The organism is Pseudomonas peradeniyensis, assembly GCF_014268935.2.
Classification (GTDB): domain Bacteria; phylum Pseudomonadota; class Gammaproteobacteria; order Pseudomonadales; family Pseudomonadaceae; genus Aquipseudomonas; species Aquipseudomonas peradeniyensis.
This window is the reverse complement of record NZ_JABWRJ020000005.1, coordinates 341,826-457,168: the sequence shown is the minus strand read 5'-3', so window position 1 is coordinate 457,168 and position 115,343 is coordinate 341,826. Positions and strand designations below refer to the sequence as shown.

Annotated in this window: 91 protein-coding genes, 1 other RNA gene and 1 pseudogene (1 of these 93 only partly in view); 44 read left to right on the top strand and 49 right to left on the bottom strand. The window is 65.1% G+C overall.

All coding sequences use genetic code 11. The features are described from left to right. From lpdA to sdhC, 7 genes are all read right to left on the bottom strand, one after another. Positions 1-178, bottom strand: the 5' portion of a protein-coding gene (gene lpdA / locus HU751_RS26195; RefSeq protein WP_028690460.1) for a dihydrolipoyl dehydrogenase. It extends 1,259 nt beyond the left edge of the window; the window shows 178 of its 1,437 coding nt (coding positions 1-178); it begins with the start codon at positions 176-178; its stop codon lies off the left edge, out of view. Positions 179-270: 92 nt separating this feature from the next. Further along, the gene (gene odhB, locus HU751_RS26190) at positions 271-1,494 is read right to left on the bottom strand and encodes a 2-oxoglutarate dehydrogenase complex dihydrolipoyllysine-residue succinyltransferase (protein ID WP_110739477.1); all 1,224 of its coding nucleotides are present in this window, start codon (positions 1,492-1,494) and stop codon (positions 271-273) included. Between the two features lie 42 nt (positions 1,495-1,536). Then, positions 1,537-4,368, bottom strand: a complete 2,832-nt coding sequence (locus HU751_RS26185) for a 2-oxoglutarate dehydrogenase E1 component (RefSeq protein WP_186734737.1) — start codon at positions 4,366-4,368, stop codon at positions 1,537-1,539. Between the two features lie 245 nt (positions 4,369-4,613). Then, a complete protein-coding gene (locus tag HU751_RS26180; protein WP_028690457.1) occupies positions 4,614-5,318 on the bottom strand; it encodes a succinate dehydrogenase iron-sulfur subunit in 705 nt (234 codons plus the stop codon). A gap of 11 nt (positions 5,319-5,329) precedes the next feature. Continuing rightward, a complete protein-coding gene (gene sdhA / locus HU751_RS26175) occupies positions 5,330-7,102 on the bottom strand; it encodes a succinate dehydrogenase flavoprotein subunit (protein WP_028690456.1) in 1,773 nt (590 codons plus the stop codon). A gap of 3 nt (positions 7,103-7,105) precedes the next feature. Further along, the gene (gene sdhD, locus HU751_RS26170; protein WP_028690455.1) at positions 7,106-7,474 is read right to left on the bottom strand and encodes a succinate dehydrogenase, hydrophobic membrane anchor protein; all 369 of its coding nucleotides are present in this window, start codon (positions 7,472-7,474) and stop codon (positions 7,106-7,108) included. Then, the gene (gene sdhC, locus HU751_RS26165) at positions 7,468-7,854 is read right to left on the bottom strand and encodes a succinate dehydrogenase, cytochrome b556 subunit (protein WP_088852917.1); all 387 of its coding nucleotides are present in this window, start codon (positions 7,852-7,854) and stop codon (positions 7,468-7,470) included. Before sdhC ends, sdhD begins: the two co-directional genes overlap by 7 nt. 352 nt (positions 7,855-8,206) lie before the next feature. On the opposite strand from sdhC, the gene gltA reads away from it, so the two are divergent. Then, the gene (gltA, locus tag HU751_RS26160) at positions 8,207-9,496 is read left to right on the top strand and encodes a citrate synthase (protein WP_050706521.1); all 1,290 of its coding nucleotides are present in this window, start codon (positions 8,207-8,209) and stop codon (positions 9,494-9,496) included. A gap of 137 nt (positions 9,497-9,633) precedes the next feature. Here the strand turns inward: gltA and HU751_RS26155 are convergent, their stop codons facing one another. From HU751_RS26155 to HU751_RS26110, 10 genes are all read right to left on the bottom strand, one after another. Next, on the bottom strand, positions 9,634-10,236 hold the full coding sequence (locus tag HU751_RS26155; protein ID WP_110739474.1) for an START domain-containing protein: 603 nt from the start codon (positions 10,234-10,236) through the stop codon (positions 9,634-9,636). Positions 10,237-10,269: 33 nt separating this feature from the next. After that, positions 10,270-10,524, bottom strand: coding sequence for a YkgJ family cysteine cluster protein (locus HU751_RS26150; protein ID WP_023628900.1), 255 nt, complete (start codon positions 10,522-10,524; stop codon positions 10,270-10,272). Positions 10,525-10,631: 107 nt separating this feature from the next. Next, complete coding sequence (locus HU751_RS26145) at positions 10,632-11,108, bottom strand: hypothetical protein (protein WP_186734738.1); 477 nt, start codon at positions 11,106-11,108, stop codon at positions 10,632-10,634. Between the two features lie 62 nt (positions 11,109-11,170). Beyond that, positions 11,171-12,613 carry an aminotransferase-like domain-containing protein gene (locus tag HU751_RS26140; protein ID WP_186734739.1) on the bottom strand — a complete coding sequence of 481 codons (1,443 nt, stop codon included), beginning with the start codon at positions 12,611-12,613 and terminating at the stop codon, positions 11,171-11,173. 136 nt (positions 12,614-12,749) lie between these two features. Further along, complete coding sequence (locus tag HU751_RS26135) at positions 12,750-12,983, bottom strand: hypothetical protein (protein ID WP_217862556.1); 234 nt, start codon at positions 12,981-12,983, stop codon at positions 12,750-12,752. 761 nt (positions 12,984-13,744) lie between these two features. Next, positions 13,745-14,554 (bottom strand): OmpA family protein, encoded by an 810-nt coding sequence (locus HU751_RS26130; RefSeq protein ID WP_186732863.1) that lies wholly within the window; start codon positions 14,552-14,554, stop codon positions 13,745-13,747. After that, positions 14,551-14,904, bottom strand: coding sequence for a DUF4398 domain-containing protein (locus tag HU751_RS26125; protein ID WP_186732864.1), 354 nt, complete (start codon positions 14,902-14,904; stop codon positions 14,551-14,553). The genes HU751_RS26130 and HU751_RS26125 overlap by 4 nt, the downstream gene beginning before the upstream one ends. 9 nt (positions 14,905-14,913) lie before the next feature. After that, positions 14,914-15,735 (bottom strand): substrate-binding periplasmic protein, encoded by an 822-nt coding sequence (locus HU751_RS26120; protein WP_186732865.1) that lies wholly within the window; start codon positions 15,733-15,735, stop codon positions 14,914-14,916. An 87-nt stretch (positions 15,736-15,822) separates the two neighbouring features. Then, on the bottom strand, positions 15,823-16,752 hold the full coding sequence (locus HU751_RS26115; protein ID WP_028692906.1) for an electron transfer flavoprotein subunit alpha/FixB family protein: 930 nt from the start codon (positions 16,750-16,752) through the stop codon (positions 15,823-15,825). Next, positions 16,753-17,502, bottom strand: coding sequence for an electron transfer flavoprotein subunit beta/FixA family protein (locus HU751_RS26110; RefSeq protein ID WP_028692905.1), 750 nt, complete (start codon positions 17,500-17,502; stop codon positions 16,753-16,755). Positions 17,503-18,044: 542 nt separating this feature from the next. Between HU751_RS26110 and HU751_RS26105 the strand changes: the two genes are divergently transcribed. After that, positions 18,045-19,709 (top strand): electron transfer flavoprotein-ubiquinone oxidoreductase, encoded by a 1,665-nt coding sequence (locus tag HU751_RS26105; protein WP_186732866.1) that lies wholly within the window; start codon positions 18,045-18,047, stop codon positions 19,707-19,709. A gap of 61 nt (positions 19,710-19,770) precedes the next feature. On the opposite strand, the gene HU751_RS26100 is transcribed toward HU751_RS26105, so the two are convergent. From HU751_RS26100 to HU751_RS26075, 6 genes are all read right to left on the bottom strand, one after another. After that, entirely contained in the window at positions 19,771-21,420 is a 1,650-nt protein-coding gene (locus HU751_RS26100) for a hypothetical protein (protein WP_186732867.1), read from the bottom strand. 149 nt (positions 21,421-21,569) lie between these two features. Next, positions 21,570-21,971, bottom strand: coding sequence for a type II toxin-antitoxin system MqsA family antitoxin (locus HU751_RS26095; protein ID WP_050704793.1), 402 nt, complete (start codon positions 21,969-21,971; stop codon positions 21,570-21,572). Between the two features lie 2 nt (positions 21,972-21,973). Next, the gene (locus tag HU751_RS26090; protein WP_186732868.1) at positions 21,974-22,270 is read right to left on the bottom strand and encodes a type II toxin-antitoxin system MqsR family toxin; all 297 of its coding nucleotides are present in this window, start codon (positions 22,268-22,270) and stop codon (positions 21,974-21,976) included. Between the two features lie 94 nt (positions 22,271-22,364). Continuing rightward, positions 22,365-23,690: an MFS transporter gene (locus HU751_RS26085; protein WP_186732869.1), complete on the bottom strand. Its 1,326-nt coding sequence runs from the start codon at positions 23,688-23,690 to the stop codon at positions 22,365-22,367. Positions 23,691-23,743: 53 nt separating this feature from the next. Beyond that, positions 23,744-24,229: a hypothetical protein gene (locus tag HU751_RS26080; RefSeq protein WP_062574669.1), complete on the bottom strand. Its 486-nt coding sequence runs from the start codon at positions 24,227-24,229 to the stop codon at positions 23,744-23,746. A gap of 171 nt (positions 24,230-24,400) precedes the next feature. Then, the gene (locus HU751_RS26075) at positions 24,401-24,877 is read right to left on the bottom strand and encodes a sigma-70 family RNA polymerase sigma factor (RefSeq protein WP_186732870.1); all 477 of its coding nucleotides are present in this window, start codon (positions 24,875-24,877) and stop codon (positions 24,401-24,403) included. A gap of 216 nt (positions 24,878-25,093) precedes the next feature. Here HU751_RS26075 and HU751_RS26070 point away from each other — a divergent pair, with 216 nt between their 5' ends. The 3 genes from HU751_RS26070 to HU751_RS26060 are packed head-to-tail and all read left to right on the top strand — an operon-like array spanning position 25,094 to position 29,642. Then, entirely contained in the window at positions 25,094-26,272 is a 1,179-nt protein-coding gene (locus tag HU751_RS26070) for an efflux RND transporter periplasmic adaptor subunit (RefSeq protein WP_186732871.1), read from the top strand. Between the two features lies 1 nt (position 26,273). Continuing rightward, complete coding sequence (locus HU751_RS26065) at positions 26,274-28,235, top strand: MacB family efflux pump subunit (protein WP_186732872.1); 1,962 nt, start codon at positions 26,274-26,276, stop codon at positions 28,233-28,235. A 3-nt stretch (positions 28,236-28,238) separates the two neighbouring features. Beyond that, positions 28,239-29,642, top strand: coding sequence for an efflux transporter outer membrane subunit (locus HU751_RS26060; protein WP_217862555.1), 1,404 nt, complete (start codon positions 28,239-28,241; stop codon positions 29,640-29,642). Positions 29,643-29,734: 92 nt separating this feature from the next. On the opposite strand, the gene pvdP is transcribed toward HU751_RS26060, so the two are convergent. Then, positions 29,735-31,357: a pyoverdine maturation tyrosinase PvdP gene (pvdP, locus tag HU751_RS26055; protein WP_186732874.1), complete on the bottom strand. Its 1,623-nt coding sequence runs from the start codon at positions 31,355-31,357 to the stop codon at positions 29,735-29,737. 135 nt (positions 31,358-31,492) lie between these two features. Here pvdP and HU751_RS26050 point away from each other — a divergent pair, with 135 nt between their 5' ends. Then, positions 31,493-32,425: a siderophore-interacting protein gene (locus HU751_RS26050; RefSeq protein ID WP_186732875.1), complete on the top strand. Its 933-nt coding sequence runs from the start codon at positions 31,493-31,495 to the stop codon at positions 32,423-32,425. A 178-nt stretch (positions 32,426-32,603) separates the two neighbouring features. On the opposite strand, the gene HU751_RS26045 is transcribed toward HU751_RS26050, so the two are convergent. The 3 genes from HU751_RS26045 to HU751_RS26035 all read right to left on the bottom strand — a co-directional run bounded on the left by HU751_RS26045 (position 32,604) and on the right by HU751_RS26035 (position 36,235). Beyond that, entirely contained in the window at positions 32,604-34,004 is a 1,401-nt protein-coding gene (locus HU751_RS26045) for an aspartate aminotransferase family protein (protein WP_186732876.1), read from the bottom strand. Between the two features lie 228 nt (positions 34,005-34,232). Next, complete coding sequence (locus tag HU751_RS26040) at positions 34,233-35,555, bottom strand: ATP-binding protein (protein ID WP_186732877.1); 1,323 nt, start codon at positions 35,553-35,555, stop codon at positions 34,233-34,235. Continuing rightward, positions 35,552-36,235 carry a response regulator gene (locus tag HU751_RS26035; protein ID WP_186732878.1) on the bottom strand — a complete coding sequence of 228 codons (684 nt, stop codon included), beginning with the start codon at positions 36,233-36,235 and terminating at the stop codon, positions 35,552-35,554. The genes HU751_RS26040 and HU751_RS26035 overlap by 4 nt, the downstream gene beginning before the upstream one ends. Before the next feature lie 196 nt (positions 36,236-36,431). Here HU751_RS26035 and dsbD point away from each other — a divergent pair, with 196 nt between their 5' ends. The 3 genes from dsbD to dsbG are packed head-to-tail and all read left to right on the top strand — an operon-like array spanning position 36,432 to position 39,740. Then, complete coding sequence (gene dsbD, locus HU751_RS26030; protein ID WP_186732879.1) at positions 36,432-38,150, top strand: protein-disulfide reductase DsbD; 1,719 nt, start codon at positions 36,432-36,434, stop codon at positions 38,148-38,150. After that, entirely contained in the window at positions 38,150-38,980 is an 831-nt protein-coding gene (locus HU751_RS26025; RefSeq protein WP_186732880.1) for a TlpA family protein disulfide reductase, read from the top strand. The genes dsbD and HU751_RS26025 overlap by 1 nt, the downstream gene beginning before the upstream one ends. 1 nt (position 38,981) lies before the next feature. Further along, positions 38,982-39,740: a thiol:disulfide interchange protein DsbG gene (dsbG, locus tag HU751_RS26020; RefSeq protein WP_186732881.1), complete on the top strand. Its 759-nt coding sequence runs from the start codon at positions 38,982-38,984 to the stop codon at positions 39,738-39,740. 127 nt (positions 39,741-39,867) lie between these two features. On the opposite strand, the pseudogene HU751_RS26015 reads toward dsbG, so the two are convergent. The 4 genes and pseudogenes from HU751_RS26015 to HU751_RS26000 form a co-directional block, all read right to left on the bottom strand. Next, positions 39,868-40,002 (bottom strand): annotated as a pseudogene (locus tag HU751_RS26015) (IS5/IS1182 family transposase); the annotation flags it as partial. A gap of 86 nt (positions 40,003-40,088) precedes the next feature. Next, positions 40,089-40,508, bottom strand: a complete 420-nt coding sequence (locus HU751_RS26010; protein WP_186732882.1) for a hypothetical protein — start codon at positions 40,506-40,508, stop codon at positions 40,089-40,091. 11 nt (positions 40,509-40,519) lie between these two features. Beyond that, positions 40,520-45,079, bottom strand: a complete 4,560-nt coding sequence (locus HU751_RS26005) for an RHS repeat-associated core domain-containing protein (protein WP_186732883.1) — start codon at positions 45,077-45,079, stop codon at positions 40,520-40,522. A 150-nt stretch (positions 45,080-45,229) separates the two neighbouring features. Further along, a complete protein-coding gene (locus tag HU751_RS26000) occupies positions 45,230-58,177 on the bottom strand; it encodes a non-ribosomal peptide synthetase (RefSeq protein WP_186732884.1) in 12,948 nt (4,315 codons plus the stop codon). Positions 58,178-58,496: 319 nt separating this feature from the next. On the opposite strand from HU751_RS26000, the gene HU751_RS25995 reads away from it, so the two are divergent. Continuing rightward, positions 58,497-59,024, top strand: a complete 528-nt coding sequence (locus HU751_RS25995) for an RNA polymerase factor sigma-70 (RefSeq protein WP_028692886.1) — start codon at positions 58,497-58,499, stop codon at positions 59,022-59,024. A gap of 182 nt (positions 59,025-59,206) precedes the next feature. Here HU751_RS25995 and HU751_RS25990 read toward each other — a convergent pair whose 3' ends face one another. Further along, positions 59,207-60,007 (bottom strand): substrate-binding periplasmic protein, encoded by an 801-nt coding sequence (locus HU751_RS25990; RefSeq protein WP_186732885.1) that lies wholly within the window; start codon positions 60,005-60,007, stop codon positions 59,207-59,209. 188 nt (positions 60,008-60,195) lie between these two features. Between HU751_RS25990 and HU751_RS25985 the strand changes: the two genes are divergently transcribed. Both HU751_RS25985 and ppnP read left to right on the top strand, forming a co-directional pair. Then, positions 60,196-60,747 carry a 3'-5' exonuclease gene (locus HU751_RS25985; RefSeq protein ID WP_186732886.1) on the top strand — a complete coding sequence of 184 codons (552 nt, stop codon included), beginning with the start codon at positions 60,196-60,198 and terminating at the stop codon, positions 60,745-60,747. 73 nt (positions 60,748-60,820) lie between these two features. Beyond that, entirely contained in the window at positions 60,821-61,105 is a 285-nt protein-coding gene (gene ppnP, locus HU751_RS25980; RefSeq protein WP_038705716.1) for a pyrimidine/purine nucleoside phosphorylase, read from the top strand. A 61-nt stretch (positions 61,106-61,166) separates the two neighbouring features. On the opposite strand, the gene HU751_RS25975 is transcribed toward ppnP, so the two are convergent. Next, positions 61,167-61,859: an alpha/beta family hydrolase gene (locus HU751_RS25975; protein ID WP_367616997.1), complete on the bottom strand. Its 693-nt coding sequence runs from the start codon at positions 61,857-61,859 to the stop codon at positions 61,167-61,169. A 49-nt stretch (positions 61,860-61,908) separates the two neighbouring features. On the opposite strand from HU751_RS25975, the gene ccoN (HU751_RS25970) reads away from it, so the two are divergent. The 16 genes from ccoN (HU751_RS25970) to HU751_RS25895 all read left to right on the top strand — a co-directional run bounded on the left by ccoN (HU751_RS25970) (position 61,909) and on the right by HU751_RS25895 (position 77,532). Next, positions 61,909-63,333, top strand: coding sequence for a cytochrome-c oxidase, cbb3-type subunit I (gene ccoN / locus HU751_RS25970; RefSeq protein ID WP_186714778.1), 1,425 nt, complete (start codon positions 61,909-61,911; stop codon positions 63,331-63,333). Between the two features lie 13 nt (positions 63,334-63,346). After that, entirely contained in the window at positions 63,347-63,955 is a 609-nt protein-coding gene (gene ccoO, locus HU751_RS25965) for a cytochrome-c oxidase, cbb3-type subunit II (RefSeq protein WP_110739384.1), read from the top strand. 5 nt (positions 63,956-63,960) lie between these two features. Next, complete coding sequence (locus HU751_RS25960; protein WP_011533056.1) at positions 63,961-64,155, top strand: cbb3-type cytochrome oxidase subunit 3; 195 nt, start codon at positions 63,961-63,963, stop codon at positions 64,153-64,155. Next, positions 64,152-65,093 (top strand): cytochrome-c oxidase, cbb3-type subunit III, encoded by a 942-nt coding sequence (gene ccoP, locus HU751_RS25955; protein ID WP_186732888.1) that lies wholly within the window; start codon positions 64,152-64,154, stop codon positions 65,091-65,093. The genes HU751_RS25960 and ccoP (HU751_RS25955) overlap by 4 nt, the downstream gene beginning before the upstream one ends. A 496-nt stretch (positions 65,094-65,589) precedes the next feature. Continuing rightward, a complete protein-coding gene (gene ccoN / locus HU751_RS25950) occupies positions 65,590-67,032 on the top strand; it encodes a cytochrome-c oxidase, cbb3-type subunit I (protein ID WP_186732889.1) in 1,443 nt (480 codons plus the stop codon). Beyond that, positions 67,032-67,640, top strand: a complete 609-nt coding sequence (gene ccoO / locus HU751_RS25945) for a cytochrome-c oxidase, cbb3-type subunit II (RefSeq protein ID WP_186715631.1) — start codon at positions 67,032-67,034, stop codon at positions 67,638-67,640. The genes ccoN (HU751_RS25950) and ccoO (HU751_RS25945) overlap by 1 nt, the downstream gene beginning before the upstream one ends. Before the next feature lie 5 nt (positions 67,641-67,645). Further along, positions 67,646-67,837, top strand: coding sequence for a cbb3-type cytochrome oxidase subunit 3 (locus HU751_RS25940; RefSeq protein WP_186715629.1), 192 nt, complete (start codon positions 67,646-67,648; stop codon positions 67,835-67,837). Next, positions 67,834-68,814 (top strand): cytochrome-c oxidase, cbb3-type subunit III, encoded by a 981-nt coding sequence (gene ccoP / locus HU751_RS25935; RefSeq protein WP_186732890.1) that lies wholly within the window; start codon positions 67,834-67,836, stop codon positions 68,812-68,814. Before HU751_RS25940 ends, ccoP (HU751_RS25935) begins: the two co-directional genes overlap by 4 nt. 254 nt (positions 68,815-69,068) lie before the next feature. Further along, the gene (gene ccoG / locus HU751_RS25930) at positions 69,069-70,484 is read left to right on the top strand and encodes a cytochrome c oxidase accessory protein CcoG (protein WP_186732891.1); all 1,416 of its coding nucleotides are present in this window, start codon (positions 69,069-69,071) and stop codon (positions 70,482-70,484) included. Positions 70,485-70,499: 15 nt separating this feature from the next. Next, positions 70,500-71,027, top strand: a complete 528-nt coding sequence (locus HU751_RS25925) for a FixH family protein (protein ID WP_186732892.1) — start codon at positions 70,500-70,502, stop codon at positions 71,025-71,027. A gap of 129 nt (positions 71,028-71,156) precedes the next feature. Then, positions 71,157-73,628 (top strand): heavy metal translocating P-type ATPase, encoded by a 2,472-nt coding sequence (locus HU751_RS25920; protein WP_225933409.1) that lies wholly within the window; start codon positions 71,157-71,159, stop codon positions 73,626-73,628. Then, positions 73,610-73,822, top strand: coding sequence for a cbb3-type cytochrome oxidase assembly protein CcoS (ccoS, locus tag HU751_RS25915; RefSeq protein ID WP_186732893.1), 213 nt, complete (start codon positions 73,610-73,612; stop codon positions 73,820-73,822). The genes HU751_RS25920 and ccoS overlap by 19 nt, the downstream gene beginning before the upstream one ends. Further along, positions 73,815-74,498 (top strand): sulfite exporter TauE/SafE family protein, encoded by a 684-nt coding sequence (locus HU751_RS25910; RefSeq protein WP_186732894.1) that lies wholly within the window; start codon positions 73,815-73,817, stop codon positions 74,496-74,498. The genes ccoS and HU751_RS25910 overlap by 8 nt, the downstream gene beginning before the upstream one ends. 128 nt (positions 74,499-74,626) lie before the next feature. Beyond that, entirely contained in the window at positions 74,627-76,009 is a 1,383-nt protein-coding gene (gene hemN, locus HU751_RS25905; protein ID WP_186715619.1) for an oxygen-independent coproporphyrinogen III oxidase, read from the top strand. Between the two features lie 187 nt (positions 76,010-76,196). After that, on the top strand, positions 76,197-76,931 hold the full coding sequence (gene fnrA, locus HU751_RS25900; protein WP_011533044.1) for a Crp/Fnr family transcriptional regulator FnrA: 735 nt from the start codon (positions 76,197-76,199) through the stop codon (positions 76,929-76,931). Between the two features lie 52 nt (positions 76,932-76,983). Then, complete coding sequence (locus HU751_RS25895) at positions 76,984-77,532, top strand: adenine phosphoribosyltransferase (protein WP_038705708.1); 549 nt, start codon at positions 76,984-76,986, stop codon at positions 77,530-77,532. Positions 77,533-77,619: 87 nt separating this feature from the next. Here HU751_RS25895 and recR read toward each other — a convergent pair whose 3' ends face one another. The 3 genes from recR to dnaX form a co-directional block, all read right to left on the bottom strand. Further along, positions 77,620-78,222 (bottom strand): recombination mediator RecR, encoded by a 603-nt coding sequence (gene recR / locus HU751_RS25890; RefSeq protein WP_186732895.1) that lies wholly within the window; start codon positions 78,220-78,222, stop codon positions 77,620-77,622. An 88-nt stretch (positions 78,223-78,310) separates the two neighbouring features. Next, positions 78,311-78,646 (bottom strand): YbaB/EbfC family nucleoid-associated protein, encoded by a 336-nt coding sequence (locus tag HU751_RS25885; protein WP_023632783.1) that lies wholly within the window; start codon positions 78,644-78,646, stop codon positions 78,311-78,313. A gap of 63 nt (positions 78,647-78,709) precedes the next feature. Beyond that, the gene (gene dnaX, locus HU751_RS25880; protein WP_186732896.1) at positions 78,710-80,770 is read right to left on the bottom strand and encodes a DNA polymerase III subunit gamma/tau; all 2,061 of its coding nucleotides are present in this window, start codon (positions 80,768-80,770) and stop codon (positions 78,710-78,712) included. Between the two features lie 131 nt (positions 80,771-80,901). On the opposite strand from dnaX, the gene HU751_RS25875 reads away from it, so the two are divergent. Continuing rightward, on the top strand, positions 80,902-81,708 hold the full coding sequence (locus tag HU751_RS25875) for a transporter substrate-binding domain-containing protein (protein ID WP_186715616.1): 807 nt from the start codon (positions 80,902-80,904) through the stop codon (positions 81,706-81,708). Here the strand turns inward: HU751_RS25875 and HU751_RS25870 are convergent. Continuing rightward, a complete protein-coding gene (locus HU751_RS25870) occupies positions 81,669-82,163 on the bottom strand; it encodes a DUF2938 family protein (RefSeq protein ID WP_186732945.1) in 495 nt (164 codons plus the stop codon). The genes HU751_RS25875 and HU751_RS25870 overlap by 40 nt on opposite strands. A gap of 84 nt (positions 82,164-82,247) precedes the next feature. Here HU751_RS25870 and HU751_RS25865 point away from each other — a divergent pair, with 84 nt between their 5' ends. After that, positions 82,248-82,652: a helix-turn-helix domain-containing protein gene (locus HU751_RS25865; protein ID WP_050706584.1), complete on the top strand. Its 405-nt coding sequence runs from the start codon at positions 82,248-82,250 to the stop codon at positions 82,650-82,652. A 30-nt stretch (positions 82,653-82,682) separates the two neighbouring features. Here the strand turns inward: HU751_RS25865 and HU751_RS25860 are convergent, their stop codons facing one another. From HU751_RS25860 to HU751_RS25830, 7 genes are all read right to left on the bottom strand, one after another. Further along, the gene (locus tag HU751_RS25860) at positions 82,683-84,632 is read right to left on the bottom strand and encodes a hypothetical protein (RefSeq protein ID WP_186732946.1); all 1,950 of its coding nucleotides are present in this window, start codon (positions 84,630-84,632) and stop codon (positions 82,683-82,685) included. Positions 84,633-84,655: 23 nt separating this feature from the next. Next, a complete protein-coding gene (locus tag HU751_RS25855) occupies positions 84,656-85,051 on the bottom strand; it encodes a hypothetical protein (protein ID WP_186732897.1) in 396 nt (131 codons plus the stop codon). 162 nt (positions 85,052-85,213) lie between these two features. Continuing rightward, an RNA gene (gene ffs, locus HU751_RS25850) (signal recognition particle sRNA small type) lies at positions 85,214-85,310 on the bottom strand. Between the two features lie 188 nt (positions 85,311-85,498). Then, the gene (ligA, locus tag HU751_RS25845; protein ID WP_186732898.1) at positions 85,499-87,841 is read right to left on the bottom strand and encodes an NAD-dependent DNA ligase LigA; all 2,343 of its coding nucleotides are present in this window, start codon (positions 87,839-87,841) and stop codon (positions 85,499-85,501) included. Positions 87,842-87,942: 101 nt separating this feature from the next. Next, positions 87,943-88,833, bottom strand: coding sequence for a cell division protein ZipA (gene zipA / locus HU751_RS25840; protein WP_050706588.1), 891 nt, complete (start codon positions 88,831-88,833; stop codon positions 87,943-87,945). Between the two features lie 205 nt (positions 88,834-89,038). Beyond that, positions 89,039-92,527, bottom strand: coding sequence for a chromosome segregation protein SMC (smc, locus tag HU751_RS25835; RefSeq protein WP_186732899.1), 3,489 nt, complete (start codon positions 92,525-92,527; stop codon positions 89,039-89,041). 3 nt (positions 92,528-92,530) lie between these two features. Beyond that, complete coding sequence (locus HU751_RS25830; RefSeq protein ID WP_050706590.1) at positions 92,531-93,190, bottom strand: GntR family transcriptional regulator; 660 nt, start codon at positions 93,188-93,190, stop codon at positions 92,531-92,533. A 272-nt stretch (positions 93,191-93,462) separates the two neighbouring features. On the opposite strand from HU751_RS25830, the gene xdhA reads away from it, so the two are divergent. The 4 genes from xdhA (at position 93,463) to guaD (ending at position 99,564) form a co-directional block, all read left to right on the top strand. Beyond that, complete coding sequence (xdhA, locus tag HU751_RS25825; RefSeq protein WP_186732900.1) at positions 93,463-94,917, top strand: xanthine dehydrogenase small subunit; 1,455 nt, start codon at positions 93,463-93,465, stop codon at positions 94,915-94,917. Continuing rightward, complete coding sequence (xdhB, locus tag HU751_RS25820) at positions 94,910-97,309, top strand: xanthine dehydrogenase molybdopterin binding subunit (RefSeq protein WP_186732901.1); 2,400 nt, start codon at positions 94,910-94,912, stop codon at positions 97,307-97,309. Before xdhA ends, xdhB begins: the two co-directional genes overlap by 8 nt. A 94-nt stretch (positions 97,310-97,403) precedes the next feature. After that, on the top strand, positions 97,404-98,249 hold the full coding sequence (xdhC, locus tag HU751_RS25815; RefSeq protein ID WP_186732902.1) for a xanthine dehydrogenase accessory protein XdhC: 846 nt from the start codon (positions 97,404-97,406) through the stop codon (positions 98,247-98,249). A 10-nt stretch (positions 98,250-98,259) separates the two neighbouring features. Then, positions 98,260-99,564: a guanine deaminase gene (guaD, locus tag HU751_RS25810; protein ID WP_186732903.1), complete on the top strand. Its 1,305-nt coding sequence runs from the start codon at positions 98,260-98,262 to the stop codon at positions 99,562-99,564. 47 nt (positions 99,565-99,611) lie between these two features. Here the strand turns inward: guaD and aqpZ are convergent, their stop codons facing one another. Continuing rightward, positions 99,612-100,310: an aquaporin Z gene (gene aqpZ, locus HU751_RS25805; protein WP_050706595.1), complete on the bottom strand. Its 699-nt coding sequence runs from the start codon at positions 100,308-100,310 to the stop codon at positions 99,612-99,614. Between the two features lie 149 nt (positions 100,311-100,459). Next, entirely contained in the window at positions 100,460-101,215 is a 756-nt protein-coding gene (locus HU751_RS25800) for a GntR family transcriptional regulator (protein ID WP_186732904.1), read from the bottom strand. A gap of 359 nt (positions 101,216-101,574) precedes the next feature. Here HU751_RS25800 and HU751_RS25795 point away from each other — a divergent pair, with 359 nt between their 5' ends. Continuing rightward, positions 101,575-102,924, top strand: a complete 1,350-nt coding sequence (locus HU751_RS25795; RefSeq protein WP_186715595.1) for a solute carrier family 23 protein — start codon at positions 101,575-101,577, stop codon at positions 102,922-102,924. Between the two features lie 333 nt (positions 102,925-103,257). Here the strand turns inward: HU751_RS25795 and uraH are convergent, their stop codons facing one another. Next, the gene (gene uraH / locus HU751_RS25790) at positions 103,258-103,611 is read right to left on the bottom strand and encodes a hydroxyisourate hydrolase (RefSeq protein ID WP_028692847.1); all 354 of its coding nucleotides are present in this window, start codon (positions 103,609-103,611) and stop codon (positions 103,258-103,260) included. A 378-nt stretch (positions 103,612-103,989) separates the two neighbouring features. Here uraH and puuE point away from each other — a divergent pair, with 378 nt between their 5' ends. The 7 genes from puuE (at position 103,990) to HU751_RS25755 (ending at position 110,968) form a co-directional block, all read left to right on the top strand. Next, a complete protein-coding gene (puuE, locus tag HU751_RS25785; RefSeq protein ID WP_028692846.1) occupies positions 103,990-104,916 on the top strand; it encodes an allantoinase PuuE in 927 nt (308 codons plus the stop codon). Further along, entirely contained in the window at positions 104,916-105,431 is a 516-nt protein-coding gene (gene uraD / locus HU751_RS25780) for a 2-oxo-4-hydroxy-4-carboxy-5-ureidoimidazoline decarboxylase (protein WP_186732905.1), read from the top strand. The genes puuE and uraD overlap by 1 nt, the downstream gene beginning before the upstream one ends. A 47-nt stretch (positions 105,432-105,478) precedes the next feature. Next, positions 105,479-105,982, top strand: coding sequence for an ureidoglycolate lyase (locus tag HU751_RS25775; RefSeq protein WP_050706598.1), 504 nt, complete (start codon positions 105,479-105,481; stop codon positions 105,980-105,982). Positions 105,983-106,038: 56 nt separating this feature from the next. After that, on the top strand, positions 106,039-107,358 hold the full coding sequence (locus HU751_RS25770; protein WP_186732906.1) for a urate hydroxylase PuuD: 1,320 nt from the start codon (positions 106,039-106,041) through the stop codon (positions 107,356-107,358). 194 nt (positions 107,359-107,552) lie between these two features. Then, on the top strand, positions 107,553-108,908 hold the full coding sequence (locus HU751_RS25765; protein WP_186600395.1) for a nucleobase:cation symporter-2 family protein: 1,356 nt from the start codon (positions 107,553-107,555) through the stop codon (positions 108,906-108,908). 141 nt (positions 108,909-109,049) lie between these two features. Further along, entirely contained in the window at positions 109,050-109,835 is a 786-nt protein-coding gene (locus HU751_RS25760; protein WP_023629830.1) for an outer membrane protein OmpK, read from the top strand. A gap of 350 nt (positions 109,836-110,185) precedes the next feature. Further along, the gene (locus HU751_RS25755) at positions 110,186-110,968 is read left to right on the top strand and encodes an outer membrane protein OmpK (protein WP_186732907.1); all 783 of its coding nucleotides are present in this window, start codon (positions 110,186-110,188) and stop codon (positions 110,966-110,968) included. Positions 110,969-111,078: 110 nt separating this feature from the next. Here the strand turns inward: HU751_RS25755 and HU751_RS25750 are convergent, their stop codons facing one another. After that, a complete protein-coding gene (locus HU751_RS25750; RefSeq protein ID WP_186732908.1) occupies positions 111,079-111,993 on the bottom strand; it encodes a DUF808 domain-containing protein in 915 nt (304 codons plus the stop codon). 133 nt (positions 111,994-112,126) lie between these two features. On the opposite strand from HU751_RS25750, the gene HU751_RS25745 reads away from it, so the two are divergent. Beyond that, entirely contained in the window at positions 112,127-112,738 is a 612-nt protein-coding gene (locus HU751_RS25745; protein WP_102684647.1) for a TetR/AcrR family transcriptional regulator, read from the top strand. A 124-nt stretch (positions 112,739-112,862) separates the two neighbouring features. Here HU751_RS25745 and HU751_RS25740 read toward each other — a convergent pair whose 3' ends face one another. Next, positions 112,863-113,303: a GlcG/HbpS family heme-binding protein gene (locus HU751_RS25740; RefSeq protein ID WP_186732909.1), complete on the bottom strand. Its 441-nt coding sequence runs from the start codon at positions 113,301-113,303 to the stop codon at positions 112,863-112,865. 257 nt (positions 113,304-113,560) lie between these two features. On the opposite strand from HU751_RS25740, the gene gcl reads away from it, so the two are divergent. After that, the gene (gcl, locus tag HU751_RS25735; protein WP_186732910.1) at positions 113,561-115,336 is read left to right on the top strand and encodes a glyoxylate carboligase; all 1,776 of its coding nucleotides are present in this window, start codon (positions 113,561-113,563) and stop codon (positions 115,334-115,336) included. Positions 115,337-115,343 lie beyond the last annotated feature (7 nt).

Here is a 115,343-nt window from a genome sequence, read left to right as displayed (position 1 = left end):
GCGCCTTGGACGGAATGCAACCCACGTTCAGGCAGGTGCCGCCCAGGGCCAGCTTGCCCTCGGCGTCGGTGTATTTCTCGATACAGGCAGTCTTCAGACCGAGTTGGGCAGCCTTGATGGCGGCAACATAGCCGCCAGGACCTGCACCAATCACCACTACGTCGAATTTCTGGGTCATAAAAGATTCCTTATCAGCTACAAGCTACAGGCCGCGTACCGCACGGCCCCGCCTCTTGCGAAGAGCGGGGCCGGCAGCGCGCAGCTAGTTGATTAGATGTCCAGCAGCAGGCGAGACGGATCTTCCAGCAGGTTCTTGATGGTCACCAGGAAGGTTACCGCTTCCTTGCCGTCGATCAGGCGGTGGTCATAGGACAGCGCCAGGTACATCATCGGGCGGATCACCACTTGGCCATTGATGGCCATCGGGCGCTGGATGATGTTGTGCATACCCAGGATCGCGGCCTGCGGCGGGTTGACGATCGGGGTCGACATCATCGAGCCGAAGGTACCACCGTTGGTGATGGTGAAGGTACCGCCAGTCATCTCTTCGATCGACAGTTTGCCGTCACGGGCTTTCTTGCCGAAGGTGGCGATGCCGTTCTCGATCTCGGCCAGCGACATCGATTCGGCGTTGCGCAGCACCGGTACCACCAGGCCACGATCGCTGGAGACGGCGACGCCGACATCAGCAAAGCCGTGGTAGACGATGTCGTTGCCGTCGATCGAGGCGTTGACCGCCGGGAAGCGCTTCAGCGCCTCGGTGGCAGCCTTGACGAAGAACGACATGAAGCCCAGGCGCACGCCGTTGTGGGTCTTCTCGAACAGGTCCTTGTACTTCGAACGCAGGGCCATGACTTCGGTCATGTCGACTTCGTTGAAGGTGGTCAGCATGGCCATGTTCGACTGTGCTTCGACCAGACGCTCGGCGATCTTGGCGCGCAGGCGGGTCATCGGCACGCGCTTCTCGGTACGGTCGCCAGCGGCGACGACGACCGGGGCAGCGGCAGCAGCGGCCGGCTTGGCAGCCGGTGCAGCGGCAGGGGCCGACTTCTTGTTGGCAACGGCAGCAACGACGTCTTCCTTGGTGATGCGACCACCCTTGCCGGTGCCGGCAACGGTAGCGAGGTCGATGCCGTTCTCTTCAGCCAGCTTGCGCGCGGCTGGAGCGGCAACCGGGTCGTCTTCGCCAGCGTCGGCGGCAGCGGCGGCCGGAGCAGCAGCGGCAGGCGCGGCAGCCGGAGCTGCGGCGGCGGCGCCACCTTCAACGATCGAGCCCAGGACTTCGTCGGACAGGACGGTGTCGCCCTCGCCCTTGACGATGGCGCCCAGCACGCCGTCGGCGGTGGCCAGGACTTCCAGGACGACCTTGTCGGTCTCGATGTCGACGATCAGCTCGTCACGCTTGACGGCGTCGCCCGGCTGCTTGTGCCAGGTGGCAACGGTGCCATCGGCAACCGATTCCGGGAAGGTTGGGGCTTTGATCTCGATAGCCATTATCTGTGTTTCCTTAAATTCGGTTTCAGGTGCGCGAAGGCGTTAGACAGTGAAGGCGTCTTGCAGCAGTTTTTCCTGCTGTTCGGCGTGCTTCGATGCGTAACCACAAGCTGGCGCGGCGGAAGCGTCGCGACCGGCGTATTCCAGGACCAGCGCCTTGTTGTGGCGGCCCAGGATACGGCGCATGTGGTGCTGGCTGCTGTACCAGGCGCCCTGGTTCATCGGCTCTTCCTGACACCACACTGCGTGCTTGAGGTTGGTGTAAGGCGCGAGGATCTCGACCAGGTCGTCCTCAGGGAACGGATACAGCTGCTCGATACGCACGATGGCGATATCTTCGCGGCCTTCGGCACGGCGTTTTTCCAGCAGGTCGTAGTAGACCTTGCCACCGCACAGGACCAGGCGTTCGACCTTGGCCGGATCCAGGGTGTCGATTTCCGGGATCACGGTCTGGAACGAGCCATCGGCCAGGTCTTCCAGGGTCGAGATGGCCAGCTTGTGGCGCAGCAGCGACTTCGGCGTCAGCACGACCAGCGGCTTGCGCAGCGGACGGATGACCTGGCGACGCAGCAGGTGGTAGATCTGTGCCGGGGTGGTCGGCACGCAGACCTGGATGTTGTGCTCGGCGCACAGCTGCAGGTAGCGCTCCAGACGCGCGGAGGAGTGCTCCGGACCCTGGCCTTCATAACCGTGTGGCAGCAGCATGGTCAGACCGCACAGGCGGCCCCACTTGTGCTCGCCGCTGGTGATGAACTGGTCGATCACCACTTGCGCACCGTTGGCGAAGTCGCCGAACTGGGCTTCCCAGATCACCAGCGCGTTCGGCGTGGTGGTCGAGTAGCCGTATTCGAAGGCCAGTACCGCTTCTTCCGAGAGGAAGGAGTCGTACAGGTCGAAACGCGGCTGGCCCGGGAACAGGTTCTTCAGCGGCACGTAGGTGCTGGCGTCCTTCTGGTTGTGCAGCACCGCGTGACGGTGCGAGAAGGTGCCACGGCCGATGTCCTGGCCGGTCATGCGGATCGGGTGACCTTCGAACTGCAGGGTGGCGTAGGCCATGGTCTCTGCATAACCCCAGTTGATCGGCAAGCCACCGGCCTGCATCTTCTGGCGATCTTCGTAGATCTTCGCGACCTGGCGCTGGACGACGAAACCTTCAGGCAGCTCGAGCAGCTTGGCCGACAGCTCCTGCAGGGTCTTGAGGTCGAAGCGGGTGTCGTGACGCGCGGTCCAGGCATGGCCCAGGTACGGACGCCAGTCGACGAACAGCTCGCGGTTCGGCTCCTTGACCAGGCTCTTGACCACGTGCAGGCCGTTGTCCAGGGCGTTGCGGTACTCGTCGATCTTGGCCTGGGCGCGCTCGGCGTCGATGCGACCGGCGCTGATCAGTTGCTCGGCGTACAGCTCACGGGTGGTGCGCTGCTTGCTGATCTGCTGGTACATCAAAGGCTGGGTGCCGTTCGGCTCGTCGGCCTCGTTGTGGCCGCGACGACGGTAGCAGACCAGGTCGATGACCACGTCACGCTTGAACTGCATGCGGTAGTCAATGGCCAGCTGGGTGACGAACATCACCGCTTCCGGATCATCGCCGTTCACGTGCAGGATCGGCGCCTGGATCATCTTGGCAACGTCGGTGGCGTACTCGGTGGAGCGCGCATCCAGCGGGTTGCTGATGGTGAAACCGACCTGGTTGTTGATCACGATGTGCACGGTGCCGCCGGTCTTGAAACCGCGGGTCTGCGACATCTGGAAGGTTTCCATGACCACACCCTGGCCGGCGAACGCTGCGTCACCGTGGATGGAGATCGGCAGGACCTTGTCGCCAACGGTGTCGTTGCGGCGATCCTGGCGGGCGCGAACCGAACCTTCCACCACTGGCGAGACGATTTCCAGGTGGGAGGGGTTGAACGCCATGGCCAGGTGGACTTCGCCACCGGGGGTCATCACGTTGGAGGAGAAGCCCTGGTGATACTTCACGTCACCGGAGCCCAGCTCGTTCATCTTCTTGCCTTCGAACTCGTCGAACAGCTCGCGCGGGTTCTTGCCGAAGGTGTTGACGAGCACGTTGAGGCGGCCACGGTGGGCCATGCCGATCACGACTTCCTTGGTGCCGTAGGAACCGGAGCGCTGGATCATTTCGTCCAGCATCGGGATCAGGCTTTCGCCACCCTCGAGGCCGAAGCGCTTGGTGCCCGGGTACTTGGTGCCCAGGTACTTCTCCAGGCCCTCACCGGCCGTAACGCGTTCGAGCAGGTGAGCCTGCACGTCGGCGGAGAATTCCGGACGGCCACGTACGCTTTCCAGGCGCTGCTGGAACCAGCTGCGCTGCTCGGAATCGACGATGTGGGTGAACTCGGCGCCAATGGTGCGACAATATGTCTTCTGCAGCGCTTCGAAAATTTCGCGTAGGCTCGCTTCCTCTTTGCCGATGAACAGGTCGCCGGCACGGAAGGTCGTATCAAGATCGGCATTGGTCAAGCCGTAGTGATTGATCGACAGGTCTACGGGCGCAGGACGCTGCCACAACCCCAACGGGTCGAGCTTGGCAGCCTGATGGCCGCGCATACGATAGGCCTGGATCAGTCGCAGCACTTCAACCTGCTTCTTCTCGTGTTCACTGCTCACGCTCCCGGCGGATACCGGTTGGGCGCGGCGCTGGTTCTTTGCCAGCAGTACGAAATGGTCGCGGATCGTCGAGTGCGATACATCGGTAGCGGTGCTGCCGTCGGCGGGCAACTTCTGGAAGTAAGTGCGCCACTCTTCTGGCACAGCGTTAGGGTCGTGCAGGTAGAGCTCATAAAGCTCTTCCACATATGCAGCGTTACCACCTGAAAGGTGGGCGCTATCCCACATGCGCTGCATCACGCTTTCTTGCATGCTTGGTCACCCTCGGTTAGGGGACTGATCGGCGAGAGCCACAGCAAACCTGGAAAAGTCCGAACACAGCGACTGAACCACGCCACCTGGATCCTGCTGATTTTCCGGGTACCAGCCCGGAAGCCCCTGCTGGTCTCATATCTTCATAGGTAATGAGCGCGGGCTTTTTGAGCCCTTGCTCGGGTTTTACCTCAGTGCGGGCTCACCACCCGCACCTCGGCTTACTGCAGGTACAACGCTTTGAATCAGGTGCCGCTTTGCAGCAGCATGTTACGTACGTGGCCGATTGCCTTGGTCGGATTCAGACCTTTCGGGCAAACGTTCACGCAGTTCATGATCCCGCGGCAGCGGAACACGCTGAACGGGTCATCCAGGGACGCCAGGCGCTCCTGAGTCTTGGTGTCGCGGCTGTCGGCCAGGAAACGGTAGGCCTGCAGCAGCGCGGCGGGGCCCAGGAACTTGTCCGGGTTCCACCAGAACGATGGGCAGGAGGTCGAGCAGCAAGCGCACAGGATGCACTCGTACAGACCGTCCAGCTTGTCGCGATCTTCCGGCGACTGCAGACGCTCGATGGCCGGGGCCGGCGTGTCGTTCTGCAGGAACGGCTTCACCTTCTCGTACTGCTTGTAGAAGATGCTCATATCGACGACCAGGTCACGGATAACCGGCAGGCCTGGCAGCGGACGCAGGACCAACTTGTTACCTTTTACGACAGCGGACAGCGGCGTGATGCACGCCAGGCCGTTCTTGCCGTTGATGTTCATACCGTCGGAACCGCACACGCCTTCACGGCAGGAGCGACGGTACGAGAAGCCCTCGTCCTGCTCCTTGATCAGCGCCAGCACGTCCAGGACCATCAGATCCTTGCCGCCGGTGTCGACCTGGAAGGTCTGCATCTTCGGCGCCGAATCGGTGTCCGGGTTGTAACGATAAACTTCGACTTGCAACATAGCGGCCACCCTTAGTAAGTCCGGACTTTCGGTTCGAAGGCAGGAACTGTCTTCGGCGCAAAGTTGACGCCACGCTTGGCGACGCGCTTCTCACCCGGGTAGTACAGGGTGTGGCACAGCCAGTTTTCGTCGTCACGGTCTTCGAAGTCTTCACGGGCGTGCGCGCCGCGGGACTCTTTACGGGCTTCAGCGGCAATGGCGGTCGCTTCGGCGACTTCCAGCAGGTTCTGCAGCTCCAGCGCTTCGATACGCGCGGTGTTGAAGGCCTGGGACTTGTCGTTGATCTTGACGTTGGCGATGCGGTCACGCAGGCCGGCCAGCTGCTCGATACCCTTCTGCATGTATTCGCCGGTACGGAATACACCGAAGTAGTTCTGCATGCAGCTCTGCAGCTCGCGCTTGAGGCTGGCGACGTCTTCGCCGGTGGTACGCTCGTTGAGCTTGCTCAGGCGGTTCAGGGCAACGTCGATGTCGGTGTCGCTGGCATCGCGGTACTCGACGCCGTCGCTCAGTGCCTTCTCCAGGTGCAGGCCGGCGGCACGACCGAAGACCACCAGGTCGAGCAGCGAGTTGCCGCCCAGGCGGTTGGCGCCGTGAACCGATACGCACGCCACTTCACCTACGGCGAACAGGCCCGGGATGATGTGGTCGTTGCCTTCGGCGTCCATGGTGATGGCCTGGCCATGAATGTTGGTGGCAACGCCGCCCATCATGTAGTGGCAGGTCGGGATGACCGGTACCGGCGCGACCACTGGGTCGACGTGGGCGAAGGTCTTGGACAGTTCGCAGATGCCTGGCAGGCGGCTGTGCAGCACTTCCTCGCCCAGGTGGTCCAGCTTCAGCAGTACGTGGTCCTTGTTCGGGCCCACGCCGTTGCCGGCGATGATCTCTTTGACCATGGAACGGGCGACCACGTCGCGGCCAGCCAGGTCCTTCGCGTTCGGCGCGTAACGCTCCATGAAGCGCTCGCCGTGGGCGTTGATCAGGTAGCCACCCTCACCGCGGCAACCCTCGGTGACCAGTACACCGGCGCCGGCGATGCCGGTCGGGTGGAACTGCCACATCTCGATGTCCTGCACCGGCACGCCGGCACGCAGGGCCATGCCGACACCGTCACCGGTGTTGATCAGGGCGTTGGTGGTGGAGGCGTAGATACGACCGGCACCGCCAGTGGCCAGAACGGTGGCCTTGGACTTGATGTACATGGTTTCGCCGGTTTCGATGCAGATCGCGATCACACCGACGAAAGCGCCGTCCTGGTTCTTCACCAGGTCGACGGCGTAGTACTCGTTGAGGAAGGTGGTGCCGGCCTTCAGGTTGCCCTGGTACAGGGTGTGCAGCAGCGCGTGACCGGTACGGTCGGAAGCGGCGCAGGTACGGGCGGCCTGGCCACCTTTACCAAAGTCCTTGGACTGGCCACCGAACGGGCGCTGGTAGATACGGCCAGTCTCGGTACGCGAGAACGGCAGGCCCATGTGGTCCAGCTCGAAGACCGCAGCCGGGCCTTCCTGACACATGTATTCGATCGCGTCCTGGTCACCGATGTAGTCGGAACCCTTGACGGTGTCGTACATGTGCCAGCGCCAGTCGTCGTTCGGGTCGGCCGAAGCGATGGCGCAGGTGATGCCGCCCTGGGCGGAAACGGTGTGCGAACGGGTCGGGAACACCTTGGTGACTACGGCGGTCTTGTGGCCGCCTTGAGCCAGCTGCAGCGCTGCGCGCATGCCAGCGCCGCCGCCACCGATGATGATGGCGTCGAAGGAAATCGTAGGAATGTTAGCCATGAATCAGATACCCCAGAGAATCTGCACACCCCAGACGAAGTAAGCGAACATCGCTACACCGCATACCGCCTGGAACAGGAAACGAATCGCAGTCGCCGACTTGCCGAAGGACATCGGCGTCAGGTAGTCGGTGGCAATGGTCCACATGCCAACCCAGGCGTGAGCGCCCAGGGCAACGAGGGCCAGCAGACTGAAGATGCGCATCGCGTTGTTGGAGAACAGAGCGTGCCACTGGGCGTAGTCGATACCCGGGTGGGCAGCGAGGTAGCCGATCAGGAAGATGAAGTAAGCCGCGAGAACGACCGCCGAGACGCGCTGCGCCATCCAGTCGTAGAGGCCCGAACGCGACAGGTTCGTGACGTTAGTTACCATACCCAAACTCCTGCCAGAACGATCAGCACCACGGAGATGACGATCACGATTTTCGAGCCCAGCTTGCCGCCTTCCAGCGTCTCACCGATGCCCATGTCCATGATCAGGTGGCGCACACCTGCCACGAGGTGATACAGCAGGCCGGACAGCAGGCCCCAGGTCACCAGTTTGGCCAGCGGACTGGTCAGACACGCCTTCACCTCGGCAAAGCCTTCCTCGCCACCCAGCGACTTGCTCAATGCGTACAGCATGATGGCAAGGCCGAGGAACAGGATGACGCCGGAGATACGGTGAAGAATGGACGTGTACGCGGTGATCGGGAGTTTGATGGTCCTTAGGTCTAGGTTTACAGGTCGTTGGCTTTTCACGGCTTTTTTCACACTGAAGAGCCCCTAGCTAACAGGGCAAAGTTGTTGGTAAGTGTACTGGTCAGGTACCCACCACCCAGGAGAGCGACGACACCCAGCAGGGCGGGCTTGAAAGCCCCTGGGAGTCGGCTGCCGAGTATAGACAGTTAGGCTGCTTATGACAACGTGAGGGGCTCGCCCAAATAGCGCATTGCCTTTAGTGAACAAAAGGCGTAAACGGGCGAGAATTTCGTGAAAAACCAGGCTTCAGGGGGCGTTTCAACCAGCCTTTAGGCAAATTGACATTCGAATTTATCCCTCTATAGTGGTGCGGGCCCTGCGTGGGGGGTCTGTCTGATGATTTCAAGCATTAATAGGAGGCCACATGGCTGACAAAAAAGCGCAGTTGATCATCGAGGGCGCTGCCCCCGTCGAGCTGCCCATTTTAACCGGCACCGTTGGTCCCGATGTTATCGACGTCCGCGGGTTGGGGGCATCCGGCCACTTCACCTTCGACCCCGGCTTCATGGCGACCGCCTCGTGCGAGTCGAAGATCACCTACATCGACGGCGACAAGGGCATCCTGCTGCACCGCGGCTACCCGATCGAACAGCTCGCCGAACAGTCGGACTACCTCGAGACCTGCTACCTGCTGCTCAACGGCGAACTGCCGAATGCCGAGCAGAAGGCCCAGTTCGTCAGCACCGTGAAGAACCACACCATGGTTCACGAGCAGTTGAAGTCGTTCTTCAACGGTTTCCGTCGCGACGCTCACCCGATGGCGGTGATGTGCGGCGTGGTCGGCGCACTGTCGGCGTTCTATCACGACTCGCTGGACATCAATAACCCGCAGCACCGCGAAATCTCCGCGGTTCGCCTGGTCGCCAAGATGCCGACCCTGGCCGCGATGGTCTACAAGTACTCCATGGGCCAGCCCATGATGTACCCGCGCAACGACCTGTCGTACGCGGAAAACTTCCTGCACATGATGTTCAACACTCCGTGCGAGATCAAACCGATCAGCCCGGTGCTGGCCAAGGCGATGGACCGGATCTTCATCCTCCACGCCGACCACGAGCAGAACGCCTCCACCTCCACCGTGCGCCTGGCGGGCTCCTCGGGCGCCAACCCGTTCGCCTGTATCGCCGCCGGCATCGCCGCGCTGTGGGGCCCGGCCCACGGCGGCGCGAACGAAGCCGTACTGACCATGCTCGATGAAATCGGCGATGTCTCGAACATCGACAAGTTCATCGCCAAGGCCAAGGACAAGAACGATCCGTTCAAGCTCATGGGCTTCGGTCATCGCGTGTACAAGAACCGCGACCCACGCGCCACCGTGATGAAGCAGACCTGCGACGAAGTCCTCAGCGAACTCGGCATCAAGAACGATCCGCAACTCGAACTGGCCATGCGCCTGGAAGAGATCGCCCTGACTGATCCGTACTTCGTCGAGCGCTCGCTGTACCCGAACGTCGACTTCTACTCGGGCATCATCCTCAAGGCCATCGGTATTCCGACCAGCATGTTCACCGTGATCTTCGCCCTGGCGCGGACCGTCGGCTGGATCTCGCACTGGAAGGAAATGCTCTCCAGCCCATACAAGATTGGCCGTCCGCGTCAGCTGTACACCGGTTACGAGCAGCGTGACATCGTTGACCTGAAGGACCGCAAGTAAGCCTGTTGGCTGAACGCAAAAGGCTGCCCTCGGGCAGCCTTTCTTGTTTCTGTAGTGCCGGTAGCGACCCTATCGCGGGGCAAGCCCGCTCCCACGGAGTACCGCGGGAGCGGGCTTGCCCCGCGATAGGCCAAACACTATTTCTCGGCGCGCTCCTTCAGCCCCTTGAGGGTATTGAACGGCGCATCGACTACGAACTTGTTGGCCAGCCACGACGGCACGCTGCCGCCCGGCTCGGTGTGCACCTGGTAGGTCACCTCGGTGCTGTCACCTTTGGGCACCAGCTTCCAGAAGCCTTCCACCTGGGCGACACGCACAAAGCCCTTTTCCTCCGGCAGATACTTCGGCTCTTCCTGAAGCTTGCGGGTCAGACTGCCATCAGCCTCCTGGACCGTGGTCACATGCAGGATCGAATCCCGCGGGGTCACCGGCCAGGGCGTGTTGAACTGGGTGTAGGTCCAGCTCTGGTCACCTTCGCTCTTGAGCAGCTTCTGCGACTTGCACTCGTGGATCCAGGCACAGGCCCCCGCCACGTCTTCCTGCAGCGCCTTGACCTTGGCCAGCGGCGCCTTGATCACGGTCACGCCGCGATAGGCCTTGTACTTCGAGCCAGCCACTTCGCTGAGGGAAACCTTGATCCCCTCCTCGTCCTTGGCCACCTGCCAGTTCTCGGCCCAGGCCGTCGGTGCCAGCAGGACGCCCATGCCACACAGCAGTGCAATACCTTTGATCGATCTCATCATCTTGTTCCTTGTTGTCGAAGATCCAACCTGTCACGCCGCCGTCATCTGCTCCAGCCACCCGATGATGCGGATGGCCTCGTCACGATCGTTGCCACAGATGTCCGCTTCCGCCTTGAAGCCGCCACACACCTGCGGCCGCTCAGGCTTGCCGAACAGCGCACAGAGGTTTTCGACATTCAGGTGCAGGCAGCGTTCGCCGGCCGGCTTGCCCTGCGGCATACCGGGGATCGGTGAACTGATGGACGGGGCGATGCAGCAGGCACCACAGCCCTCGCGGCATTTCATGACAACAGGACTCCCAGGAGCAAAACGGGACGAACGTCCCTGGATACTAACCGCTCAAACATATGTTTGAAATTGCCGGACGGATGAAATCACCCGTGACCCGGCAGTCAGTTGCGGAATTCGAATTCGATGGCCGCGCCTTCCACATCCCGCCGACTGTCGTTGCGCAACTGCAACTGCATTTCGTTGCTGATCAGCCGGCCGTTGAGCTGGAACGGACTGCTGTCGGATTCAGGCTTGGTGGGGAACATCGAGGGCAACAGCGGCTTGCGCACCACCGGCCCGCCGCCAAGATCCGGCTCGAGATGCTTGACCATGTCCTTGGGCAGGCTCAGGTCGATCTTCGGCTGGGGCAGCGGCTTGGCGACGGCCTTGCTGACAGCCCTGGCCTTCGGTTTGGGTTTGGGCTTCGCCTTGGTTACCGGCTTGGCCTGCGGTTTGGCAGGGGCCTTGGTGGATGCCTTGTTCACCGACTTGTGTACACCCTGCGCCTTGGCCGCCGGTTCGGCAGCCTGCACCGCACCGGCCGACAACCAGGGCAAGGCGAAACACAGGGCAATGACGAGAGGACGAAGCAGGTTCATGGGTACCAGAAGCGCAAGCCGTAAAGCGCGTATGCTCCCTGTTCCCGACTCGTCTGACAAGCCTACAACAGCATGCCGTTCGATTCCCGGCACAATTGCTGGGCCAGCAGCCCCAGCGTCATCACCGCACGCTCGGCCTCGCGGTTCCAGGGAATGCCGCAATTAAGCCGGATACAGTGGTTGAACTGCTCGGTATTGCTGAAGATCAGCCCGGGGGCGATGCTGATGCCCTGCTCCAGCGCCCGCACATGCAGTTCCTGGGTATTGACCCGCCCCGGCAGACTGACCCAGAGAATGAAGCCACCGGTGGGTCGGGTCATCTGCGTGCCTTCCGGGAAGTGCTGTTGCACCGCCAGCTGGTAAGCGCTGAGGTTCTTGCGGTACTCCTGTCGGATGAAGCGCAAATGCCGATCGTAGCCACCATTCTCCAGGTAGGCGGCCACCGCCATCTGCGTGACGCTGCACGCCGAGTGGGTGGTGAAGGTCTGCAGGCGCTGGATCTCGTCCTGGTAGCGCCCGGCGATCATCCAGCCAACCCGCACCCCCGGCGACAAGGTCTTGGAGAAGCTCGAGCAGTAGATCACCCGATCCAGCCGATCGAACGCCTTGAGCGACTTGGTGCGCCCTTGCTCGAACATCAGCTCGCCGTAGATATCGTCCTCGACGATCTGGATGTCGAAATCCGAGGCCAGGCGCAGCAACTGTTTCTGTCGCTCCTCGGGAATGGTGCCGCCCAGCGGATTACTCAGTCGCGCCGTCAGCACCAGGGCCTTGATCGACCACTGGTTGGCGGCCAGCTGCAGGGCCTCAAGGCTGATGCCGGTGGAGGGGTCACTGGGGATCTCGATGACCTTGAGCCCGAGCAGGTCGGCCAGTTGCAGCAGCCCATAGTAGGTAGGCGACTCGGCGGCGATCAGGTCGCCCGGCCGGGTGAGGACCCGCAGCGCCATCTGCAGGGCATCGACACAACCATGGGTCACCACCACTTCGCGGGGATCGACCAGCACGCCGGCATCGCGCATGCGGATGGCGATCTGCCGACGCAACGGCTCGAAGCCGGGGCTGAACATGTAGCTGAAGGCACGCGGGCTATGGAAGCGCGTCACCTTGGCCAGTTGCTGGTGCAGGGCGCGCACGGGCAGGTAGTCGACATGGGGCACCGCCGCGCCGAAGGGAAAGACGCCATCGCGTCGTGCCTCGACCAGTACCTGCTGGATGATGCTGGCCCGGGTGACCAGGCCGGGGCGTTCAACCCGGGCGATATCCGGGGTCTGCGCCGTCAGTGCCGGGGTCTGGTGGACATAGTAGCCCGACTGCGGCCGGGCGCGGATCAGGCCCTGGTCCTCGAGATTGGCATAGGCCTGCAGCACGGTGGCGTGGCTGACATTGAGCTGGGCGCTCATCTTGCGCACCGACGGCACCCGTTCGCCTGGCTGGTAGACACCCCGGCGGATGTCATCGGCCAGTTGCTGGGCAATACGCTGGTACAGCAGCAGGTTGGTCATGGCGTGTTCTCGAAGCGCGGACGGGATCGTTGTTCTTGTGCGACTCACTGCCGAGGCAGAATACCGTAACAGTTGCGAAGTGTACTGGGACAGATCGCAGGATAGTCAACAATACAGTTGCGTGACAGAGCAACGATTAATGTTTGAGTCGGCGCGCCGACGAACGCACAGAATGGCGATGTCGTTTGTTGTTGCTGCCGTTGCCGTTGCCGTTGCCGTTGCCGTTGCCGTTGCCGTTGCCGTTGCCGTTGCCGATCGAGAGTCTAGCGCCACACCCAGCTAGCGACAGCTGCGCCAGCCCAGGCGCCGCCCGTACTTTCGCGACTTCAGGAGGCCGAACGCAGGCCTTGCGGAGGGAGGTGACGGGCATGGATGCCCGTCAAGCGCTGGGGCCCAGGATGGGCCCTGCAGCGCGGTCCTCCTGGGAGCAAGGCCGGAGTGAGGGGACCCGGAGCGAAGCGTAGGGCCGGATGAATGGAGCGCAGCGTTTTTTGGTTACTTTTGTCCGGCCGGCGCTCCGGGCGTTTGACAAAAAGTGACTCGCCGTAAGGGCGAAAAGGTGACTATGCGTCAGTATAGCTAATGAATGCGCTTACAACTGTGAAAACCCACGCCGATCGCATTTGACTTTAATTTTGACTTTGAGAGTGTGTTTTGAAAGTTATATGCGCATTCATTTGCGATGGTGACGCAAAGTCACCTTTCCGCCCTTACGGCGGGTTCCTTTTTGAAGGATCAAAAAGGAACCAAAAAATCCTCGCTCCATTCATCCGGCCCCTACGCTTCGCTCCGGGGTTCCCTCGCTCCGTTCTCGCTCCCGGGAGGACCGCGCTGAACGCCCCATCCTGGGGCGCAGCGCTTGACGGGCATCCATGCCCGTCACCTCCCTCCGCAAGAACTCCGCTCGGCCTCCTGAAGTCGCAATTGGCGGCGCCTGAACTATTGCGCACTTAGAAGCAACAGCAACAGCAAGATCAAGATCAAGATCAAGATCAAGATCAAGAAATGCGAAGTGGTAGTTAGCCGGCTGACTATGAATTGACTAGATGAACCCTATCGCGTGCAAGCCCGCTTCTACAAGTTATGTATAACTTCTTGCAGGAGCGGGCTTGCTCGAAATAAAAACAGAATTCAACGCGCTGGCGCGAGTTTACCCTTGTCATCGGAGAAGACGATCTCAACCCGACGATTCTGCGCCCTGCCCCGCTCCGAAGCATTCGCCTCAACCGGATACTGGTCACCATAACCCTCGACCTGGATCCGCTTCTCATCCACCCCCAGATCAACCAGCATATCGGCCACCGACTGCGCACGATCACGGGACAGCTTCAGGTTCTCTTCCGCCGCACCGGTGCTATCGGTATATCCCTCGATCCGCACCACTCGCCGCGGGTTGAGCTGAAGGAACTGCACCAGCTTCAATACCGTACGGCTGGCCGAATTCTTCAAGTCGGCCTGCCCGGTATCGAACAGCACGTCACCCAGGGTCATCACCAGGCCACGGTCGGTTTGCTCCGACGCCAACGCGACAATCTGCGCCTCGACGAACTTGCCCTGCTGCTGGACGCTGGCCAACTTGGCCTCGCGCAACGCCAGCTGCAGACGCTGGCGCTCCAGGTCGAGCTTGGCCAGACGCTCCTGGTTCAATGCCAGCTTGGCGTGCTCGCTGGCAATCTCGCTGTAGCGCTGGCTCAGGTAGGCGTAGTGACGAACATCGCTGCCGGTGCCGACATAGCCCGCCAGGCGCTCCGCGCGTGCCAACGACTCGCCGGCGCGGATCACATCGCGAGGCGCGCTGCGCAGTACATCGGAATCGTCCTTGACCTTCTGGAACGCGGCGCTGGCGTCGTCCAACGCCGACTCGCTGCGCTGGCTGGCACAACCCTGCAAACCGACCAAGGCCAGCAAGGCCAAGGTCGCCATGGGCTTGAGACGCTTCATGGCTGCACCTCCAGTTGCTTGCGCAGGCGCTTGATCCGCGACTGCATCGCCTGCAACTGCTCCTCGCTCTTCTGGTTCAGCACCCGCGCCTCGGCCAGGCGCGCATCGAGCTCGGCCTGCTCGGCGCGCATGCGCGCATCGCGGTGGTTTTCGCCGAGCATGTTGCTCTTGGCCCGGGCCAGCTTGTCTTCGGCCAGCTTGAACTCCGGCACCTGCTCATTGGCACCGACCGCCTTGGCCTGCTCCAATGCCTGTTCCGACAGGCGCAGCTGTTCATTGGGTGCCGGGTCGTTGGCACAGCCGGCCAGGCCAAGCACGGCCAGGGCGAGCATCAAGGGTTGGATTCTCACTCACGCTTCCTACTGTTTGGGGGCACCCTGCGACGCCTGCATCTGCGCCTTCCAACGCTCGACATTGCGCTGCAGCACAGCTTCGCTCGCCCCGGAGATCGGCAATTCTGTCAGTTTTTTCGCCAGTTGTCCGCGCAACCAGCTGTCGTTGCACGCCGAGTTGTGCGAGACCGCCAGGTACAGCCCCGGACGGTCCACCGGCAAGCCCCGGGCGATGAGGTCGTTGCCCACGCCCAGGCTCTGTGCCATGGCCATGCCCGAGTAGCGCCCGGCCAACACATAGTCGACCTGGCCGAGCACCAGCTTCTGGAAGGCCTGCGTCAGGTTCTGCGCCGGCTCCAGCTTGAGCTGGGCCTTGGCGAAGGCGTCGAAGGCCGGAGTCAGGCGAGCCTTCTCGGACAGCCCGCCGCGGTACCGGGCAAGGTCTGCCGGACCATCGAACACCAGGGTGGCGTCATGACGGGTCCAGACCAGGTATTCGTTGAGCTGCAGGGCAGGATGGATGTAATCCAGGCTGGTCAGCTGGGCGACCTGCATCGGCGTGTCGAGCAGCAGGTCCATACGCCCGCTACGCACTTCCTCCAGGGCCTGCTCGCGCTTGCCTGCGTGCAGCACCTCGACCTTCACCCCAAGCTCGGCCGCCACCTGGCGCAGCAGGTCGACATTGGCGCCGATCAGGTGTTTCGGGTCCTGCGGGTCCTGCCAGGAGTACGGCGGCGCATCCGGGCTGCCGGTGGCCACCAGGCGCTCGCACTTGCCCAGCGCCAAGGCCTGCGTCGACAGCAGCGCCAGCGCGCAGGCCAGCCCTCCCTTGCTCCAGCGAAACGCCATGCAACCTCTCCCCGCCCCTGAAAAAATCCATGAAAAAACCCGGACCGCCGAGGGCGGGCCGGGTTCTTTATAAGTGAAGCAGGCGGATCAGACCAGCTTTTCCAGCTCCGGAACCGCTTCGAACAGGTCGGCGACCAGGCCGTAGTCGGCGACCTGGAAGATCGGCGCCTCTTCGTCCTTGTTGATCGCGACGATCACTTTCGAGTCTTTCATGCCGGCCAGGTGCTGGATCGCGCCGGAGATACCGACGGCGATGTACAGCTGTGGCGCGACGATCTTGCCGGTCTGGCCGACCTGCATGTCGTTCGGCACGAAACCTGCGTCGACCGCGGCGCGCGAGGCGCCGACGGCGGCGCCGAGCTTGTCGGCCAGGGCGTACAGGTGCTTGAAGTTGTCACCATTGCCCATGCCGCGACCACCGGAAACGACGATCTTGGCGGCGGTGAGTTCAGGACGGTCGGACTTGGCCAGCTCTTCGCCAACGAAGGCCGACTTGCCGGCGTCGTGGGCGGCAGCGACGGCTTCGACAGCAGCCGAACCACCTTCGGCGGCCACGGCGTCGAAGCCGGTGGTACGCACGGTGATGACCTTGACCGCAGCGCTCGATTGCACGGTGGCAATGGCGTTACCGGCGTAGATAGGACGCTTGAAGGTGTCGGCGGATTCGACCGCGATGATCTCGGAGATCTGGTCGACGTCCAGCAGCGCGGCAACGCGCGGCAGGATGTTCTTGCCATTGGTGGTGGCCGGGGCCAGCACGTGGCTGTAACCCTTGGCCAGTTCGACCAGCAGCGGCGCGACGTTTTCCGGCAGGGCGTGGGCGTAGGCGGCGTTATCGGCAACCAGCACCTTGGCTACGCCGGCGATCTTGGCGGCGGACTCGGCGACGCCACCGACGTTCTGGCCTGCGACCAGCACGTGGATATCACCACCGATCTTGGCGGCAGCGGCGACAGTGTTCAGGGTGGCCGGGGCTACGGCACCGTTCTCGTGTTCAGCGACAACCAGGATAGTCATTTAGATTACCTTCGCTTCGTTCTTCAGCTTCTCGACCAGTTCGGCCACCGACTTGACCTTGATACCGGCGCTGCGGGCAGCAGGCGCTTCGACCTTGAGGGTCTTGTTGGTGGAGGCGATGGACACGCCCAGCGCGTCTGGAGTGATGGTCTCCAGCGGCTTCTTCTTGGCCTTCATGATGTTCGGCAGCGACGCGTAGCGCGGCTCGTTCAGGCGCAGGTCGGTGGTAACGATGGCTGGCAGGTTCAGCGCGACGGTCTGCAGGCCGCCATCGATTTCACGGGTGACGTTGACCTTGTCGCCAGCAACTTCGACCTTGGAGGCGAAGGTACCCTGGGCGAAACCGGTCAGCGCGGCGAGCATCTGGCCGGTCTGGTTGTTGTCGCTGTCGATGGCCTGTTTGCCGAGGATCACCAGCTGCGGCTGCTCCTTGTCGACAACGGCTTTCAGCGCCTTGGCCACGGCCAGGGAGTTCAGTTCGTCAGCGGCCTCGACCAGGATGGCGCGGTCGGCGCCCAGGGCCAGGGCGGTACGCAGTTGCTCCTGGGCGGCGGTCGGGCCGATGGAGACGACGACGATTTCGCTCGCCACGCCCTTCTCTTTCAGGCGGACGGCTTCTTCCACGGCGATTTCGCAGAAGGGGTTCATGGACATCTTGACGTTTGCAAGGTCGACGCCGGAGTTGTCCGCCTTGACGCGAACCTTGACGTTGTAGTCGACCACTCGTTTGACAGCTACAAGAACCTTCATGGATTCCTCGTTACTCTCCGGTGAAAAGAAGATCGCCTGGGGACTGCCCGGCGAATGCGCGTGGGTACAAGGGCACCTCTAAAAACGTTCCGACGCCGACAAAGTTCAATTGACCGATCAGTCCTGTTTCGACCCTTGCGGGCAAAACCCACGGGTCATTTTCTGTCGTGGCGTGTAGACTCCACTACAAAACCTGATTCGGCCCGTAAACCCTGCTCCACGCCTGGTCTTTAGGGGTGCACCTGCGCCCGACGGTCAGCCTACGGCGAACGCGAAAGCGCTCGTATCTTGACCGTAACACCCAATCCGGTCAATACGGCAAATTGGCCAGCCTCCAGCCGCCTACCTGCGATTCTACGGGCCTCCGGCAAATTCAAACAAACGTTTGTATTGGACCCGCCAAGTGGTGTAGATATAATGCGCGGCCAAGACAAAACGGTGTAGTCCATCACCTGCGAAGCTACAGCCTCTGCACGCCGCACGTGACCGTGAACACCCATAAAAGACAAGCAACGCGATGAGCCTTGAGTAGGAGAGAACCTGTGGAACGCGAATACATGGAATTCGACGTGGTCATCGTCGGCGCAGGCCCGGCGGGCCTGTCCGCCGCCTGCCGCCTGAAGCAGAAGGCCGCCGAAGCCGGTAGCGAGATCAGCGTCTGCGTGGTCGAGAAAGGCTCCGAAGTCGGCGCCCACATCCTCTCCGGCGCGGTATTCGAACCGCGCGCCCTGAACGAACTGTTCCCCGACTGGAAAGACCTCGGCGCGCCGCTGAACACCGAAGTGAAGCGCGATGACATCTATGTGCTGAAAAGTGCCGACAGCTCGACCAAGGTCCCCGACCTGTTCGTGCCCAAGACCATGCACAACCACGGTAACTACATCATCTCCCTGGGCAACCTGTGCCGCTGGCTGGCCCAGCAGGCCGAGAACCTGGGCGTCGAAATCTACCCGGGCTTCGCCGCGCAAGAGGCACTGTTCGATGAAAACGGCGTGGTTCGTGGCATCGTCACCGGCGACCTGGGTGTCGACCGCGAAGGCCAGCCGAAGGACGGCCTGTACACCCCGGGCATGGAGCTGCGCGCCAAGTACACCCTGTTCGCCGAAGGCTGCCGTGGCCATATCGGCAAGCAGCTGATCAAGCGCTTCGACCTGGACAACGAGTCCGACGTCCAGCACTACGGCATCGGCCTCAAGGAAATCTGGGAGATCGACCCGGCCAAGCATGAGCAGGGCCTGGTGGTGCACACCGCCGGCTGGCCGCTGGACGTGATGAGCGCCGAGAACACCGGCGGCTCCTTCCTTTATCACCTGGAAAACAACCAGGTGGTGGTCGGCCTGATCGTCGACCTGTCCTACTCCAACGCTTACCTGTCGCCGTTCGACGAGTTCCAGCGCCTCAAGCACCACCCGGTGATGGCCCAGTACCTCGAAGGCGGCAAGCGCATCAGCTACGGCGCCCGCGCCATCTGCAAAGGCGGCCTGAACTCGCTGCCGAAGATGGTCTTCAATGGCGGCGCGCTGATCGGCTGCGACCTGGGCACCCTGAACTTCTCCAAGATCAAGGGCAGTCACACCGCGATGAAGTCCGGCATGCTCGCCGCCGAAGCCGTGGCCGACGCACTGATCGCCGGCAGCGAGGGCGGTGACCAGCTCAACGGCTATGTCAGCGCCTTCAAGGCCAGCTGGCTGCATGAAGAGCTGTTCGCCAGCCGCAACTTCGGCCCGGCCCTGCACAAGTTCGGCCCGTTGCTCGGTGGCGCGTTCAACTACATCGACCAGAACTGGTTCGGCGGCAAGCTGCCGTTCACCCTGCATGACACCAAGCCGGACTACGCCTGCCTCAAGCTCGCCGCCGACTCGCAGAAGATCGACTACCCGAAACCGGACGGCAAGCTCAGCTTCGACAAGCTCAGCTCGGTATTCCTCTCCAGCACCAACCATGAAGAGGAACAACCCTGCCACCTGAAGCTGACCGACCCGAACATCCCGATCGCCAGCAACCTGCCACTGTACGACGAGCCGGCACAGCGCTACTGCCCGGCCGGCGTGTACGAAGTGGTCACCCAGGAAGACGGCAACAAGCGCTTCCAGATCAACGCGCAGAACTGCGTGCACTGCAAGACCTGCGACATCAAGGATCCGGCCCAGAACATTACCTGGGTCACCCCTGAAGGGGCCGGCGGGCCGAACTACCCGAACATGTAAGCCCTGCCCCGGCGGCAAGCAAAAGCCCCCTGGCCGTAAGGCCCGGGGGCTTTTTTCATGGCTATCCCTTGTACGAAACCACGGTGTGCGTGGTGTCCAACCCCAGTTGTTCGAACCGTTCCAGGACATGCCCCAGGCACTGCCCGCCATCGGGTCTGTAGTGTCCGGAAGCATCGTTGACCAGGCCAAGGAGGTCGCTCACCGCATTGCTGGTGGTCTTGCGGTCGATGCGCATTTCTCCGGCGCACACCACCGGCTGGCCACTGCCAAGCTGGCTGTGCCGGGTATAGCGCGTACGGTCCAGGGACTGGTCCCAGAATTTGACCAGAATACTTTTTTGCGGGGTATAGACCCAGGTGTAGGCATCCTGGGCAGTATTGGGGCGCAGATAGATCAATCTTCCGCTCTTGAGCTCATAAGCCAATATCTGCCCCCGTTCTTCACCGATCAGCTGACAGACGCCATCGAGGGTTTCGGGCCGATAGCTGCGCCATTTCAGCACGTCGATCAACCATTGCTGCAATTGCACCGGGTAGGTGTAACCGGCAAAGTCCAGGGGCGCCGAGATATCAGCCTTGCGCCAGTCCAGCCAGTTCACCCGGCCTTGCCATGCCACCCCGTCCCTGGCCTCGACCCAGCGGTTGTCGCTCCCAACGACGCGGTTGCTCAGCCGGTCATTGACCTTCAGGTCCAGCGACTGCATCTTCCAGGCCGGGCCGTACCCCCCGGCACTGGCCTGGTAGATCTCGACCGTATGCAGTTCATCGGCATAGATCACGCTGCGCTGGAACATCTTGACCAGGTCGACCTCGACCTTGAAGTGCGCCCCGCGCTCGAAGTTGCCGGCCAACGGCTGGCGGTGCTCACTACCATTGATCGAGAACGAAAGGGTATCGCCTGTTCCGGCACTGTAGTTGGCAGAAACGGCGAGGCACACGTTCAGTTTGTCGACGACCATGCTCGGCGCCTGACCCCGGCGGGGGACCTGGGGCAGTTGCACCCGCCAGGCTTCGGAGGGCAGCGCCTCGCTTCGCCGCTGCAGCCAGACCTCACCCGAAGTCGGAGCACTGCACAAGGTACGGGTACCGTCGCCATAGAGAAGCTCGCCCTTGGAAGACAGCCGCCAGCGATCTCCCGAGGCTGCGCTCGCCTTGCCGCAGATCCCGAGCCCCAAGGCCTGCCCGGTGGTGACATTGACCAGCTGTCCGTCCTTGTAGAGCCATTGCATGGCCTTGGGATCCGGATTCACGGCGAGGCACACGCCCTCCTCGTCCGCCATCAGGTAATCATGACCGTTGGTGAGCATGAACGGGATACCGCTGGGTAGGCCGTTCACGGGGTCCCCGGCACCACCACTGCCATCCAGTGCCTTCAGCTGGGTGAACTCGACCGTTTGCTGGCGCTGCGCACTGTCGGTCAACAACACGGCATGGCTGTTGGCGGCCAGCTGGATGCGGCTGATGTGGCGAAAGTCATGTAGCGGGTGTACGCCGGTCAATTGCTTGCCATCACCGTAGACCACCACCCAGGCCTGGTCATGGTGATTGCGCGACTCCAGCACGCAGGCCAGGCTTCGGCCCCAGCGGATAACCGGAGTCCTGGCCTGATCATCCGGTTTCGTGCTGGCGGGATTGGCAGCCGAAAAGCTCATCTGTGGTGGGAACGCAGGCAGCTGGGCCCGCGTCATCCAGGTGATGCTGAAACTGGACATGCATATTTCTCCTGACTGTATGAACGGAAGGGTCCGTCAACGATCAGTCGAAATTACGTGCACAACCTCGAAGGCGCTGTAGGGGAGCAGACCGGTGGGCGCTCAATATCCCTACCCTGCCTGTAGGACCTGTTGACTGCCTGGACGCATCAGGCAGTCCTGACTTCCTCAAACAGCTCCGGATGGCGATCCAAGAGCTTGAAGAGCTTGATCAAAGCGACCGGCGGCCGGGTCTTGCCATTTTCATAACGAGAGAACGCATTGACGCCCCCCCCGAAGATTTCACCCGCTTCACGCTGGTCGAGGTCAAACTTCTTGCGCACGGCAACGATGAAGGCAGGGTCAATAGCCTCAGCATTGATCTTCCGATCAAACTCCACCATCAGGTCACTGACACGCATGGCTTCGGCATGGCTCAACACCGCCTCACCACAGGCAGGGCAATAATCACCACTGACATGCGGAATAAGCGTCGACATGCCCTTGTAGCGATAGGGCATGTCCTGAGTGTCCGGTGCAAGCTCGGCACCACCACAAATCGGGCATCTCATGTTTACAGCTCCTTGAAGGACACGATAAGAACATCATCGACAACCATCAGTTTGAGATAGACATACCCCACTGCAGTGAGCGGTCGATAGACGTCCTGCCAGACCAGGTGATCGGCGTAGCTGGTCATGCTCTTGTAGAAATCAGCACGCTCCAGTCTGGTGATCATCTCAAGCATACCCGGGTAATCCAGCCCCAGAGCCCTGGCTCCTCGGAGCGCGGTAGAGGTCGTCCTTACTCGCTCGGCTGCGAGCAGCGCTTTTACTCGCTCCAACGTGCAGTGCGGCGTTCTTTTCTCCATGAAAAATTAACCTTCCAGGTTATTTTCGGCCAATAGGTTATTCCAATAACCCCCACCCGGAAGTCTGCCTCACTACACTGCGTCCTTTACCGCTTCATTTGTCACCACACATGAGCGGCATCGGCTGCGCCGCAAACCCCAACGACTCACGACGTCCGAAATAGAGCGCCGTCAGCAATCCGACCATGCCCATGACCAGACAAAAGCCGACACACACCCATGGACTCCAGGGCATCAGGGCGATCAGCGCCAGCGGCGTGGTGCTGGCCCACAGGGCGTAGGCGATGTTGTAGGTGAAGGAGATGCCCGAGACCCGGATCTCGGCCGGGAACAGCCCGACCATCACCGACGGCACCACCCCCACGACACCACAGGACAGGCCAGCCAGTGCATAGGCCACCCAGGTCTGCCCCCACTGCCCCACCAGACTGGCGTACAAGGCGCCGATGCCCAACGGCAGCAGCAGGCAGTAGAGCATCAGCGCCCGCCAGGCACCGATACGGTCCACCAGCAAGCCGGCCAGCACGCAGCCAATATTGAGGAAAACGATACCCACGCTGCTCAGGGCGAAGGTGTGCCCGGCTGTCATGCCGAACCGCTGTTGCATCACGGTCGGGGTGATCACCACCAGCACCACCACTGCCGAGGTCAGTACACAGGTCAGCAGCGCCGCCGGCACCAGGGCCCGTCGATGAGTGCCCAGCACCCGTCGCAGGGGGAAGGCCACCGGCTGTTCCTGCTGCGCCCGCAGGGCCAGGAACACCGGGGTTTCACTCAACCAGCGGCGCAGCCAGACACCGATCACGCCAAACACGCCGCCGAGCAGGAAGGGATAACGCCAGGCGTAATCGAGGATCTCCTGGGGCGTGAACAGCTGCGCCAGCAAGGTCGCGGTCAGCGCCCCGAGCAGGTAGCCGAAGGTCAGCCCGGCCTGCAGGAAGCCCAGAGCATAACCACGCCGCCCGGACGGCGCATGTTCGGCGACGAAGGTCCAGGCGCTGGGTACCTCGCCGCCGACCGCCGCCCCTTGCAGGATGCGCAGGGCCAGCAGGATCAGCGGCGCGGCGTAGCCGATGTCGGCGTAGGTCGGCATCACCCCGATCAGCAGGCACGGCAGCGCCATCATCAGGATGCTCAGGCTGAACACCCGCTTGCGCCCCAGATGGTCGGCGAAATGGGCCATGAGGATGCCACCCAGCGGCCTGGCCAGGTAGCCGGTGACGAAGATCCCGAAGCTCTGCAGCAGGCGCAGCCATTCCGGCATTTCAGGCGGGAAGAACAGCTGGCTGAGGGTCAGCGCGAAGAACACGAAGATGATGAAATCGTAGATTTCCAGGGCGCCACCCAGCGCGGCCAGCCCCAGGGTCCGGTGGTCACGACGGCTGAACCGTGGCGGGCGGGTGGTATCGATGGCAGTCATGGCAGCTTCCGCAACGAGGCAAAAGGCCAGAGGATAGCAAATCCACCCGCTGCTCAGGGGTTGCGGCAGAACACCGTCTGCGCAAGGTTGGTGCGCCGTCGGGCATGGTTCGACGCCCCCGCCAACCCCGGCGGCAAGGGCAACTGCCCGACCAGCACCGGCATGTCGATGATTGCCATGAAGGACTCCAGCGCCTCGCTGTCGGGCGCATGGGGCAGGCTGATGCTGACGGCGTGGCGATCGCTCGGCGGTACGGCGGGCACTTTCAGGTGTGGTGAGTGGTACAGCAGCGCGTGCTGGATCTGCGAGCTGACCCGGCAAAAACGCGCCAGGTCGACCCCGGCATGACTGGCCAGCTCGATGTTGCCCACCAGCAGGTTGAAGGGTTCCAGGGCGCTGTGCACCAAGCGCTGCAAGTCGTCGAAACTTTCCACCGGGGCGATCCGGTAATAACCCAGGCCATTGAGCATCTTCTCCAGCTGCAGGCGCTGGCCGGGGTGCTCGTCGGCGATGAGGATGCGCATGGATTTGTTAGGCATCGTCCGGACCTGGGCAGTTGGGTGGTGACGGTAGCTCCATGACCATACTGCGCCGGCAACGGCAACGTCAGGCGGGACGCCTGAACGGGGGGTCTTTATTGATAGTTGTCGTGAACCTGGGAGAAATCAAGTCGCCCACTCACGGAATTTTCACATCTGCGCACGGCTCGCTCAGGACTCCCACTGGCGCATGCGCACGCGGCAATGCTTCATGGCGTTGACGATGTGTTTTTCCACCAGGCTGCGGGAAATACCCAGGCGCTCGGCGATCTGCTGGTGCGACAGGCCATCGAGCTTGCGCAGCAGGAAGCTGTCGCGGCAAGGCCCGCTCAGCTCGCCCAGTGCTTGCTGCATCAGGGCCAGGCGCTGGTCGAGCTGCATGCTCTGCGTCAGAGCAGGGGTATGCCAGCGCTCGTCGCTGTCCAGTACCTCCAGCGGCTCGGCTTGACGCACCAGATGTCGACGATGATGATCGACCACGAGGTTCATGGCCGTGCGATACAGGAAGGCGCGTGGGTGCTCGATATGCTCGCCCTCCGTGCGCTCCAGCACCCGGATGTAGGCATCGTGGGCGACGTCTTCGGCCGCCTGGCGATTACCGAGTCGGGCGGACAGGAAGCTCACCAATTCGCGATAGTAATGTTCCACGACGGCACCTGGCGTCTCCCTGCTCAAGCGTTGGGAGTCAGGGGCAGTGTTCTGGATGATATCAGCGTGCGATCTTACAAATTATAATTATTCGCAGCAACACGCAGACCACCCCCGCGCTGCGCTAAATCGTCATCGAGATCATTCGTTTAACTGGGACCCCCGAGCGCATGCCCCGTCGCGGCACTCGGCCACTACCTCCGGCTGGAAGCCCGCATGACACGCACATCCAATACCCGTCGCCGTCTGCTGATCGGCGCCCTGGGCCTGGCCGGCCTCGGCAGCCTGGTGGCCTGGCAGGTCCTGCCGCTCGGCGGATCACCGGTCAGCACCGTGCCGGTGATCCGCGCCGATATCGAGAGCAGCGTCACCGCCCTGGGCACCCTGCAACCACGTCGCTATGTCGATGTCGGCGCCCAGGCCTCGGGGCAGATCCGCAAGCTGCATGTGGAGGCCGGCGACGAGGTGCGTCAGGGCCAACTGCTGGTTGAAATCGATCCGTCAACGCAACAAGCCAAGCTCGATGCCGGACGCTTCTCGATCGAGAACCTCAAGGCCCAGCTCGCCGAACAACGAGCGCAGTACCTGCTCGCCCAGCAGCAGTACAAGCGCCAGCAGGACCTGGCCGCCACCGGCGCCAGCCGCCAGGAAGACCTGCAGACGGCCGCGGCACAGTTGAAGGTGACCCAGGCCCGCATCGACATGTACCTGGCGCAGATCCGCCAGGCCCAGGCCAGCCTGCGCAGCGACGAAGCGGAGCTGGGCTACACGCGGATCTACGCGCCCATGAGCGGCACCGTGGTGGCGGTGGACGCCCGCGAGGGCCAGACCCTCAACGCCCAGCAGCAGACACCGCTGATCCTGCGCATCGCCAAGCTGTCGCCGATGACCGTATGGGCCCAGGTGTCCGAAGCCGACATCGGCAAGGTCAAGCCGGGCATGACCGCCTACTTCAACACCCTGGCCGGCGGCAAGCGGCGCTGGACCAGCACCGTCCGGCAGATCCTGCCGGTGCCACCCAAGCCCCTGGACCAATCCAGCCAGGGCGGGGGCAGCCCGGCCAGCGCCACGGCCGGCACCACAGGCACCAAGGTGGTCCAGTACACCGTACTGCTGGACGTGGACAACCCCGACGGCGCCCTGATGGCGGAGATGACCACCCAGGTGTTCTTCGTCGCCGGCCAGGCCAGCCAGGTGCTCAGCGCGCCCCTGGCCGCGCTCGATGACACCCCCGGCGACGGCGTGCGCCTGGCCCAGGTGCTGAACACCAAGGGCCAGATCGAGGCGCGTCAGGTACGCACCGGCTTGAGTGACCGCCTGCGGGTGCAGATCCTCGACGGCCTGAACGAAGGCGAACGCCTGGTCATCGGCCTACCCGCCGCCAGTGGGGGTTGAGATGGCCACGCCCCTGATCGAGCTGTGCGACATTCGCAAGGTCTACGGCGGTGTCGATTCGCCCAGGGTCGAGGTGTTGCGCGGCATCAGCCTGAGCATCCACCCCGGCGAGTTCGTCGCCATCGTCGGCGCCTCGGGCTCCGGCAAGTCGACCCTGATGAACATCCTCGGCTGCCTCGACCGCCCCACCTCGGGCAGCTATCGCTTCGCAGGCCGGGACGTGGCCGAGCTGGACAGCGACGAGCTGGCCTGGCTGCGCCGCGAAGCTTTCGGTTTCGTGTTCCAGGGCTACCACCTGATCCCCTCGGGTTCGGCCCAGGAGAACGTCGAGATGCCGGCCATCTACGCCGGCACCCCGCCCGCCGAACGCCATGCGCGCGCCCACGCCCTGCTCGAACGCCTGGGCCTGGCCAGCCGCACCGGCAACCGTCCGCACCAGTTGTCCGGCGGCCAGCAGCAGCGGGTGTCGATCGCCCGCGCGCTGATGAACGGCGGGCACATCATCCTCGCCGACGAGCCCACCGGCGCACTCGACAGCCAGAGCGGCGCCGAGGTGATGACCCTGCTCGACGAACTGGCCAGCCAGGGCCATGTGATCATCCTCATCACCCATGACCGTGAAGTCGCGGCCCGCGCCCAACGGATCATCGAGGTGCGCGACGGCGAGGTAGTCAGCGATTCGGCCACCCCGTCCTCGATCGATGCACCGCCCCGACAGGTGCAGGCCGACGACCTGCGCCAGCGCCTGGACTTCGGCGCCACCCAGCGCGGCGCCTGGAAGGGCGAGCTGGTCGAGTCCCTGCAGGCCGCCTGGCGGGTAATGTGGATCAACCGCTTCCGCACCGCGCTTACCCTGCTTGGCATCATCATCGGGGTGGCCTCGGTGGTGGTGATGCTGGCAGTCGGCGAAGGCAGCAAGCGCCAGGTCATGGCGCAGATGGCCGCCTTCGGCTCGAACATCCTCTACCTCAATGGCAAGCATTCCTCCGAGGAACTGATGGGCATCGTCACCCTCGACGATGTCGACGCCATCGGCGAACTGCCGCAGGTCAAGCGCGTCATGCCGGTGATCGGCGACAAGCTCATGGTGCGCCACGGCAACAAGGGCGAGCAGTTCTATGTCGGCGGCAACAACACCTGGTTCCCCGAGATCTTCAACTGGCCGGTGGTCGAAGGCAGCTTCTACAGCGAGGCCGACGAAGCCAACGCCGCCGCCGTGGCCGTGATCGGCCAGAAAGTGCGCGAGAAAATGTTCGGCGCAGGGAGCAACCCGCTCGGCCAGTACCTGCTGATCGGCAACGTGCCGTTCCAGGTAATCGGCATACTCCAGGGCAAGGGCGCCAGCTCCGGCAGCGAAGACAGCGACGAGCGCGTGGTGGTGCCCTACTCCGCCGCTTCCATTCGCCTGTTCGGCAGCCGCGATCCGGAGTACGTCACCATCGCCGCCCAGGACTCCAGCCGCGTGAAGGAAACCGAAAAGGCGATCGAACGCCTCATGCTGCAGCGCCACCAGGGCAAATACGACTTCGTCCTGACCAACGACGCCGCGCTGATCCAGGCCGAGGCCCGCACGCAGAACAGCCTGTCGCTGATGCTTGGGGCGATCGCCGCGATCTCGCTGCTGGTCGGCGGCATCGGCGTGATGAACATCATGCTCATGACCGTGCGCGAACGCACCCGCGAGATCGGCATCCGCATGGCCACCGGCGCACGCCAGCGCGACATCCTGCGCCAGTTCCTCACCGAGGCGGTGATGCTGTCGATGGTCGGCGGCGTGACCGGCATTGTCCTGGCCCTGGCCATCGGCGGCAGTCTTCTACTGGCCGACATCGCCGTGGCCTTCGCCCTGCCCGCCATCCTCGGCGCCTTTGCCTGCGCCGTGATCACCGGCGTGGTGTTCGGTTTCATGCCGGCCCGCAAGGCCGCCCGCCTCGACCCGGTCAAGGCCCTTACCAGCGAATAGTTCATGACGATTCCCAGCCGTATCAGCCTGTTGACCCTGAGCCTTTGCCTGGCCGCCTGCAGCAGCCCGCCGCCACCGGCGGCGAACATCGACACGCCGCCCGCCTGGCAGGGGCCGACCACGGGCCAGTCCCTGCCCGACAGCCAGTGGTGGCGCGCCTTTGCCAGCACCGAGCTGGACCGTCTGGTCGAACGCGCCCGCCTGAACAGCCACGACCTGGCTGCGGCCGCGGCGCGGGTGCGCAAGGCGCAAGCCAGCGCGGTGATCGCCGGCGCACCGCTGTTGCCCGAGGTGCAACTGGGCCTGAACGGCAGCCGCCAGCGCCTGTTGCGCGGCGAAGGCAACAGCCAGCTCGACGCCAGCAGCAGCGAACGCACCAGCACCTCGTTCGGCACCCGCCTGAGCGCCAGCTACGAGATCGACTTCTGGGGCGGCCTGCGCGCCACCCGCGACAGCGCCCTGCGCAGCCTCGACGCCAGCCGCTTCGACCGCCAGACCGTGGAGCTGACCCTGGTCAGCGCCGTGGCCGACAGCTACCTGCAGGGCCTGGCCCTCGACGAGCAACTGCGCATCGCCCGCCTCAACCTGGACAACGCCCGCGATGTGCTGGGCCTGGTCGAAGCCCGCGAACGCTCGGGCTCGGCCACTCGCCTGGAACTGGCCCAGCAGCGCAGCCTGGTCGCCGCCCAGGAGCGCCAGTTGCCGCTGCTCGAACAACGCCGTCAGGACAACCGTATCGTCCTTGCCACCCTACTGGGCGATCCGGTGCAGGCGCTGCCCGTCACCCACGAAACCATCGGCAACGTGCAGTGGCCAGCCATTGGCAGCGGCGTGCCCAGCGAACTGCTCGGCCGCCGCCCGGACATCGCTGCCGCCGAGGCACGCCTGGCGGCGGCCAGCGCCAACATCCAGGTGGCCCGCGCGGCGATGCTGCCGCGCCTGATACTGGGCGCGGACCTGGGCAGTGGCGCCCGGACCTTGCCCAACATCTTCGACAGCCCCTACTACACCCTCACCGCCGGCCTCACCGCGCCGATCTTCAACAACGGTCGGTTGGGTGCCGCCCGGGACGTGGCCAGTGCCGAACAGCAGGAGCTGCTGGAGCTGTACCGCGCCAGCATCCTGGCCGGGTTCTCGGATGTGGAGAAAGCCCTGAACGCCATCGCCGGCGTGGAGCGCCAGCGCCGCTGGCAGGACCAGGAAGTGGAACAGGCGCGCATTGCCTTCGACCTGGCCCAGCAGCGCTACGCCGCCGGCGCCGAGACCCTGCTCACCGTGCTGGAGACCCAGCGCACGCTGTACCTGGCCCAGGACCAGCAGGCGCAGCTGCGCCTGGAGCAGTTGCGGGGGAGCGTGGCGTTGTACAAGGCACTGGGCGGAGGCTGGCAGGCGCCGCAAAAACTGTAGGAGCGGGCTTGCCCCGCGAAAGCGCCAGACCAGACGACGTTGCTTTCAGGTCTGGCGCTTTCGCGGGGCAAGCCCGCTCCTACAGGGGCGCTTCAGGAGACAATATTTTTCAATGACAGGTGCCGCGCATACCAAGGCCGTTGCGGCACCTTGCGCAGCAGGTTTTCGATCTTGTCGTCGGCGCCGAAGGTGATGCGCAAGGCCAGCTTCATGGTCTCCACATCCATCTCCACCGACTTGCCCAGGCGCATGCCTGGCTGCGTGCTGCAACCATGGGTGTCCGGCCCCAACCACGGATCGTCGACCTCCACCCAGCGCCCCGGGGCGAACCAGGGCACGCCATTGACTTCCAGGCGTCGCACCTGGCCGGGATGGTGGCGCTCATGGGCACGGAACCAGTCGTCGATACGGTCGTCGATCCAGCCATGGAAGCCCCAGAACACCGGGTGGACATGGGAGGAGAACGGATCACCGAGGAAGTCGTTCTCAGGCTCGAACCAGCGCGCGGCGAAATCCGCCTGGTCGCGGGCGAACGGCACCGGCGCGCCATTGTTGGGATCGCGCGGCACCGACGCCCAGCACATATGCAGCCAATCGTGCAGGTTCATCTCCAGTTCCGAGCCGAAGGCGCCCAGGGTCAGTTTCGACAGGTACACCGGGTCCTGGTACTGCGACTCCCACACCTGGAAATTGCTGCAATAGGTTTCCCCTGCCTTGATCGCCCCGACCCACTGCCCATAGGCGTCATCGCCCGGGGCCTGCCAGCCTGGCGGCACGCAGTAGCCGTCGTGGTTGTCGAAGTAGCGGGCGAAACCTGCTCGATCGAACTCGACGCTCGGCTGCGGCAGCGGGAAGCGCTGCCAGGAAGGCAGGTCCTGCAAGGTGCGCGCATACATCAGCATGTGCCGGTGCATGAACAGGAAATCGATACCGGAGCCATTGCGGTGCTTGCGCGGGCCACGGGCATCGCGCTCACGGTCCCGTGGCCCCGGCTGCCAGCCCAGGCCACGCAGGGCATCCTGCTTTTTCTCCGGCAGCTTGTGCCACTTGTCGCGGGTGGCGTGCCAGAGCTGGTGGAACAGGCGATGTTCAGCGCCGACCACCCACTCGCGCATTTCGGGGGTATAAGGCAGACGCTCGCGGGCCTCGGGGAACAGACGCTTGACCGCGACAAAACGGCTGTCGGGCACCGGCAGGGTCAGTGGTCGATCCAGGCGCTGCACGCGGCCGCTCAACGTGCCGCTGCCGGCATTGGCGAACTCGGCCCAGACCTCGTCGAGACTCGCCACGCACTCATAGCTTGGCCCGCCGTGCTGGCTGAGCAGGCGCCAACGCACCTCGGTGCTGCTGGCACCGACCAGATCACCGAGCACACGATAGGCCGGCTCGGCAGCGCCGCGCAGACCCTCATCGGTATCGACGAATCCGCGCAGGCCACGACCTTTGGTGGCGACATCGAGGAACATCTCGACGCCCTGTTGAGGCAGCCCGTCCAGTCCTCGTTCGGCACCGTCGAAGCGGATCTCCCACACGCCGCGCAGTTGGTCCGCCAGGACCTGCCCGGCATAATCGGCCAGCTCCACGCTGGCTTCGCCGGGCGTCACGATATCGTCTTCAGGGTCGTGGGTCAGTTGCTTGTGCGCGTAATAGGCCGCCGTGCCTGTGGCGCCCGCCACAGCCAGGCCAGCGATGAATCCTCGTCGGGAAATTGTCATTGCGCCTCAATCCGTCTTCGCGTGCCGCGACTTCTATCCAAGCTAGGACGTAGGCGGAGCGGGGAAATTTAGCCTTCTAATTAACCAACCGGCGCGCTCGTCTGTTGGGTATCTCCCGCTGACAGAGGCATACCCATGACCTCCCTGCTCGATCGCCTGACCCAACCGGTCAAGGCCACGCCCTACCGGGTCTTCGACCTCGACCTCAAAGCCATCGAACCCCTGAGCCCGTCGCTTAGCCGCTTCGTCTTCACCGGCGAGGACGTGGCGCAGATGACCACCCTGGCCCCCGACCAACGCGTCAAGCTGCTGTTCCCGACGCCCGCCGGAGCGCCGCCGAGCCTGCCCAAGCACGAACAATGGCAGCAGGCCCGGCGCGAGCTGGCAGCGCAGGACATGCCGCCAATGCGCACCTACACCATCCGCGCCCTGCGCCGCGAGGCTCTCGAGGTGGATGTGGACTTCGTCCTGCACGGCGTCAATGGCCCGGCCTCGGCCTGGGCCACCCATGCCCGCCCAGGTGACCGCCTGCAGATGGTCGCGCCCAACCTGGCCTATGCGGACGACCCCGGCGGCTACGAGTGGAAGCCGCCGCACAGCGCCCGGCGCATCCTGCTGATCGGTGACGAAACAGCCCTGCCGGCCATCGCCGGGATCCTCGAGGAGTTGGCCGCGAGCGCGCCGGAACTGCTGGTGGAGGCATTCATCGAGGTACCACTGGAAGCCGATTGCCTCGACCTGCGACACAGCCCCGCCACCCGCCTGCACTGGCTGCCGCGCGACCTGCTGCGTAGCGAGCACGGCCAGGGCATGCAGCACGCGGTACGCGAACTGGCCAGCCTGCCGGCGGTGCGCGGCGCGTCGACGGTCGAACTGGAGGACGTGGATATCGACGAGCGCATCCTGTGGGAACAGGCCAGCGGCGAGCATGGCGACTTCCATGCCTGGATCGCCGGGGAATCGGGGACTGTCATGGATATCCGCCGACACCTGATCAAGGAGCGCGGTTTGCCGAGGGAAAGCCTGACGCTGATGGGTTATTGGCGCGCCGGGCGTACCTTCGACTGATAGATGCGCCCTGCAGAAGATCACTTACGGAACAGAAGAGTAAGCATCACCAACGTGGGAGCGGGCTTGCCCCGCGATGCGGTTTATGGCACCGGCTTTGCCGGTGATCGCGGGGCAAGCCCGCTCCCACGCTGTTCCAGTCAAGTCAGCAAGTTACGTCTTGCTCCATGGGAAGGCCTTAGCCAGCCAGTACCGCCGCCGCGACGGCCTCGGCAAACCTTGCCGCCACCTCGTCGACCTGCTCGGCACTGATGATCAGCGGCGGCAGGAAGCGCACCACCGCACCGTGGCGGCCGCCCAATTCGAGGATCAGGCCACGGCGCAGGCATTCGCGCTGCACCTTCGGCGCCAGCTTGCGGCAGGCCGGCGGATGCCCCTGGACATCGCGCTTGCCAGCCGGATCAACCAGCTCCACACCGAGCATCAAGCCACGGCCACGGATGTCGCCGAGCTGCGGATAGTCCTGCTGCAACCGCTGAAGGTGGCCGCGCAGACGCTGACCCATGGCCTCGGCGTGCTCGCACAGGCGGTGCTCCACCAGGTACTTCATCACCGCCGAGCCCGCGGCCATGGCCATCTGGTTGCCACGGAAGGTGCCGGCATGGGCGCCCGGCGACCACTGGTCGAGCCAGTCGCGATAGACCATCACCGCCAGTGGCAGGCTGCCACCGATGGCCTTGGACAGGGTGACCACGTCAGGCACGATGCCGGCGTGCTCGAAGGCGAACATCTTGCCGGTACGGGCAAAACCACTCTGGATCTCGTCGACGATCAACGCCACCCCGGCCTGCTCGGTGATCCGGCGCAACCCGCGCAGCCACTCGATATCAGCGGGGATCACACCACCCTCGCCCTGCACCACCTCGACGATCACCGCCGCCGGCAGCGCCACGCCGGCCTCCGGATCGCACAGCAGGTTTTCCAGGTAGTGCAGGTTGGCGCGCACGCCCGCCTCGCCACCGAGGCCGAACGGGCAGCGGTAGTCATAGGGATACGGCAGGAACTGCACGCCATTGTTCAGCAGCGCGCCGAGCGGTTTTTTCGGCCCCAGGCTACCCATCAGGCTCAATGCGCCCTGGGTCATGCCATGGTAGGCCCCCTGGAACGCCAGCACGGTGCTGCGCCCGGTGACCGTGCGCACCAGCTTGAGCGCCGCCTCGACCGCGTCGGTGCCGGTCGGGCCGCAGAACTGGATCTTCGCTTCCCGGCGCAGACCCTCGGGCAGCAGGCCGAACAGGTCCTGGACGAACTGGTCCTTGACCGGCGTGGTCAGGTCCAGGGTGTGCAGCGGCAGCTCGTCGGCCAGCACACGCTGGATCGCGTCGATCACCACCGGATGGTTGTGCCCCAGGGCCAGGGTGCCGGCACCGGCCAGGCAATCGATGAACTGGCGGCCCTCGACGTCCTCGACGTACAGGCCACGGGCGCGCTTGAGCGCCAGGGGGATGCGCCGTGGGTAGCTGCGGGCGTTGGATTCCTGCTGCTGCTGGCGCAGCAGCAGGGGCGAATCCTCGAATTCGTACAGGGGGCGCGGCGCGGTGGCCGGCAGCACCTGGGCAAGGCTGGAAGCGGTCGACATCGGAAAATCCCTCGCAAGCAAGCGAATGTGCCCGCCACGCGCCCTGTAACCGGATGTGTGTCGGGTTCTTATCGTTTGAAAAACGCTTCAGCGAGGTGCGGATTTAGCGGTTGTCGTGGGATTTGTTGTGGATGTACGACCTGCATCGCGGGGCAAGCCCGCTCCCACAGACTCATGCGCCAAGCTGCGTGGGAGCGGGCTTGCCCCGCGATGGGTACAACGCCGGACTCAACTTCCCGAACGCGCCGGTACCTGCAGGCTCACCCGCAAACCATCGGCCCGACTGTCGAACCGCAGATTGCCGGCGCAGCGCTGGACGATCGCCTGGACGATCGCCAGCCCCAGCCCACAGCCACCACTCTGGCCGTTACGCCAGAAGCGTTCGGTGAGGTGCTCGAGATCTTCCTGGGCAATGCCCGGCCCATGATCACGTACCAGGAAGTCCACCTGCCCGTCCTGCGCCTGTACCTCCAGCTCCACGGCGGCATCGCCACCATGGCGCAAGGCGTTGTCCAGCAGGTTGCGCAGCGCCGCCACCGCCAGCGGCGCCGGCATGCTCAGGTAGACCTTGGCCGCCGCCTCAGGCAGGCGCAGGTGGATGCGCCGGTTGTCACCGCCGCCGGCGTCCTCGATGGCCTGCCGGGCAACCTGCTCGGCGCTGCACTGAACGCCATCGTCGAACGACAGGCTGCCCTCGACCCGCGCCAGCATCAGCAGTTGCTCCAGCGTGCGGTGCATGCGGTCGGTCCCCTGCTCGGCATGTTCCAGCGCTTGTTCACGCACGGCGCCATCGGTCATCCGCGCCACCTGCAGGTGGGTCTTGATGACAGTCAGCGGGCTGCGCAGCTCATGGGCTGCGTCGTCGGTCAGGCGACGTTCGCGTTCGATGGTCTGGGCGATGCGCAAAAACAGCTGGTTCTGGGTGTCGAGCAGCGGTTGCAGCTCGCTGGGCAGGCCGGCCACCTGCAACGGCTCGACGCTGTCGGCACGGCGCCTGCGCAAGGCATCACGCATGCGATTGAGTGGCTCCAGCCCCTTGCCCAGGCCGATCCACAACAGTCCCAGGCTGCCCAGCAAGGCCATCAGCACCGGCGCCGAGGCCGCCAGCAGGATCGACTGGTTCAGCGCCTCGCGCTCCTGGTGACGATCGGCGGTGGTGATGCGCACATCGCCATGGTTGTAGGTGAAGGTACGCCAGGAGGCGCCGTCAATGGTCTGGTCTCGGAAGCCGCTACGCTCGTCGTCCATGGTGCCGTCGTGCTTGTGGTTGCTGGCGAGGATTTCGCCGCGCAGCGAGCTGACCTGACAGGCCATGCCGTCCGGCACGCTGAACTGGTCGGCGGAAAAGTGCGCGTCCTGGCCCTTGGCAGTCAACGGTTGCGGCAACTGGTCGATCAGCCCCGCGACCATGCGCGCCGACGCCACCAGGCGCTGGTCGAGGGAAAACATCATCTGCTGGCGCAGGTCGCGCAGCATCCACGCCGCCGCCAGCACCCAGATGACGATGAACACACTGCCGAGAATCAGTGAAAGGCGAACCCGCAGGCTCATGACGCGCTCTCCTCCGGCGCCTGGGCCGGCCCCAGGCGGTAGCCAAGGCCGCGTACGGTCTCGACGATGCTGTTGCCCAGTTTGCGCCGCAGGTGGTGGATATGCACGTTCAACGCGTTGCTTTCGACCTCGTCGCTGAAACCGTAGACGCAGTCCTTGAGCTGTTCGCTGGACAGCACGCGCCCCGGGTTCTGCAACAGTGCCTGCAGCAGCGCCTGCTCGCGGCGCGACAGGTCCACCGCCTGACCGGCCAGGGTCGCCGCACAACTGCTGGGGTCGTAGCGCAGCGGGCCGTGCTCGATGACATTCACCGCCCGCCCGGCCACGCGGCGCAGCAGGGTGTGCAGGCGCGCGGCCAGCTCGCGCAGGTCGAAGGGCTTGAGCAGGTAGTCGTCAGCACCAGCCTGCAGGCCGTCGACCCGGTCGGTGACCGCGTCGCGGGCGGTGAGCACCAGCACCGGCAGGGTCTCGCCCTGCTGGCGCAGGCGGCGTAGCAGCTTGAGGCCGTCCTCGTCGGGCAGGCCCAGGTCGAGGATCATCACGTCGAACTTCGCCGTCCCGAGCATCTGCCGGGCCTGCGAGGCGCTGGCCACCCGGTCCACGGTCAGGCCCTGGGCCGAGAGGCCGGCGCAGATGCCGCTGGCGATCAGGTCATCGTCCTCGCAGAGCAGAACGTGCATGAGGGGGTCTCCTGGGTGGGGAAGCTGGCATTGCACAGGGTGGCGATTAAGGGGGGATTATGAACGGGTTTGGAGGACTTCGTCGGGCTGATAGCATCGGGACAGACAAGGCTGCCGCCGGTCTTAGCCAACTTAACCTTCAGTTAATAAGCCAAGGCCAGCATGGCCCTCTTCAAAGCTCTGCCAAGGCGTCGACATGCGTGTTCTCCTGCTCTTCCTGACATTCCTGCTCGCCGGCCCCCTCCAGGCCAACCCCTTTGCGGTAAAGCCGGACTTCCTGCCGGTCAACAAGGCCTTCGTCCTGACCCACGATCGCCTGGAAAACGGCCAGATGCGCCTGCATTTCCAAATCAAGGACGGTTACTACCTTTACCAGAAACGCCTGAAGTTCGACGGTCTGCCCCCCGAGCAGCACCCCGCGCTGCCACAGGCCGAAAACCATCACGACGAGTTCTTCGGCGACAGCGCAGTGTACCGCACCCAACTGGAACTGCTGCTCCCAGCCAGTGCCAGCGGTGAGCTGCGCCTGGGCTGGCAAGGCTGCGCCGACGCCGGCCTGTGCTACCCACCGCAGACCACGCCGATCGCTCTCGGCGGTAGCGCCACGCCAGTCGCCGCTGCCGACCAGGCCAGCGACCAGGCCCTGGCCGGCACCCTGCAACAGGATGGCCTGGCCTGGAGCCTGCTGGCATTCTTCGGCCTGGGCCTGCTGCTGGCCTTCACCCCATGCTCGCTGCCGATGCTGCCGATCCTCGCCGGACTGGTCCTGGGCAACGGTGCCAGCGCCCGGCGCGGCTGGTGGCTGGCCGGCGTCTATGTGCTGAGCATGGCGCTGGTCTACGCCGCCCTCGGCGTGATCGCCGCGCTGCTGGGCGCCAGCCTGCAGGCCTGGCTGCAACAGCCCTGGCTGCTGGGCAGCCTGGCCGGCCTGTTCGTGCTCCTGGCCCTGCCGATGTTCGGCGCCTTCGAACTGCAATTGCCGGCCGCCCTGCGTGACCGCCTGGACCGCGCCGGGCAAGGCACCCGTGGCGGCAACCTGTACGGCGCGGCGTTGCTGGGCGCCCTGTCGGGCCTGCTGCTGGGCCCGTGCATGACCGCGCCGCTGGCCGGCGCCCTGCTGTTCATCGCCCAGAGTGGTGACGTGCTGCAAGGGGCGCTGGTGCTGTTCACCCTCGGGCTGGGCATGGGCGTGCCCCTGCTGTTGCTGGTCACCCTGGGCAACCGCTACCTGCCACGCCCGGGGGCCTGGATGAACCTGGTCAAGGGCTTGTTCGGCTTCGTGTTCCTGGCCATGGCCCTGTACACGGTGCGTGGCCTGCTGGCGGAAACCCTGGTGCTGGCCCTGGCCGGCGCCTGGCTGATCACCCTGGGCTGGGCCGCCTGGCCGGCCCTGCAGCGCCTGCCCGCCTTGCGCGCCATTCCCCTGCTCGGCGCCCTGTGGGGTGGCCTGCTGCTGGTGGGCGCCGCGGCCGGGGGCAACGACCTGTGGCAGCCCCTGCAGCCCTTTGCCGGCAAGAGCACGGCGGCAGCCCCGGCCAACGCCCACGGCACCTTCGTTACCGTGAGTGCGCCGGCCGACCTGCAGCGTGAGCTCGACGCCGCCAAGGCCCGTGGCCAGTGGGTGCTGGTGGACTACTATGCCGACTGGTGCGTGTCGTGCAAGGTCATGGAAAAGCAGGTGTTTGGCCGTGGCGATGTCCAGGCCAGCCTGGACGGCGTGCACCTGCTGCGCCTGGACGTGACCGCCGACTCCCCGGCCAGCCGCGAACTGCTGCAGCGTTACCAGGTGCCAGGCCCGCCCAGCCTGATCTGGATCGGCCCGGAAGGCGACGAGCGCCGCGCCCGCCGCATCACTGGCGAGATCGACGCCGCCGGCTTCCTGCAACACTGGGCCCAGACCAGGAGCCAAGGCTGATGCTGACCGTCACCCTCGGGCCGCTGACCATGGCCCTGAACCACCTGCTGCTGCTCGCGGCTCTGGGCATCGCCAGCCTGGTCGGCTGGCGGGTGGCCAGGCGCGGCGGTGAAAACCCGGAATCTGCGCTGTTCAATCTGTTCCTGCTGGGGTTGCTGTTCGCCCGCCTGGGCTTCGTCCTGGCCTACTGGCCGATGTACCGCGACGACCCGCTGCAGGTCATCGACATCCGCGACGGCGGCTTCCTGCTCTGGGGCGGTCTGCTGGGCCTCGTCCTCGGCACCCTGTGGCAGGGCTGGCGGCGCCCCGGCCTGCGCCGCCCCCTGGGCTGGGCGTTGTTCAGCGGCGCGTTGTTCTGGGGCCTCGGCAGCCTGGCCAGCCACCTCTACAGCAAGGGCACCGAGCTGCCGGACATGAGCCTGCGCGACAACCGTGGCCAAGCGGTGGCCCTGCACAGCTACCGCGGGCGACCGCTGGTGATCAACATCTGGGCCACCTGGTGCCCGCCCTGCCGGCGCGAAATGCCGGTATTGCAACAGGCCGAGGACGACTATCCCCACGTGACCTTCCTGTTCGTCAACCAGGGAGAAACCCCGGAGAACGTCAGCACCTTCATGGCCACCACCGGCCTGACCCTGTCCCACGTGCTGTTCGACGGCACCGGCGAACTGGCCCGCAAGGTCGGCTCCATGGCCCTGCCCACCACCCTGTTCTACAACGCCGAAGGGCGGCTGGTCGGCAGCCACCTGGGCGAGCTGTCGCGCGCCAGCCTGCGCCACGCCCTGGAACCCTTCGAACGCGCCGATGCGCCCGCCCTACAAGGAAACTGACATGCGATTGAATGCGCTGCTGCCCCTGACCTTCACCCTGCTCGCCGCGCCCCTGCTGCACGCCGAAGAGCTACCCAAGGCGATCCAGCAACTGCAAGCCAAGGGCGCCGTGATCAAGGGCAGCTTCGACGCCCCCAACGGCCTGCGCGGCTATGCCGCCGAGTACCACAACAACGGCATCGCCCTGTACCTGACGCCCGACGGCAAGCATGTGCTGGTGGGCAGCCTGTTCGACGAGCAAGGCAAGGATCTCAGCGCCGAGCCACTGGAAAAACTGGTGTACGCACCGATGAGCAAGGCGGTCTGGGCGAAGATGGAAAAATCCGCCTGGATCCAGGACGGCAAGGTGGATGCACCACGCACTGTCTACCTGTTCAGCGACCCCAACTGCCCCTACTGCAACATGTTCTGGCAGCAGGCCCGGCCCTGGGTCGAGTCGGGCAAGGTGCAACTGCGACACATCATGGTCGGCATCATCCGCGAGGACAGTCCGGGCAAGTCCGCCGCGCTGCTCGCCGCCAAGGACCCTGCCAAGGCCTTGCAGGAACATGAGAAGGCCGGCAAGGCCAGCACGCTCAAGGCGCTGGACAAGGTACCGGAGGCGGTTCAGAAGAAGCTCGAGGCGAATCTGGCCCTGATGGAAGAACTGGGCCTGGCCGCAACCCCGGCGATCTTCTATCAGGATGAGCAGGGGCAGTTGCAGAGCCAGCAAGGCGCGCCACGGCCGGAGATGCTGGGGAAGATACTCGGCAAGCGTTAAACCGCAGTCTATCTGAAGGTGCAACGATAGCCTTTGGTGAAAACATCGACATGGCTGTCCTAAACAATCAGCAGATAGCGCTTCAAGCCCAGCGATCCTGATGGGTCACAGGGCGCTTTGCGTTCGCTTAGGCACTGTACGCAAAGCCATGTCGTAGACACCGCCGCCAGCAAGCCAGCGTGACCATTGCAGCAGAGCTTTCCGCCAGCTTGCAGTAGCGTGTATCCAGGCGGCGGTTCTCCTTCAGCCAACCAAACAGTCGTGAACAAGGAGTTACGGTCGCCAGGCCGGAGCCGTCCTTTTCAGGCTCATTGATACGCCCGCTTCACCCTCGACCTTGATCGTGGCTCAATCCATCAAGGTCTCGGAAAACATAGTGTGTATACGCCGGCAGAAATCTGATTCATCGACACTGTCCGGCAACACCAATACATAGTAAAAAATTCGATTGAAGCGCAAATTGATATCGTACGGTTCGAAATCCGAATCACCTTCAAACTCGAATAGCGTAGCGATCCCGTTCAACGCTGCTGGCTTTGCCTCAACGCCAAAGCACCCCTCGCCCGTCGCCCCCAGGTTGTAACCTTGCTCAAGGTGGGCCTTCAGCATCCCCTCATCTTTATAGAAAAGAATAAACTCCTCTCCCCGAATGCACTCCTGCTGTGACTGAAACCCCAGACGTGCTGCTTTTTCCGTCAATGCCGCGAGCACCAGTTCCAGCGACATGTCGGTATAAAAGCCATACATGACACCCGACCAATCAGCCATCCCACTGTCTCCTATAGCTTGCATCCGGAAGCGCCGTGACTGACATCAGCACGAAGTCTTCTATTAGCGTCCCTGAGCTGAATATCTTCTTGTATATAGAGCCTTAGATAGGCATTCTGCCGATCCACTTTTTTAACTTTACCGCTATCAACTTCAAACGAAACAAAATGGGTACTTTTCTCTTTGGTCAGCCCCATTTTACCTCTTACATTGGTGCTCTCCATTTCTTCTGGCGTTAGTGTCGTCACGTAGACACCCTTGGGCTTGCCTTGAATAGCGCCTCGCCCCCTGGCGCCGGGGTCACTTTGATTAATCACGCCTGTCCCCATGATTCCCTTATAACCTTCCTTGCTCGTGTAATGATAAACACGCACCACCTCCAAGCCTAACGGATCGATCCATGACAGAGGATTAGGCGCATATTGATAGAGGTTGATCCCGCCCCTCAAGCCTAGCGGGTCTTGCTGGGTAAATCGCCCGATATCCGGGTCATAGAATCTGAATGTGTTGTAGTGCAGCCCAGTTTCCCGATCCAGGTACTGCCCCTGAAAACGCACATTCTGCCGACTGACCTGCTCCGGCGCATGCCATTCCTCGCAGTTGTTGCCCCATACCTGGTGCTGCCCCTGCCAGGCAGTTATCCCGTGTTCGTCGGTCAGTTGCTCTACCAGGCCGACCAGATTCGTATGAAAGTGGAAAACCTGCTCATGCCCAGGCACCCCATCTACCCTGGCCAGCGGCTCATGGCCCACCGCGTCTGTGTACAGATAGAGACTCGGTTTGCCGTCCTGCACTTCTCGCAACAAACGCAGGCCTTGCCACTGAAACTCGGTTCGACTGACCGGCGCGTCCAGGTCGTCACGGTAGACTCGTTTGTCGATGCGCCTGCCCAAGGGGTCGTAAGTAAACTCGATCCGTTCGCGAAGCGGCCCACGCCGCTGACGGATACAAACCAGCCGATGCTCTGCATCGTATTCAAAGCGCTGGAGCAGACGATTGCCGGAGCGTTTCTCCTCGAGCCGACCAAAGCGGTCGTAGCGATAGCGTCTATCTTGGAACACCTTGACCCGGTTGTGCCGTACCCGACCGTTGACCTGATATCCCTCCAGCAGGTTGCCGGCAAGGTCGTAGCCAAAGTGCTCGACCATCGGCTGTTGCTGAGGCAACTGGCGTGACGCGCCATGGATTCGCTCGGTGGGCCCGTAGTCATAACCAATGCGCCCCTGGTAGCTGCCACGCCCACCGGCACCGGCCTGGAAACGACCGACCAGATGCTCAAGCTCCACCCCTAGCCCGCTACCAGCGCGCTGGGTCTGGGTCAGTACCTCGCCGACAAGGTTGTCCGCCGCATCGTACTCATAGTCCTTCTGCAGCAAGGGCATGCGGGTGCGCTCGCCATCCTGATATTCCACAGCCTTGCGCAGCAGGCGCCGCGTACTGTCATAACGGGTTCTGGTAAGCAATGCACCCTGGCTGCGCAAGACCTCGCCGTGTAACGCATCGCGCTCGAAGTCGCTGATCACCCGCCCGTCGAGATTGATCTGGTGCAGATGTCCGCTGCCATAGCACAGGTAGTTGATCCGGCGGGAATCAGGCAGCGTCAAGGTCTGCAGGTTACCGAGGGGATCATAGGTGTAACCGAGTTGCCCTGGACCCTGGCTTTCGCTCAGCAATCGCCCCATGGCGTCGTAGGTGAAGTCCAACTGCTGGACCTGCCCACTACGGTGAGTGAAATGGATCGCCAGCAGATTGTCAGCAGCATCGTAGCGGTAGGTCGTCTCGCCATCGTCGGTCCGCTTGCACAGCAGACGACCGACTGCATCGTGTTCATGGTGGTGGACCTGTGCAAACACTTCGGGCTCATCCGGGCTGCCCGGCAACACGGGCTCCGCTTCGCGGCATGGAAGCACGGTGCGTTGGGTGATCGCATCCAGGGCATCATAAAGCAGACTGAAACCGCCACCATCGAGGTTACGCTGACCAACCAACCGGTCTAGCGCATCCCACTGGAAGCGATAGTGCTCGCCGTTCTCGTTTTCCAACTGCTGCAAGCGGCCATAGGCATCCCAGTGCAACCGCACAGTGTGCCCCAGCGCATCAGTACGCTGCAGCAGTCGGCCGCTGCCGTCGTATTGCCATTGGGTCATGCGCTGCGCTGGGTCGACATGGCGGGCCAACTGACCGGCGGCATCGACCTGATAGTGCTCGACCCGGCCATCGGCCAATTCGCGCTGCTGCAGATGGCCACGCACATTGAAACGATAGCGCGTGGCGCCGCCCTCGGCATTGTGCACCTCGCTCAGGTGCCCACGCAGGTCGTAACGATAGTGAGTCTGTTGCCCCGAGCAATCGCGTGAGGCAGTCAGCTGGCCACGCCCGTTCCACTTGAACGAACGTTCCTTGCCTATGGCATCGACACTACGCACCATACGTCCCTGACGATCGTGGTCGTAACGTGTCAGTTGCCCGAGTGGATCGACCTCGGACAACAGGTTGCCCCGAGCATCATAGGTATAACGACGCTCATGCCCTGCTCCGTCGACGATACGGGTGGGCAAGGCCCAATGTTCGGTGTAGCCGATGCTTTCACGACGCCCCAACGGGTCGGCAGTGGCAACCACGCGCCCGAGCGCATCGTAGCTATAGGACCACTCACCACCTTGTGGATCGAGGGTGCGCCGCAACAGGCCATCGACATAGTCGTGCCGCCAGCAATATCCCAGCGCATCGATGTAGGTGTGGACCTCGTTCAGCGCGCCCCAGTGATAGTGCTCCTCACGCCCCAGGCCATCGATGACCTGGGTATGGCCATGCTCCAGGTCATAGATGAAGCGATAGTCCTCGCCGTCGCTGCCCCAGTGCCGAACCACGCGCCATTCATGCTCGGGCTGCAGCTCCAACAGCGCGGGCATGGCGTAAGGCGTGCCATCCAGACTGCACGGTTGGCGCGCCGGCGGTGGCGTGAAGCGGGCCCACTCGTAGTACCGCGTAGCCCCCATGGGCAGCGTATGGCTGGCCAGCAACCCTTGGTCGGTGTAGGTAAACTGCCTCAGCAATTGCCCTTCGGCATCGGCGACAACCTCCAATTGCCCTGCCGAGGTGTAGCGATACTGCACCAGGCATTCGCGCTGCTCGACGGCAAAGGCCTGACCGGCCCGCAAGTACAGTCTGTGGATCTCGGCTACCCGGCGCGGTTGCCCGTCGGCATAGCGCAGTTCGATGAAGGTCCGGGCCGAGCTGTCGCCGAGGAACTGCAATCGGCCTTGTTCGTCGTAGAACAGCTCCAGGCAATTGAGGTTGCGATCACCGACCTTGACCAGGCGCGACCGCCGACTGTCCAATGGATCGGTATGGAACACCTGGTACAACCCGCTGTTGATGTCCTCGACGATGGTGAAGCCGTTGTCCTGATGAAAAAACGCCAGGCCATCGAGAATGCTGACGAAGGCACTGCCGACCTGCAGACGCCCGAGCTCCAGCCTGGTGCCCTCATCATCGACGTAGATCCACAACTCGCCCCCCTCAGGGTGCGCGACACGCTCCAGGCGCACTTCGTAGGGCACACTCCAACCTATGCCGAACAGGCCATCGCCACGCCGGTCGTTGCTGTCATAGCGCCGCGCCCAAGTGATCGGGACCAGCGCCGCGAGTTTGAAATCCACATCCTCGGGACCATCCTGGAATTTGCTGCCCATGGCTGGAGCCACCGGGTTGCCCACCCCGCAGCGGCGACCCTTGAGCATGCCCCGGCGACTGATGAGCATCCCGGCAATCAGGCCAATGATCTTCGCCACAGCGCTCTTGCCGTCGTGGATGTCGCGCACGGTGGTGGTGCCGCCACCGATGCGCACATTGGGCGAGTAGGTCATGCCGATCGGGCCGTCGCAGGTGGTCTTGTCTCCGACCCGCGCTGCCGGCTGGCCGTTGATGAACACCTTGTCCGAGCCCTGGGCAACGAACTGTTCGGGCATTGGAGGGTGCTTGCTGCAGACCGCCTTGTCCTCGGGCTTGGGAATCGATCCGGGCGCGGCCGGCGTGGTCACCGGCGGGTTGAAGATGCTGTTGATCTCCTGCGCCAGGCCGATCACCGGCAATACAATCGAGGCGCCGACCATGGCGTAGGCCCCGATGTTTTCGAGGATCGACGGTTCATCGGCTGGGCCCGGTGCCTCGACCGGGCCACCACTCACCCCGGCGGCGCGCGCCGCGAGGATGCCGTTGATGCGGGTATTGTGCGAGCCACTGCTGATCGAGCCGTACGGCTCGGGCGGGAACAGCGAATTGCCGACCCAGTTGCTGAAGTCGCTGATATGGTCGCCAATGCTCTTGTCTTCACCGGCCGGCAGCATGGCGGCGGCACTGACCATGACCCCGGCGATCAACGGCGTGAGCACGGCGGCGGCACCACCGGTACCGACCACCGCGACCACCGCGCCACCAATGGCGGCACCGACCGCGGCGACCGCCGCCGCATAGACGGCAGCCTCGACCAGGCCACTGACCAGCTCGGCCATCAGCGGGGGATGAAGTATGAGATCGCCCATGCGGGCGGCATGCAGGCTATCGTCCATGAAACCAGTGGAATCCTTGCGAACTGAGCGTTCAGCCTAGCACCGGCAAGGGTGAGGATTACATGGTGGCCCGGCGCCACTTCGGCGCGTCAACGCAGGGCTTGCCTGATCCTGTGGGAACAGGCAGGCCCCGCGCTGAAGGCAATGCAGTTACAACGCCTCCAGCTCCGCCATAAGGTCGCTCAACCGATCAACCTTGGCGTCATCCAGCGCGCTGTCCTGCAGCCCGCGCACGTACTCCGCCAACTCTTCCACCGTGCTGCACTCGAACATCGCCCGCAACGGCACGTTCAACTGCAGGGCCTTCTGCACCCGCGAGGCGATCTGCGTCGCCAGCAGCGAATGCCCGCCCAACTCGAAGAAGTTGTCGCGCACGCCCACCCGTTCGGCCTTGAGCACATCGGCCCAGATGCCGGCTAGGGTCTGTTCCAGTTCGTCACGCGGCGCCAGGTAGGCCTGGCTGTGCTGGCCGCCGATCTCGATGGCCGGCAGCGCCTTGCGGTCGAGCTTGCCGTTGGCGTTGTGCGGCAGGCTGTCGAACCAGCCCCAGTGCAGCGGCACCATGTACTCCGGCAGTTCGGCGCGCAGGCGCTGCTTGAGCTGGTCGAGCAGCGCGGCATCGGCGGCGACGCCCTGGTGCGCCACCAGGTAGCCGACCAGGTGCTTGCCGTTGACGCCTTCCTGCACGCCCACCGCGGCATCGCGCAGCTCGGCTTGCTCGTGCAGGCGTGCCTCGATCTCGCCCAGCTCGATGCGGTAGCCGCGGATCTTCACCTGGTGGTCGATACGCCCGACGTACTCCAGCACGCCATCGGGACGGCGGCGGGCCAGGTCGCCGGTGCGGTACAGGCGCTCGCCCGGCGCACCATACGGATGCGGGATGAAGGCCTGGGCGGTGCGCAGCGGATCGCCGACATAGCCACGACCCACGCCGGTACCGGCGACGCACAGTTCACCCACCGCGCCCAGCGGCACCAGGGCCTGGTCCTCGCCGAGCAGGTACAGGCGGTTGTTGTCGGTCGGCGTGCCGATCGGCAGGTAGCTGCCCTGGGTCGAGGCGGCGTCGACGCGGAAGAACGCCACGTCATCCGAACACTCCGCCGGGCCATAGGCGTTGACCAGGCCGATGGCCGGGTAGCGCTGCAGCCACTGGGCGGCCAGCTCGGGCGGCATGGCCTCGCCGGTCGGCAGCATCCAGCGCAGGCCGTCGAGGGCCTGGTGGTCGTTGGCCAGCATGCCCTGGATCAGCGACGGCACGCTCTCCAGCACGGTGATGCCGGTGGCCTGCACATGGCTCAGCAGGCCCTGCGGGTCATGGGCGATGGCGTTCGGCACGATTTCCACCTTGGCCCCGAACAGCGGCGCGGCGAGGAACTGCCACACCGAGATGTCGAAGCTCTGCGAGGCGGTCTGGGCGATTACGTCCTGCTCGTCCAGGGCCAGGTACGGCACCTTGCTCAGCTGGTTGTTGAGCATGCCGCGCTGCTCGACCATCACGCCCTTGGGCAGGCCGGTGGAGCCGGAGGTGTAGATCACGTAGGCGAGGTTGTCCGGCGCGCTGTGGATGCCGGGGTTGTGGCTGGCCACGTTGCTCGCCTGCACCTCTTCCCAGACCAGCAGCTTCGGCCGTGCCGCGCCCGCCACTTCGTCGAGCAGCTGGCGCGCCTGCTCGGCGCAGGCCGCGCTGCACACCAGCACCGGCGTGCGGCTGAGCTCGACGATGCGTTGCAGGCGCGCCGACGGCAGGCCCGGATCCAGCGGCAGGTAGCCGGCGCCGGCCTTGAAGCTGCCGACGATCATACCCAGCAGCGCCAGGCCACGCTCGGCCAGCAGCGCCACCGGTTGGTCGATGGCCACGCCGGCCGCGACCAGGGCATGGCCGAGGCGGTTGGCCGCCACGTTCAACCCGGCATAGTCGTAGGCGGCCTCCAGGCAGCGGGCGACGGTGCGCTGCGGGTGCGCGGCGACCCGCGCCTCGAACAGCTCGACGTAGCTCTGCTCCAGGGCGTAGCTGTGCTCGGTGCGGTTGCAGTCGTCGAGCAGGAAGCGCTGCTCATCGGCGCCCAGCAATGCCAGCTCGTCCACCTCGCCGTCGAAGCCTTCGACCAGCGCCAGCAGCAGGCGCTTGAACTCGGCGAGCAGGCGCTCGACGGTCGGGTAGTCGAAATAGCGCTGGTCGAACGACAGGTGCAGGCCCAGGTCGTCGCCCGGGTAGCACACCGCGGTCAGCGGGAAGTTGGTGTGGGTACGGCCCGAGTCGGAACTGGCGTCCAGGTGCTGGGCATGGTCGAGCACGGCGGTTTCCACCGGGGCGTTCTCGAACACGAACAGGCTGTCGAACAGCGGCTGGCCCTTGGGCAGCTCGCTGCATTCCTGGATCGCCACCAGCGGCAGGTACTCGTACTCGCGCAGCTGCATGTTGCGGTCGAGCAGGCCTTGCAGCCAGTCACGCACGCTGCGCCGCTCGCCGGGCTGCGGCATCTGCACGCGCAGGGCGATGCTGTTGATGAACAGGCCGACCGTGCGCTGCATCTGCGGCAGGCTCACCGGGCGCCCGGCCACGGTGACGCCGAACACCACGTCGCGGTCGCCGCTGTAACGGGCCAGGGTCAGGGCCCAGGCCGCCTGGGCGAAGGTGTTGACCGTCAGCTGGTGAGCCTGGGCCAGTTCGCGCAGGCGCGCGCCCTCGCTCACCTCGAGGCGGGTGTAGCAATCGCCCACCACCATGCCGTCACCGGCGTGATCGTGGCGCAGCGGCCGATCGCTGGGGATCGCCGTGGCCCGTTCGAAGCCGGCCAGGTTGGCCTGCCACCACTGGCGCGCCTCGTCGAGGTCCTGGCGCTGCAGCCAGCCGATGTAGTCGCGGTAGCGCGGCGGCACCGGCAGCTGGGCCTGGCGCCCTTCGCCCAGGGCCTGGTAGATCTCGAAGAAGTCGTTCATCAGCAGCGAGCGGCACCAGGCATCGATGAGGATGTGGTGGTTGCTCATCATGAACCAGTAGCGCGCGTCGTCGACGCGCACCAGGCGCAGGTGGAACGGCGCTTCGCGCAGCAGTTCGAAGCCGGCCTCGCGCTCCTGCTTGTGCAGCGCCTGCAGGCGCGCTTCCTGGGCGGCCTCGTCGAGGCCGCGCCAGTCCTGGTAGTCCACCGGGGTCTTGCCGGGCTTGTGGATGATCTGCAGCATCGCTTCGCCGGCGTTCCAGCTGAACGATGCGCGCAAGGCCTCGTGCCGTGCCACCACGGCCTGCCAGGCCTGGGCGAAGCGCTCGGGATCGAGGGCACTGTTGATGCGGTAGCGGTCCTGCATGTAGTAGATGCCGGTGCCCGGTTCGAGCAGGGTGTGCAGCAGCAGGCCTTCCTGCATCGGCGTCAGCGGGTAGACGTCCTCGATCTCGGCGGCCGGAATCGGCAGCGCGTCGATCTGCTCCTGGGTCAGTTGCGCCAGCGGGAAGTCCGACGGCGTGAAGCTGCCGTTGCCGTCCGCCAGGCAGTGGCCGACCAGGGCCAGCAGCTCCTGGCGGTAGGCTTCGGCCAGGCGGGCAATGGTCGCTTCGTCGTAGCGCTCGGCGCTGAAGCTCCAGCGCAGTTGCAGCGCGCCGCCGTACACCTGGCCATCGACGCTCAGCCAGTTCGGCAGCGGCGCATCGAGGTCATGGGCCAGGCCTGCGGGGGCGTCCAGCGGCTGGAACAGCGCCGCCTGGTCGAACTGCTGGTCGAACTGACCCAGGTAGTTGAATGTGATGCGCGCCTGGGGCAGCGCGGCCATGCGTTCGCGCCCGGCCTCGTCGGCCAGGTAGCGCAGCACGCCATGGCCCAGCCCCTTGTGCGGCACCTGGCGCAACTGCTCCTTGATGCGCTTGATCGAGCCGGCACGAGCCGATTCGCCTTCGCCCATCTGCGGGCTCAGGCTCAGTGGGTAGGCGTTGGTGAACCAGCCGACGCTGCGGGTCAGGTCCATGTCCTCGAACAAGCCGTCGCGACCATGGCCTTCCAGCTGCACCAGCACCTGTTGATCGCCGCTCCACTGGCACAGGGTGCGCGCCAGGGCGGTCAGCAGCAGGTCATTGACCTGGGTGTGGTAGGCCGCCGGCGCCTGTTGCAGCAGCTGGCGGGTCTGCTCTACGTCCAGCTCGATGGCGATGCTGCGGGCATGGCGGTGCAGGTTGCCGCCCTGGGGGTGGTCACAGGGCAGTTCGCGACGGGCGTTGCCCAGTTGCGCTTCCCACCAGCCCAGCTCGTCGCGCAGTGAATCGCTGCCGGCATAACTGGCCAGGCGCGCCGCCCAGTCGCCCATGGCATGGGTCTTGGCGGCCAGCGTTTCACCGCGGTACAGCGCCTGCAGGTCTTCCAGCAGGACGCGCCAGGACACGCCATCGACCACCAGGTGATGGATCGCCAGCAGCAGGCGCTGGGCGCCCTGGTCGTCGCCGACCAGCAAGGCGCGCAGCAGCGGCCCCTCGGCAAGGTCGAGGCTGCGCTGCACATCGGTATAGAGCGCCTGGCAGTCCTCGAAATCGCTCACGGTCGCGGTCCACAGCAACGGCTGGCTGCTCGGCTGGGCGTACTCGGCCTGCCAGCGGCCGCTGGCCTGGCCGAAGCGCAGCCGCAGGCTGTCGTGGTGTTCGACCAGCGCGGCCAGGGCCTGCTCCAGCGCCTCGGCCTGCAGCGGCTGGCGTACCTGCAGCAGCACGGCCTGGTTCCAGTGCTGTGGTTGCGGCACTTCGCTGTCGAAGAACCAGTGCTGGATCGGCGTCAGGCCGGTTCTGCCCTCACGCGGTCCTTGCTCGATGCTGCTCGGAGCCTCGCTGCGGGTCACCACCGCAGCCAGGGTCTGGATGGTCTGGTGCTGGAACAGGTCGCGCGGGGTGAATTGCAGCCCCAGCTGACGGGCCCGGCTGACCACCTGGATCGACAGGATCGAGTCGCCGCCCAGCTCGAAGAAGTTGTCCTGCACGCCAATGCGCGGCAGGTTGAGCACTTCGCGCCAGACCTGCGCCAATTGGCTTTCCAGCTCATTGGCCGGGGCCTGGTAGTGTTGGCGCGCCTGCTCCAGGTCCGGCGCCGGCAGCGCGCGGCGGTCGAGCTTGCCGTTGCCCATCAGCGGCAGGCTGTCGAGCAGCACCAGGTGCGCCGGTACCATGTAGTCCGGCAGGTGCTGGCGGGCATCGGCCTTGACCGCCTCGCGCAGCAGGGCCTGGGCCTCGCCATCGGCGCTGGCCTGTGGGCACACCAGGTAGCCCACCAGCTGCTTGCCGCCCGGCAGGTCGAGGGCCAGGACCACCGCCTCCTCGACGTCGACATGCTCCTGCAGGCGGCTCTCGATCTCGCCCAGCTCGATACGGAAGCCGCGGATCTTCACCTGCTGGTCGGCACGCCCGACATATTCCACCAGGCCATCGGCGCGCAGGCGCACCAGGTCGCCGGTGCGGTACAGGCGGCCACCGTCATGGCTGAACGGGTCGGCGAGGAAGCGCTCGGCACTCAAGCCCGGACGGTCGTGATAACCCTGGGCCAGGCCCGCGCCACCCACGTACAGCTCACCGATGCCGCCCTGTGGCAGCAGGGCCAGGTCGTCGTCGAGGATGTAGGCGGTGCGGGCACCGATCACCCGGCCGATCGGCACGCTGCCGGCATCGACGGGCAGCGTGTCCGGTGCCAGGCACGCCAGCGGCATGACCACGGTCTCGGTCGGGCCGTAGGCGTTGAAGAACTGTTGCGGGGCAAAGGCCTGGCGGATGCGCTGCAGGTGTTCGCCGGTCAGCGCCTCGCCACCGGTGATCACCAGGCGCACCGGCAACTGCACGCCCTGCCCGGCCAGGTACTGGGCCAGCTGGCTGCCGTAGCTCGGGGTGAAGCCGAGCACGCTGACCTGCTGCTCGCGCACCAGCTGGCAGATTTCCTCGGCGCCCCACTGCCCCTGGGCACGCAGCACCACGCGGGCGCCGCACAGCAGCGGCACCAGCAGGCGTTCGCTGGCGGCGTCGAAGTTGATCGAATAGAAATGCAGCTCGCAGTCGTCGCTGCGCATGCCGAACTCGGCGATCACCGCCTTGCAGTGCATGGCGATTTCACCGTGGCTGACCACCACGCCCTTGGGCTTGCCGGTGGAGCCGGAGGTGTAGATCAGGTAGGCCTGGTGCTGCGCCAGGTTGAGGTTGTCCAGGGCGGCGTCGCTGTAGGCGGACAGGCTCGCGGCATCGTCCTCCAGGCTCCAGCGCGCGACGCCCGGCGGCAGTTCGCCCAGGGTTTCGAGCAGGTCGCGCTGGCCGATCAGCAGGCCGAGGCGGCTGTCCTCGATCATGTAGCGCAGGCGGTCGAGGGGGTACTCCGGGTCGAGCGGCACATAGGCGCCACCGGCCTTGAGAATGGCCAGCAGGCCCACCACCATCTCCAGCGAGCGCTCCAGCGCCAGGCCCACCCGCACCTGCGGGCCGACGCCACGTTCGCGTAGGGCGCGGGCCAGGCGGTTGGCCTGCTGGTCGAGCTCGGCATAGCTCAGGTGCTTGCCGGCAAAGGTCAGGGCCAGGGCCTGCGGGGTGCGCTCGGCCTGGGCGGCGAACAGCCCGTGCAGTGTCTGGTTCAGCTCGAAGTCCTGCTCGCCCTGGAGCTGGCCGATCAGCACCTGCTGCTCGGCTTCGGCGAGCATCGGCAGTTCGCACAGGCGCTGTTGCGGGTCTTCGATCAACGCCACCAGCAGCTGCTGCCAGTGCTCGGCCATGCGGGCGATGCGCGGTTCGTCGAACAGGTCGCGGCTGTAGGTGAAGCAGCAGCCCAGGCGGCCGTCGAGGTCGGTGACCTCCAGGTACAGGTCGAACTTGGTGGCGCTGGCGTCGTTGACCAGGTAGTCCACCTGCATGCCCACCAGCTCACGGCTCTGCTGGAAGGCCCAGCGCTGCACGTTGCACATCACCTGGAACAGCGGGTTGTAGGCGCTCGAACGCGGCGGCTGCAGGGCCTCGACCAGTTGCTCGAACGGCAGGTCCTGGTGCGACTGGCCATCGATGATGGTCTGGCGCACCTGGTCGAGCAGCGCGCCGGCGCTCATCTGCCCATCCAGCTCGCAGCGCAGCACCTGGGTGTTGAGGAAGGCGCCGATCAGCCCCTCGCTTTCCGGGCGGATGCGGTTGGCCACCGGCGCGCCGATGCGCAGGTCGCGCTGGCCGCTGTAGCGGTGCAGCAGCGCGGCCAGGGTGGCGGTCATGGTCATGAACAGGGTCAGGCCGCGCTGGCTGTTGAAGGCATGTACGCGCTTGACCAGTGCCGGATCCAGGTCGAAGCGGTAGAGCTCACCCTGGTAGCTCTGCACCGCCGGGCGTGGACGGTCGGCCGGCAGCGCCAGCACCGGGTGCTCGTCGCCCAGGCGGTCTTTCCAGTAGGCCAGCTGACGGGCGCCCTCGCCGCTTTCCAGCCACTGGCGCTGCCACACGCTGTAGTCGAGGTACTGCACCGGCAGCGGCGCCAGCGGCGACTCGCGCTCGTCGACGAAGGCCTCGTACAGCTCGCCCAGCTCACGGGCGAAGATGTCCATGGCCCAGCCTTCGGTGACGATGTGGTGCAGGGTCAGGACGAAGTAGTGCTCGCGCTCGCCGGCCTTGACCAGGCAGGCGCGCAGCAGCGGGCCGCGCTCCAGGTCGAACGGCTGGTGCGCCTGGTCGTCGGCCAGTTGCTGCAGGCGTTGCTGGCGGGCCTCGTCGGCCAAGGTGCTGAAGTCGTGCCAGTGCAGTTGCAGGTGGCTGTCATCGGCCACGCACTGGTAGGGCTTGCCGTCGATGCTGGGGAAGGTAGTGCGCAGGGTTTCATGGCGCACGATCAGCGCCTGCAGGGCGCGCTCAAAGGCGTCCACATGCAGCGCTCCCTGGAAGCGGGCCATGCCGCCGACGTTGTAGGCGGGGCTATGCGGGTCCATCTGCCAGAGGAACCACATGCGCTGCTGCGAGTACGACAGCGGCACGGCCTGGCGGCGGTCGACACGGGCGATGGCGCCTTGGCGGTTACGCTCGCCGCTGCCCTGCAGGCGGGCGATCTCGGCGCAGAACGCGCCCAGTTCGCTGGCGTCGAACAGGGCCTTGAGCGGCAGCTCGACATCCAGCGCCTGGCGGGTGCGCGAGACGATCTGGGTGGCCAGCAGCGAGTGGCCGCCGAGGGCGAAGAAATCGTCCTGCAGGCCGACCTGCGGCAGGTTCAGCACCTCGCGCCAGATCGCCGCGACCTGCTGCTGCAGCGCGCTCTGCGGTTCGACATGTTCACGTTGCTGCCAGACCGGCGCCGGCAGCGCCTTGCGCTCGACCTTGCCGCTCGGCCCCAGGGGCATCTGCGCCAAGTGGATGAGCTGCGTCGGCACCATGTAGGCCGGCAGGCGCTCGGCCAGCGCGGCCAGCAGCGCGTCGCTCTGCTCGATGCCGCTGTAGTAGCCCACCAGCTGGGCGCCGACGGCATCCTGGTGGATCAGCACCAGGGCCTGGGCGACACCCGGCTGGGCCAGCAGCACCGCTTGCACTTCCTCGGGCTCGACGCGGAAACCGCGCACCTTCACCTGCTGGTCGAGGCGACCCAGGTATTCCAGGGCCTGGCTCTGCACATGCCAGCGGGCGCGGTCGCCACTGCGGTACAGGCGCGCGCCGTCGCCATCGGGCTGGGGCACGAAGCGTTCGGCGGTCAGCCCCGGGCGGCCGAGGTAGCCACGGGCCAGGCCCGCGCCCCCCAGGCACAGCTCGCCGGGCACGCCCGGCGCGCTCAGCTCGAATTCGTCGTCCAGCACCCGGCACAGCACATTGCCCAGCGGGCGGCCGATGGGCGAGCGGGCGCCATCACTCGCCTGGCAGTGCCAGTGGGTGACGTTGATGGCGGTTTCGGTCGGGCCGTAGCGGTTGTGCAGTTGCACTTGCGGCAGCAGCTGCAGCGTGCGATCACGCAGGGCCGCGGACAGCGCCTCGCCTCCAGAGAACAGCCGGCGCAGGCTGGTGCATCCAGCGGCCAGCGGCTCCTGGACGAACACCTGCAGCAGCGGCGGCACGAAGTGCAGCGTGGTCACTCCGTACTGCTGGATCAGCTGGGCGATGCGCTGCGGGTCGCGGTGCTCGCCGGGGCCGGCCAGCACCAGCCGGCAACCGCTGACCAGCGGCCAGAAGCACTCCCAGACCGACACGTCGAAGCTGATCGGCGCTTTCTGCATCAGCACGTCGCTGTCGTCCAGCGCGTAGGTTTGCTGCATCCACTGCAAGCGTTCGGCCAGGGCCGCGTGGGTGTTGCCCACGCCCTTGGGCTGACCGGTGGAGCCGGAGGTGTAGATCACGTAGGCAAGGTTGTCGCCGTGCAGGTGCAGGCCGGGGGCCTGGCTCGGCCAGCTGTCCAGGTGCAACTGGTCGAGGGCGATGGCGCTGACGCCGTCCACCTGCGGCAGCTTGTCGAGCAGGCTGCCGTGACTGAGCAGCAGGCCGGCCTTGCAGTCGGCCAGCATGTAGGCCAGGCGCTCGGCCGGGTAGTCGGTGTCCAGCGGCACATAGGCGCCGCCGGCCTTGAGAATGGCCAGCAGGCCGACCAGCAACTGTGGCGAACGCTCCAGGGCGATGGCCACGCAGGTGTCCGGGCCGACGCCCTTGTCACGCAGGTAGTGGGCCAGGCGGTTGGCCTGCTGGTGCAGCTCGGCATGGCTGAGCTGGCCGCCCTCCCACACCAGCGCGGTGCGCTCGGGGGTCAGGCGGGCCTGTTCATTGAGTTGCTCGACCAGCAGCCGCGGCGCGCTCGCCATTGGCGCCTGCCCCCAGCCGAGCAGTTGCGCGCGGCCCTGCTCGTCGAGCAGGCGCACTTCGCCAAGGGCCAGTTGCGGTTCGGCGCAGACCTGCTCGAGCAAGGCCAGCAGATGACTGGCCAGGCGCTTGACGGTGGCCGCCTCGAACAACCCGGCGGCGTAGTCGAAGGCCAGCGTCAGGCGGCCCTGGTGGTCTTCCTCGCTGTGCAGTTGCAGGTCGAACTTGGCCTCGCGGCTGTGCCACGGCAGCTCTTCGGCCAGCAGCCCGGGCAGGCGGCGCAGGGCCGACAGGTCGCGCTGCTGGTGGTTGAACATGACCTGGAACAGGCCCTGCTCACGGGCCTGCGGCAGCGCTTCGAGCAGTTGTTCGAAAGGCAGGTCCTGATGGGCCTGGGCCTCCAGGGTGGCCTGGCGCGCCTGGGCCAGCAGCCCGGCGAACGGCAGGCGGCCGTCGAGCTCGGCGCGCAGCACCTGGGTGTTGATGAAGAAGCCGACCATGCCCTGGGTTTCCAGGCGCAGGCGGTTGGCGTTGGGCACGCCGACGCGGATGTCGCCCTGGCCGCTGTAGCGGTGCAGCAGGGCCTGCCAGCCGGCCAGCAGGACCATGAACAGGCTGGCCTGCTGGTCGCGGGCCAGCTCCTTGAGGGCGCTGGTCAGCGCCGCCGGCACCTTGAGGCTGTGGCGCGCGGCGCGGGTGTGCTGCTGGCTGGCGCGAGGCTGGTCGGTGCACAGGTCGAGCACCGGCAGTTGATCACCCAGCGTGTTCTTCCAGTAGTCGAGCTGACGGGCGCTCTCGCCGTCGGCCAGCCACTGGCGCTGCCACTGGCCGTAGTCGGCGTAGCCCAGTGTCAGTTCGGGCAGTTGCACAGCCTGGCCCTGGGCGGCGTAAAGGCGGGCGAACTCATCCAGCAGGATATTCAGCGACCAGCCGTCAGCGACGATGTGGTGCAGGGTCACCCACAGCTGGTGCTCTTCATCGTCCAGGCGGGCCAGGGTCACCCGCAGCAGCGGGCCCTGACGCAGGTCGAACGGCTGCTGCGCCTCGTCCTCACGGCGCACGGCCACCTCGGCGGGCGACAGCCCTTCGAGATCCAGATGACGCAGGCTGAACGGCTGGCTCGGCAGGATGCGCTGCACGGCCTGGCCGTCGACCTCGTCGAACAGCGTGCGCAAGGATTCGTGGCGGGCGACCAGTGCCTGGAAGCTCGCCTGCAGCGCCGCCTCGTCAAGCTCGCCGCGCAGGTGCAGACCGGCGGGGATGTTGTAGGCGGCGGACTGCGGCTCCAGTTGCCACAACAGCCACAGGCGATTTTGTGCCAGTGACTGCGGCAACGCCTGGTCGCGGTCCTGGTTGCGGATCACGCCGGCTGCGCTGCCGCCTTCGGCGACAATGGCCGCCACGGCGGCGCTGTACTCGGCCAGGGTCGGCGCTTCGAACAGGGTGCGCAGGCTCAGTTGCAGGCCCAGCTCGTCGCCCAGGCGCGCGGTCACCTGGGTGGCGGCGATGGAGTTGCCGCCCAGCAGCAGGAAGTGATCATCCGCCGCCACCGATTCGACCTTGAGCAGCTCACGCCAGATACCGGCGATCCGTGCCTGCAGGTCGTCACCCGCCACGCCATTGCCCTGCGCCGTTTGCGCCGTCGGGAACCGCGCATAGATATCCAGGCTGCCGTCGTTCATGCGCAGGCGGCAGGCCGAGCGCTGCAGCTTGCCGCTGGAGGTCTTGGGCAGCGCGCCGGGGTTGAGCAGCAGGACCACGGCCGGGGCCTGGCGGCAGGCGTCGGCGATGACCCGACGCAGGGTGTTGATCAGCGCCTCGGGCGTGTGCGCCTTCTGCACGTTGCGGCTGATCTCCACCGCCACGCCGATGCCCTCCTCGCCCTGGTCATCGACGGCGAATACCGCCACCCGGCCCTTGCGCAGCACCTCGACCTCACGCTCCAAGGTCTTTTCCAGGTCCTGCGGGTAAATGTTCTGGCCACGGACGATGAGCATGTCCTTCAGGCGTCCGGTGACGAACACCTCGCCGTCGCGCATGAAGCCCAGGTCGCCAGTGCGCAGCCAGGTCTGGCCGTCCATCTCGACGAAGGTGCGGGCGCTGGCCTCGGGGTTGCGCCAGTAGCCCAGGGCGATGCTCGGGCCGCCGGCCCAGATCTCGCCCACCTGGTTGTCAGCCAGTACCTGCAGCTGTTGCGGCTCGACGATGCGCACCACGTGGCCCGGCTGCGGATAGCCGCAGCTCATCAGCACGCTGCCCTTGCCCGGCTCGGCACGGTTGGCGGCGAAGGCCTCGGCATCCAGTTCCAGGGCGCCGATGCCCTGGCCACGGCGGCTGCCGCTGACGAACAGGGTGGCCTCGGCCAGGCCATAGCTGGCGAAGAAGCTGCTGGCGTCGAAGCCACAGGCGGCAAATTTTTCGGCGAAGGTGTCGAGGCTGTCCTGGCGGATCGGCTCGGAACCGGAATAGGCCACGCGCCAGCGGCTCAGGTCCAGGCCGGCGAGCGCGGCCTCGCTGACCCGCTCGCTGCACAACCGGTAGGCGAAGTCCGGGCCGCCGCTGATGGTGCCGCCGTATTCGCTGATCGCCTGCAGCCAGCGCAGCGGTCGGGCTAGGAAGTATCCCGGCGACATCAGCACGCAAGGCACGCCGCTGAAGATCGGCTGCAGCAGGCCACCGATCAGGCCCATGTCGTGGTACAGCGGCAGCCAGCTGACGATCACGTCATCCGGGTTCAGGTCGATGCCGAACCCCTGGCGGATCAGCTGTTCGTTGGCCACCAGGTTGCCGTGGCTGACCTGCACGCCCTTGGGCAGCGCGGTGGAGCCGGAGGTGTACTGCAGGAAGGCGATGTCATTGCCTTTGAGCTCAGGCTCGCGCCACTGCTCGGCCAGCTGCGGATCGAGACGATCCACGGCCAGCAGGCCCGGAGCGTTGGCGCCAGCCAGGGCTTCGAGGCCCTGCAAACTGTCACACAGCGCTTCTACCGTCAGCAGCAGGCGCGGCTCGGCGTCGTCGATGATCGACAGCAGGCGTTCCTGATGATGCTGGCGCGAAGACTCCGGCGGATAGGCCGGCACGGCGATCACCCCGGCGTACAGGCAGCCGAAGAAGGCCGCGACATAGTCCGGGCCGCTGGGGAACAGCAGCACGGCACGCTCGCCGAACCCGGCCCGGGCCTGCAACGCCGCGGCGATGGTCCGCGCGCGCTGGTCGAGGTCCCGGTAGCTGAGCACCGCCTGCTCGCCGGGCGCGTCGGCCAGAAAGCGCAAGGCGATGCGCTCTGGGGTCTGGGCGGCGCGCTGCGCCAGGGCCTGGACCAGCGAGTGCGGGAGTTCGAAGGCGTCCGTCATGGATTGTTCCTGCCAGTGTCTGGGTGAGTCGCGCCTGACTGACCCGCGCACGACAGGCGGGCAGTGTTCGGCAGCCGAGATGTACACAGGGGAACGGATGGGCCGGGGAAGAAATTAGGCCTGTCGGACGGCCCGGGAAGGCCGGGCGCAGAGGGATGGAGTGAAGCAGTTCACAGCCTGGAGCTTAGAACCAAAATGGATCAAAACTCATTAACTTTCGTATTTGACAATCATTATCATTACGCATAGTTTGTCGCACGTCGTAGGAAGCCTCCCTCAGGGGTGCGCTCCCACTCCTCTTCGAGACAAGGTGATTTCCATGGCGGAACAACTATCCACAAGTAAGTGCGATTCACCATTACTCCAGGCATTCGTCGACAACCGCAGCATCCTGGTAAAGATCGCGGCGCGCATCACCGGTTGCCGCTCCCGCGCCGAGGATGTGGTGCAGGACGCCTTCTTCAGGCTCAGTGCCGCCCCGCAGATCACCTCTTCCTTCAAGGCCCAGCTCAGCTACCTGTTCCAGATCGTGCGCAACCTGGCCATCGATCACTACCGCAAGCAGGCCATGGAGCTGAAATACACCGGCAGCGAAGAGGAAGGGATGAATGTGGTCATCCAGAATGCCTCGCCCGAAGCCACCCACATCAATCTCGCCACCCTGGAACACATCGCCGACGCCCTCGACGAACTGCCCAAGCGCACCCGCTACGCCTTCGAGATGTACCGCCTGCATGGCGTGCCGCAGAAGGACATCGCCAAGGAGCTGGGGGTGTCGCCGACGCTGGTCAACTTCATGATTCGCGATGCGCTGATCCATTGCCGCAAGAGCAGCCGCCTGGGCTGACACCCTCACCGAAGGGCAAACCCCGCCCCTGTGGGAGCGGCCTTGTGTCGCGAAAGGGCCGCAAAGCGGCCCCAACGATCGTTGCGTCAACACTGAATCTGGGGCCGCTACCGGCGCGTTTGCCTAGGGCACTGCAGAATCTTGCACGCTCATTACTGAATACGCGGCAACTTCGCCGAAATTTAGTCGTGCGGCGCTTCGACGGTGATCTTGTAGGGCTGGAAGATGCGCAGCAGCTCGCCATTCTCCCGCAGCTGGCGCAACAGGCTGGCGAAAGCCTCGGGGCTGATGGCCGCACCCGGGCGCAGCAGCGCGTAGTGATGATAGACCTGGTCGACCCGTTGCGATGCCAGCAACTGGCCGGCGCTTTCCGGGTTGCGCTTTAGGAAATCGCTGAGGTACGAGCGGGTGACCAGGGCGATGTCGGCACGCCCACGCTCGACCATGTTCAGGTTGCTGTCGTGGGAATAGGTCAGCGTGGCACGGTAGCGCTTCTTCAACCAGGCCGGGTCCGCGTTGAAATCGGCGAAGGCGTAGTGGTAGCCATTGAACAGCGCCAGGCGCTTGCCCTCGAGGTCGTCGAAGTAATGCTGGTCACGCCCGGCCTGCTGGCGACTGACGAAGATCTCGGCATCCTCCAGGCCCATGTCCACCGCCTTGTGCTCGATCTCCTGCCAGCCCCACTGCGGATTCTCGAAGATCGCCATGTCGGTGCGGCCCTGCTGGAAATCGCCGAAGCGCCGGGGAATCGAGGTGGGCACCAGGACGAAACGGTACAAGGACTGCGAACGGTTCAGTGACTCCACCAGTTGCGGCAGCAGACCGGTATCGGCCCCCTGCTCCGGACGCACGGTGTAGGGCGGGAAATGCGCCGCCCCGATCTTCACTTCCCGCACCACCTCGGCCTGTGTCGCGGCACTCAGCAAAACCGTCGCGAGCAGCAACAGGGAGGACGACAGCTTGGCATTGGGCAGTGGAATCAAGTCGGGGCACTCATCACGGGTAAAGGCCTGAATGCACCTAAGCTAGGCGTTTTCCCGCACAGGCACAACCGCCGAATATGCCAAAGTGCCAGGGGATGTCGTGGACCTCGAGTTTGGCTACGCTCTACTGGCCTGCGCACGCGCCGCGGCGAGCGCGCAGGCTTTTTTGCATTGATAGGGAGCCTGGCATGGGCCACTGGTTGGTGATCGACCTGGAAGCCACCACCGACGACGGCGGCTGGCCGGTCACGGAGATGGAAATCATTGAAATCGGCGCAAGCCTGGTCACCCGCGACGGGCGCGAGGTCGATCACTTCCAGCGCTTCGTGCGGCCACGGCGGCGGCCGCAGCTGACCCCCTTCTGTCGCGAGCTGACCCACATCGGCCAGGCCGAGGTCGATGCCGCCGCGCCCTTCCCCGAGGTCTGGACCGTGTTCGAACGCTGGCTGGGCCATCACCAGGCGCAGTTGCAGGCCTGGGTCAGCTGGGGCGACTACGACCGCAAGCAACTGCTGCAGGAATGGCAGGCACATCATGTGCGCAGCCTGCTGGAGCAACTGCCGCACATCAACCTCAAGCAACGCTTCGCCAAGGCCCGCCACCTGCAGCGCCCGGCAGGCCTGAACAGCGCCCTGCAACTGGCCGGCCTGCAGTTTACCGGGCAACAGCACCGGGCCCTGGAAGACGCCCGCAACACCGCGCGCCTGCTGCCCCTGAGCCTGCCACCGGGCAGCGCCTGAAACAGATGACGCAGGGGCGGGCCTTGGGCATACTGGCCAGCCCTTTTTTCAGTCCTTTTTCAGGAGTCGCCCGATGTTCAAGGTCAATGAGTACTTCGATGGCACCGTCAAGTCGATCGCCTTCGAAGGCAAGGAAGGTCCGGCCACCGTGGGCGTGATGGCCCCGGGCGAATACGAGTTCGGCACCGCCAAGCGCGAGATCATGCACGTGGTCTCCGGTGCCCTGAGCGTGAAGCTGCCAGGTAGCGACAACTGGGAAACCTTCAACGCGGGCGACAAGTTCAACGTGGCCGCCGACAGCAAGTTCCAGCTGAAGGTGGCCGTGGATACCGCTTACCTGTGCGAGTACCGCGACTGAGCTGAGGCCCTCATCGCGGGGCAAGCCCGCTCCCACGAAGAGCGGGCTTGCCCCGCGATGGCTACACCCGCAGGAAAGCCGCTACCCGCTCCGCCGCCGCCTGCATGTGCTGCTCATGACTGAACCCCGACGCCTTCAACGGCTTGAGGTCATGATCCGCCGCCACCAGCCAGCTCACCTCGATCGCCGGCGATAGCGCATACCCTGCCACCGCCTCACGATTGCCCAGGGCATCCCGCTCGCCCTGCACGATCAACGTTCGCGTGCGCAGCCCGGCCAGGTGCTCCACCCGTGGCTTCTCCGGTTTGCCCACCGCATAGAACGGATACCCCAGGCACACCAGCGCATCGGCGCCCAGTTCATCCGCCAGCAGGCTGGCCATGCGCCCGCCCATGGACTTGCCGCCGACAGCCAATCGCCCTGCGACCAATGGTCGCAGCTGGTCGTATACAGTCCGCCAGCATTCGAGCAACACCTTCTGCGGATTGGGTGGCCGCTTGCCGCCGTTCAGGCGCCGCTCGGCCATGTACGGGAACTCGAAGCGCACCACCCCTACCCCTTGCCCCGCCAGCCTTTGCGCCATGTCCTCCATGAACCCGCTGTCCATTGGCGCACCGGCGCCATGGGCCAGGATCAGGCAGCTGGAAATGCCGCGATCCTCCGCCATTTTCGGAGGATCGCAGCGCAAGCCTGGGACATTTCCGATCTTCGCCCATTGATCCCCGTCAATACCGGCACTTTGCCCATTAATCATGCTTGCCTCGCTGTTTAGCCTGCCTATAACCGTGGATGGGAACCCATACATGAACACAACCAGCAGTACCGCCTACAACTATCAGGTGGTCCGCCAATTCGCCATCATGACGGTGGTGTGGGGCATCGTCGGGATGGGGCTCGGCGTCTTCATTGCCGCCCAGCTCGCCTGGCCCGCCTTCAACCTCGACCTGCCGTGGACCAGCTTCGGCCGCCTGCGACCCTTGCACACCAACGCGGTGATCTTCGCCTTCGGCGGCTGTGCCCTGTTCGCCACCTCCTATTATTCGGTGCAACGCACCTGCCAGACCACCCTGTTCGCGCCACGCCTGGCCGCGTTCACCTTCTGGGGCTGGCAACTGGTGATCCTGCTGGCGGCGATCAGCCTGCCGCTGGGCTACACCAGCACCAAGGAATACGCCGAACTGGAATGGCCGATCGACATCCTGATCACCATCGTCTGGGTGGCCTATGCCGTGGTGTTCTTCGGCACGCTGATGAAGCGCAATACCAAGCACATCTACGTGGGCAACTGGTTCTTCGGCGCCTTCATCCTCACCGTGGCGATCCTGCACATCGTCAACAACCTGGAAGTGCCGGTCAGCCTGACCAAGTCCTACTCGCTGTACGCCGGTGCGACCGATGCCATGGTGCAGTGGTGGTACGGCCACAACGCCGTGGGCTTCTTCCTCACCGCCGGCTTCCTGGGGATGATGTACTACTACGTGCCCAAGCAGGCCGAGCGCCCGGTGTATTCGTATCGCCTGTCGATCGTGCACTTCTGGGCGCTGATCACCCTGTACATCTGGGCAGGTCCCCACCACCTGCACTACACCGCGCTGCCGGACTGGGCGCAGTCGCTGGGCATGATCATGTCGCTGGTGCTGCTGGCCCCGAGCTGGGGTGGCATGATCAACGGCATGATGACCCTCTCGGGCGCCTGGCATAAGCTGCGCAGCGACCCGATCCTGCGCTTCCTGGTCGTCTCGCTGGCGTTCTACGGCATGTCCACCTTCGAAGGCCCGATGATGGCCATCAAGACGGTCAACGCCCTGTCCCACTACACCGACTGGACCATCGGCCACGTCCACGCCGGCGCCCTCGGCTGGGTGGCGATGATCTCCATCGGCGCGCTGTACCACACCATCCCGAAAGTGTTCGGCAAGGAACGCATGTACAGCCTCGGGCTGATCAACGCGCACTTCTGGCTGGCCACCATCGGCACCGTGCTCTACATCGCCTCGATGTGGGTCAACGGCATCGCCCAGGGCCTGATGTGGCGCGCGGTCAACAGCGACGGCACGCTGACCTACTCGTTCGTCGAAACCCTGGTGGCCAGCCACCCAGGCTTCGTCGTGCGCTTCGTCGGCGGCGTGATCTTCCTCAGCGGCATGTTCCTGATGGCCTGGAACACCTGGCGCACCGTGCGCGCCCCGGCTGCCGAGCAAGCCACCGCCAACGCCCAGCTGGCTTGAGGAGTAGAGCCTGATGAACCATGAAGTCGTTGAGAAAAACATAGGCCTGATGGCCCTGCTGATGGTGTTCGCCGTCAGCATCGGCGGCCTGACCCAGATCGTCCCGCTGTTCTTCCAGGACGTCACCAACAAGCCGGTCGAGGGCATGAAGCCCTACACCGCCCTGCAGCTCGAAGGCCGCGACATCTACATCCGCGAAGGCTGCGTGGGCTGCCATTCGCAGATGGTCCGGCCGTTCCGTGCCGAGACCGAGCGCTACGGCCACTACTCGGTGGCCGGCGAGAGCGTGTGGGACCACCCGTTCCTGTGGGGCTCCAAGCGTACCGGTCCGGACCTGGCCCGGGTCGGCGGCCGCTACTCGGATGACTGGCACCGCGCGCACCTGTACAACCCGCGCAACGTGGTACCGGAATCGAAGATGCCGTCGTACCCATGGCTGGTGGCCGCGCAGGTCGACAACAGCCACACCGACGTCAAGATGCGCGTCCTGCGCGGCCTCGGCGTGCCCTACACCGACGACGACATCGCCGGTGCCAAGGACGCGGTCAAGGGCAAGACCGAGATGGATGCGCTGGTCGCCTACCTGCAGGTGCTCGGCACCGCGATCAAGAACAAGAGGTGAGTGCGATGGACATCGACATCGGCATGATCCGTGGCCTGGGCACCCTGGTGGTGATGATCGCCTTCATTGGCCTCTCGCTCTGGGTGTTCAACCGTCGCCGCGACCGTGATTTCGCCGAAGCGCGCCTGCTGCCCTTCGTCGACGACCGCCTGCCCCCCGCCGGGCAGGAACCTGCTGCAATGAGGAGTACCCGGCAATGACCACCTTCTGGAGTACGTACATCAGCGTACTGACCCTCGGCAGCCTGATCGGCCTGACCTGGCTGCTGCTCGCCACCCGCAAGGGCCAGAGCAGCGACACCACCGACCAGACCATGGGCCACAGCTTCGACGGCATCGAGGAGTACGACAACCCGCTGCCGAAATGGTGGTTCTGGCTGTTCGTCGGCACCCTGGTGTTCTCGGTCGGCTACCTGATCCTCTACCCGGGCCTGGGCAACTGGAAAGGCATCCTGCCCGGCTACGAGAATGGCTGGACCCAGGTAGACGAGTGGCAGAGGGAGATGGACAAGGCCGACGCCAAGTTCGGCCCGATCTTCGCCAAGTACGCCGCCATGCCGGTGGAGGAAGTGGCCAAGGATCCACAGGCGCTGAAGATGGGCAGCCGGCTGTTCGCCTCCAACTGCTCGGTGTGCCACGGCTCCGACGCCAAGGGCTCCTATGGCTTCCCCAACCTGACCGACAGCGACTGGCGCTGGGGCGGCGAGCCGGAGACCATCAAGGCCTCGATCATGAACGGCCGCCACGGCATCATGCCGGGCTGGGCCACGGTGATCGGCGAGCAGGGCGTGGCCGACGTGGCGGCCTTCGTGCTGACCAACCTCGATGGCCGCAGCCTGCCAGAAGGCGTCAAGGCCGACCCGGCCAAGGGCAAGGAGCTGTTCGCCACCAACTGCGTGGCCTGCCACGGGCCTGAAGGCAAGGGCACCCCGGCCATGGGCGCGCCGAACCTGACCCATCCGCAGGCGTTCATCTACGGCTCGAGCTTCGCCCAGCTGCAACAGACCATCCGTTATGGCCGCCAGGGCCAGATGCCGGCGCAGCACGACATCCAGGGCAACGACAAGGTCCACCTGCTGGCGGCCTATGTGTACAGCCTGTCGCAGGAGCAAGTGCCAGAAACCGTAACCGCCAAGTAACACCCGAGGGCCGCTTCGCGGCCCTTTTCGCGGGCAAGCCCGCTCCCACAAGTACAGCGCTGAACCTGTGGGAGCGGGCTTGCCCGCGATGGGCTGCATGGCAGCCCCTCTCCCCTCCCCGCCTTGCACCCCCTCCGAACACAACTAAGCTTGTTGCCACAGTGGCTCCGCTCGCAGCGACCGGAACAGACGTGGTGCACAGCCTGACATCACGCATCGACTCCACGCTCACGAGCCTGCGGCTTTGGGATGACGCCTTGCGTGCCCGTCCCCGATTTAAAAGCTTGACCGAACGATCAGAAAAACATGGAAAACGGTACACATTACAAATATTTATTTGTGTACAATCATCCAGCCCAAGAGCCGCGGGACGGCGGTGAAAAGGGTCTGGACACGGGTCGGCGCAGGTTTCCTTGCGTTGCCATAACCCTGGTGGTTATCGATACTGGCGCCGATTTACCAACCAACAAGAACACCCAAACCGTGGAACCTTAGAATGAGCACTGCAATCAGTCCGACTGCTTATAACTATAAGGTCGTCCGCCAGTTCGCCATCATGACGGTGGTCTGGGGGATCCTTGGCATGGGGCTCGGCGTCTTCATCGCCTCGCAACTGGTATGGCCCCAGCTCAACCTGGACCTGCCATGGACGAGCTTCGGCCGCCTGCGCCCACTGCACACCAACCTGGTGATCTTCGCCTTCGGTGGCTGTGCCCTGTTCGGCACCAGCTACTACGTGGTGCAGCGTACCTGCCAGACCCGGCTGATCTCCGACAGCATGGCCGCCTTCACCTTCTGGGGCTGGCAGGCGGTGATCGTCGGCGCGCTGGTCACCCTGCCGATGGGCTTCACCACCACCAAGGAATACGCCGAGCTCGAGTGGCCGCTGGCGATCCTGCTGGCCATCGTCTGGGTCACCTACGCCCTGGTGTTCTTCGGCACCATCGTCAAGCGCAAGACCAAGCACATCTACGTCGGCAACTGGTTCTACGGCGCCTTCATCGTGGTTACCGCGATGCTGCACATCGTCAACCACATCTCCCTGCCGGTGAGCCTGTTCAAGTCCTACTCGGCCTACGCCGGCGCCACCGACGCGATGATCCAGTGGTGGTACGGGCACAACGCCGTGGGCTTCTTCCTCACCACCGGCTTCCTCGGGATGATGTACTACTTCGTGCCCAAGCAGGCCGAACGCCCGATCTACTCCTATCGCCTGTCGATCGTGCACTTCTGGGCGCTGATCACCCTGTACATCTGGGCCGGTCCCCACCACCTGCACTACACCGCGCTGCCGGACTGGGCGCAGTCGCTGGGCATGGTGATGTCGATCATCCTCCTGGCGCCAAGCTGGGGCGGCATGATCAACGGCATGATGACCCTCTCGGGCGCCTGGCATAAGCTACGCACCGACCCGATCCTGCGCTTCCTGGTCGTCTCGCTGGCGTTCTACGGCATGTCCACCTTCGAAGGCCCGATGATGGCCATCAAGACGGTCAACTCGCTGTCGCACTACACCGACTGGACCATCGGCCACGTCCACGCCGGCGCCCTCGGCTGGGTGGCGATGATCTCGATCGGCGCGGTCTACCACATGATCCCGAAACTCTACGGCCGCGATCAGATGCACAGTGTCGGGCTGATCAACGCGCACTTCTGGCTAGCTACCATCGGCACCGTACTGTACATCGCCTCGATGTGGGTCAACGGCATCACCCAGGGCCTGATGTGGCGCGCCATCAACGACGACGGCACCCTCACCTACTCCTTCGTCGAAGCCCTGCAGGCCAGCCACCCGGGCTTCATCGTCCGCGCCCTGGGCGGTGCGTTCTTCGCCTCCGGCATGCTGCTGATGGCCTACAACGTGTTCCGTACCGTGCGCGCCGCCAACCCGGTTCAGGCTGAGGAAGCCGCCAAGATCGTCGTCGTGGGAGCCCACTGATGAAGCATGAAGCAGTCGAGAAGAATATTGGCCTGATGGCCTTCTTCATGGTCATCGCCGTCAGCGTCGGTGGCCTCACGCAGATCGTCCCGCTGTTCTTCCAGGACGTCACCAACAAGCCGGTCGAGGGCATGAAGCCGCGTACCGCGCTGGAGCTCGAAGGCCGCGACATCTACATCCGCGAAGGCTGCGTGGGCTGCCACTCGCAGATGATCCGGCCATTCCGCGCCGAGACCGAACGCTATGGCCACTACTCGGTGGCCGGCGAGAGCGTGTGGGACCACCCCTTCCTGTGGGGCTCCAAGCGTACCGGCCCGGACCTGGCCCGGGTCGGCGGCCGCTACTCGGATGACTGGCACCGCGCCCACTTGTACAACCCGCGCAACGTGGTACCGGAGTCGAAGATGCCGTCGTACCCGTGGCTGGTGGAGAACAAGCTCGACGGCAAGGACACCGCCAAGAAGATGGAAGTGCTGCGCACCCTGGGCACGCCGTACACCGACGAAGACATCGCCGGCGCCCGCGACGCGGTCAAGGGCAAGACCGAGATGGACGCCATCGTCGCGTACCTGCAAGGCCTTGGCACCCTCATCAAAAGCAAACGGTGACGCTGATGGATATCGGGATGATTCGCGGCCTGGGCACCGTCGTGGTGCTGGTGGCCTTCGTGGGCCTGGCGCTGTGGGTGTTCAGCCCGCGGCGCAAGCAGGAATTCGACGAAGCGACGCAACTGCCGTTCGCGGACGATCCAGACGCCACCCGGCACGTCGAGCAAGCAAAAGCTTCTAGGAGCAAACAACAATGACAACCTTCTGGAGTCTGTACGTCACCGTCCTGACCCTGGGCACCATCTTCGCCTTGACCTGGCTGCTGCTGTCGACCCGCAAGGGCCAGCGCGAAGAGATTACCGACGAAGTCGTCGGCCACGCCTTCGACGGCATCGAGGAGTACGACAACCCGCTGCCGAAATGGTGGTTCTGGCTGTTCGTCGGCACCGTGGTCTTCGCCCTCGGCTACCTGGTGCTGTACCCGGGCCTGGGCAACTGGAAAGGCCTCCTGCCGGGCTACGCCTACGTCGACAACGACAAGAAGACCGAGTTCTCCAACGGCCAGGCCGGCTGGACCGGCGTGCATGAGTGGGAAAAGGAAATGGCCAAGGCCGACGCCCGTTTCGGGCCGATCTTCGCCAAGTTCGCCGCCATGCCGCTGGAGGATGTGGCCAAGGACCCGCAGGCCCTGAAGATGGGCGCGCGCCTGTTCGCTTCCAACTGCTCGGTGTGCCACGGCTCCGACGCACGGGGCGCCTACGGCTTCCCCAACCTGACCGACAACGACTGGCGCTGGGGCGGTGAGCCGGAGACCATCAAGACCACCATCATGAACGGTCGCCACGGCGTGATGCCGGGCTGGGCCACGGTGATCGGCGAGCAGGGCGTGGCGGATGTGGCGGCCTTCGTGCTGACCAACCTGGACGGGCGCAAGCTGCCCGAGGACGCCAAGGCCGACCCGGCCAAGGGCCAGCAGATCTTCGCCACCAACTGCGTGGCCTGCCACGGACCTGAAGGCAAGGGCACCCCGGCCATGGGCGCGCCGAACCTGACCCATCCGCAGGCGTTCATCTACGGCTCGAGCTTCGCCCAGCTGCAGCAGACCATCCGCTATGGCCGCCAGGGGCAGATGCCGGCCCAGGCGCAGATGCAGGGCAACGACAAGGTCCACCTGCTGGCGGCCTACGTCTACAGCCTGTCGCACCAGGAGCAACAAGAGCCAAAAGCCGAGTGATGGGTCAAACGTGGGAGCGGCGGTGCGCCGCTCCCACGTTCATTCGAGCATAAAACGAGCCGAAACTGACCTGAATCAATTGACACCCGCCATAACACGATTCACACCACGAACCCAACGCGACTAAAGGTCGCAGCGCGCCCCGCACGCGCCAACTCAGGCGTATCATGGGCCGCAGAGCGCTAGCAGAACGCGCGAGACTGCGGCCGGCACGCACTGGCCGCGGCATTTCTCCACTGCCGTGGGACTTGATGATGAGCAAGCAAATTCCGGTACATGACGTCACCCCGCCTGCCAGCAAAGGGAAGGATTCCGTCGACCTCTACGCCTCGCGCGAAAAAATCTACACCCGCGCCTTCACCGGCATCTTCCGCAGGCTGCGGATGGTCGGTGGCGCGGTGCTGTTCCTGCTGTACTTCGGTACCGTCTGGCTGAACTGGGGCGGCCACCAGGCCGTCTGGTGGAACCTGCCCGAACGCAAGTTCTACATCTTCGGCGCCACCATCTGGCCCCAGGACTTCATCCTGCTCTCGGGCATCCTGATCGTCGCCGCCTTCGGCCTGTTCTTCATCACCGTCTACGCCGGCCGGGTCTGGTGCGGCTACACCTGCCCACAGAGCGTGTGGACCTGGGTGTTCATGTGGTGCGAGAAAGTCACCGAAGGCGACCGCAACCAGCGCATGAAACTGGACAAGGCGCCCATGAGCGCCAACAAGTTCCTGCGCAAGCTGGCCAAGCACGGCCTGTGGCTGCTGATCGGCTTCGTCACCGGCATGACCTTCGTCGGCTACTTCGCGCCGATCCGCGAACTGGCCATCGAGTTCTTCACAGGTCAGGCCGACGGCTGGGCCTACTTCTGGGTCGGCTTCTTCACCCTGGCCACCTACGGCAACGCCGGCTGGCTGCGCGAGCAGGTGTGCATCTACATGTGCCCGTACGCGCGCTTCCAGAGCGTGATGTTCGACAAGGACACCCTGATCGTCTCCTACGATCCGCGCCGCGGCGAGACCCGCGGCCCGCGCAAAAAAGACATCGACTACAAGGCCAAGGGCCTGGGCGACTGCATCGACTGCACCATGTGCGTGCAGGTCTGCCCCACCGGCATCGACATCCGTGACGGCCTGCAGATCGAGTGCATCGGCTGCGCCGCCTGCATCGATGCCTGCGACAGCATCATGGACAAGATGAACTACCCCAAGGGCCTGATCAGCTACACCACCGAGCACAACCTGTCCGGGCAGAAGACCCACATGCTGCGCCCGCGCCTGATCGGCTACGCCCTGGTGCTGCTGGTGATGATCGGCGCCCTGGTCACCGCCTTCGCCACCCGCTCACTGGTCGGCTTCGACGTGGCCAAGGACCGCGTGCTGTACCGCGAGAACGCCCAGGGCCGGATCGAGAACGTCTACAGCCTGAAGGTGATGAACAAGGACCAGCGCGACCACGTCTACGTGCTCGACGCCGCCGGCCTGCCCGACCTCAAGCTCGAAGGCCAGCGCGAAATCCGCGTCGCCGCCGGCGACATCGTCAACCTGCCGGTGCAGCTGTCGGTCGCCCCTGAACAACTGCCCTCGACCACCAACGAAATCACCTTCATCCTCAAGGACGCCGACGACAGCGCCAGCCAGGTTGAAGCCAAGAGCCGTTTCATCGGCCCACAGATCCGCTGAGAGAGAACACCAACAATGCCTGCAGCCACCGCCGCCAGCCCCTGGTACAAGCACCTCTGGCCCTGGATCATCATCGGCATCCTGGCCACCTCGGTGTGCCTGAGCCTGACCATGGTCAGCATTGCCGTGCGCAACCCGGACAACCTGGTCAACGACAACTACTACGAGGCCGGCAAGGGCATCAACCGCTCGCTGGATCGCGAACTGCTGGCCCAGACCCTCAACCTCAAGGCCAGCGTGCACCTGGACGAGCTGACCGGCGAGGTGGAGGTGCGCCTGACCGGCAACAGCGACCCGCAGACGCTGGAACTGAACCTGATCTCGCCGACCCAGCCGGACAAGGACCGCAAGGTGCCGCTGACCCGTACCGAGCAAGGCCGCTATGTCGGCCAGCTCGACGACAAGGTCCAGGGGCGGCGCTTCGTCGAGTTGCTGGGCAGCCAGGATGAGCATGTGTGGCGATTGTTCGAGGAAGAGAAGGTCGAGCATGGGGTGACCTTGCAGCTGGGGGACGAAGCGTTGCAAGGTGCCGAGCACCAGTAACGGCGATATCACCACACCTCGTGGGAGCGGGCTTGCCCCGCGATGGGGCCGGGCCTGAAAACGAGTATCCCGGGCCCATCGCGGGGCAAGCCCGCTCCCACGAGCCCGCACCGGCAAGAAGAGATGTCGATGACCCACCCCACCCCCTGCTACCACTGCGCCCTGCCCGTCCCCGCCGGCAGCCGCTTCACCGCCGTGGTCCTCGGCGAACCGCGACAGTTCTGCTGCCCCGGCTGCCAGGCAGTGGCCGAATCCATCGTCGCCGGCGGCCTGGAGCACTACTACCAGCACCGCAGCGACACCAGCGCCAACCCCGAGGCCCTGCCCCGCCAGCTCCAGGATGAACTGGCGCTGTACGACCGCAGCGACGTGCAACAATCCTTCGTGCGCCACGAAGGCGAACTGGCCGAAACCATCCTGATGGTCGAGGGCATCAGCTGCGCCGCCTGCGGCTGGCTGATAGAGAAGCACCTGCGCAACCTGCCCGGCGTCGACGACGCCCGCCTGAACCTGTCCAACCACCGCCTGCTGGTCAGCTGGGACGACCAGCAACTGCCGCTGTCCAGGCTGCTGGCCGAGCTGCGCCAGATCGGCTACGCCGCCCACCCTTACCAGCCCGACCAGGCCGCCGAACAGTTGGCCCGGGAAAACCGCAGCGCCCTGCGCCGCCTGGGCGTGGCCGGGCTGCTGTGGTTCCAGGCGATGATGGCGACCATGGCCACCTGGCCGGAATTCAACATCGACCTGTCACCCGAGCTGCACACCATCCTGCGCTGGGTCGCGCTGTTCCTCACCACCCCCATCGTGTTCTACAGCTGCGCGTCGTTCTTCAAGGGCGCGGCCCGCGACCTGCGCACCCGCCACCTGACCATGGACGTCTCGGTGTCGCTGGCCATCGCCCTGGCCTACTGCGCCGGGATCTGGACCGCGATCACCGGTAGCGGCGAGCTGTACTTCGACACCGTCGGCATGTTCGCCCTGTTCCTGCTCACCGGCCGCTACCTCGAACGCCGCGCCCGCGAGCGCACCGCGGCGGCCACCGCGCAGTTGGTCAACCTGTTGCCAGCCTCGTGCCTGCGCCTGGACGCCAGCGGCCAGGGCGAGCGCATCCTGCTTGGCGAACTGCAGCGTGGCGACCGGGTGCAGGTGCTGCCCGGCGCGGTGATCCCGGCCGACGGGCTGATCCTCGACGGCCGCTCCAGCGTCGACGAATCGCTGTTGACCGGCGAGTACCTACCCCTGGCACGCCGTGTCGGCGACCGGGTGACCGGCGGCACCCTCAACGTCGAAAGCACCCTCACCGTCGAAGTCCAGGCCTTGGGACAGGACTCGCGGCTGTCGGCCATCGTCCGCCTGCTGGAGCGTGCCCAGTCGGAGAAACCGCGCCTGGCGGAAATCGCCGACCGCGCCTCGCAGTGGTTCCTGCTGTTCACCCTGGTGGCCGCCGCCGTGATCGGCGTGGTCTGGTGGCAACTGGATGCGCCACGGGCGTTCTGGATCGTCCTGGCCATGCTGGTCGCCACCTGCCCCTGCGCCCTGTCGCTGGCCACGCCGACCGCCCTCACCGCAGCCACCGGCAGCCTGCACAAGCTCGGCCTGTTGATCACCCGAGGTCATGTGCTGGAGGGGCTGAACCAGATCGACACGGTGATCTTCGACAAGACCGGCACCCTCACCGAGGGCCGCCTGGCCTTGCGCAGCGTGCGCCCGCTGAGTCGGCTGGACGGCGACCAATGCCTGGCGCTGGCCGCCGCCCTGGAAAACCGCTCCGAGCACCCCATCGCCCGCGCCTTCGGCCGCGCCGCCCAGGCCGCCGAAAGCGTCAATGCCATGCCTGGGTTGGGCCTGGAAGGCGAACTGGCCGGCCAACGCCTACGCATCGGCCAGGCCGCCTTCGTCTGCGCCCTCAGCGGCGCCGAGGTGCCCGCCGTGCCGGAACCGCGTGGGCAATGGCTGCTGTTGGGCGACCGGCAAGGGCCGTTGGCCTGGTTCGCCCTGGACGACCGCCTGCGTGACGACGCCCAGGACCTGGTGAACGCCTGCAAGGCCCGGGGCTGGCAAACGCTGCTGCTGTCCGGCGACAGCTCGCCGATGGTCGCCGAAGTGGCCGCGCAACTGGGCATCGACCAGGCCGTCGGCGGCCTGCGCCCGGACGACAAGCTCGCCCGCCTCAAGGCCCTGCAAGGCGAGGGCCGCAAGGTGCTGATGCTCGGCGACGGCGTCAACGACGTGCCGGTGCTGGCCGCCGCCGACATCAGCATCGCCATGGGCAGCGCCACCGACCTTGCCAAGACCAGCGCTGACGCGGTGCTGCTGTCCAACCGCCTGCAGGCGCTGGTGCAGGCCTTCGACCTGGCCCGCCGGACCCGCCGCAACATTGTCGAGAACCTGCTCTGGGCGACGCTGTACAATGGCCTCATGCTGCCGTTCGCCGCGCTCGGCTGGATCACCCCGGTGTGGGCGGCAATCGGCATGTCGGTCAGTTCGCTGATCGTGGTGCTCAACGCCCTGCGCCTGACCCGGCTGCCCGCCGATGCGGCGCCTACCGGGCGCGAGCCGGCGTCGCTCGAAAGGAAACCGCTATGCCCGCCCTCTACGTGATGATCCCCGCCGCCCTGCTGCTGGTCGGCGTCGCCGTGTACATCTTCTTCTGGGCGGTGGACAGCGGCCAGTACGACGACCTCGAAGGCCCGGCCCACAGCATCCTGTTCGATGACCAGGACCCGCGCCACCAGGCTGCCGTGAAGCCCCGCGACGAACAGCCCGACGACAAGGACCCCGCGCCACGTGCCTGAACTGATTCCGCTCCTGGGCTCGGCGCTGGTCCTGGGCCTGCTCGGCGGTGGCCACTGCCTGGGCATGTGCGGCGGCCTGATGGGCGCCCTGACCCTGGCCATCCCACCCGAGCAGCGCGGCCGACGCCTGCGCCTGCTGCTGGCCTACAACCTCGGGCGCATCCTCAGCTATGCCGCCGCCGGCCTGCTGCTGGGCCTTGCCGGCGTGGCGCTGGCCAGCAGCCCGCTGGCCATCGGTTTGCGCGTCATCGCGGCGCTGCTGCTGATCTGCATGGGCCTGTACCTGGCCGGCTGGTGGAGCGGCCTGACCCGTATCGAGGCGCTCGGGCGCGGCCTGTGGCGCCATGTACAACCCGTGGCCACGCGCCTGTTGCCGGTGTCCAGCCTGCCTCGCGCCCTGCTGCTGGGTGCCCTGTGGGGCTGGCTGCCGTGCGGGCTGGTGTACAGCACCCTGCTGTGGGCGGCGAGCCAGGGCGATGCGCTGCACAGCGCGGCGCTGATGCTGGCGTTCGGTGTCGGCACCTGGCCGGTGCTGCTGGCCACGGGGCTCGCGGCGGAGCGCGTCGGCGCCCTGTTGCGCAAGCGCGGTGTGCGCGTGGCTGGCGGATTGCTCGTGATCCTGTTTGGTCTGTGGACATTGCCAGGGCCGCATCAACACTGGTTGATGGGGCACTGATCGCGGGGCAAGCCCGCTCCCACGCCAGCCCCGCGACGGTCGCCAACTCACCTTGATACAAATCAACACGACTTCTTACATCCGCCCCTAGACTCCGGACACTGCAGCTCTATCCGGGGACCACCCACATGCTCGACGACCTACGCTGGGACGCCGACCTGATTCGTCGCTACGATCTGGCCGGGCCACGCTACACCTCCTATCCGACCGCCGTGCAACTGCACGGCGAAGTGGGCTCGTTCGACCTGCTTCACGCCCTGCGCGAAAGCCGCCGCGCCACGCGTCCGCTGTCGCTGTACGTGCACGTGCCGTTCTGCGCCAACATCTGCTACTACTGCGCCTGCAACAAGGTCATCACCAAGGACCGTGGCCGCGCCGCGCCCTACCTGCAGCGCCTGGAGCAGGAGATCCAGCTGATCGCCTGCCACCTCGACCCGAAACAGGTGGTCGAGCAGCTGCACTTCGGCGGCGGCACGCCGACCTTCCTCAGCCATGTGGAACTGCGCCAGCTGATGGCCACCCTGCGCCAGCACTTCCACCTGCTGGACGACGACTCCGGCGACTACGGCATCGAGATCGACCCGCGCGAAGCCGACTGGTCGACCATGGGCCTGCTCCGCGAGCTGGGCTTCAACCGCGTCAGCCTTGGCGTGCAGGACCTCGATCCGGCCGTGCAGCGCGCAGTCAACCGCCTGCAGAGCCTGGAGCAGACCCGCACCCTGATCGAGGCGGCGCGCACCCTGCAGTTCCGCTCGATCAACCTCGACCTGATCTACGGCCTGCCCAAGCAGACCCCGGAAGGTTTCGCCCGCACTGTCGAGGAAGTGATCCGCCTGCAGCCTGACCGTCTGTCGGTATTCAACTACGCACACCTGCCCGAGCGCTTCATGCCCCAGCGGCGCATCGACAGCGCCGACCTGCCGGCGCCGGCGGCCAAGCTGGAAATGCTCCACGCCACCATCGACCAACTGACCGCCGCCGGCTACCGCTACATCGGCATGGACCACTTCGCCCTGCCCGACGACGAGCTGGCCATCGCCCAGGAGGAAGGCACCCTGCAGCGCAACTTCCAGGGCTACACCACCCATGGCCACTGCGACCTGATCGGCCTGGGCGTGTCGGCGATCAGCCAGATCGGCGACCTGTACTGCCAGAACAGCAGCGACCTCACCACCTACCAGGACACCCTCTCCACCGCCCAACTGGCGACCCAGCGTGGCCTTTTGTGCAACCAGGACGACCGCCTGCGCCGGGCGGTGATCCAGCAACTGATCTGCCACTTCGAACTGGATTTCGAGGCGTTCGAGCAGGCCTTCACCATCGATTTTCGTGGCTACTTCAAGGAGCTGTGGCCACAGCTGCAAGCCATGCAGCGCGACGGCCTGATCAGCCTGGACAGCAAAGGCATCCGCATCCTGCCGGCCGGACGCCTGCTGGCGCGCTCGGTATGCATGGTGTTCGACGCCTACCTCGCGCAGCAGAATCGCCAGCGTTTTTCCCGGGTGATCTGAGGCGATTGAGGCGTTTCACCGCATGGACAGCCCGCCTTTCGAGGCACACTATGGACAGTTGAACGGTGGCGGAACACACCTTCCGCACCGTCGCTAGCGTGCACCAAAAATGCGCACACTGGCCTACAGCCCATGCCGCAGGTTATCCTTACGGCTTATGTGTGCTTTCCCACAAGGATCGAAAGAAATGTCCGAGCCAGTAAAACTGCGCCCACACAACCAGGCCCACTGCAAGGATTGCAGCCTGGCCCCCCTGTGCCTGCCCCTGTCCCTGAACCTGGAGGACATGGATGCACTGGATGAAATCGTCAAACGCGGCCGCCCGTTGAAGAAAGGCGAGTTCCTGTTCCGCCAGGGTGACAATTTCGGCTCGGTCTATGCGGTCCGCTCTGGCGCCCTGAAAACCTTCAGCCTCAGCGATGCCGGCGAAGAGCAGATCACCGGCTTCCACCTGCCCAGCGAGCTGGTCGGCCTGTCGGGCATGGACACCGAGGCCTACCCGGTGTCGGCCCAGGCCCAGGAAACCACCTCGGTGTGCGAGATCCCCTTCGAGCGCCTCGACGAACTGTCGGTGCAGCTGCCGCAGCTGCGCCGCCAGCTGATGCGGGTGATGAGCCGCGAGATCCGCGACGACCAGCAGATGATGCTGCTGCTGTCGAAGAAGACCGCCGACGAGCGCATCGCCACCTTCCTGGTCAACCTGTCGGCGCGCTTCCGCGCCCGCGGCTACTCGGCCAACCAGTTCCGCCTGAGCATGTCGCGCAACGAGATCGGCAACTACCTGGGCCTGGCGGTGGAAACCGTGTCGCGGGTGTTCACCCGCTTCCAGCAGAACGGCCTGCTCAAGGCCGAGGGCAAGGAAGTGCATATCCTCGACCCGATCCAGCTGTGCGCGCTGGCCGGTGGAGCGCTCGAAGCCTGATCGCCCTGTGAACAGGGTATACTGGCGCCGAGTTTTTCCAGGATACCCGCCCATGCACAGCGACACCTTCGACCTCAAAGCCCTGATCCGCCCGGTAGTGGACTTCCCCAAGCCGGGCGTGATCTTCCGCGACATCACCCCGCTGTTCCAGTCGCCGCGCGGGCTGCGTTATGTCGCCGACCAGTTCATCGAGCGCTATGTCGAAGCCGAGTTCAGCCATATCGGCGCCATGGACGCGCGGGGCTTCCTGATCGGCTCGATCATCGCCCACCAGTTGAACAAACCACTTATCCTGTTCCGCAAGCAAGGCAAGCTGCCGGCCGACGTGCTGTCGGAGGGTTACCAGACCGAATACGGCGAGGCCTTCCTGGAAGTGCACGCCGACAGCCTGTGCGATGGCGACTCGGTATTGATCTTCGATGACCTGATCGCCACCGGCGGCACCCTGCTGGCCGCGGCCAACCTGGTGCGTCGCACCGGCGCCCAGGTGTTCGAGGCGGCGGCGATCATCGACCTGCCGGAGCTGGAAGGTTCGCGCCGCCTGCAGGCGGCCGGGGTTCCGACCTTCTGCCTGACCGAGTTTTCCCTGAGCGAATATTAAAAGCAGCTGCAAGCCTCAAGCTGCAAGTAAAAGCAGGTCAGCGCATAACCGCTTTTACTTGCCGCTTGTAGCTTGCAACTTGAAGCTTCAAAGCGAAATCGGCCTGCGCCCCGCGAAAGCATGGGCCAGCGTCCCGCCATCCACCAGCTCCAGCTCCCCGCCCAACGGCACGCCATGGGCGATGCGCGTGGCGGCCAGGCCCTTCTCGGCCAGCAGCTGGGCGATGTAGTGGGCAGTCGCCTCCCCCTCCACCGTGGGGTTGGTGGCCAGGATCACCTCGCTGAAGGTCCCCTGCTCCTTGATCCGCGCCATCAACTGCGGAATGCCGATCGCCTCAGGCCCCAGGCCATCGAGCGGCGACAGGTGCCCCTTGAGCACGAAGTAGCGGCCGCGATAGCCGGTCTGCTCCACAGCGTACACATCCATCGGCCCCTCCACCACGCACAGCTGGCTGTCGTCGCGGCGCGGGTCGGCGCACTGCGGGCACAGCTCCTGCTCGGTCAGGGTCCGGCACTGGCGGCAGTGGCCGACGCCTTCCATGGCCTGGCTCAGGGCCTGGGCCAGGCGCGTGCCGCCGCTGCGGTCGCGCTCGAGCAGCTGCAGGGCCATGCGCTGGGCAGTTTTCTGGCCTACACCGGGCAAAATGCGCAGGGCGTCGATCAGTTGGCGGATCAGGGGGCTGAAGCTCATCTAGGCAGGCCTGTCAGTCGGTAAACAGAACGAAGAAGGGAGCAACGACCGCTTGGCCGTTGCTCCCCATTGTGCAGCGTGAGCCGGATCAGAACGGCATCTTGAAACCAGGTGGCAGCTGCATGCCAGCGGTCATGCCGCCCATCTTTTCCTGGCTGCTCTGCTCGATCTTGCGCACGGCGTCGTTCAGCGCGGCGGCGATCAGGTCCTCGAGCACTTCCTTGTCGTCGGCGTCGGTCGACATCAGGCTCTGGTCGATGCTGACGCGCTTGACGTCGTGGCGACCGGTCATCACCACGCTCACCAGGCCACCGCCGGACTGGCCGGTGACTTCCGCGTTGGCCAGCTCTTCCTGCATCTTCTGCATCTTTTCCTGCATCTGCTGGGCCTGCTTCATCAGGCCGGCCATGCCACCTTTCATCATGGGGAATACCTCGATTGGGTCATGTGATGCGGCCCGGCACAGGCGGGCCGCATGGTTATCCGTTCATTGGCCCTGGCTGGCCAGGGCGTCTACAGGCTCAATAGTATCCTGCCTGACCGTCGCGCCGAACTGCCGGATCATCTGCTGGATGAGCGGATCCTGCTCGATCGACACCACGGCGTCATGCTGGCGCTCGGCGCGCTTGCGCGAGGCGGCCTGGGCCGGGGTTTCCTGCTCGGGGCGGATCAGCTCGATCTTCAGGCGGATCTCGCGGCCCAGCTGCTGGTTGAGCGCGTCGTTCAGCCGGCGCTGCTGCGTCGAGTTGAACAGCGCGCCCTGCCCCGGGTCCAGGTGCAGCAGCCAGTCATCACCGTCGGCGGCGATCAGCGTACAGTTTGCGGCGATGTTGCCTGTCATACCGGAGACAGGCAACTGTGGGAATAATTCCAGCCATTGCAGGGCAAGGCCGGTCGCGGGCATGGCCGCTGGCAGCGGCTCCGGCGCCTGGGCGGGCGCCTCTTCCTGCACGTGCTCGGCTAACTCATCCAGATAGCTGAAGCCGGCCGGGTCGCTGTCGGGCGCGTAGTAGTCCTCGTCCGCCGGCGGCTCGTCATCGCGCTCCATGCCCGCCGGGCTGTAGGCCGACGGATCGAATGGCGGCTCGTCGTAGTCTGGCTGCGGGTTGGCGGCTTCGACCGCAGGTGCAGGCTCGGGCGGCTGCTCGGGCGCAACCGGCGCTGGCGCGGCAGCGGGCTCCTCCCACGGCAGGTCGATGACCTCCTCGACGGGCTGCGGCTCGGGTTCTGGCTCCGGTTGCGGTGCATCGACAACCTCGGCAACGGCCGGCCCGTCGATGACTGGCGGCTCGGGCTGTACGGGTGACTCAGCCACGGGCACCGGCGCGACCGCTTCAGCGACAGGGCTGGCAGCAACGGGCGGCGCCACGGCCACAGCCGCCGCTGCCACCGGATGGGCCGGATCAGCTGTGGCCTGGCTGATCCCCACCGGCTTTAGTACCGGCTTCGGCGCATCGTCGGTGTCGGCCGGGCGGAACGCCAGCATGCGCAACAGGACCATTTCGAAGCCGCCACGCGGGTCCGGCGCCAACGGTAGATCGCGACGACCGATCAGGCCCATCTGGTAATAGAACTGCACATCCTCGGCCGGCAGGGCCTGGGCCAGCGCCAGCACGCGCTCACGGTCGCCCTGGCCGTTGTCGACCGCCTCGGGCAGCGCCTGGGCGATGGCCACCCGGTGCAGCACATTGAGCATTTCCGACAGCACGCCGTTCCAGTCCGGCCCTTGCTCGGCCAGGTCGCGCACCGCCTCCAGCAGTGCCCGGGCATCGCCTTCGAGCAAGGCCTGCAGCACACCGTACACCTGGCCATGGTCGAGGGTGCCGAGCATCGCCCGCACATCGGCGGCCAGCACCTTGCCCTCACCAAAGGCGATGGCCTGGTCGGTCAGGCTCATGGCGTCGCGCATCGAGCCATCGGCGGCGCGACCGAGCAGCCACAGGGCGTCTTCCTCGAACGGCACATTCTCGGCGCCCAGCACATGGGTCAGGTGCTCGACCACCCGCTCCGGGCTCATGTTCTTCAGCGAGAACTGCAGGCAGCGCGACAGGATGGTCGCCGGCAGCTTCTGCGGGTCGGTGGTGGCAAGGATGAACTTGACGTAGGGCGGCGGCTCTTCCAGCGTCTTCAACAAGGCGTTGAACGAGTGGGTGGAGAGCATGTGCACTTCGTCGATCAGGTAGACCTTGAAGCGCCCGCGGCTCGGCGCGTACTGCACGTTGTCGAGCAGTTCGCGGGTGTCCTCGACCTTGGTGCGGCTGGCGGCGTCGATCTCGATCAGGTCGACGAAACGGCCTTCGTCGATCTCCCGGCACACCGAGCAGGTGCCGCACGGCGTGGAGGTGATACCGGTCTCGCAGTTCAGGCACTTGGCGATGATCCGCGCGATGGTGGTCTTGCCCACGCCCCGGGTACCGGTGAACAGGTAGGCGTGGTGCAGGCGCTGGTTGTCCAGGGCGTTGATCAAAGCCTTGAGCACATGGGTCTGGCCGACCATTTCGCGGAACGAGCGCGGACGCCATTTACGTGCAAGAACCTGATAACTCATCAAAAAACCATCGTGACCGGAGCGGGCGGAAAGAGCGCTAATGCTAGCGGAGCGGGGCCGAAATTGCACCCTGCCGATCTCGTCTAAGCTCAGTAACGGGCACACCGGCGGCGGATCAGGGAGGATGAGGCGTGCGGCGAGTCCTGGCCATCCTGTTGCTGTGGACCACCCACGGCCTGGCGCAACCGCCGGTGCTGCGCTTTTCCGTCGCCGAAAGCTGGAGCATGCCGTTGATGCGCACCGAGGACCAGCAACCGGTGGAAGGCATCCTTTTCGAGCTGATGCAGGCCATTGCCCGGGAGACCGACGCCCGCCCGCAGTACCACGTGATGGCCCGCCTGCGCCTGCAGGAGGCGATGCAGGCCGGTGAAATCGACGTGCGCTGCTATGTCTCCACCCAGTGGCTGACCGACCGGCCGGGCGACTACCTGTGGAGCATCCCCATCATCGAACAGCGCGACCTGCTGATCGGCCGCCCCGGCGACAGCGGCCCCACCCGCCCGGAAGCACTGCCGCCCCAGGCCATCGGCACCGTGCTCGGCTACACCTACCCCACCCTGGAACCCCTGTTCAGCCAGGGCCGCCTGCAGCGCGAGGACAGCCGCAACCAGCTGCTGGCCCTGCAGAAGCTCCAGGCCGGACGCTTTCGCCACGCGATCAGCAACCAGCTGTCATTGCAGTGGTACAACCGCTCCCTGCCGCCGGGGCAACGCCTGCAAGCCTTGGCCGTGCTGGAAGAGCAAGCGCTGGGCTGCATGGTGCGCAACGATCCCCAACTACCGACCCAAGGTGTGCTCAGGGCGCTGGTGCGGATCAAGCAATCCGGGGAAATGCAGCGAATCGTCGAGCGGTATACCGATGATCGCCAGACCCGCCAGTTCGCCGATGACGAAGGGCCTCAAATACCTGCTGCCACGACACCCAGCGCCGCCAGGTAGAGGCCGATCCCGAACACGCAATGCGTCACCAGGCTGCGCAGACAGCTCTTCAAGGGCGATGGCGTATTCGCAGCGAAGTACCCTGCACCCAATGCCGGCTGCACCACCACCAGCGGCACCAGCACCGAGACCACCCCGAACAGCAACGCGGGCCACAGAAGCGGCCCCTGCAACCACCCCTCCCCTGCAATAGCCACCAGCAGCGCCGCAAACACCAGCCCCGTGGCGTAGTGGAGCAACCAGCCCCACGCCAGCTCCCCCCTGACCGGCGCGGCCTTGCCGATCGCCGCATGCCGCCAGCGCCTCGCGAACAGGTGGCCAACCCAGCGCCCGACCATCGCGTAGTTCAGGGTGGTGATGCCCAGGCGCCTGAGCAGCAGGGTCCACAGGTCCATGACCAGGGTGGCGCCGATGCCGATAAGCAAAATGGAAAATGCGAGAGAAGAAACGCTCATGTCGAAAGCCCTTGGCAGATTGACGGAGTGGTCGATGCCGAGCAGCATGCAAGTTGAAGTCAACTTCAAGTCAAGGGAGCCGCGATGGACATTGCCGATGTCGCCAGGCGCACCGGAGTGCCGGCGTCGACATTGCGTTACTACGCGAACAAGGGCTTGCTCACATCACTCGCCGGCCATGGCCAGCGCCGGCAATTTCCGGCGGATACACCAGAACGCCTGGCCCTGATCGCCCTGGGTCAGGCGGCGGGCTTTTCGCTGGACGAAGTGGCGGCGATGCTGGACGAGCAACGGGTCGACCGAGCGTTGCTGCTGGCCAAGGCCGATGAGATCGAGCAGAGGATCAAGCGCCTGCAGGCGATGAGCAAAGGGTTGCGGCATGCGGCAGTGTGCCCCGAGGAGAACCACCTGCAATGCCCGACCTTCCAGCGGCTGATGCAGGTGTCAGCCAGCAAGGGCAAGCGTGGGAGTCGCCCTGCCCCGCGATAAGGCCCGCCAGGCCAGCGTACGACAGCGGGCTCAGTAGCCGTGCAACTCGCGGAACGGCTGGCCCTTGTGGTAGTTGATCCACTCTTCCACGTCATAGGGCAGGTACAACTGCCGACGCGCCCGCGACAGGGCGATGTATACCGCGCAGATCCGCGCATCGAAGGCGTAGGCGTCCTTGAAGCGCTGGGTGGTCATCAGCTCCGGCGTCAACAGCACCTGATCGAACTCCAGGCCACCGGCCTCCTCGGCCATCAACAGCGTGAGGCTGGCGGGCTGCGCGGCGACGCGCGCATCCAGACCGGTCAGGTCGGCAAGCTTGAAACCCGCCTCCAGCCGCGCCTCGACCCACTGGAACGCGGCATCGAAGCGCTCGGACTCGCGTACCTGCTGCCAGTCGAGCAGGTGCGCGAAGTACCCATGCGGCCCTTCGGCGTCCTGCCCCGGCGCATAGAACGCCGCCCTGAACAGGCCAATCGCGGTAACCATGAAGCGCCGCATGTCCGGCCAGTCGGGGAAGTTCAGCAGGCAGTTGGACTCGGCCATCTCCATGGCCCAGCGCATCGTGTCCCAGCGCGAGGCGGTGAGCACCACGCAGCCCTCGGGCGGGACATAACCTTCGGGGAAGTGCTCGATGCCGACATCGACATGCCGCGCCGCCTCGAACGCGACCTTGGATTTTTTCGAGTGCACACCGATCAACGGGTTGATCAGGCGCTCCACCTTGGGCCCGGAGCGCACGGCGAAGGCCATGTCCTTCTGGCGCACCTGACGCTCGCGCCTGACCACCTCGCCGGTGGCCTTCTGGTATTCGTCGCCCAGGGTGATCAACACCTGGCGGCCACGCTCGATGACCTGCAGCAGCGAGGCCGGCACGTCCTGGCTCTCGTCGATGATCACGTGGCTAAAACGCCCGGGCACGCTGCAGCCGCCCAGGCTGGCACGCTTGAGCAGCAGCAACGCCTCGAACCCGCTCTGCGCGCCCCAGGCCGGCTGCGCCTCGAGGTAACGCCACAGGCGGCTGGCGTACTCGAGCAGCACCTGGGCATCGAGGCCGGACAGCGCCTGGCGAAAATGCGGCAGGTGGCGGCTGGACAGGCTGTAGTCCCGCGACTCGCAATAGTTGCGCAGCACTTCCAGGCAGATATCCAGTGCGTGCTCGGCGTCGTACTGGCGCAGCCCGACGATCCCCAGCTCTTCGGCCAGCCGGCGCTTGCCAGGTCCGCGCTGCGCCGTCCGGGCGGGAACCGGCCGGGTATCCTTGAGCAAGGCCCGGGCGAACTGGCCGAAGGTCATGCCGACCTTGGCCTGGGCATCCAGCCCCATGCGCCGACGCAGGGTACCGAGCTTGGCCGGCGTGCGCGCCAAAGCCAGCACCCGGCCACGGGGCAGGCATTCCATCAGCGCGCCGAGCAGATAGCTCTTGCCGATCCCGGCATAGCCCTGCACATGGATGTCCTCGTCGAGGTTGGCCTGGATGACCTTGAGCAGCTTGTCCTGCTCGACGGTCAGCCAGCGCTCGCTGTCAAAGCCGGTGGCCACCCGCTGGCTGAACGGGTTGTCACTGTGATGCAGACGAATGCGGTAGTCGAAATCCCACTTGCCGTCCGCCAACAGGTACTCCCGCGCCTGAACCTGTTCGGCATCGAGCAGGCGCAGCTTGGAACCCTTGATCACCTCGAGGCCGAAATAGAGCTTGCGCGCATCGAACAGCCGACGGGCCTCGGACAGCAAGTCCACGCCAGGCGAGTGCCTGCCATCGACCGCCCACGCCAACAGCTTGCCCAGCACCTTTTCCGCCGCCCGCGCATCGACCTGACCCTGTGCCTGGGCCAGGTTCTGGATCACCAGCACGGCCGCCAGCTCCGGCTCGCCCAGTGCGTCAAGCGCAGGCGCGCCCTCGGCCTGCAGCAAGGCCTGGCACACCTCTGCGCTGACCGGCAGGTACACCGGATGGGAAAAGTCGAAGTGCTCGGGCTGCATGTCGGTACGGGTCCGGGGATCACTCAAGGTTTGTCGGATTCAGCGGCCTGCCCCACCACCAGTTCGAAGCGGTAGGCCCCCAACGACCCGGCCATGTCGCCGGGATAGCTGACACCCGCCTGCGGGGCGTCGAGTACGCCATCGAGCTCATGCAGGGCCAGTTCCAGCAGCTTGCGCAAGTCACGCACCGAGTGCGCCGATACCTGCACCTGCAACTCGAAGGCCGCCGCATCAGCCGTCACTGCCACAGGCACGACCGCTGCCTCGAGGATGCGCTCATGCTCTTCTTCCATCTGGTCGAGCACCTGCGACAACTCCAGCACACGCTCGGGGCTGGCGGCCATCTGGTCCTTGATTTCCAGGCGGCGCAGCTGCCACTCGCGGATCTTCTGACGGGTGAGGTCGTCGACATGTTCCACGGTCGTTATCTCCTGGCCGAATGGCCAACACGATGGGATGCATGATAAGGCGCTGCGCGGGATCGTGCAGGCGGAAAACTGTGCGAGGGTGTAAAGAAACGCGTCTGATGAGTGACGCCTGACAGGTACGCCGGAAAATCCCTGCGCCCAAAATGGAGGCGGCCCCACCAGCCACACCCCGGCACTCGATGTTCCCGCTATGGCTGCTCCCTTCCGGGCCTGACCAGGTTAACGGGTAATCAATGCGGGGGGACCGATGGGGCCACCACGACGGCTCGTCAGCTGACGAGCCGCGCCATTGTACAGCGCCGGGGCGAAGTTACAACCTCTGAACGTGAAAAAACCATCATTTCTCAAGGACTTGTGGCAAAACTATCGCGGGGCAAGCCCGCTCCCACGCACGATCACCTGTGGGAGCGGGCTTGCCCCGCGATAAGACCTGCGGGGTCAGACGCTGATACCACGCTCCGCCAGGAAGCCCACGAACGTCTCCTCGTCCATTACCGCAACACCCAGCTCAGCGGCTTTGGCCAGCTTGGAGCCAGCGCCGGGTCCGGCGACCACGCAGTGGGTCTTGCCAGACACGGAGCCCGCCACCTTGGCCCCCAGGCTTTCCAGCTTCTCCTTGGCGATATCGCGGCTCATGCGCTCCAGGGTGCCGGTCAGCACCCAGGTCTGCCCGGCCAACGGCAAGCCCTCGGCGGATTTCTTCTCGCACGACCAGTGCATGCCGAATTCCAGCAATTGGGCCTCGATGGCACGGGCCAGTTGCTGGTTGGCCTCGACCTTGAAGAACTCGCGCACGCCGTCAGCGGCCTTGGTATTCAGGGCCTGGCGCAAGTCGATGCCATCGGCGGCGATGATCTTGTCCAGCGTGCCCAACTTGTCTACCAGCTTCTCGGCGCCGGTCGGCCCGACCGAGGGGATGTCGAGCTTGGCGAGCATGCCGGCCAGCGTGGTGCTGGCGGCGAACTCGGCGCCCAGCTCGCCCTCGTCCTGCAACTGCATGCCGCTGGCCAGCAACTGTGCGATGACTTCGCGGTTGTGCGCGTCCTCGAAGAAGTTGTGGATCTCGTGGGCGACTTCCAGGCCGATATCCGGCAGGTAGGTCAGCACCTGCGGCAATGCCACCTGCACCCGCGCCAGGCTGCCCAGGGAGCGGGCCAGGACCTTGGCGGTCTCCTCGCCGACATCGGGGATGCCCAGCGCATAGATGAAGCGCGCCAGGCTCGGACGCTTGCTCGCCGCGATGGCGGCCAGCAGCTTGTTGCTCGACACCTCGGCAAAGCCTTCCAGCGCCACCACCTGGTCAAAGGTCAGGTGGTAGAGATCGGCCGGTGAGCGGATCAGGTTCTCGTCGACCAACTGCTCGACGCTCTTCTCGCCCAGGCCGTCGATGTCCATGGCCCGGCGCGACACGTAGTGGATGATCGCCTGCTTGAGCTGGGCGGCGCAGCTCAGGCGCCCCACGCAACGGTACACCGCGCCTTCGCTGGTGGTTTCCTTGCCCTTGCTGCGCTTGACCAGCTGGGTGCGCTCGACCTGCGAGCCGCACACCGGGCACTGCGTGGGCACCTCGACCGGCCGGGCGTCCTGCGGACGGCGGTCGAGCACCACCTGCATCACCTGCGGGATCACATCGCCGGCACGGCGGATGATCACCGTGTCGCCAATGCGCAGGCCCAGCCGGGCGATCTCGTCCATGTTGTGCAAGGTGGCGTTGGACACGGTCACACCGGCCACCTTGACCGGTTTGAGCCGCGCCACCGGGGTCACCGCGCCGGTGCGCCCGACCTGGAACTCGACGTCGAGCACCTCGGTAAGCTCTTCCATGGCCGGGAACTTGTGGGCGATCGCCCAGCGCGGCTCGCGGGCGCGGAAGCCCAGTTCACGCTGGGAGGCCAGGCTGTTGACCTTGAACACCACGCCATCGATTTCGTAGGGCAGGCCGTTGCGGCGGGCGCCGATGTCGCGGTAGTAGGCCAGGCACTCATCGATACCGGCTGCATGGCGCAGCTCGCGGCTGATCGGCAGCCCCCAGGTCTTGAGCTTCTCGAGGATGCCGATATGGCTGTCGCCAAAGGCTTCGGACACCTGGCCGACGCCATAGCAGCAGAACTCCAGCGGACGGCTGGCGGTAATCTTCGAGTCCAGCTGGCGCAGGCTGCCGGCCGCGGCGTTGCGCGGGTTGGCGAAAGTCTTGCCGCCGGCCTCGGCCTGGGCGGCGTTGAGCCGGTCGAAACCGGCCTTGCTCATGTACACCTCGCCACGCACTTCCAGCACCGCCGGCCAGCCCTCGCCCTGCAGCTTGAGCGGGATGTTGCGCACGGTGCGCACGTTGGCGCTGATGTCCTCGCCGGTGGTGCCGTCGCCGCGGGTGGCGCCCTGCACCAGTTGGCCATCACGGTACAGCAGGCTCACCGCCAGGCCGTCGAGCTTCGGCTCGCAGCTGTAGTCCACCGCCGCCTGTTCGCCGCCCGGCAGATCCAGGCCCTCCACCACGCGGCGACCGAAATCGCGCAGGTCGTCTTCCTCGAAGGCGTTGCCCAGGCTGAGCATGGGCACTTCGTGACGGACCTGGCTGAACGCCGCCAACGCCGTGCCACCGACGCGCTGGGTCGGCGAGTCCGGGGTCACCAGGTGCGGGTGCTCGGCCTCCAGTGCCTTGAGCTCGTTGAACAGGCGGTCGTATTCGGCATCGGGCACGCTGGGTTCGTCGAGCACGTAGTAGCGGTAGTTGTGCTGGTCGAGTTCGGCGCGCAGGGCATGGATTCGGGATTCGGCGTTCATGGGGTCGTCTTCTCTTGCAAAGCAAAAGAGCAGCCCCTGGCTGCTCTTTTGCTTGAATCATCGCGGCGCGGATCGAGGCTGGATCCGCCCGCTCGTACACATCAGCGTTTCTGGGTCAGGGCGCGGCGCTCGAACTCGACGATGCGCTGGCGGTAGTGCTCGATGGTCTGGGCGGTCAGCACGCTGCGCTGGTCGTCCTTGAGTTCACCGTTGAGCTCATGGGCCAGCTTGCGCGCGGCGGCCACCATCACGTCGAAGGCCTGCTTGGGATGACGCGGGCCAGGCAGACCGAGGAAGAAGCTCACCGCGCGGGTGCTGAAGTGGTCGATGTCGTCCAGGTCGAACACGCCGGGCTTGACCGCGTTGGCCATGGAGAACAGCACTTCGCCGTGACCGGCCATGCTCTCGTGACGGTGGAAGATGTCCATCTCGCCGAAGCGCAGGCCGCTTTCGAGGATGTTCTGCAGCAGTGCCGGGCCCTTGAAGCCACCTTCGTCACGGGAAATGACGCTGATCACCAGCACTTCCTCGGCCGGCGGCAGCTCCTTGGCCGGCGTGCTCGGCGCGGTGAAACCGTTGGCGCGGGTGTTGTCGGCGGCGAAGTCGTCGTCGCCACCCTCGAACAGGTCGGGCTCACGGGGCTCGGCGGCCAGGTTCAGGTCACCCTGCTGCGGCTCGCTGTGGTTGCGCTTGCCGCGCTTGGCCTTGGCCGGCTTGGGTTCGCGCTCGCGCTCCCGTTCGCGCGCAGGGGCGCTCACCGACGGCAGGTCGGACTCGTCCAGCTCGGGTTCTTTGTGGGTTTCCAGCACACGCGCAGGGCCTAGCACCTCGGCGCTGCCGCTGTCGTCGTCCGGGGCGTTGGCGTAGCTACGGTCCAGACGGAACTTCAACTTGCCCTTGCCGCCGCGCATGCGGCGCCAGCCGTCGAAAAGAATACCGGCGATGACAATGATGCCGATGACGATCAGCCACTCGCGCAGACCGATTTCCATGTAATCCCGTGCCTCTATAAAAAATATGCTTGAAAACAAAGGCTTCAAAGGCCTTTAACACGTGGCGCCAACTCTATGTTCTGACAGGCGTTTTACCCACGCAAAAAACAAGTGACATTAAGCTAGCACGACCAAAGGCAACTTTACACCGTCTGTCGCGTCTGCTGAGGCTTTTGCCTACATGTTCACACCCTTTCTTTACCCCTTACGCATCGACCATGGCCATCGCCTCTTCCACATCAACTGCTACAAGACGTGAACAGCCCGGCTCGTGCATGGTCACCCCCATCAGCTGGTCGGCCATTTCCATGGCGATCTTGTTGTGGGTGATGTAGATGAACTGCACGGTCTCGCTCATTTCCTTCACCAAACGGGCATAGCGCCCTACGTTGGCGTCGTCCAGCGGCGCGTCGACCTCGTCGAGCATGCAGAACGGCGCCGGGTTCAGCTTGAAGATGGCGAACACCAGGGCCAGGGCCGTCAGTGCCTTCTCGCCGCCGGACAGCAGATGGATAGTGCTGTTCTTCTTGCCCGGCGGGCGCGCCATGATCGTCACCCCTGTATCGAGTAGATCTTCGCCCGTCAGTTCCAGATAAGCGCTGCCGCCACCGAAAACTTTTGGGAAAAGTGCCTGTAATCCGGCATTTATCTGATCAAAGGTATCCTTGAAGCGGTTGCGGGTTTCCTTGTCGATCTTGCGGATGACGTTTTCCAGGGTCTCCAGCGCCTCGACCAGGTCGGCGTCCTGGGCGTCCAGGTAACGCTTGCGCTCGGACTGCTGTTCGTATTCCTCGATGGCCGCCAGGTTGATCGCGCCCAGGCGCTGGATGCGCGCCTCGAGCTGCTCCAGGGCCTGCTCGGTGCCCTGCTCGCTGGCGTCGGCCTCGAGCGTGGCGAGCACGCCCTGAAGATCGTAGCCGTCGGCGAGCAGTTGTTCCTGCAAGGTCTTGCGTCGCACGTCCAGGCCCTGGGACTCCAGGCGCTGCTGTTCCAGCTGGCCGCGCAGCAATTGCGACTGCTGCTCGGCCTGGGTGCGACGCCGTTCGGCATCGCGCAGCTCACGGTCGGCCTCGTCCATGTGCAGGCGCGCCTGGCGCATTTCCTCGTCGACGCTCATGCGTCGTTCCAGCAGCTCTTCGAGCTTGAGGCGCAATTCTTCCAGCGGCGCCTCGCCCTCCTCCAGGTTCAGGTTCAACTGCTCCTGGCGCTCGCCCAGGCGCGCGGCCTGCTGTTCCAGGCGTTCGAGGGCCTGGCGCGTCGAGTCGTGCTGGGCGCGCAGCGAGCCCAGGCGCACGGCCAGCTGGTGAGCGTGGTCCTTGTGCTGGCGGGCTTCCTGGCGGATGCGGTCGAGGCCTTCGCGCAGGGTGTCGCGGCGCGCCATCAGCAGCTCGCGCTGCTCGGTGTCCTGGGCCATCAGTTCCAGGGCTTCCTGCAGCAACAGGCGCGCCTCGCCCAACTGCTCGTGCTCCAGGGCGCGCTGCTCCTGCAGCTCGGCCAGTTCTTCCTGCAGGCGGCGGCGGCGCAGCTCCAGCTGTTCGGCACGAGCGCGGCCGGCAGACAGGCGCGCCTTGAGCTCGCCGTGCTGACGGCTTTCGTCCTGGCTGCGACGGCGCAACTGCTCGCGCAGCTCTTCCAGGTCAAGCTGCTGCTCGCGCAGGCGTTGCAACTGCTCGTCGAGTTGCTCGAGCAAGGCCTCCTGCTCCAGCTGCTCCTGCCCCAGCCGCTCGATCTCCTGGCCCCGGGCCAGTACGCCACCTTGGGCCTCGCCACCGCGGCTGACCCGCAGGAAGTGCCGCCCGACCCAATAGCCGTCGCGGCTGACCAGACTCTGCCCAGCGCCCAGCGAGGCCCGCCGGGCCAGGGCCTGCTCCAGGGTGTCCACCGGCATGACCTGGCCCAGCCAGGGCGACAGGTCGACGCGTCCTTCTACTTTGTCTAGCAGGCTGCCGGCGACGGCCGTGCCCTCTCCCCCCGCCATCAGCAGGCGCAGCTCGCCCTGCTCCAGCGCGGCGAACTCCAGGCCGGTGAAGTCATCCAGCAGCACCGCCTGCAGATCGGCGCCCAGCACCGTTTCCACCGCCAGCTCCCAGCCGGGCTCGACCCGCAGCCCCTCGGCCAGCCGTGGGCGCTGTTCCAGGCCCTGGGCGCGCAGCCAGTCGGCGGCCCCGACACCCGGCTCCAGCGCGGCCTGCTGCAAGGCTTCGAGGGACGCCAGGCGCCCGCCCAGGCGCTGCAGGTCACCCTGCTGCTGTTGCTGCGCCTGGCTGGCCTGCTGCATCTGCTCGCGCAACGTTTCCAGCTGCTCGACCACCTGTTGCTCCTGCAACTGGAGGTCTTCGAGCAGCAACTCGCTGCCGGCCAGCTGTTCGCCCAGGTCGCTGGTCTCGGTATCCTGCGTATCCTCGCCGAGCTGGTCACGCTCTTCACCCAGCTTGCGCTGGCGCTCGGCCAGGCGTTCCAGGCTGGCCTCCAGCTGAGCCAGGCGCGCCTGCTGCACCTCGGCCTGGCGGCGCGGCTCGGCGGAGCGGGTGTTGAAGCTGTCCCACTGCTCCTGCCAGCCGTGCATGCCCAGCTCGGCCTCCTCCAGGGTCGCGGCGGCCTCCTCGGCCGCGGCCAGGGTCAGTTCCTGCTCGGGTTCGAGCATCGCCAGCTCTTCACCCAGGGTCGCCAGCAAGGTGCGGTCGTGCCCCAGGTGCGATTCGGTTTCCAGGCGGCTGCGTTCGGCCTCCTTGAGGTCGTCCTGCAACTGGCGCAGGCGCTGCTGGCCGTGCTGGATGCTCTGCTCGACCCGGGCGATATCGCCGGCCACCGAATAGAAGCGGCCCTGCACCTGGTTGAAGCGTTCGGACAGCTCATGATGGCCGTCGCGCAGGCGCTCGATGCTGGCATCGGCGTTGCGCTGCTCGGCCACCAGCGCCTCGAAGGCGATCTCCTGGTCGCCGATGACCGTCTCGCGCTGGCGCACCCGCTGGTCCAGGTCGCGCCAGCGCAGGGCCGCCAGGCGCGCCTTGAGCTGGCGCTCCTCGGCCTTGTACTCGCGGTACTTCTCGGCGGCCTGGGCCTGGCGGTGCAGGCGCTCGAGCTGGCGTTCCAGCTCTTCACGCAGGTCGGTCAGGCGCGCCAGGTTCTCCTGGGTGCGGCGGATGCGGTTCTCGGTCTCGCGGCGGCGCTCCTTGTACTTGGAGATGCCTGCCGCCTCCTCGATGAAGTTGCGCAGCTCCTCGGGCTTGGCCTCGATCAGCTTGGAGATCATGCCCTGCTCGATGATCGAGTAGCTGCGAGGCCCCAGGCCCGTGCCGAGGAAGATATCGGTGATATCACGGCGCCGGCACTTGGTGCCGTTGAGGTAATAAGTATTCTGCCCGTCGCGGGTGACCTTGCGACGGATCGAGATCTCGGCGTAGGCGGCATACTCGCCGACCAGCGAGTTGTCGCTGTTGTCGAACACCAGCTCGATGCTGGCCTGGCTGACCGGCTTGCGGCTGGTGGAGCCGTTGAAGATGACATCGGTCATCGACTCGCCGCGCAGGTTCTTGGCCGAGCTTTCGCCCATCACCCAGCGCACCGCGTCGATGATGTTGGACTTGCCGCAGCCATTGGGGCCGACCACGGCCGCCATGTTGCTGGGGAAGTTGACCGTGGTCGGGTCGACGAAGGACTTGAACCCGGCCAGGCGGATGCACTTCAGGCGCATCGGTCAGACCCGCGCCAGCGCCGCCAGCACCAGTTCGCAACTGCGCTGGCAATAGGCGGTGAGCACCTCGCGGATGCGCGGCAGGTCGCGGGCGACCACGGCTTCGAGCAGGCGGGCGAACAGCTCGAGGTAATCGACCATGTTGGCCTGGCGCTGGTCCAGGGCCAGGTAGTAGGCGCGGCTCATGGCCGGCTGCAGGTTCTCGACGGTTTCCTGCAGGTACGGGTTGTTGGCAAACGGATAGGCGGCGCGCATCACCGCGAAGCTGTCGCCGACGAAGGCCTTGATGTCCTTGGCGGCGTGGGCCTGCTTGAGGCGCTGCTGGATGTCCAGGAACGGGCGCAGGTCGCTGTCGCTGCGCCAATGCTGGGCAACGGCGTTGCCCAGCAGGATGTAGAACTCGCCCATCAGGGTGCACAGGCTGCGCACGCTGTTCTCGTCCAGCTCGGTCACATGGGCGCCGCGGCGCGGCAGGATCGCCACCAGGTGACGGCGTTCGAGGATGAGCAGCGCCTCGCGCACCGAGCCGCGGCTGACGTTGAGGGCCTGGGTGACCTTCTGCTCCTGGATGCGCTCGCCGGGTGCGAGTTCGCCGCGGATGATCCGCTCGGCCAGGTAGTGGGCAATTTGCTCGGAGAGGCTGTCCGGCGCCTTGAACGTCATGGTTTTCCTTCGCGATCTGGGTAGCTGTGCACAAGGGCGCGATTGTAGCGCACTTGTCCCGTGCCCGCGCAGCGGCGCGACGCGCTTTGTGCGACTGGCGGGTCAACTTTCCCACTCGGCGCGAACTATGCTTGGAGAAAGGCTCGATGAAGCGGTTCGGAAGGCCTCTGGGCGAAATCTTGACCTTTGAGTCAGAAAATTATTGACCTCAGGGTCAAGCGTTGCTTAGAGTCCGCCCGAACAACAATAAAACCATTGCGAGGCCCTCCCCCGTGATCCAGTTTCTCGTCAACCAGGAGCTGCGCAACGAGCATGCCCTGGACCCGAACATGACGGTGCTGCAATACCTGCGCGAGCACCTGGGCAAACCCGGCACCAAGGAAGGCTGCGCCAGCGGCGACTGCGGCGCCTGCACCGTGGTCGTCGGCGAACTCGTCGAGGACGACCAGGGCGGCGACGCTATCCGCTACCGCAGCCTCAACTCGTGCCTGACGTTCGTGTCCTCCCTGCACGGCAAGCAGCTGATCAGCGTCGAGGGCCTCAAGCACCAGGGCGAACTTCACAGCGTGCAGAAAGCCATGGCCGACTGCCATGGTTCGCAGTGCGGCTTCTGCACCCCCGGTTTCGTCATGTCGCTGTTCGCCCTGCAGAAGAACAGCGAGGGCCACGACCTGCACCAGGCCCAGGAGGCCCTGGCCGGCAACCTGTGCCGCTGCACCGGCTACCGGCCGATCCTCGAAGCCGCCGAGCAGAGCTGCGCCCGCCCCTGTCGCGACCAGTTCGACGCCCAGCAGGCGCAGACCATCGCCCGCCTCAAGGCCATCGCCCCGCAGCAGACCGGCGAGCTCAACAGCGGCGACAAGCGCTGCCTGGTGCCGCTGACCGTGGCCGACCTGGCCGACCTGTACAGCTCGCACCCCGAGGCGCGCCTGCTGGCCGGCGGCACCGACCTGGCGCTGGAGGTCACCCAGTTCCACCGCACCCTGCCGGTGATGATCTACGTCGGCCATGTCGCCGAGCTCAAGCGTATCGACAAGACCGCCACCCACCTGGAGATCGGCGCCGCCACCCCGCTGACCGACTGCTACACCGCGCTCAACGAGGAATACCCCGACTTCGGCGACCTGCTGCACCGCTTCGCCTCGCTGCAGATCCGCAACCAGGGCACCCTGGGCGGCAACATCGGCAACGCCTCGCCGATCGGCGACTCGCCGCCCCTGCTGATCGCCCTGGACGCGCAGATCGTCCTGCGCCAGGGCGAGCGCCAGCGCACCCTGGCCCTGGAAGACTACTTCATCGACTACCGCATCACCGCGCGCCAGGACAGCGAGTTCATCGAGAAGATCATCGTGCCACGCGCCAGCAACGACTGGACGTTCCGCGCCTATAAAGTGTCCAAGCGCCTGGACGACGATATCTCCGCCGTGTGCGCGGCATTCAACCTGAGCATCGAGAACGGCGTGGTCAGCGGCGTACGCATCGCCTTCGGCGGCATGGCGGCGATCCCCAAACGCGCCCGCGCCTGCGAGGCCGCGTTGCGCGGCAAACCGTGGAACCAGGCCAGCGTCGAGCGCGCCTGCCAGGCCCTGGCCGAGGACTTCACCCCGCTCAGCGACTTCCGCGCCAGCCGCGAGTACCGCCTGCTGACCGCGCAGAACCTGCTGCGCAAGTACTTCATCGAACTGCAAACGCCGCACATCGAAACCCGGGTGACCGCCTATGTCTAACCATCACGCCGTCAAGAGCCAGGCCGAGATGGCCGCACTGTTCAGCCAGGACCTGACCACCGGGGTCGGCCGCAGCCTCAAGCACGACAGCGCCGACAAGCACGTGGCGGGCGAGGCGGTGTACATCGACGACCGCCTGGAATTCCCCAACCAGCTGCACGTCTACGCGCGCACCGCGGACCGTGCCCACGCGCGCATCCTGCGCATCGACACCACGCCCTGCTACCAGTTCGAAGGCGTGCGCATCGCCATCACCCACGAGGACATCCCGGGGCTCAAGGACATCGGCCCGGTGGTGGCCGGCGACCCGCTGCTGGCCATCGACAAGGTCGAGTTCTTCGGCCAGCCGGTGCTCGCCGTGGCCGCCCGTGACCTGGACACCGCCCGCCGTGCGGCGATGGCGGCGATCGTCGAATACGAAGACCTGGAACCGGTGCTCGATGTGGTCGAGGCGCTGCGCAAGAAACACTTCGTGCTCGACAGCCACACCCACAAGCGCGGTGATTCGGACGCGGCCCTGGCCAGTGCCCCGCACCGTATCCAGGGCAGCCTGCACATCGGCGGCCAGGAGCACTTCTACCTGGAGACCCAGATCAGCTCGGTGATGCCCAGCGAAGACGGCGGCATGATCGTCTACTGCTCCACGCAGAACCCCACCGAGGTGCAGAAGCTGGTCGCCGAGGTGCTCGACGTGCCGATGCACAAGATCGTCGTCGACATGCGCCGCATGGGTGGCGGCTTCGGCGGCAAGGAAACCCAGGCCGCCAGCCCCGCCTGCCTGTGCGCGGTGATCGCACGCCTGACCGGCCAGCCGACCAAGATGCGCCTGCCCCGTGTCGAAGACATGATGATGACCGGCAAGCGCCATCCGTTCTACGTCGAGTACGACGTCGGCTTCGACGACAGCGGCCGCCTGCACGGCATCAATTTCGACCTGGCCGGCAACTGCGGCTACTCGCCCGACCTGTCCGGCTCGATCGTCGACCGCGCCATGTTCCACTCCGACAACGCCTACTACCTGGGCGACGCCACGGTGCACGGCCACCGCTGCAAGACCAACACCGCGTCCAACACCGCCTACCGCGGCTTTGGCGGCCCACAAGGCATGGTTGCCATCGAACAGGTGATGGACCATATCGCCCGCCATCTGGCGCTGGACCCGCTGGCGGTGCGCAAGGCCAACTACTACGGCAAGACCGAGCGCAACGTCACCCACTACTACCAGACCGTCGAGCACAACATGCTCGAGGAGATGACCGCCGAGATCGAGGCGAGCAGCGACTACCACGAGCGCCGCGAATCGATCCGCCGCTTCAACGCCAACAGCCCGGTACTGAAAAAGGGCCTGGCGCTGACCCCGGTGAAATTCGGCATCTCGTTCACCGCCACCTTCCTCAACCAGGCCGGTGCCTTGATCCACATCTATACCGACGGCAGCATCCACCTCAACCACGGCGGCACCGAGATGGGCCAGGGCCTGAACACCAAGGTCGCGCAGGTGGTGGCCCAGGTGTTCCAGGTCGACTTCAACCGTATCCAGATCACCGCCACCAACACCGACAAGGTACCCAACACCTCGCCGACCGCGGCTTCCAGCGGCGCCGACCTGAACGGCAAGGCGGCGCAGAACGCCGCCGAGATACTCAAGAAGCGCCTGACCGAGTTCGCTGCCCGGCACTACAACGTCACCGAGGAAGACGTCGAGTTCCGCAACGGCCATGTGCGCGTGCGCGACCAGATCGTCAGCTTCGAGCAACTGGTGCAGCAGGCCTACTTCGCCCAGGTGTCGCTGTCGACCACCGGTTTCTACCGCACGCCGAAGATCTTCTACGACCGCTCCCAGGCCCGCGGCCGGCCGTTCTACTACTTCGCCTTCGGCGCGGCGTGCGTGGAGGTGATCGTCGACACCCTGACCGGCGAGTACAAGATGCTGCGCGCCGACATCCTGCACGACGTCGGCGACTCGCTGAACCCGGCCATCGATATCGGCCAGGTCGAGGGCGGCTTCGTCCAGGGCATGGGCTGGCTGACCACCGAGGAACTGGTGTGGAACGCCAAGGGCAAGTTGATGACCAACGGCCCGGCCAGCTACAAGATCCCGGCGGTGGCCGACATGCCGATCGACATGCGCGTCAAGCTGGTGGAGAACCGCAAGAACCCCGAGGACACGGTGTTCCATTCCAAGGCCGTGGGCGAGCCGCCGTTCATGCTCGGCATCGCCGCCTGGTGCGCGATCAAGGACGCGGTGGCGAGCATCGCCGACTACCGCGTGCAGCCGAACATCGACGCGCCGTCGACGCCTGAGCGGGTGCTGTGGGGGTGCGAGCAGATGCGCAAGGCGGTGGCTGCGACACAGCCTGTGGAGCAGGAGCTGGAAAGCCTCCATCAGTGACAGTCCCCGTGGGAGCGGGCTTGCCCCGCGATGGGGCGACAATCATCGCGGGACAAGCCCGCTCCCACGCCAGAACTTGCCGAGGATTCACACCATGCACCAATGGATCAACGCCCTCGCCGACCATCAAGCCCGCGGCGAACCCTGCGTCCTGGTGACCATCATCGAGGAACGCGGCTCCACGCCGCGCAATGCCGGCTCGAAAATGGTGGTCAGCGCCAGCGCGCTGTACGACACCATCGGCGGCGGCCACCTGGAGTTCAAGGCCCTGCACATCGCCCGGCAGATGCTCGAGGAACACCGCAGCACCCCGCACCTGGAGCGCTTCAGCCTTGGCGCCAGCCTCGGCCAGTGCTGCGGCGGCGCCACCGTGCTGCTGTTCGAGCCGATGACCGGCGTGCAGGCCGAGATCGCCGTGTTCGGCGCGGGCCATGTCGGCCGCGCTCTGGTACCCTTGCTCGCCGCGCTGCCCTGCCGGGTGCGCTGGATCGACTCGCGCGAGCAGGAGTTCCCCGATGTCATCCCCAACGGGGTGAGCCGGATCGTCAGCGAAGAGCCGGTCGACGAAGTCGCCGACCTGCCCGCCGGCAGCTATTGCATCGTCATGACCCACAACCACCAGCTGGACCTGGAACTGACCGCCGCGATCCTCAAGCGCAACGATTTCACCTGGTTCGGCCTGATCGGTTCGAAGACCAAGCGGGTCAAGTTCGAGTACCGCCTGCGCGAGCGCGGTTTCGACGACGCGCTGATGGCGCGGATGCGCTGCCCGATGGGCCTGGCCGAGGTCAAGGGCAAGCTGCCGATCGAGATCGCCGTGTCCATCGCCGCCGAGATCATTGCCACCTACAACGCCTGCTTCGGCCAGCACGACGCTGCCGCCAACTCAGGCCCCATCGCCCAGTTGCTGCCGTCCTCGCGACGCAGCCAGACACTTTGACGAGAGCCCCATGAGCGCAACCCGCAAAGCCTACCGAGCCGCCATCCTGCACAGCATCGCCGACCCCGCCGAGGTCGGCCTGGAGGCGTCCTGCGAATATTATGAAGACGGCCTGCTGGTGGTCGACAACGGCCGCATCAGCGCCCTAGGCCATGCCAGCGAGCTGCTGCCGACCCTCGACGCCGACATCCCGGTGCAGCACTACCCGGACGCCCTGATCACCCCGGGTTTCATCGACACCCACATCCACTTCCCGCAGACCGGCATGATCGGCTCCTACGGCGAGCAACTGCTGGACTGGCTGAACACCTACACCTTCCCCTGCGAGAAGCAGTTCGCCGACAAGGCCCACGCCGACCAGGTGGCGAAGATCTTCCTCAAGGAACTGCTGCGCAACGGCACCACCACCGCCCTGGTGTTCGGCAGCGTGCACCCGGAGTCGGTCAACGCCCTGTTCGAGGAGGCCGAGCGCCTTGACCTGCGCATGATCGCCGGCAAGGTGATGATGGACCGCAACGCCCCCGACTATCTGACCGACACCGCCGAATCCAGCTACCGCGACAGCAAGGCGCTGATCGAACGCTGGCACGGCAAGGGCCGCCTGCACTATGCGGTCACCCCGCGCTTCGCGCCGACCAGCACGCCGGAGCAATTGAGCGTGGCCGGCCAGTTGCTCAAGGAGCACCCGGGCGTGTACATGCACACCCACCTGTCGGAGAACCTCAAGGAAATCGACTGGGTCAAGTCGCTGTTCCCCGAGCAGAAAGGCTACCTGGACGTCTACGACCACTTCGAGCTGCTCGGCGAGCGCTCGGTGTTCGCCCACGGCGTGCACCTGTGCGACAACGAGTGCCAGCGCCTGGCCGAGACCGGCTCGGCCATCGCCTTCTGCCCGACCTCCAACCTGTTCCTCGGCAGCGGCCTGTTCAACCTGCCCCAGGCCGAGCGTTTCAAGGTCAACGTGGGCCTGGGCACCGACGTCGGCGCCGGCACCAGTTTCTCGCTGCTCAACACCCTGAACGAGGCGTACAAGGTGATGCAGCTGCAAGGCGCGCGCCTGCACCCGTACAAGTCGCTGTACCTGGCCACCCTCGGCGGCGCCCGCGCCCTGCGCCTGGACGACCGCATCGGCAGCCTGCGCCCGGGCAATGACGCCGATTTCGTGGTGCTCGACTACAAGGCCACGCCACTGCTGGACTACCGCCTGCAGCAGTCGAAGAACATCGAGGAGACCTTGTTCGTGCTCACCACCCTGGGCGACGACCGCACCGTGCGCGAGACCTACGCCGCCGGGCGCTGCGTGCACCAGCGCTGACAAGATCGCGGGGCCCCGTGGGAGCGGGCTTGCCCCGCGATAGGCGGCTAGGGCTGCTTCGCCAACCCGCGGTACAAAGCCCCGCCAATCGCCGCGCCGATCAGCGGTGCCACCCAGAACAGCCATAGCTGCTGCACGGCCCAGCCACCGACGAACAACGCCGGCCCCGTGCTGCGCGCCGGATTCACCGAAGTATTGGTTACCGGGATCGAGATCAGGTGAATCAAGGTCAGCGCCAGGCCGATGGCGATCGGCGCGAACCCCGCCGGCGCCCGGGCATCCGTGGCGCCCATGATGATCACCAGGAACATCGCGGTCATCACCACTTCGCTGGTAAAGCCTGCCGCCAAGGTGTAGCCACCGGGCGAGTGCTCGCCGTAGCCGTTGGAGGCCAAGCCGTTGGCCAACTCGAAACCGGCCTTGCCGCTGGCGATGAAGTAGATCACCGCCGCGGCGAGGATCGCGCCGATCACCTGGGCGATCACATAGGGCAGCAATTCCTTGGCTGGGAAGCGTCCACCCACCACCAGACCGAACGACACGGCGGGGTTGAGATGGCAACCGGAGATATGACCGATGGCGAAGGCCATGGTCAGGACCGTCAGGCCGAAGGCGAAGGCGACACCGAGGACACCGATGCCGACCGGGGAGCTTGCGGCCAGCACCGCGCTGCCGCACCCGCCAAGGACCAACCAGAACGTGCCGACCAACTCGGCACCCATGCGCACACCCAGGGACGAACTCATGGAGCATTCCTCAAGTAATTGGACGCAACGACTGCGCAAGCCCAACTGCTCGATGAAGGTTTGCTGAAGAGAAATCTAGCAGAGCTTTGGCCGCTGGCCAGAAACGACCAGGGGCCGCAAAGCGGCCCCTGGTTCATACAGGCAAACGATCAACCCTTGGCGCTGGCCTTGGGCTTTTTCAGCAGGTGCGAGAACACCGCGTGCAGATCGTCCGAGGCGCTCTCCTCGTCGAGGTTGAGCTTGCTGTCGATATGGTCCATGTGGTGCATCATCAGGCTCACCGCCTGCCCGGCGTCACGAGCCTCGATGGCGTCGATCAGTTGCATGTGCTCGTCGTACGAGCAGTGCGAGCGGTTGCCGCTCTCGTACTGGGCGATGATCAGCGAGGTCTGCGACACCAGGCTGCGCTGGAAACTCACCAGCGGCGCGTTGCCCGCGGCCTCGGCCAGCTTGAGGTGGAACTCGCCGGACAGGCGGATACCGGCGCCGCGGTCGCCGCGGGAGAAGCTGTCGCGCTCCTCGCGGACCATCTGGCGCAGTTCGTTGAGCTGCTCGACGGTGGCGTGCTGCACGGCCAGTTCGGTGATGGCGCGCTCGACCATGCGCCGGGAGAAGAACACCTGGCGCGCCTCTTCCACCGTCGGGCTGGCCACCACGGCGCCGCGGTTCGGCCGCAGCAGCACCACGCTTTCATGGGCCAGGCGCGACAGCGCGCGGCGGATGATGGTGCGGCTGACGCCGAAGATCTCGCCCAGTGCTTCCTCGCTCAACTTGGTGCCCGGGGCCAGGCGCTGCTCGAGGATCGCCTCGAAGATGTGCGCGTAGACGATGTCGTCCTGGGTACCACTGCGACCGGCCTTGCCAGTGCGCACAGGTTTTTTCAGAGGTTGCAGCTGTTCGTTCATGGGCGCTCGAGCACAAGGGATCTGCCAGTCGGACCGTGACTGTAATGCCCGTCGACGGGGGGATGGCAAGTCCGGAAATGAAGATGAAGGGCCAAGGTATGGCGCCATTGTACACAGGCTGACCCGTTTCTGCAGGTGGCCTTTTACCTATATAGCCGTTGTACGACCGTTTGTACGCACAAAAGATAAAACATTATTTGCTTTATTTGTACACAAAAGCATAATCCTGCGAGCAACTTCCTGACCCAGAAGTCAACAAAATGGTCGGACGTCTGCCACACCCTCCCTCGCGAAGCCCCCAAGTGCATCGGCTCAGGACCAGGCTTCGAACAACAAGAAAGACTTGAGGAGTACTCGCTGTGGAAAGCCGCAAATCCGAAGCACCTACGCTGGATCTCGCCCCACCGCTCGAATCGGGCTGGCTGGAGCGGATTTTCAAACTCAAGCGACACGGCACTACCGTCAGGACCGAACTGATCGCCGGGGTGACCACCTTCATCACCATGGCCTACATCATCTTCGTCAACCCCAACATCATGGCCGACGCCGGCATCGACCACGGTGCGGCATTCGTCGCCACCTGCATCGCCGCCGCGCTGGGTTGCCTGCTGATGGGCCTGTATGCCAACTGGCCGGTGGGCCTGGCGCCGGGCATGGGGCTCAACGCCTTCTTCACCTACACCGTGGTCGGCACCATGGGCTACAACTGGGAAACGGCGCTGGGGGCGGTATTCGTCTCGGGCGTGCTGTTCATGTTCCTGACCGTTTCGCGGGTGCGCGAGTGGCTGCTCAACAGCATCCCGGTAAGCCTGCGCCATGCCATGGGGGCCGGCGTCGGATTGTTCCTCGGGCTGATCGGCCTGAAGACCGCCGGCATCATCGTCGACAGCCCGGCCACCCTGGTCAAGCTGGGCTCGCTGCATGAGCCCGGCCCGCTGCTGGCGGCCGTGTGCTTCCTGTTGATCGCCATCCTCAGCTACAAGCGGGTGTTCGGTGCGATCCTGATCAGCATCATCGGCGTCACCCTGGCCGGCTGGGGCCTGGGCCTGGTCAAGTTCGGCGGGGTGATGTCGATGCCGCCGAGCCTGGCGCCGACCTGGATGGCCATGGACGTGGCCGGGGTGTTCAACGTCAGCATGATCAGCGTGGTGTTGGCATTCCTGTTCGTGCACATGTTCGACACCGCCGGCACGCTGATGGGCGTGGCCCAGCGTGCCAACCTGGTGGCGCCGGACGGGCGCATCGAGAACCTGTCGCGGGCGCTGAAGGCCGACAGTACCTCCAGCGTGTTCGGCGCGGTGGTCGGCGTGCCGCCGGTGACCAGCTACGTGGAAAGTGCCGCGGGCGTGGCGGCGGGTGGGCGTACCGGCCTGACGGCCGTGGTGGTCGGCCTGCTGTTCGTTGCCGCGATGTTCTTCGCCCCGCTGGCCGGGATGATCCCGGCCTATGCCACCGCTGGCGCGCTGATCTACGTGGCGATGCTGATGATGGGCAGCATGGCGCATATCGAGTGGGACGAAGCCACCGACAGCATTCCAGCGATCGTCACGGTGATCATGATGCCGCTGACCTTCTCGGTGGCGGACGGCATTGCCCTGGGCTTCATCAGCTATGTGGCGCTCAAGGCCGGGACCGGCAAGTACAAGGAGATCTCGGCGAGCCTGTGGGTGCTGTGCCTGATCTTCATTGCCAAGTTTGTATTCCTCTGACCCCACAGCAACAACCAAGGGCGCCTCGGCGCCCTTTCTTTTTGCCTGCTAATGACGATCCCCTGAGCGACCTTGCGCGGCGCAGGCCTCTCTCAAGGAAAGAATCGTAATTTATTGATTTAGCTAGACCCTGTGGGAGCGGCCTTGCGCAGCCCTTTCGCGACGCAAGGCCGCTCCCACAGGGGGACAGTTCTCTGCCCGACAGCGCAGCCCTAACGGCTGGGCAATCTCCTGCAGGGCACTCCGCGACCGAGATGTAAAAACAACAGACGAAAAAAAGCCCGCCAGTGTGAGAGCGGGCCAAGGACCTACGAAGATTCTTCTAGCGACCAACTAGCTTCCACGATAGGTCGAATAGCTGTACGGCGAAATCAGCAGCGGCACGTGGTAGTGCTCCTGCTGCTCGTCGATACCGAAGCGCAGCACGACCACGTCGAGGAACGCGGTGTCCGGTAGCTTCACGCCCTTGGCACGGTAGTAGTCACCGGCGCTGAACTGCAGTTGATAGACGCCGGTGCGGTAGTCGTCGCCCTGCAGCAACGGCGCGTCGACGCGGCCATCGCTGTTGGTCAGGGCGGTGTTCACCAGTTCCAGCTGCTGGCCTTCGACGCGGTACAGCTCGACCTTGATCGAGCTGCCCGGGCAGCCATGTGCGGCGTCCAGTACGTGTGTGGTCAAACGTCCCATTTGCTTGTCGCCTCTTGTCGTATGCGTGGGCAAAAAATACACGGCAATCACCGGGCACGGGGCCTGCGGCGTGCGGGAATGACGCCATTAAGACAGTTTAACGGTAAATTGTACACAATTTTTTATCCCCTCCCGCGCAACCTCCACAGAACAGGCCGCCAGTCGCAAAGACACGCGCCATCACGCACCCCACAGCATTAACTGACCAATCGGGCAGGTTTCTTGCAAGCCATTCTCACGCGACAAATGGGAAGAAATGCGGAAAAACAGGCTTACAAAAGATTTCAGAAGTTGTATACAATCAGCCCATCCGGTGGTGCGACATCCCGACGCGGCCCGCCCCACCCACCGCATTAACGAACAAGAAGGAAGACTGCAGTGAGCGCTGACTACCCACGCGACCTGATCGGTTACGGCAACAACCCACCTCATCCGCAATGGCCGGGGAATGCCCGCATTGCGCTGTCCTTCGTGCTCAACTACGAAGAAGGTGGCGAGCGCAACATCCTGCACGGCGACAAGGAGTCCGAAGCGTTCCTTTCCGAAATGGTCGCCGCCCAGCCGCTGCAGGGCGTGCGCAACATGAGCATGGAGTCGCTCTACGAATACGGCAGCCGCGCCGGCGTCTGGCGCCTGCTCAAGCTGTTCAAGGACAGCGGCGTGCCGCTGACCATCTTCGCCGTGGCCATGGCCGCCCAGCGCCACCCCGACGTGATCCGCGCCATGGCCGAGGCCGGCCACGAGATCTGCAGCCACGGCTACCGCTGGATCGACTACCAGTACATGGATGAAGCACAAGAGCGCGAGCACATGCTCGAGGCCATCCGCATCCTCACCGAGATCACCGGCGAGCGCCCCGTGGGCTGGTACACCGGCCGCACCGGCCCGAACACCCGGCGCCTGGTGATGGAGGAAGGCGGCTTCCTCTACGACAGCGACACCTACGACGACGACCTGCCCTACTGGGAACCGAACAACCCCACCGACAAGCCGCACCTGGTGATCCCCTACACCCTGGACACCAACGACATGCGCTTCACCCAGGTCCAGGGCTTCAACTGCGGCGAGCAGTTCTTCCAGTACCTGAAGGACGCCTTCGACGTGCTCTACGCCGAGGGCGCCGAGGCACCGAAGATGCTCTCGATCGGCCTGCACTGCCGCCTGGTCGGCCGCCCGGCGCGCCTGGCCGCGCTCAAGCGCTTCGTCGACTACGCCAAGAGCCACGAGCAGGTCTGGTTCGCCCGTCGCGCGGACATCGCCCGCCACTGGCACGCCACCCACCCGTACAAGAAAGAGAACGCCTGATGACCGCCTTCAAGACCCTCAAGCCTTCCACCCTCGAGCGCGCCGCCTTCGTCGCTGCCTTCGCCGACATCTACGAGCACTCGCCGTGGGTCGCCGAGAAAGCCTACGACCTGGGCCAGCTGGCCGAGCTGGACGAGATCGAGGCGCTGCATCAGCGCATGAGCGACATCCTGCTCAGCGCCAGCCATGCCGAGCAACTGGCACTGATCAACGCTCACCCGGACCTGGCCGGCAAGGCCGCCATCCAGGGCGAGCTGACCGAGTCGAGCACCAACGAACAGGCCGGCGCCGGCATCCACCAGTGCACCGCCGAGGAGTTCGCCCGCTTCACCGAGCTGAACGACGCCTACAAGGCCAAGTTCCAGTTCCCGTTCATCATGGCGGTCAAGGGCAGCAACCGGCACCAGATCCTCGCCGCCTTCGAAAAGCGCATCCACAACGAGCAGGATGCCGAGTTCAAGGAAGCCCTGGCGCAGATCAACCTGATCGCCCTGTTCCGCCTGCTGCAGCTGTAAGCGACAGCCGAACTTTTCAGTACAACGAACATATAAGAGAGACCCGCATGCGCACCCTGATGATCGAGCCCCTGAGCAAAGAAGCCTTCGCCCCCTTCGGTGACGTGATCGAAACCGACGGCAGCGACCACTTCATGATCAACAATGGCTCGACCATGCGCTTCCACAAGCTCGCCACGGTCGAGACCGCCGAGCCCGAGGACAAGGCGATCATCAGCATCTTCCGCGCCGACGCGCTGGACATGCCGCTGACCGTACGCATGCTGGAACGCCATCCGCTGGGCAGCCAGGCTTTCATCCCGCTGCTCGGCAACCCCTTTCTGATCGTGGTCGCGCCGGTTGGCGATGCACCTGTATCAGGCTTGGTCCGAGCCTTCCGCAGCAATGGCAGGCAGGGCGTTAATTACCATCGCGGCGTCTGGCACCACCCGGTGCTGACGATCGAAAAGCGGGATGACTTCCTGGTGGTTGATCGCAGTGGTTCCGGCAACAACTGCGATGAGCATTACTTCCCCGAGGAACAGATGTTGATCCTCAATCCCCACCAATAAGAAAAGGTCGGTCATCCAAGGTCCGCCCTGAGGGTGGCCGGCGAGAGGTACATACTGTGGAAGCACACCTTCACGAATGGCTGAACCTGAGCATTCGCTGGGTTCACATGATCACCGGTGTCGCCTGGATCGGTGCATCGTTCTACTTTGTCTGGCTGGAGAACCACCTGAACCGAAGCAACCCGCGCGATGGGTTGTCGGGTGACCTCTGGGCCATCCACGGCGGTGGTATCTACCACCTGGAGAAATACAAGCTCGCGCCGCCGAAAATGCCCGAGAACCTGCACTGGTTCAAATGGGAAGCCTACTTCACCTGGATGTCCGGGATCGCCCTGCTGTGCGTGGTGTTCTACTGGAACCCGAGCCTCTACCTGCTGGCGCCCGGCAGCACCCTGAGCGGTGCCGAAGGCGTGGCCATCGGTATCGGTTCGCTGGTTGCCGGCTGGTTCATCTACGACTTCCTGTGCGACTCGCCCCTGGGCAAGCAACCGGCCCTGCTGGGCGGCGTGCTGTTCGTGCTGATCATCGCCGCCTGCTGGGGCTTCAGCCTGGTGTTCAGCGGCCGTGGTGCCTACCTGCACACCGGCGCGATCATCGGCACCATCATGGTCGGCAACGTGTTCCGCATCATCATGCCGGCCCAGCGCCAGCTGGTGGCGGCGATCGAGAACAACCAGACCCCCGACCCGGTACTGCCGGCCAAGGGCCTGCTGCGTTCGCGCCACAACAACTACTTCACCCTGCCGGTGCTGTTCATCATGATCAGCAACCACTTCCCGAGCACCTACGGCAGCCAGTACAACTGGCTGATCCTGGCCGGGATCGCGGTGGCCGCGGTGCTGATCCGTCACTACTTCAACACCCGCCACGACAGCAACAAGTACGCCTGGACCCTGCCCGTCGGTGCCCTGGCGATGATCTGCCTGGCCTACGTGACTGGTCCCAAGCCGCTGCCGACCGCCCCGGAGCAAGCCGCCGCCAAGGTCGAGTACCAACCGCTGCCAGCCACGGCCGTCGGTGGCAAGACCGCCGCCGAGCTGCGCGCCGAGGAGGCCGCCAAGCCTGCCCAGGCACCGGTCACGGAACCTGCCCAGGCCACGGCCCAGGCGGCCACCGGCAGCTTCGACAAGATCCACACCGTCATCCAGGAACGCTGCACCGTGTGCCACTCGGCCAAGCCGACCAGCCCGCTGTTCAGCGCCGCACCTGGCGGCGTGATGTTCGACACCCCGCAGCAGATCCAGGCCCAGGCCGCGCGCATCCAGGCGCAGGCTGTCGCCAGCCAGATCATGCCGCTGGGCAACATCACCCAGATGACCGTCGAGGAGCGCAAGCTGGTCGGCGACTGGATCGCCAAAGGCGCGCAGGTCAACTGAGACACCCCACGACTGCGTGGGAGCGGGCTTGCCCCGCGATGAGGCCGGTACTCCCGGCCTCGCTTCCAAGCTCTACGTAACAAGCAAGCATCGAGCGTTCGGCTTCACGCGGGTCCCCAGCCTCCTTCACCGGAGCCTGCCACGTGAAGCCGCCCGCTTGGATCCGAGAATAAAAACAAAACTCGAGGTGCTGCATGTCCGAGTCACCCAAGGCGTACATCCCTGTTGCGCCGCCACGACAGCCCCTGCCCTTGTTCCAGCTGATCCTGGTGGGTCTGCAACACGTTCTGCTGATGTACGGGGGCGCCATCGCGGTGCCACTGATCATCGGCCAGGCGGCGGGCCTGTCCCGCGAAGAAGTCGCCTTCCTGATCAACGCCGACCTGCTGGTCGCCGGCGTTGCCACCATCATCCAATCCTTCGGTATCGGCCCCGTGGGCATCCGCATGCCCGTCATGATGGGCGCCAGCTTCGCCGCGGTCGGCAGCATGGTGGCCATGGCCGGCATGCCCGGCGTCGGCCTGCAGGGGATCTTCGGCGCGACCATCGCCGCCGGGTTCTTCGGCATGCTGATCGCGCCGTTCATGTCCAAGGTCGTGCGCTTCTTCCCGCCTCTGGTGACCGGCACGGTCATCACCTCCATCGGCCTGTCGCTGTTCCCGGTGGCGGTCAACTGGGCCGGCGGTGGCCATGAGGCCGAAGCCTTCGGCGCGCCGATCTACCTGATGGTCGCCGGCCTGGTGCTGGCGGTGATCCTGCTGATCAACCGCTTCATGCGCGGCTTCTGGGTCAATGTCTCGGTACTGGTGGGCATGGGCCTGGGCTATGTGCTCGCCGGCTCCATCGGCATGGTCGACCTGTCGGGCCTGAGCGAGGCGCCGTGGCTGCAGGTGGTCACCCCCCTGCACTTCGGCATGCCGACCTTCAGCCTGGCGCCGATCCTGTCGATGTGCCTGGTGGTGGTGATCATCTTCGTCGAGTCCACGGGCATGTTCCTCGCCCTGGGCAAGGTGACCGATCGTGAAGTCACGCCGGGCATGCTGCGACGTGGCCTGCTGTGCGACGCCGGCGCGTCGTTCATCGCCGGTTTCTTCAACACCTTCACCCACTCCTCGTTCGCCCAGAACATCGGCCTGGTGCAGATGACCGGGGTTCGCTGCCGCTACGTCACGGTAATGGCCGGCGCCCTGCTGATCCTGCTCAGCCTGCTGCCCAAGGCGGCCTTCCTGATCGCCTCGATCCCGCCCGCGGTACTGGGCGGCGCGTCCATCGCCATGTTCGGCATGGTCACCGCCACCGGGATCAAGATCCTCCAGGAAGCGGATATCTCCGACCGGCGCAACCAGCTGCTGGTCGCGGTCAGCGTCGGTTTCGGCCTGATCCCGGTGGTGCGGCCGGAGTTCTTCGCACAGATGCCACAGTGGATGGAGCCCATCACCCACAGCGGCATCGCCATGGCCACCCTCAGCGCCCTGGTGCTGAACCTGCTGTTCAACATCCTCGGCGGCGCCGACCGCGCCGCGCACAACGATGCCTGTCACCAGCATTGAGTGACCTGGGGCGGCGCCGTACCGGCCGCCCCGTTCCAACCACGCGGTAACGCTGGACCGTCGGCCCGCCGGAATGGGCCGCCCGGGGCGCTTGCGCGCCGAAAAAGCCCTTACAAAAACAATAAGTCCGGGAATCACAACATGAAGCGCATCACCACGTCCGTCCTGCTGGGCAGCAGCCTGCTGGCCACCCTCCCCGCCCACGCCGGCGAATGGCTGCAATGGCACGGCGAAAGCCTGTCCTACCTGTACGGCAAGGACTTCAAGGTCAACCCCGACATCCAGCAGACCATCACCTTCGAACATGCCAACAAGTGGAAGTACGGCGACACCTTCCTGTTCGTCGACAAGATCTTCTACAACGGCAAGGCCGACCCCGGCAAAGGCGTGACCACCTACTACGGCGAGTTCAGCCCGCGCCTGTCATTCGGCAAGATCTTCGAGCGCAACCTGGCCTTCGGTCCGATCAAGGACGTGCTGCTGGCCATGACCTACGAACGTGGCGAGGGCGACAACGAGGCCTACCTGATCGGCCCCGGCTTCGACCTCAACGTGCCCGGCTTCAACTACTTCACCCTGAACTTCTACCTGCGCAACACCGAAGGCAGCCGCCCCGGCGACAACGTCTGGCAGATCACCCCGGCCTGGTCGTACACCATCCCGGTGGGCAAGTCCGACATCCTGATCGACGGCTACATCGACTGGGTGGTCGACAACGACCAGACCCGTCGCGGCACCTACCACGCCAACCTGCAGTTCAACCCGCAGGTCAAGTACGACCTGGGCAAGGCCCTGAACCTGGGCGCCAAGCAGCTCTACGTCGGCTTCGAATACAGCTACTGGAAGGACAAGTACGGCATCGACAGCCATGGCAACGTGGACAGCAACCAGAGCGTCGCCAGCGCCCTGGTGAAGGTGCACTTCTGAAAAACTGACCGAACGCCCAAATTTGCACCACCGTGCTCCAGGACGGAGCACTTGAGGCCCGGCGCGCAAGTGAGTAATCTGCGCGCCCCCTCGATCGGGGCGGGAAGGATCCCGCCCGCGTTTGCTGACCGCTCAGTCAATGTTTCCGGGCGGTTGGCCAACGTGTTGCCAGCGTGAAATACCCATTTCATCCGTTCAGAAAGACGTCGAGCAGGATGGTTGTGCCCAACGTGGAAAAGTTGGCGCAGCTCTTGCCAAACAGCTGTGGCCAATTGAAAAAAGCTGACCAAAAAGACAAGAACAGCGCCCGAGCGCTGACAACAGATCCAATCAAGGGAGCGACACTCGCAATGCGTACCGTTAATAGCCTGATCCTCGCCGGTGGCCTGCTGGCCTGCGGCGCCAGCCAAGCCGGCGACCTGCTGCAATGGCAGAACAACAGCCTGACCTACCTGTGGGGCAAGAACTTCAAGGTCAACCCCGAGATCCAGCAGACCGTGACCTTCGAGCACGCCGATGCGTGGAAGTACGGCGACAACTTCTTCTTCTTCGACAAGATCTTCTACCAGGGCAAGAAAGACGCCAGCAATGGCCCCAACACCTACTACGGCGAGTTCAGCCCACGCCTGTCGTTCGGCAAGATCTTCGACCAGAAGCTCGAGTTCGGCCCGGTGAAGGACGTGCTGCTGGCGATGACCTACGAGTTCGGCGAGGGTGACACCGAGTCCTACCTGATCGGCCCCGGCTTCGACCTGGCCATCCCCGGCTTCGACTACTTCCAGCTGAACTTCTACCAGCGCACCACCGACGGCAGCCGTCCGGGCGACAATGTCTGGCAGATCACCCCGGTCTGGTCCTACACCATCCCCGTGGGCTCGTCCGACATCCTGATCGACGGTTTCATGGACTGGGTGGTCGACAACGACGAGAACCGTCGCGGCACCTACCAGGCGAACCTGCACTTCAACCCGCAGGTCAAGTACGACCTGGGCAAGGCGCTGCACCTGGGCGAGAAGCAGTTGTACGTGGGTATCGAGTACGACTACTGGAAGAACAAGTACGGCATCAAGGACAGCGATGCCTTTACCACCGATCAGAACACCATGAGCTTCCTGGTGAAAGTGCACTTCTGATCCTCGAGGAACCTGCCTGCGGGCAGGCCCTGGTGATCTAACTGGCGTGGGAGCGGGCTTGCCCGCGATCGCTATCGCGGGGCAAGCCCGCTCCCACGCCCCTGCGCTACTCAATGCGCAGGGCGTAGTGCCTGCCACAGCTTGCCGACGACGCTCACCACCGCCAGCACCACCGCCCCGGCGATCACCCCCGCCACACCATTGAGCAGCGCCCCGGTCAACGCCCCGCCACGCCCTTCGCTGAACGCCTCGATGGCATGATGCAGCGGCGCGATGCCGTGCACCAGGATGCCGCCGCCAACCAGGAACATCGCCGCGGTGCCGATCACCGACAGGCTCTTCATCATGTACGGCGCTGCGCGCAGGATGCCGTTACCCACCGCCTGGGCCAGGCTGGATGCCTTTTGCGTCATCCACAGCCCCAGGTCGTCGAGCTTGACGATGCCCGCCACCAGGCCATAGACACCAATGGTCATGACCAGCGCGATACCCGACAGCACGATGATCTGCTGGCTCAGCGGCGCGTCGGCCACGGTGCCCAGGGTGATGGCGATGATCTCGGCGGAGAGGATGAAATCGGTGCGCACCGCGCCCTTGATCTTGCTCTTCTCAAAGGCCACCAGGTCGACCTGCTCGTCGGCAACGGCCGCCTTGCGCGCCTCGTGCTGCGCCTCGTCCTCGGCCTTGCTGTGCAGGAACTTGTGCGCCAGCTTCTCGAAACCCTCGAAGCACAGGTAGGCGCCGCCGACCATCAGCAGCGGAATCACCGCCCAGGGAATGAACGCACTGATCAACAGCGCCGCCGGCACCAGGATCGCCTTGTTCACCAGCGAGCCCTTGGCCACTGCCCACACCACCGGGATCTCGCGCTCGGCGCGCACGCCGGTGACCTGCTGGGCGTTGAGCGCCAGGTCGTCGCCCAGCACCCCTGCGGTCTTCTTCGCCGCGACCTTGGTCATTAACGAGACATCGTCGAGTACCGTGGCGATGTCGTCGATCAATACCAGTAAGCTGCTTCCTGCCATGTCAAAATGTTTCCAGTAGGTTCGAATGGCCGGGATTCTAGCCCAAAGACGCTGCCTTGAGCGCCCGTCCGGGCGGGTGCTACCATGCCGGACCCCGTTTGCAGGGGGCCAGACAACAGGAAGACCCCTGACAATGAGCACCATTCGCGAGCGCAACAAGGAACTGATCCTGCGCGCGGCCAGTGAAGAATTCGCCGACAAGGGCTTCGCCGCCACCAAGACCAGCGATATCGCGGCCAAGGCCGGCCTGCCCAAGCCGAACGTGTACTACTACTTCAAGTCGAAGGAAAACCTCTACCGCGAGGTGCTCGAGAGCATCATCGCGCCGATCATGCAGGCCTCGACGCCGTTCAACGCCGACGGTGATCCGAAAGAGGTGCTCAGCTCGTACATCCGCTCGAAGATCCGCATCTCCCGCGACCTGCCCCACGCCTCCAAGGTGTTCGCCAGCGAGATCATGCATGGCGCGCCGCACCTGTCGCCGCGCCAGGTCGAGCAGCTCAACGAGCAGGCCCGGCACAACATCGAGTGCATCCAGCGCTGGATCGAACGCGGCCAGATCGCCCACGTCGACCCGCACCACCTGATGTTCAGCATCTGGGCGGCGACACAGACCTACGCGGATTTCGACTGGCAGATCGCCGTGGTGACCGGCAAGGCCAAGCTGGCCGACAGCGACTATGACGCGGCGGCGGAGACCATCATCCGCCTGGTGTTGAAGGGCTGCGAGCCCGAGGCGGCCTGACCGAGCCAACGGGGCTGCTGCGCAGCCCATCGCCGGTAAGCCGGCTCCCACAGGTCCTGCACAATTCCTGTGGGAGCCGGCTTGCCGGCGATGGGCCGCACAGCGGCCCTAGAGAAACTGAACCTTACGCCGCCACCCCCGCATCCGCCGTCAGCCCCACCTCTTCGATCGCACTGATCGCGCACTGCTCGTCGATATCCGACGTATCCCCGCTGATCCCGACAGCCCCCAGCACCTTGCCGTCCCGATCACGGATCAGCACCCCACCCGGCACCGGCACCACCGGCCGCTCGCCCAGCCCGTTCAGCGCGGCATAGAACGCCGGCCGCTGCTGCGAATCCAGCGCCAGCAGGCGCGAGCCCTTGCCCAGGGCCACCGCGCCCCAGGCCTTGCCGATGGCCACCTGCGGACGCAGCAGGGTGGCGCCATCCTCGCGCTGCAGCGCCAGCAGGTGCCCGCCGGCATCCAGCACCGCCACGGTCAGCGGCGCGGCGTTGATCTTGCGGCCCGCGGCCAGCGCGGCGTTCACCACGCCGACAGCGTCTTTGAGGGTCATTGCGTTCATGGAAAGGTCCTCTTCTTGTTGTGAGAAGCCCTGAGGGCAGTTGAAAACCAATAGACAGAATAGAACACAACGAAGACACGCTTTGTATACAATTATTTGACTCAATCCTGCCAAGTGCGACGAAATGCCGCCTCATCGCCTAATGACCGCTCAGTCAACGCCGCCGACGAAAATGGATTGACCTTTTGCGCCGAGCATGAATACACTCTGCCGCAACACAAGTTGTATACAATTACAAAATCGATGAGGCACAAACCATGAGCAAAATGAGAGCAATCGATGCAGCCGTTCTGGTCATGCGCCGTGAAGGTGTAGATACCGCGTTCGGCATTCCGGGGGCTGCCATCAACCCGCTGTACTCGGCCCTGAAGAAAGTCGGTGGCATCGATCACGTCCTCGCTCGCCACGTCGAAGGTGCCTCGCACATGGCCGAGGGCTACACCCGCGCCAACCCGGGCAATATCGGTGTGTGCATCGGCACCTCCGGCCCTGCCGGCACCGACATGGTCACCGGCCTGTACAGTGCCTCGGCCGACTCCATCCCGATCCTCTGCATCACTGGCCAGGCCCCGCGCGCCCGCCTGCACAAGGAAGACTTCCAGGCCGTCGACATCACCAGCATCGTCAAGCCGGTGACCAAGTGGGCGACCACCGTCCTGGAACCGGGCCAGGTGCCGTATGCCTTCCAGAAGGCCTTCTATGAAATGCGCACCGGCCGCCCGGGGCCGGTGCTGATCGACCTGCCGTTCGACGTGCAGATGGCCGAAATCGAATTCGACATCGACGCCTACGAGCCGCTGCCAGTCCACAAGCCACAAGCCAGCCGCGTACAGGCCGAGAAGGCCCTGGCCCTGCTCAATGACGCCGAGCGCCCGCTGCTGGTGGCCGGTGGCGGCATCATCAACGCCGACGCCAGCGACAAGCTGGTCGAGTTCGCCGAGCTGACCGGCGTGCCAGTTGTGCCGACCCTGATGGGCTGGGGCACCATCCCGGACGATCACCAATTGATGGTCGGCATGGTCGGCCTGCAGACCTCGCACCGCTACGGCAACGCCACCCTGCTCAAGTCCGACCTGGTGTTCGGTATCGGCAACCGCTGGGCCAACCGCCATACCGGCTCCGTCGACGTCTACACCGAAGGCCGCAAGTTCGTCCACGTGGACATCGAACCGACCCAGATCGGCCGCGTGTTCACCCCGGACCTGGGGATCGTTTCCGACGCCGGCAAGGCGCTGGACGTGTTCCTGGAAGTGGCCCGCGAGTGGAAAGCCGCCGGCAAGCTCAAGTGCCGCAAGGCCTGGCTGGAAGACTGCCAGCAGCGCAAGGCCACCCTGCAGCGCAAGACCCACTTCGACAACGTGCCGGTCAAGCCGCAGCGCGTGTACGAAGAGATGAACCAGGTATTCGGCAAGGACACCTGCTACGTCAGCACCATTGGTCTCTCGCAGATCGCCGGCGCGCAGTTCCTGCACGTGTACAAGCCACGTCATTGGATCAACTGCGGCCAGGCCGGCCCGCTGGGCTGGACCATCCCGGCCGCCCTCGGTGTGGTCAAGGCCGATCCGAAGCGCAAGGTCGTCGCGCTGTCCGGTGACTACGACTTCCAGTTCATGATCGAAGAACTGGCGGTGGGCGCGCAGTTCAACCTGCCGTACGTCCACGTGCTGGTGAACAACGCCTACCTCGGCCTGATCCGCCAGGCCCAGCGTGGTTTCGACATGGATTACTGTGTACAACTGGCCTTCGAGAACATCAACGCCACCGACGCCGCCACCTACGGTGTCGACCACGTCGCCGTGGTCGAGGGCCTGGGCTGCAAGGCCATCCGCGTGTTCGAACCGGCCGACATCGCCCCTGCCCTGCTCAAGGCGCAGAAGATGGCCGAAGAGTTCCGCGTGCCGGTGGTGGTCGAAGTGATTCTCGAGCGTGTGACCAACATTTCCATGGGCACCGAGATCAACGCGGTCAACGAGTTCGAAGACCTCGCCCTGGTCGGCAACGACGCGCCGACCGCCATCTCGCTGCTGGACTGATCGCCTG

What these genes read in the sequence shown, in the direction of transcription:
- HU751_RS26045 (WP_186732876.1), bottom strand. Translation starts at nt 34,004, where the DNA reads ATGTCGACCGCTTCCAGCCTTGCCCAGGTGCTGCCGGCCACCGCGCCG.
- HU751_RS26025 (WP_186732880.1), top strand. Translation starts at nt 38,150, where the DNA reads ATGCTGACCGTCACCCTCGGGCCGCTGACCATGGCCCTGAACCACCTG.
- HU751_RS25895 (WP_038705708.1), top strand. Translation starts at nt 76,984, where the DNA reads ATGCACAGCGACACCTTCGACCTCAAAGCCCTGATCCGCCCGGTAGTG.
- HU751_RS25800 (WP_186732904.1), bottom strand. Translation starts at nt 101,215, where the DNA reads ATGAACGAACAGCTGCAACCTCTGAAAAAACCTGTGCGCACTGGCAAG.
- HU751_RS26110 (WP_028692905.1), bottom strand. Translation starts at nt 17,502, where the DNA reads ATGAAGGTTCTTGTAGCTGTCAAACGAGTGGTCGACTACAACGTCAAG.
- HU751_RS25940 (WP_186715629.1), top strand. Translation starts at nt 67,646, where the DNA reads ATGGATATCGGGATGATTCGCGGCCTGGGCACCGTCGTGGTGCTGGTG.
- HU751_RS25740 (WP_186732909.1), bottom strand. Translation starts at nt 113,303, where the DNA reads ATGAACGCAATGACCCTCAAAGACGCTGTCGGCGTGGTGAACGCCGCG.
- HU751_RS26180 (WP_028690457.1), bottom strand. Translation starts at nt 5,318, where the DNA reads ATGTTGCAAGTCGAAGTTTATCGTTACAACCCGGACACCGATTCGGCG.
- HU751_RS26095 (WP_050704793.1), bottom strand. Translation starts at nt 21,971, where the DNA reads ATGAGATGCCCGATTTGTGGTGGTGCCGAGCTTGCACCGGACACTCAG.
- odhB (WP_110739477.1), bottom strand. Translation starts at nt 1,494, where the DNA reads ATGGCTATCGAGATCAAAGCCCCAACCTTCCCGGAATCGGTTGCCGAT.
- sdhA (WP_028690456.1), bottom strand. Translation starts at nt 7,102, where the DNA reads ATGGCTAACATTCCTACGATTTCCTTCGACGCCATCATCATCGGTGGC.
- HU751_RS25870 (WP_186732945.1), bottom strand. Translation starts at nt 82,163, where the DNA reads ATGAGCGTTTCTTCTCTCGCATTTTCCATTTTGCTTATCGGCATCGGC.
- HU751_RS26010 (WP_186732882.1), bottom strand. Translation starts at nt 40,508, where the DNA reads ATGGCTGATTGGTCGGGTGTCATGTATGGCTTTTATACCGACATGTCG.
- HU751_RS26040 (WP_186732877.1), bottom strand. Translation starts at nt 35,555, where the DNA reads ATGAGCCTGCGGGTTCGCCTTTCACTGATTCTCGGCAGTGTGTTCATC.
- HU751_RS26035 (WP_186732878.1), bottom strand. Translation starts at nt 36,235, where the DNA reads ATGCACGTTCTGCTCTGCGAGGACGATGACCTGATCGCCAGCGGCATC.
- HU751_RS25830 (WP_050706590.1), bottom strand. Translation starts at nt 93,190, where the DNA reads ATGACGTTCAAGGCGCCGGACAGCCTCTCCGAGCAAATTGCCCACTAC.
- HU751_RS26155 (WP_110739474.1), bottom strand. Translation starts at nt 10,236, where the DNA reads ATGAGATCGATCAAAGGTATTGCACTGCTGTGTGGCATGGGCGTCCTG.
- xdhC (WP_186732902.1), top strand. Translation starts at nt 97,404, where the DNA reads ATGCACCAATGGATCAACGCCCTCGCCGACCATCAAGCCCGCGGCGAA.
- HU751_RS26140 (WP_186734739.1), bottom strand. Translation starts at nt 12,613, where the DNA reads ATGACCAACCTGCTGCTGTACCAGCGTATTGCCCAGCAACTGGCCGAT.
- sdhD (WP_028690455.1), bottom strand. Translation starts at nt 7,474, where the DNA reads ATGGTAACTAACGTCACGAACCTGTCGCGTTCGGGCCTCTACGACTGG.
- ccoN (WP_186732889.1), top strand. Translation starts at nt 65,590, where the DNA reads ATGAGCACTGCAATCAGTCCGACTGCTTATAACTATAAGGTCGTCCGC.
- HU751_RS25760 (WP_023629830.1), top strand. Translation starts at nt 109,050, where the DNA reads ATGAAGCGCATCACCACGTCCGTCCTGCTGGGCAGCAGCCTGCTGGCC.
- HU751_RS26090 (WP_186732868.1), bottom strand. Translation starts at nt 22,270, where the DNA reads ATGGAGAAAAGAACGCCGCACTGCACGTTGGAGCGAGTAAAAGCGCTG.
- HU751_RS25860 (WP_186732946.1), bottom strand. Translation starts at nt 84,632, where the DNA reads ATGCAGCCCGAGCACTTCGACTTTTCCCATCCGGTGTACCTGCCGGTC.
- HU751_RS25975 (WP_367616997.1), bottom strand. Translation starts at nt 61,859, where the DNA reads ATGATTAATGGGCAAAGTGCCGGTATTGACGGGGATCAATGGGCGAAG.
- hemN (WP_186715619.1), top strand. Translation starts at nt 74,627, where the DNA reads ATGCTCGACGACCTACGCTGGGACGCCGACCTGATTCGTCGCTACGAT.
- xdhB (WP_186732901.1), top strand. Translation starts at nt 94,910, where the DNA reads ATGTCTAACCATCACGCCGTCAAGAGCCAGGCCGAGATGGCCGCACTG.
- ccoN (WP_186714778.1), top strand. Translation starts at nt 61,909, where the DNA reads ATGAACACAACCAGCAGTACCGCCTACAACTATCAGGTGGTCCGCCAA.
- HU751_RS26120 (WP_186732865.1), bottom strand. Translation starts at nt 15,735, where the DNA reads ATGGCGTTTCGCTGGAGCAAGGGAGGGCTGGCCTGCGCGCTGGCGCTG.
- HU751_RS26115 (WP_028692906.1), bottom strand. Translation starts at nt 16,752, where the DNA reads ATGACTATCCTGGTTGTCGCTGAACACGAGAACGGTGCCGTAGCCCCG.
- HU751_RS26065 (WP_186732872.1), top strand. Translation starts at nt 26,274, where the DNA reads ATGGCCACGCCCCTGATCGAGCTGTGCGACATTCGCAAGGTCTACGGC.
- ligA (WP_186732898.1), bottom strand. Translation starts at nt 87,841, where the DNA reads ATGAACGCCGAATCCCGAATCCATGCCCTGCGCGCCGAACTCGACCAG.
- HU751_RS26050 (WP_186732875.1), top strand. Translation starts at nt 31,493, where the DNA reads ATGACCTCCCTGCTCGATCGCCTGACCCAACCGGTCAAGGCCACGCCC.
- HU751_RS25985 (WP_186732886.1), top strand. Translation starts at nt 60,196, where the DNA reads ATGGGCCACTGGTTGGTGATCGACCTGGAAGCCACCACCGACGACGGC.
- uraH (WP_028692847.1), bottom strand. Translation starts at nt 103,611, where the DNA reads ATGGGACGTTTGACCACACACGTACTGGACGCCGCACATGGCTGCCCG.
- pvdP (WP_186732874.1), bottom strand. Translation starts at nt 31,357, where the DNA reads ATGACAATTTCCCGACGAGGATTCATCGCTGGCCTGGCTGTGGCGGGC.
- HU751_RS26145 (WP_186734738.1), bottom strand. Translation starts at nt 11,108, where the DNA reads ATGAACCTGCTTCGTCCTCTCGTCATTGCCCTGTGTTTCGCCTTGCCC.
- dsbD (WP_186732879.1), top strand. Translation starts at nt 36,432, where the DNA reads ATGCGTGTTCTCCTGCTCTTCCTGACATTCCTGCTCGCCGGCCCCCTC.
- ccoP (WP_186732890.1), top strand. Translation starts at nt 67,834, where the DNA reads ATGACAACCTTCTGGAGTCTGTACGTCACCGTCCTGACCCTGGGCACC.
- gcl (WP_186732910.1), top strand. Translation starts at nt 113,561, where the DNA reads ATGAGCAAAATGAGAGCAATCGATGCAGCCGTTCTGGTCATGCGCCGT.
- uraD (WP_186732905.1), top strand. Translation starts at nt 104,916, where the DNA reads ATGACCGCCTTCAAGACCCTCAAGCCTTCCACCCTCGAGCGCGCCGCC.
- dnaX (WP_186732896.1), bottom strand. Translation starts at nt 80,770, where the DNA reads ATGAGTTATCAGGTTCTTGCACGTAAATGGCGTCCGCGCTCGTTCCGC.
- HU751_RS25995 (WP_028692886.1), top strand. Translation starts at nt 58,497, where the DNA reads ATGGCGGAACAACTATCCACAAGTAAGTGCGATTCACCATTACTCCAG.
- fnrA (WP_011533044.1), top strand. Translation starts at nt 76,197, where the DNA reads ATGTCCGAGCCAGTAAAACTGCGCCCACACAACCAGGCCCACTGCAAG.
- ccoO (WP_110739384.1), top strand. Translation starts at nt 63,347, where the DNA reads ATGAACCATGAAGTCGTTGAGAAAAACATAGGCCTGATGGCCCTGCTG.
- guaD (WP_186732903.1), top strand. Translation starts at nt 98,260, where the DNA reads ATGAGCGCAACCCGCAAAGCCTACCGAGCCGCCATCCTGCACAGCATC.
- HU751_RS26100 (WP_186732867.1), bottom strand. Translation starts at nt 21,420, where the DNA reads ATGTCCAGTTTCAGCATCACCTGGATGACGCGGGCCCAGCTGCCTGCG.
- HU751_RS25925 (WP_186732892.1), top strand. Translation starts at nt 70,500, where the DNA reads ATGCCTGCAGCCACCGCCGCCAGCCCCTGGTACAAGCACCTCTGGCCC.
- ccoO (WP_186715631.1), top strand. Translation starts at nt 67,032, where the DNA reads ATGAAGCATGAAGCAGTCGAGAAGAATATTGGCCTGATGGCCTTCTTC.
- HU751_RS26060 (WP_217862555.1), top strand. Translation starts at nt 28,239, where the DNA reads ATGACGATTCCCAGCCGTATCAGCCTGTTGACCCTGAGCCTTTGCCTG.
- HU751_RS25775 (WP_050706598.1), top strand. Translation starts at nt 105,479, where the DNA reads ATGCGCACCCTGATGATCGAGCCCCTGAGCAAAGAAGCCTTCGCCCCC.
- HU751_RS26135 (WP_217862556.1), bottom strand. Translation starts at nt 12,983, where the DNA reads ATGCCCGTCACCTCCCTCCGCAAGGCCTGCGTTCGGCCTCCTGAAGTC.
- ppnP (WP_038705716.1), top strand. Translation starts at nt 60,821, where the DNA reads ATGTTCAAGGTCAATGAGTACTTCGATGGCACCGTCAAGTCGATCGCC.
- dsbG (WP_186732881.1), top strand. Translation starts at nt 38,982, where the DNA reads ATGCGATTGAATGCGCTGCTGCCCCTGACCTTCACCCTGCTCGCCGCG.
- HU751_RS25750 (WP_186732908.1), bottom strand. Translation starts at nt 111,993, where the DNA reads ATGGCAGGAAGCAGCTTACTGGTATTGATCGACGACATCGCCACGGTA.
- HU751_RS25755 (WP_186732907.1), top strand. Translation starts at nt 110,186, where the DNA reads ATGCGTACCGTTAATAGCCTGATCCTCGCCGGTGGCCTGCTGGCCTGC.
- HU751_RS26070 (WP_186732871.1), top strand. Translation starts at nt 25,094, where the DNA reads ATGACACGCACATCCAATACCCGTCGCCGTCTGCTGATCGGCGCCCTG.
- aqpZ (WP_050706595.1), bottom strand. Translation starts at nt 100,310, where the DNA reads ATGAGTTCGTCCCTGGGTGTGCGCATGGGTGCCGAGTTGGTCGGCACG.
- HU751_RS26150 (WP_023628900.1), bottom strand. Translation starts at nt 10,524, where the DNA reads ATGAAATGCCGCGAGGGCTGTGGTGCCTGCTGCATCGCCCCGTCCATC.
- ccoS (WP_186732893.1), top strand. Translation starts at nt 73,610, where the DNA reads ATGCCCGCCCTCTACGTGATGATCCCCGCCGCCCTGCTGCTGGTCGGC.
- HU751_RS26080 (WP_062574669.1), bottom strand. Translation starts at nt 24,229, where the DNA reads ATGCCTAACAAATCCATGCGCATCCTCATCGCCGACGAGCACCCCGGC.
- HU751_RS26185 (WP_186734737.1), bottom strand. Translation starts at nt 4,368, where the DNA reads ATGCAAGAAAGCGTGATGCAGCGCATGTGGGATAGCGCCCACCTTTCA.
- ccoP (WP_186732888.1), top strand. Translation starts at nt 64,152, where the DNA reads ATGACCACCTTCTGGAGTACGTACATCAGCGTACTGACCCTCGGCAGC.
- zipA (WP_050706588.1), bottom strand. Translation starts at nt 88,833, where the DNA reads ATGGAAATCGGTCTGCGCGAGTGGCTGATCGTCATCGGCATCATTGTC.
- HU751_RS25920 (WP_225933409.1), top strand. Translation starts at nt 71,157, where the DNA reads ATGACCCACCCCACCCCCTGCTACCACTGCGCCCTGCCCGTCCCCGCC.
- HU751_RS26005 (WP_186732883.1), bottom strand. Translation starts at nt 45,079, where the DNA reads ATGGACGATAGCCTGCATGCCGCCCGCATGGGCGATCTCATACTTCAT.
- smc (WP_186732899.1), bottom strand. Translation starts at nt 92,527, where the DNA reads ATGCGCCTGAAGTGCATCCGCCTGGCCGGGTTCAAGTCCTTCGTCGAC.
- HU751_RS26085 (WP_186732869.1), bottom strand. Translation starts at nt 23,690, where the DNA reads ATGACTGCCATCGATACCACCCGCCCGCCACGGTTCAGCCGTCGTGAC.
- recR (WP_186732895.1), bottom strand. Translation starts at nt 78,222, where the DNA reads ATGAGCTTCAGCCCCCTGATCCGCCAACTGATCGACGCCCTGCGCATT.
- HU751_RS26130 (WP_186732863.1), bottom strand. Translation starts at nt 14,554, where the DNA reads ATGAAGCGTCTCAAGCCCATGGCGACCTTGGCCTTGCTGGCCTTGGTC.
- HU751_RS26000 (WP_186732884.1), bottom strand. Translation starts at nt 58,177, where the DNA reads ATGACGGACGCCTTCGAACTCCCGCACTCGCTGGTCCAGGCCCTGGCG.
- HU751_RS25765 (WP_186600395.1), top strand. Translation starts at nt 107,553, where the DNA reads ATGTCCGAGTCACCCAAGGCGTACATCCCTGTTGCGCCGCCACGACAG.
- ccoG (WP_186732891.1), top strand. Translation starts at nt 69,069, where the DNA reads ATGAGCAAGCAAATTCCGGTACATGACGTCACCCCGCCTGCCAGCAAA.
- HU751_RS25960 (WP_011533056.1), top strand. Translation starts at nt 63,961, where the DNA reads ATGGACATCGACATCGGCATGATCCGTGGCCTGGGCACCCTGGTGGTG.
- gltA (WP_050706521.1), top strand. Translation starts at nt 8,207, where the DNA reads ATGGCTGACAAAAAAGCGCAGTTGATCATCGAGGGCGCTGCCCCCGTC.
- HU751_RS25885 (WP_023632783.1), bottom strand. Translation starts at nt 78,646, where the DNA reads ATGATGAAAGGTGGCATGGCCGGCCTGATGAAGCAGGCCCAGCAGATG.
- HU751_RS25865 (WP_050706584.1), top strand. Translation starts at nt 82,248, where the DNA reads ATGGACATTGCCGATGTCGCCAGGCGCACCGGAGTGCCGGCGTCGACA.
- HU751_RS25745 (WP_102684647.1), top strand. Translation starts at nt 112,127, where the DNA reads ATGAGCACCATTCGCGAGCGCAACAAGGAACTGATCCTGCGCGCGGCC.